The 115343-nt window shown below is 57.4% G+C and carries 104 protein-coding genes (2 of these 104 cut by a window edge); 34 read left to right on the forward strand and 70 right to left on the reverse strand.

What is annotated here, in order from left to right:
- Positions 1-537, reverse strand: the 5' portion of a protein-coding gene (locus QPM17_RS05085) for a histidine phosphatase family protein (protein ID WP_285389321.1). The gene continues 48 nt to the left of window position 1, outside the view; 537 of the gene's 585 nt are visible here — the first part of the coding sequence; the start codon lies at positions 535-537; the stop codon falls past the left edge of the window.
- A 280-nt stretch (positions 538-817) separates the two neighbouring features.
- Here QPM17_RS05085 and QPM17_RS05090 point away from each other — a divergent pair, with 280 nt between their 5' ends.
- From QPM17_RS05090 to QPM17_RS05115, 6 genes are all read left to right on the forward strand, one after another.
- A complete protein-coding gene (locus tag QPM17_RS05090) occupies positions 818-1270 on the forward strand; it encodes a YaiI/YqxD family protein (protein ID WP_285389323.1) in 453 nt (150 codons plus the stop codon).
- A gap of 83 nt (positions 1271-1353) precedes the next feature.
- Positions 1354-3144 (forward strand): ABC transporter ATP-binding protein, encoded by a 1791-nt coding sequence (locus QPM17_RS05095; protein WP_285389326.1) that lies wholly within the window; start codon positions 1354-1356, stop codon positions 3142-3144.
- A 94-nt stretch (positions 3145-3238) separates the two neighbouring features.
- Positions 3239-4012 carry an ABC transporter ATP-binding protein gene (locus QPM17_RS05100; RefSeq protein WP_285389327.1) on the forward strand — a complete coding sequence of 258 codons (774 nt, stop codon included), beginning with the start codon at positions 3239-3241 and terminating at the stop codon, positions 4010-4012.
- Positions 4002-4934, forward strand: coding sequence for an iron-siderophore ABC transporter substrate-binding protein (locus QPM17_RS05105; RefSeq protein WP_285389329.1), 933 nt, complete (start codon positions 4002-4004; stop codon positions 4932-4934). The genes QPM17_RS05100 and QPM17_RS05105 overlap by 11 nt, the downstream gene beginning before the upstream one ends.
- A complete protein-coding gene (gene fhuB, locus QPM17_RS05110; protein WP_285389332.1) occupies positions 4924-6951 on the forward strand; it encodes a Fe(3+)-hydroxamate ABC transporter permease FhuB in 2028 nt (675 codons plus the stop codon). Before QPM17_RS05105 ends, fhuB begins: the two co-directional genes overlap by 11 nt.
- The gene (locus QPM17_RS05115) at positions 6941-7762 is read left to right on the forward strand and encodes a (2Fe-2S)-binding protein (protein ID WP_285389334.1); all 822 of its coding nucleotides are present in this window, start codon (positions 6941-6943) and stop codon (positions 7760-7762) included. The genes fhuB and QPM17_RS05115 overlap by 11 nt, the downstream gene beginning before the upstream one ends.
- A gap of 119 nt (positions 7763-7881) precedes the next feature.
- Here the strand turns inward: QPM17_RS05115 and QPM17_RS05120 are convergent, their stop codons facing one another.
- Positions 7882-10059: a TonB-dependent siderophore receptor gene (locus QPM17_RS05120; protein WP_285389337.1), complete on the reverse strand. Its 2178-nt coding sequence runs from the start codon at positions 10057-10059 to the stop codon at positions 7882-7884.
- Between the two features lie 214 nt (positions 10060-10273).
- Between QPM17_RS05120 and QPM17_RS05125 the strand changes: the two genes are divergently transcribed.
- Entirely contained in the window at positions 10274-11398 is a 1125-nt protein-coding gene (locus QPM17_RS05125) for a PQQ-dependent sugar dehydrogenase (RefSeq protein ID WP_285389338.1), read from the forward strand.
- Between the two features lie 10 nt (positions 11399-11408).
- Here the strand turns inward: QPM17_RS05125 and QPM17_RS05130 are convergent, their stop codons facing one another.
- Positions 11409-11822 (reverse strand): GFA family protein, encoded by a 414-nt coding sequence (locus QPM17_RS05130; RefSeq protein WP_285389340.1) that lies wholly within the window; start codon positions 11820-11822, stop codon positions 11409-11411.
- 122 nt (positions 11823-11944) lie between these two features.
- Between QPM17_RS05130 and dkgB the strand changes: the two genes are divergently transcribed.
- On the forward strand, positions 11945-12754 hold the full coding sequence (gene dkgB, locus QPM17_RS05135; protein ID WP_285389342.1) for a 2,5-didehydrogluconate reductase DkgB: 810 nt from the start codon (positions 11945-11947) through the stop codon (positions 12752-12754).
- On the opposite strand, the gene QPM17_RS05140 is transcribed toward dkgB, so the two are convergent.
- Positions 12723-13409, reverse strand: coding sequence for a DUF6064 family protein (locus tag QPM17_RS05140; RefSeq protein ID WP_285389345.1), 687 nt, complete (start codon positions 13407-13409; stop codon positions 12723-12725). The two genes, dkgB and QPM17_RS05140, sit on opposite strands and share 32 nt — an antisense overlap.
- Entirely contained in the window at positions 13406-14329 is a 924-nt protein-coding gene (locus tag QPM17_RS05145) for an aldo/keto reductase (protein WP_285389347.1), read from the reverse strand. Before QPM17_RS05145 ends, QPM17_RS05140 begins: the two co-directional genes overlap by 4 nt.
- Positions 14330-14528: 199 nt before the next feature.
- On the opposite strand from QPM17_RS05145, the gene dacB reads away from it, so the two are divergent.
- Positions 14529-16106 (forward strand): D-alanyl-D-alanine carboxypeptidase/D-alanyl-D-alanine endopeptidase, encoded by a 1578-nt coding sequence (dacB, locus tag QPM17_RS05150; RefSeq protein WP_422732724.1) that lies wholly within the window; start codon positions 14529-14531, stop codon positions 16104-16106.
- Between the two features lie 39 nt (positions 16107-16145).
- Here the strand turns inward: dacB and QPM17_RS05155 are convergent, their stop codons facing one another.
- From QPM17_RS05155 to napE, 6 genes are read right to left on the reverse strand one after another with little or no spacing between them, the layout of a single operon-like run.
- Complete coding sequence (locus QPM17_RS05155; RefSeq protein WP_285389350.1) at positions 16146-16733, reverse strand: NapC/NirT family cytochrome c; 588 nt, start codon at positions 16731-16733, stop codon at positions 16146-16148.
- On the reverse strand, positions 16730-17206 hold the full coding sequence (locus QPM17_RS05160) for a nitrate reductase cytochrome c-type subunit (protein ID WP_285389353.1): 477 nt from the start codon (positions 17204-17206) through the stop codon (positions 16730-16732). Before QPM17_RS05160 ends, QPM17_RS05155 begins: the two co-directional genes overlap by 4 nt.
- Positions 17207-17217: 11 nt before the next feature.
- Positions 17218-19722 carry a nitrate reductase catalytic subunit NapA gene (gene napA, locus QPM17_RS05165; RefSeq protein ID WP_285389354.1) on the reverse strand — a complete coding sequence of 835 codons (2505 nt, stop codon included), beginning with the start codon at positions 19720-19722 and terminating at the stop codon, positions 17218-17220.
- Positions 19723-19744: 22 nt separating this feature from the next.
- The gene (locus QPM17_RS05170) at positions 19745-20044 is read right to left on the reverse strand and encodes a chaperone NapD (RefSeq protein ID WP_285389356.1); all 300 of its coding nucleotides are present in this window, start codon (positions 20042-20044) and stop codon (positions 19745-19747) included.
- Complete coding sequence (napF, locus tag QPM17_RS05175; protein ID WP_285389359.1) at positions 20037-20534, reverse strand: ferredoxin-type protein NapF; 498 nt, start codon at positions 20532-20534, stop codon at positions 20037-20039. Before napF ends, QPM17_RS05170 begins: the two co-directional genes overlap by 8 nt.
- Positions 20535-20543: 9 nt before the next feature.
- On the reverse strand, positions 20544-20717 hold the full coding sequence (gene napE / locus QPM17_RS05180) for a periplasmic nitrate reductase, NapE protein (RefSeq protein WP_285389361.1): 174 nt from the start codon (positions 20715-20717) through the stop codon (positions 20544-20546).
- 266 nt (positions 20718-20983) lie between these two features.
- Between napE and QPM17_RS05185 the strand changes: the two genes are divergently transcribed.
- Positions 20984-21853, forward strand: coding sequence for a DUF6279 family lipoprotein (locus QPM17_RS05185; RefSeq protein ID WP_285389363.1), 870 nt, complete (start codon positions 20984-20986; stop codon positions 21851-21853).
- A 2-nt stretch (positions 21854-21855) separates the two neighbouring features.
- Here QPM17_RS05185 and QPM17_RS05190 read toward each other — a convergent pair whose 3' ends face one another.
- The 5 genes from QPM17_RS05190 to QPM17_RS05210 form a co-directional block, all read right to left on the reverse strand.
- Positions 21856-22626, reverse strand: a complete 771-nt coding sequence (locus QPM17_RS05190) for an SDR family oxidoreductase (RefSeq protein WP_285389365.1) — start codon at positions 22624-22626, stop codon at positions 21856-21858.
- Between the two features lie 16 nt (positions 22627-22642).
- Complete coding sequence (locus tag QPM17_RS05195; protein ID WP_285389367.1) at positions 22643-23332, reverse strand: histidine phosphatase family protein; 690 nt, start codon at positions 23330-23332, stop codon at positions 22643-22645.
- On the reverse strand, positions 23332-24396 hold the full coding sequence (locus tag QPM17_RS05200) for a phosphotransferase family protein (RefSeq protein ID WP_285389370.1): 1065 nt from the start codon (positions 24394-24396) through the stop codon (positions 23332-23334). Before QPM17_RS05200 ends, QPM17_RS05195 begins: the two co-directional genes overlap by 1 nt.
- 42 nt (positions 24397-24438) lie before the next feature.
- Positions 24439-25254, reverse strand: a complete 816-nt coding sequence (locus QPM17_RS05205; protein WP_285389372.1) for an SDR family oxidoreductase — start codon at positions 25252-25254, stop codon at positions 24439-24441.
- A 390-nt stretch (positions 25255-25644) separates the two neighbouring features.
- Positions 25645-26856, reverse strand: a complete 1212-nt coding sequence (locus QPM17_RS05210) for an acyl-CoA dehydrogenase family protein (RefSeq protein ID WP_285389373.1) — start codon at positions 26854-26856, stop codon at positions 25645-25647.
- 120 nt (positions 26857-26976) lie between these two features.
- On the opposite strand from QPM17_RS05210, the gene QPM17_RS05215 reads away from it, so the two are divergent.
- A complete protein-coding gene (locus QPM17_RS05215) occupies positions 26977-27870 on the forward strand; it encodes a LysR family transcriptional regulator (protein WP_285389374.1) in 894 nt (297 codons plus the stop codon).
- Between the two features lie 9 nt (positions 27871-27879).
- Here the strand turns inward: QPM17_RS05215 and QPM17_RS05220 are convergent, their stop codons facing one another.
- Together QPM17_RS05220 and QPM17_RS05225 are read right to left on the reverse strand one after the other, a co-directional pair.
- On the reverse strand, positions 27880-28236 hold the full coding sequence (locus QPM17_RS05220) for a hypothetical protein (protein ID WP_285389375.1): 357 nt from the start codon (positions 28234-28236) through the stop codon (positions 27880-27882).
- 21 nt (positions 28237-28257) lie between these two features.
- Positions 28258-29022, reverse strand: a complete 765-nt coding sequence (locus tag QPM17_RS05225) for an EAL domain-containing protein (RefSeq protein WP_285389376.1) — start codon at positions 29020-29022, stop codon at positions 28258-28260.
- 183 nt (positions 29023-29205) lie between these two features.
- Between QPM17_RS05225 and QPM17_RS05230 the strand changes: the two genes are divergently transcribed.
- Positions 29206-30357, forward strand: coding sequence for an isocitrate/isopropylmalate dehydrogenase family protein (locus QPM17_RS05230; protein WP_285389377.1), 1152 nt, complete (start codon positions 29206-29208; stop codon positions 30355-30357).
- 1 nt (position 30358) lies between these two features.
- Here the strand turns inward: QPM17_RS05230 and QPM17_RS05235 are convergent, their stop codons facing one another.
- Genes QPM17_RS05235 through QPM17_RS05245 form a run of 3 tightly spaced genes read right to left on the reverse strand, consistent with a single transcriptional unit; the run spans position 30359 to position 32365 of the window.
- Positions 30359-30928: a YceB family lipoprotein gene (locus tag QPM17_RS05235; protein WP_285389378.1), complete on the reverse strand. Its 570-nt coding sequence runs from the start codon at positions 30926-30928 to the stop codon at positions 30359-30361.
- Between the two features lie 13 nt (positions 30929-30941).
- Positions 30942-31133, reverse strand: coding sequence for a CPXCG motif-containing cysteine-rich protein (locus QPM17_RS05240; RefSeq protein ID WP_285389379.1), 192 nt, complete (start codon positions 31131-31133; stop codon positions 30942-30944).
- Between the two features lie 5 nt (positions 31134-31138).
- Positions 31139-32365 (reverse strand): pyridoxal phosphate-dependent aminotransferase, encoded by a 1227-nt coding sequence (locus tag QPM17_RS05245; RefSeq protein ID WP_285389380.1) that lies wholly within the window; start codon positions 32363-32365, stop codon positions 31139-31141.
- A 259-nt stretch (positions 32366-32624) separates the two neighbouring features.
- On the opposite strand from QPM17_RS05245, the gene QPM17_RS05250 reads away from it, so the two are divergent.
- Positions 32625-33605, forward strand: a complete 981-nt coding sequence (locus tag QPM17_RS05250; protein ID WP_285389381.1) for a D-2-hydroxyacid dehydrogenase — start codon at positions 32625-32627, stop codon at positions 33603-33605.
- A gap of 164 nt (positions 33606-33769) precedes the next feature.
- On the opposite strand, the gene QPM17_RS05255 is transcribed toward QPM17_RS05250, so the two are convergent.
- The 4 genes from QPM17_RS05255 to QPM17_RS05270 all read right to left on the reverse strand — a co-directional run bounded on the left by QPM17_RS05255 (position 33770) and on the right by QPM17_RS05270 (position 39803).
- A complete protein-coding gene (locus QPM17_RS05255) occupies positions 33770-34435 on the reverse strand; it encodes a LuxR C-terminal-related transcriptional regulator (RefSeq protein ID WP_285389382.1) in 666 nt (221 codons plus the stop codon).
- A gap of 44 nt (positions 34436-34479) precedes the next feature.
- Positions 34480-36426 (reverse strand): acetate--CoA ligase, encoded by a 1947-nt coding sequence (acs, locus tag QPM17_RS05260; protein ID WP_285389383.1) that lies wholly within the window; start codon positions 36424-36426, stop codon positions 34480-34482.
- A gap of 284 nt (positions 36427-36710) precedes the next feature.
- Complete coding sequence (locus QPM17_RS05265; protein WP_285389384.1) at positions 36711-38249, reverse strand: fatty acyl-CoA reductase; 1539 nt, start codon at positions 38247-38249, stop codon at positions 36711-36713.
- Between the two features lie 240 nt (positions 38250-38489).
- The gene (locus tag QPM17_RS05270; RefSeq protein ID WP_285389385.1) at positions 38490-39803 is read right to left on the reverse strand and encodes a MinD/ParA family ATP-binding protein; all 1314 of its coding nucleotides are present in this window, start codon (positions 39801-39803) and stop codon (positions 38490-38492) included.
- Between the two features lie 313 nt (positions 39804-40116).
- On the opposite strand from QPM17_RS05270, the gene QPM17_RS05275 reads away from it, so the two are divergent.
- The 4 genes from QPM17_RS05275 (at position 40117) to QPM17_RS05290 (ending at position 46244) form a co-directional block, all read left to right on the forward strand.
- Positions 40117-42096: an HDOD domain-containing protein gene (locus QPM17_RS05275; RefSeq protein ID WP_285389387.1), complete on the forward strand. Its 1980-nt coding sequence runs from the start codon at positions 40117-40119 to the stop codon at positions 42094-42096.
- A gap of 22 nt (positions 42097-42118) precedes the next feature.
- The gene (locus QPM17_RS05280) at positions 42119-44293 is read left to right on the forward strand and encodes a GGDEF/EAL domain-containing response regulator (RefSeq protein WP_285389389.1); all 2175 of its coding nucleotides are present in this window, start codon (positions 42119-42121) and stop codon (positions 44291-44293) included.
- Between the two features lie 239 nt (positions 44294-44532).
- The gene (locus QPM17_RS05285) at positions 44533-45186 is read left to right on the forward strand and encodes a class I SAM-dependent methyltransferase (RefSeq protein WP_340366176.1); all 654 of its coding nucleotides are present in this window, start codon (positions 44533-44535) and stop codon (positions 45184-45186) included.
- Between the two features lie 50 nt (positions 45187-45236).
- Positions 45237-46244 (forward strand): DUF2156 domain-containing protein, encoded by a 1008-nt coding sequence (locus QPM17_RS05290; protein WP_285389391.1) that lies wholly within the window; start codon positions 45237-45239, stop codon positions 46242-46244.
- Here the strand turns inward: QPM17_RS05290 and murI are convergent.
- On the reverse strand, positions 46222-47070 hold the full coding sequence (murI, locus tag QPM17_RS05295) for a glutamate racemase (RefSeq protein WP_285389392.1): 849 nt from the start codon (positions 47068-47070) through the stop codon (positions 46222-46224). The two genes, QPM17_RS05290 and murI, sit on opposite strands and share 23 nt — an antisense overlap.
- Positions 47067-47888: an NAD(+) diphosphatase gene (nudC, locus tag QPM17_RS05300; RefSeq protein WP_285389393.1), complete on the reverse strand. Its 822-nt coding sequence runs from the start codon at positions 47886-47888 to the stop codon at positions 47067-47069. Before nudC ends, murI begins: the two co-directional genes overlap by 4 nt.
- A gap of 143 nt (positions 47889-48031) precedes the next feature.
- Here nudC and plsB point away from each other — a divergent pair, with 143 nt between their 5' ends.
- The gene (gene plsB / locus QPM17_RS05305) at positions 48032-50500 is read left to right on the forward strand and encodes a glycerol-3-phosphate 1-O-acyltransferase PlsB (RefSeq protein ID WP_285389394.1); all 2469 of its coding nucleotides are present in this window, start codon (positions 48032-48034) and stop codon (positions 50498-50500) included.
- Between the two features lie 25 nt (positions 50501-50525).
- On the opposite strand, the gene QPM17_RS05310 is transcribed toward plsB, so the two are convergent.
- From QPM17_RS05310 to ppc, 7 genes are all read right to left on the reverse strand, one after another.
- Positions 50526-51347: a class I SAM-dependent methyltransferase gene (locus QPM17_RS05310; RefSeq protein WP_285389396.1), complete on the reverse strand. Its 822-nt coding sequence runs from the start codon at positions 51345-51347 to the stop codon at positions 50526-50528.
- A complete protein-coding gene (locus QPM17_RS05315) occupies positions 51347-51709 on the reverse strand; it encodes a UDP pyrophosphate phosphatase (RefSeq protein ID WP_285389765.1) in 363 nt (120 codons plus the stop codon). The genes QPM17_RS05310 and QPM17_RS05315 overlap by 1 nt, the downstream gene beginning before the upstream one ends.
- A gap of 86 nt (positions 51710-51795) precedes the next feature.
- The gene (locus QPM17_RS05320; RefSeq protein WP_285389397.1) at positions 51796-52593 is read right to left on the reverse strand and encodes an undecaprenyl-diphosphate phosphatase; all 798 of its coding nucleotides are present in this window, start codon (positions 52591-52593) and stop codon (positions 51796-51798) included.
- Between the two features lie 33 nt (positions 52594-52626).
- A complete protein-coding gene (tsaB, locus tag QPM17_RS05325) occupies positions 52627-53322 on the reverse strand; it encodes a tRNA (adenosine(37)-N6)-threonylcarbamoyltransferase complex dimerization subunit type 1 TsaB (protein WP_285389399.1) in 696 nt (231 codons plus the stop codon).
- Between the two features lie 4 nt (positions 53323-53326).
- Positions 53327-53980 carry an adenylate kinase gene (adk, locus tag QPM17_RS05330; RefSeq protein WP_285389401.1) on the reverse strand — a complete coding sequence of 218 codons (654 nt, stop codon included), beginning with the start codon at positions 53978-53980 and terminating at the stop codon, positions 53327-53329.
- Positions 53981-54184: 204 nt separating this feature from the next.
- On the reverse strand, positions 54185-55555 hold the full coding sequence (locus QPM17_RS05335) for an HDOD domain-containing protein (protein ID WP_285389403.1): 1371 nt from the start codon (positions 55553-55555) through the stop codon (positions 54185-54187).
- A 203-nt stretch (positions 55556-55758) separates the two neighbouring features.
- Positions 55759-58404, reverse strand: a complete 2646-nt coding sequence (ppc, locus tag QPM17_RS05340) for a phosphoenolpyruvate carboxylase (RefSeq protein WP_285389404.1) — start codon at positions 58402-58404, stop codon at positions 55759-55761.
- 101 nt (positions 58405-58505) lie between these two features.
- On the opposite strand from ppc, the gene QPM17_RS05345 reads away from it, so the two are divergent.
- Positions 58506-58739, forward strand: a complete 234-nt coding sequence (locus tag QPM17_RS05345) for a hypothetical protein (protein ID WP_285389406.1) — start codon at positions 58506-58508, stop codon at positions 58737-58739.
- A gap of 80 nt (positions 58740-58819) precedes the next feature.
- On the opposite strand, the gene QPM17_RS05350 is transcribed toward QPM17_RS05345, so the two are convergent.
- The 5 genes from QPM17_RS05350 to cysM form a co-directional block, all read right to left on the reverse strand.
- Complete coding sequence (locus tag QPM17_RS05350) at positions 58820-59164, reverse strand: pilin assembly protein (RefSeq protein ID WP_285389408.1); 345 nt, start codon at positions 59162-59164, stop codon at positions 58820-58822.
- 128 nt (positions 59165-59292) lie between these two features.
- A complete protein-coding gene (gene mazG, locus QPM17_RS05355; RefSeq protein WP_285389410.1) occupies positions 59293-60150 on the reverse strand; it encodes a nucleoside triphosphate pyrophosphohydrolase in 858 nt (285 codons plus the stop codon).
- Entirely contained in the window at positions 60147-62384 is a 2238-nt protein-coding gene (gene relA, locus QPM17_RS05360; protein WP_285389412.1) for a GTP diphosphokinase, read from the reverse strand. Before relA ends, mazG begins: the two co-directional genes overlap by 4 nt.
- A gap of 58 nt (positions 62385-62442) precedes the next feature.
- Entirely contained in the window at positions 62443-63780 is a 1338-nt protein-coding gene (rlmD, locus tag QPM17_RS05365; RefSeq protein WP_285389413.1) for a 23S rRNA (uracil(1939)-C(5))-methyltransferase RlmD, read from the reverse strand.
- A 35-nt stretch (positions 63781-63815) separates the two neighbouring features.
- A complete protein-coding gene (cysM, locus tag QPM17_RS05370) occupies positions 63816-64709 on the reverse strand; it encodes a cysteine synthase CysM (RefSeq protein ID WP_285389414.1) in 894 nt (297 codons plus the stop codon).
- Positions 64710-64957: 248 nt separating this feature from the next.
- Between cysM and QPM17_RS05375 the strand changes: the two genes are divergently transcribed.
- On the forward strand, positions 64958-67837 hold the full coding sequence (locus tag QPM17_RS05375; protein WP_285389766.1) for an ATP-binding protein: 2880 nt from the start codon (positions 64958-64960) through the stop codon (positions 67835-67837).
- Between the two features lie 16 nt (positions 67838-67853).
- Here the strand turns inward: QPM17_RS05375 and pdxJ are convergent, their stop codons facing one another.
- The 13 genes from pdxJ to rpoE all read right to left on the reverse strand — a co-directional run bounded on the left by pdxJ (position 67854) and on the right by rpoE (position 81310).
- On the reverse strand, positions 67854-68603 hold the full coding sequence (gene pdxJ / locus QPM17_RS05380; protein ID WP_285389417.1) for a pyridoxine 5'-phosphate synthase: 750 nt from the start codon (positions 68601-68603) through the stop codon (positions 67854-67856).
- Positions 68593-69321, reverse strand: a complete 729-nt coding sequence (recO, locus tag QPM17_RS05385; protein ID WP_285389419.1) for a DNA repair protein RecO — start codon at positions 69319-69321, stop codon at positions 68593-68595. The genes pdxJ and recO overlap by 11 nt, the downstream gene beginning before the upstream one ends.
- A gap of 7 nt (positions 69322-69328) precedes the next feature.
- Positions 69329-70246: a GTPase Era gene (gene era, locus QPM17_RS05390; RefSeq protein ID WP_285389421.1), complete on the reverse strand. Its 918-nt coding sequence runs from the start codon at positions 70244-70246 to the stop codon at positions 69329-69331.
- Positions 70246-70935, reverse strand: coding sequence for a ribonuclease III (gene rnc / locus QPM17_RS05395; RefSeq protein ID WP_285389423.1), 690 nt, complete (start codon positions 70933-70935; stop codon positions 70246-70248). The genes era and rnc overlap by 1 nt, the downstream gene beginning before the upstream one ends.
- Entirely contained in the window at positions 70932-71321 is a 390-nt protein-coding gene (locus tag QPM17_RS05400; protein ID WP_285389425.1) for a DUF4845 domain-containing protein, read from the reverse strand. Before QPM17_RS05400 ends, rnc begins: the two co-directional genes overlap by 4 nt.
- Positions 71322-71350: 29 nt before the next feature.
- Positions 71351-72136, reverse strand: coding sequence for a signal peptidase I (lepB, locus tag QPM17_RS05405; RefSeq protein ID WP_285389426.1), 786 nt, complete (start codon positions 72134-72136; stop codon positions 71351-71353).
- A gap of 11 nt (positions 72137-72147) precedes the next feature.
- The gene (gene lepA / locus QPM17_RS05410; protein WP_285389429.1) at positions 72148-73950 is read right to left on the reverse strand and encodes a translation elongation factor 4; all 1803 of its coding nucleotides are present in this window, start codon (positions 73948-73950) and stop codon (positions 72148-72150) included.
- Positions 73951-74054: 104 nt separating this feature from the next.
- Entirely contained in the window at positions 74055-76781 is a 2727-nt protein-coding gene (locus QPM17_RS05415) for a bifunctional diguanylate cyclase/phosphodiesterase (RefSeq protein ID WP_285389431.1), read from the reverse strand.
- A 134-nt stretch (positions 76782-76915) separates the two neighbouring features.
- Positions 76916-78298: a DegQ family serine endoprotease gene (locus QPM17_RS05420; protein ID WP_285389769.1), complete on the reverse strand. Its 1383-nt coding sequence runs from the start codon at positions 78296-78298 to the stop codon at positions 76916-76918.
- A gap of 175 nt (positions 78299-78473) precedes the next feature.
- A complete protein-coding gene (locus QPM17_RS05425; protein WP_285389432.1) occupies positions 78474-78920 on the reverse strand; it encodes a SoxR reducing system RseC family protein in 447 nt (148 codons plus the stop codon).
- On the reverse strand, positions 78917-79987 hold the full coding sequence (locus QPM17_RS05430; protein WP_285389433.1) for a MucB/RseB C-terminal domain-containing protein: 1071 nt from the start codon (positions 79985-79987) through the stop codon (positions 78917-78919). The genes QPM17_RS05425 and QPM17_RS05430 overlap by 4 nt, the downstream gene beginning before the upstream one ends.
- A 43-nt stretch (positions 79988-80030) precedes the next feature.
- Entirely contained in the window at positions 80031-80609 is a 579-nt protein-coding gene (locus tag QPM17_RS05435) for a sigma-E factor negative regulatory protein (RefSeq protein ID WP_285389435.1), read from the reverse strand.
- A gap of 14 nt (positions 80610-80623) precedes the next feature.
- Positions 80624-81310: an RNA polymerase sigma factor RpoE gene (rpoE, locus tag QPM17_RS05440; RefSeq protein ID WP_285389438.1), complete on the reverse strand. Its 687-nt coding sequence runs from the start codon at positions 81308-81310 to the stop codon at positions 80624-80626.
- A gap of 140 nt (positions 81311-81450) precedes the next feature.
- Here rpoE and nadB point away from each other — a divergent pair, with 140 nt between their 5' ends.
- The 5 genes from nadB to QPM17_RS05465 all read left to right on the forward strand — a co-directional run bounded on the left by nadB (position 81451) and on the right by QPM17_RS05465 (position 85801).
- The gene (nadB, locus tag QPM17_RS05445; protein ID WP_285389439.1) at positions 81451-83055 is read left to right on the forward strand and encodes an L-aspartate oxidase; all 1605 of its coding nucleotides are present in this window, start codon (positions 81451-81453) and stop codon (positions 83053-83055) included.
- Positions 83056-83099: 44 nt separating this feature from the next.
- Positions 83100-83354 (forward strand): FAD assembly factor SdhE, encoded by a 255-nt coding sequence (locus QPM17_RS05450; protein WP_285389441.1) that lies wholly within the window; start codon positions 83100-83102, stop codon positions 83352-83354.
- Positions 83338-83817 carry a hypothetical protein gene (locus tag QPM17_RS05455; protein ID WP_285389443.1) on the forward strand — a complete coding sequence of 160 codons (480 nt, stop codon included), beginning with the start codon at positions 83338-83340 and terminating at the stop codon, positions 83815-83817. Before QPM17_RS05450 ends, QPM17_RS05455 begins: the two co-directional genes overlap by 17 nt.
- 34 nt (positions 83818-83851) lie before the next feature.
- Positions 83852-84850 carry a CAF17-like 4Fe-4S cluster assembly/insertion protein YgfZ gene (ygfZ, locus tag QPM17_RS05460; RefSeq protein ID WP_285389445.1) on the forward strand — a complete coding sequence of 333 codons (999 nt, stop codon included), beginning with the start codon at positions 83852-83854 and terminating at the stop codon, positions 84848-84850.
- A gap of 117 nt (positions 84851-84967) precedes the next feature.
- The gene (locus tag QPM17_RS05465) at positions 84968-85801 is read left to right on the forward strand and encodes an HDOD domain-containing protein (RefSeq protein WP_285389447.1); all 834 of its coding nucleotides are present in this window, start codon (positions 84968-84970) and stop codon (positions 85799-85801) included.
- Positions 85802-85961: 160 nt separating this feature from the next.
- Here QPM17_RS05465 and ung read toward each other — a convergent pair whose 3' ends face one another.
- From ung to ffh, 13 genes are all read right to left on the reverse strand, one after another.
- Positions 85962-86705 carry a uracil-DNA glycosylase gene (gene ung, locus QPM17_RS05470; RefSeq protein WP_285389449.1) on the reverse strand — a complete coding sequence of 248 codons (744 nt, stop codon included), beginning with the start codon at positions 86703-86705 and terminating at the stop codon, positions 85962-85964.
- A 1-nt stretch (position 86706) separates the two neighbouring features.
- Positions 86707-88239 carry a lysine--tRNA ligase gene (gene lysS / locus QPM17_RS05475; protein WP_285389450.1) on the reverse strand — a complete coding sequence of 511 codons (1533 nt, stop codon included), beginning with the start codon at positions 88237-88239 and terminating at the stop codon, positions 86707-86709.
- 51 nt (positions 88240-88290) lie between these two features.
- Positions 88291-89386, reverse strand: a protein-coding gene (prfB, locus tag QPM17_RS05480) for a peptide chain release factor 2 (protein WP_285389452.1) whose coding sequence is annotated in 2 segments (ribosomal slippage) — positions 88291-89313 and positions 89315-89386 — 1095 coding nt in all. Because the reading frame shifts where the segments join, the coding sequence is not laid out codon by codon here.
- A gap of 568 nt (positions 89387-89954) precedes the next feature.
- A complete protein-coding gene (gene recJ, locus QPM17_RS05485) occupies positions 89955-91688 on the reverse strand; it encodes a single-stranded-DNA-specific exonuclease RecJ (protein ID WP_285389455.1) in 1734 nt (577 codons plus the stop codon).
- Between the two features lie 5 nt (positions 91689-91693).
- On the reverse strand, positions 91694-93097 hold the full coding sequence (gene thrC, locus QPM17_RS05490) for a threonine synthase (RefSeq protein WP_285389458.1): 1404 nt from the start codon (positions 93095-93097) through the stop codon (positions 91694-91696).
- A gap of 12 nt (positions 93098-93109) precedes the next feature.
- Positions 93110-94411: a homoserine dehydrogenase gene (locus tag QPM17_RS05495; RefSeq protein ID WP_285389460.1), complete on the reverse strand. Its 1302-nt coding sequence runs from the start codon at positions 94409-94411 to the stop codon at positions 93110-93112.
- A 113-nt stretch (positions 94412-94524) separates the two neighbouring features.
- Entirely contained in the window at positions 94525-95271 is a 747-nt protein-coding gene (locus QPM17_RS05500) for a DsbC family protein (protein ID WP_285389464.1), read from the reverse strand.
- Positions 95272-95408: 137 nt separating this feature from the next.
- Entirely contained in the window at positions 95409-96341 is a 933-nt protein-coding gene (gene xerD, locus QPM17_RS05505; RefSeq protein WP_285389466.1) for a site-specific tyrosine recombinase XerD, read from the reverse strand.
- Between the two features lie 109 nt (positions 96342-96450).
- Positions 96451-96807 (reverse strand): 50S ribosomal protein L19, encoded by a 357-nt coding sequence (gene rplS, locus QPM17_RS05510; protein ID WP_027831200.1) that lies wholly within the window; start codon positions 96805-96807, stop codon positions 96451-96453.
- 39 nt (positions 96808-96846) lie between these two features.
- A complete protein-coding gene (gene trmD / locus QPM17_RS05515; RefSeq protein WP_285389468.1) occupies positions 96847-97593 on the reverse strand; it encodes a tRNA (guanosine(37)-N1)-methyltransferase TrmD in 747 nt (248 codons plus the stop codon).
- Positions 97594-97596: 3 nt separating this feature from the next.
- A complete protein-coding gene (gene rimM / locus QPM17_RS05520) occupies positions 97597-98124 on the reverse strand; it encodes a ribosome maturation factor RimM (protein WP_285389471.1) in 528 nt (175 codons plus the stop codon).
- Between the two features lie 35 nt (positions 98125-98159).
- The gene (gene rpsP, locus QPM17_RS05525) at positions 98160-98405 is read right to left on the reverse strand and encodes a 30S ribosomal protein S16 (RefSeq protein WP_137437526.1); all 246 of its coding nucleotides are present in this window, start codon (positions 98403-98405) and stop codon (positions 98160-98162) included.
- A 143-nt stretch (positions 98406-98548) separates the two neighbouring features.
- A complete protein-coding gene (gene ffh, locus QPM17_RS05530; protein WP_285389473.1) occupies positions 98549-99937 on the reverse strand; it encodes a signal recognition particle protein in 1389 nt (462 codons plus the stop codon).
- 179 nt (positions 99938-100116) lie between these two features.
- Between ffh and QPM17_RS05535 the strand changes: the two genes are divergently transcribed.
- The 5 genes from QPM17_RS05535 to QPM17_RS05555 all read left to right on the forward strand — a co-directional run bounded on the left by QPM17_RS05535 (position 100117) and on the right by QPM17_RS05555 (position 106282).
- Entirely contained in the window at positions 100117-100923 is an 807-nt protein-coding gene (locus QPM17_RS05535; RefSeq protein ID WP_285389474.1) for a cytochrome C assembly family protein, read from the forward strand.
- 97 nt (positions 100924-101020) lie between these two features.
- The gene (locus tag QPM17_RS05540; protein WP_285389475.1) at positions 101021-102298 is read left to right on the forward strand and encodes an HlyC/CorC family transporter; all 1278 of its coding nucleotides are present in this window, start codon (positions 101021-101023) and stop codon (positions 102296-102298) included.
- Positions 102299-102436: 138 nt separating this feature from the next.
- Complete coding sequence (locus QPM17_RS05545) at positions 102437-103039, forward strand: Yip1 family protein (RefSeq protein ID WP_285389477.1); 603 nt, start codon at positions 102437-102439, stop codon at positions 103037-103039.
- A gap of 187 nt (positions 103040-103226) precedes the next feature.
- The gene (locus tag QPM17_RS05550; protein ID WP_285389478.1) at positions 103227-105449 is read left to right on the forward strand and encodes a DUF1631 domain-containing protein; all 2223 of its coding nucleotides are present in this window, start codon (positions 103227-103229) and stop codon (positions 105447-105449) included.
- Between the two features lie 50 nt (positions 105450-105499).
- On the forward strand, positions 105500-106282 hold the full coding sequence (locus tag QPM17_RS05555; RefSeq protein WP_285389479.1) for an energy transducer TonB: 783 nt from the start codon (positions 105500-105502) through the stop codon (positions 106280-106282).
- Between the two features lie 10 nt (positions 106283-106292).
- Here QPM17_RS05555 and grxD read toward each other — a convergent pair whose 3' ends face one another.
- On the reverse strand, positions 106293-106619 hold the full coding sequence (gene grxD, locus QPM17_RS05560) for a Grx4 family monothiol glutaredoxin (protein WP_285389480.1): 327 nt from the start codon (positions 106617-106619) through the stop codon (positions 106293-106295).
- A gap of 328 nt (positions 106620-106947) precedes the next feature.
- Here grxD and argF point away from each other — a divergent pair, with 328 nt between their 5' ends.
- The gene (gene argF, locus QPM17_RS05565; protein ID WP_285389482.1) at positions 106948-107862 is read left to right on the forward strand and encodes an ornithine carbamoyltransferase; all 915 of its coding nucleotides are present in this window, start codon (positions 106948-106950) and stop codon (positions 107860-107862) included.
- A gap of 4 nt (positions 107863-107866) precedes the next feature.
- Positions 107867-108937, forward strand: a complete 1071-nt coding sequence (locus QPM17_RS05570; protein ID WP_285389483.1) for an ABC transporter ATP-binding protein — start codon at positions 107867-107869, stop codon at positions 108935-108937.
- 20 nt (positions 108938-108957) lie between these two features.
- Here QPM17_RS05570 and glpK read toward each other — a convergent pair whose 3' ends face one another.
- The 3 genes from glpK to QPM17_RS05585 all read right to left on the reverse strand — a co-directional run bounded on the left by glpK (position 108958) and on the right by QPM17_RS05585 (position 113088).
- Entirely contained in the window at positions 108958-110439 is a 1482-nt protein-coding gene (gene glpK / locus QPM17_RS05575) for a glycerol kinase GlpK (RefSeq protein WP_285389486.1), read from the reverse strand.
- A gap of 278 nt (positions 110440-110717) precedes the next feature.
- On the reverse strand, positions 110718-112292 hold the full coding sequence (locus QPM17_RS05580; protein WP_285389489.1) for an ATP-binding protein: 1575 nt from the start codon (positions 112290-112292) through the stop codon (positions 110718-110720).
- Between the two features lie 58 nt (positions 112293-112350).
- Positions 112351-113088, reverse strand: a complete 738-nt coding sequence (locus QPM17_RS05585) for a response regulator (RefSeq protein ID WP_285389770.1) — start codon at positions 113086-113088, stop codon at positions 112351-112353.
- Positions 113089-113376: 288 nt separating this feature from the next.
- Here QPM17_RS05585 and QPM17_RS05590 point away from each other — a divergent pair, with 288 nt between their 5' ends.
- Together QPM17_RS05590 and QPM17_RS05595 are read left to right on the forward strand one after the other, a co-directional pair.
- Positions 113377-114141: a GNAT family N-acetyltransferase gene (locus tag QPM17_RS05590; protein ID WP_285389491.1), complete on the forward strand. Its 765-nt coding sequence runs from the start codon at positions 113377-113379 to the stop codon at positions 114139-114141.
- Between the two features lie 36 nt (positions 114142-114177).
- On the forward strand, positions 114178-115011 hold the full coding sequence (locus QPM17_RS05595) for a lysophospholipid acyltransferase family protein (RefSeq protein WP_285389493.1): 834 nt from the start codon (positions 114178-114180) through the stop codon (positions 115009-115011).
- Here QPM17_RS05595 and QPM17_RS05600 read toward each other — a convergent pair.
- Positions 114986-115343 carry the 3' portion of an FKBP-type peptidyl-prolyl cis-trans isomerase gene (locus QPM17_RS05600; RefSeq protein WP_285389496.1) on the reverse strand. The gene runs 101 nt beyond the window's last position, so only the last 358 of its 459 coding nucleotides appear in the window; its start codon lies beyond the right edge, outside the window — the gene reads right to left on this strand; it ends in the stop codon at positions 114986-114988. The genes QPM17_RS05595 and QPM17_RS05600 overlap by 26 nt on opposite strands.

Raw genomic sequence — 115343 nt, forward strand, 5'->3', positions numbered from 1 at the left:
CGGCAGCGCGATCACCACTCCCTCGTTAGACGAAGGGAACACATCCGTCAGCGCCGTCACGTTCACCTGATGCGAAACCAGCACCACCGGCGGCCCGGGTTCCAGCTCATTAACAATCGCAATGGTCTGCCCAGTCTGCATCGACCCATCACCACGATTGCGGAAAAACGAATTCAGCGACGTCATCTCCTCCACCGGCCCAAGGTCCATTTCCCGCGCTGTTTCAAGGCACCGGCACCACTGACTGCTGAACACCCGCGCTTCGGTGATGCCATGCTCCGCCAGATACGGCTTCCAGGCACGAGCCTGTTCCCGGCCCCTGTCGTTCAGATTGCGCTGTGTGGAGCAGTCGTCGATTTTGAAGTTATCCGGGTCCCCGGTACCCGGCGCCAGGGCATGCCGCAACATCAAAACCGCCCGGCCCTCCCGGAGCGCTTCCCAGGCTTCTGACTCACCAGCCTGCGCGATACCCCCTGAAGTGAAACCAAGGCCAAGAACTAAAGCAAAGAATACAGTTGAAACGCTAGATATTTTCATTGATTTTCCTGCCTTTTAGTCTGGATTCCCCCTGCTATCGTGGATATCACTCCGCAGCCTGATCGCGCCCTTGGGAGGGGCTTTCCAAAAATGTTGGAGGCCATGGATGGCCGGAATCAAGCGCACAGGGAAGTGCTTGTAGCGGTTTTTGGAAAGCCCCTCCCAAGGGCGCAAGCCCGCCAAGTACAAGCTAATGGTAGTAATACGCGGGCCAACCCTACCAGGCTCACATCAACAAAAGGTAAACTCCCCCCAGAACCGAACCAAGAAGGAACCAGCCATGCCAATCTGGGTCGACGCCGATGCCTGCCCCGTGCCCATCCGGGAAATCCTCTGCCGCGCCGCCGCCCGCTGGCAGATAGACACCACCTTCATCGCCAACCATGCCATCAACCTGCCACCGAGCCCTTACATCAAACGCCGTCAGGTTCCCCAGGGCTTTGATGTGGCCGACAACGAAATTATGGACCAGATGCACAAGGGCGACCTGGTTATCACCCAGGACATCCCCCTGGCTGCCGAGGCAATCGAAAAAGGCGCGGATGTGTTCAACCCGCGGGGCCAGGCCTTTACCAAAGAGAATATTCGCCAGCGCCTGGCCATGCGCAACTTTATGGAAGAAATGCGAAACGCCGGCCAGGTAACCGGTGGCCCGGCGCCATTTGGCCAGACCGACCGTAAGGAATTTGCCGACAAACTCGACCGCTGGCTGCAACAGAACGCCCGTAAGTGATAATGATTCCATTTTAAAACCGGGACAAATCCGCTACCCTTCCCGCCTTTATGCCTGCAGCTTTCCAGGGAGAAAAGCGGAGTATGTCCTCTAACAGCCACAAAACCACCAGTAGCTTTGCCGCTCTCGGCCGACTCCTGCGCTACGCAAGAGGCTACCGCCGCCAGATCATTGCGGCGACCACCTGCTCCGTTATCAACAAGCTGTTCGACATCGCCCCGGAGATCCTCATCGGCGTCGCTATAGATGTAGTGGTGAACAAGGAAGAGAGCTTTGTGGCAGGCCTGGGCTTCGAGACCGCCCAGGAACAGATCACCATTTTGGCGGTTCTCACCTTCTTCATCTGGGCCGGCGAATCCGTATTCGAGTACCTGTTCCAGATCCTCTGGCGCAATCTCGCCCAACGCCTGCAGTCCGACCTGCGGCAGGATGCCTACGAGCACGCCCAGAAACTGGACATGAGCTTCTTTGAAGCCCGCAGTTCCGGCCAACTGGTCGCCACCATGAATGACGACGTCAACCAGCTTGAACGGTTCCTGGACGGCGGCGCCAACGCCATGATCCAGGTACTGGTGACGGTGGTTGCCGTTGGGGCGGTATTCTTCGTGTTGTCACCACTGATTGCCCTGCTGGCGTTCACGCCCATTCCACTGATCATCTGGGGCGCCTTTTACTTCCAGCGCAAGGCCGGCCCGCTGTATGCCGATGTGCGTGAAAAGGTGGGCGACCTGTCCAGCCGCCTGGCCAACAACCTCGGCGGCATCGCCACCATCAAAAGCTTTACCGCGGAACAGCGTGAAGCCGAGCGCCTGAAAGCGTCCAGCGAAGCCTATGTTGAGGCCAACCGCAAGGCAATCCGCATCAGTTCGGCGTTTATTCCGGTGATCCGCATGGCGATTCTGGCGGGCTTCCTGGCCACCTTTACCGTCGGGGGCATGATGGCACTGGAAGGCACCCTGAACGTTGGCGCCTATGGCGTTCTGGTGTTTCTGACCCAGCGTCTGTTGTGGCCATTGACCGGCCTCGCGGAAGTGATCGACCTGTTTGAACGGGCCATGGCCAGCACCCGTCGCATTCTCGACCTGCTGGCCGAGCCGGTGCATGTCCGTGATGATTCTGACGAAACGCTGGCAAAACCGGTAAAAGGCGAAGTCACCTTCGACAATGTGAGCTTCCACTACCCCTCCAGCGGCGCCGGTGTTGACGGTATATCGGTTCAGGTACCGGCCGGAAACACCCTGGCACTGGTAGGCGCAACCGGTTCCGGAAAGTCGACACTGATCAAGTTGCTGCTGCGGTTTTATGATCCAACAGGCGGCCAGATTCGCATCGACGGGCAGCCCATTCAGTCTGTCAGCCTCAAGTCCCTGCGGGAAGCCATCGGGCTGGTGAGCCAGGATGTGTACCTGTTCGAGGGCAGCATTCGCGACAACCTCGCCTATGGTTACCCCGGCGCCAGCGATGAGCAGATCATCGAGGCAGCAAAAACCGCCGAAGCCTGGTCTTTCATCGAGGCGCTGCCGGAAGGCCTGTCGACGGCGGTGGGTGAACGGGGGGTAAGGCTCTCAGGTGGGCAACGCCAGCGCCTGTCCCTTGCCCGCGCATTGCTGAAAGACCCGCCGATTCTGGTACTGGATGAAGCCACCAGTGCCGTCGACAACGAAACCGAAGCAGCCATACAGCGCTCCCTGAAACGCATCGGCCATAATCGCACCGTGATCATGATCGCCCACCGTCTCTCTACCATTGTGGACGCAGACACCATAGCTGTGGTTGACGGTGGCCGTATTCGGGAATCCGGGCGTCATGAAGACCTGCTGGAGAACGGCGGCGCCTATGCTGCTCAGTGGCGGGTGCAGACCGGCCAGGCATAACGTCTGGCCACGGCCGTCCAAAAACACCAGAGATGTATTGATAGTAATTCGCATTTAGATTATTCTGCAGGCCCTCAGAATTACGGGAGCCTGCATGTCTGCGTTCTTCGAAGTATCCAGCCTGGGTGTGAACATTGGCGACACCTCGATCCTCCGGAACATCAACATTCAATTCCGCGAGGGCGAGGTTACCGCCCTGCTCGGCCACAACGGCTCCGGCAAGTCCACCCTGCTGAAGGTCCTGGCGCGACAACTGGCCCCTACCACAGGCGATGTCAGCCTGCTCGGTATCTCCTTCCGCACCACCGGGGCGCGGGAATTTGCACGCACCGTTGGCTATCTGCCCCAGCATCCGCCGGGCACTGACGGCCTGACCGTAAGGGAGCTGGTCGCTCTTGGCCGTTACCCTTGGCGTGGCCCCCTCGGACGCTACAACGAGGAAGACCACCGGCTGATCGATCAGGCGATCAGGGACACCGAACTTGAGCCGTTCCAGCACCGTTCCGTTGACACACTTTCCGGAGGTGAGCGCCAGCGGGCCTGGGTGGCCATGCTGCTTGCACAGCAGACCCGCTGCCTGCTGCTGGATGAGCCCATCTCTGCTCTGGATGTGAAACACCAGGTGGAAACCCTGCGTCTGGTCCACCGCCTGGCGGAAGAGAGGGAGCTCACGGTGATTGTGGTGCTGCACGATGTGGACCTGGCCGCCCGTTTCTGCGACCGGTTGGTGGCCCTCAAATCCGGACAGCTGATCGCCGACGGCAACTCCCGGGAGATCATGGACTCGGGGATACTGGAATCCATCTATGGTGTGCCCATGGGCGTAATGGAGCGGGCTCCGGGGCAGTGGGTCTCCTATGTCCACTAAGCGTCACCTCCGAAGCGGTGTTGCGCTGCTGCTCACGGGCATTCTCTCACTAACGGCCAGTGCCGAAACCTGGCAACACGAGTACGGCACCCTCACTCTGGACGAACCCCCAAAGCGCATCATCACCCTGAACTGGGCAGCCACCGAAGCCGTCCTGCTGCTGGGCGAAACCCCGGTGGGTGTGGCGGATCGGGCTGGTTACGATGTGTGGGTGAAAGAGCCCGAGCTGCCGGAGGGAGTACACAATATCGGCACCCGCGTTGCCCCCAGCCTGGAGGCAATTGCCGAACTGGAACCGGACCTGATTGTCACCAGCGCTGAAATGGCCCCCGCCGCCGACCTTCTGGAACGGATTGCACCGACTTACGTCATCAGTGTTTACAGGAACGGCAGCCGGCCCTTCGAAAAGGCCGGTGAAATGCTGACCACACTGGGTGAAATGCTGGGCCGGGAAGACCGGGCCAGAGCCATTCTGGCGGATATCGAGCGGACCCTGGACACCCAGCGCCAGCGGCTGGAACAGGCAGGCATGACAGACAGGCCAGTTGCCCTGGTGAACTTCCTGGACGACCGCCATGTGCGCATTTACGCGCCCAACAGCCTGTACCAGTACGCCCTGAATGCCCTTGGGCTTGAAAATGCCTGGCCCCGGGAGGGCAACTTCTGGGGGTTTTCGGTTGTCGGGCTGGAAGCCATTGCGCCCTATCATGACAGCCGCATCGTGGTGATTTCGCCAATTCTGCCCGGCCTTGCCGACACTCTTGCAAATAGCCCGTTCTGGACGTACCTGCCAGCGGTCAGGCGCAACGAGGTCTACCAGATAGACGCTGTCTGGCCCTTTGGCGGTGTCTTTCCCGTGAAACGCCTGGCAACCATGCTGGCAGACACGCTGCTGGAAGGAGGCTCCGACAATGTTCGCTGATACCTCCAGACAGCCGGCCCCGCGCTTTGCCATTCCCGCAAAACTGCCCGTGGCGACGGTCCTTCTCTGGTTCGGGGCCCTGACTGCAAGCTCTGCCCCCTGGTTCGGCCAACTGGATGCCGGCGCGCTGATCTCTGCCTTCTGGACCTTTGACCCGGACAACTATTCGTCGGTACTGGCCCACTACAGCTGGGCGCCCCGTGTCTCCATCGCCATCCTGATCGGGTGCGGTCTGGGACTGGCCGGCGGTGTTACACAACAGGTGCTGGGAAATCCGCTGGCCTCCCCCACTACCCTGGGCGTAGAGGCCGGTGGCCAGTTCGGTGTCACTGTTGCCACGCTATTTGCTCCGGGGCTACTGGCATTCAGCCCGGATCTGGCAGCCATTGCCGGTGGCCTGCTGGCAATCGGAATGGTGATTGCACTGACCTGGAGGTTGGGTTTTTCTCCAGTGACCGTCATTCTGGCGGGGCTGGTCATCACTTTCTTCCTGGGCGCCATGAACATGGCATTCCTGCTACTCAAAGGTGAATGGCTGGGCAATCTCTTTATCTGGGGTGCAGGCTCGCTGGTTCAGAACAACTGGGGCCCGTTTCTGGAGCTGTGGCCCCGGGTGTTGGTACTGGCCGCTCTGATGTTGCTATTGATGCGGCCGCTGCAATTGCTGCAACTGGGGCAGACATCCGCCAGCTCCCTCGGCGCCAGCGTCGGACTTATTCGTGCACTGGCATTGTTTCTGGTGGTTCTGATGACGTCCACAGTAGTCAGCCGGGTTGGCGTGGTAGCCTTTGTGGGCCTGGCAGCGCCAGTACTGGCCCGACTGCTTGGTGCCCGCACCCTGGGTAGCCGTTTATTGTGGAGCACCCTGATGGGCGGCGGGTTACTGCTGCTGGCGGATACCCTGGCACATTGGGCTTCCACCTGGGGCGATGGTTCACTGGTGCCTACCGGAACCACCACCGCGCTGATCGGCGGCCCAGTCATCCTGCTGGCGCTTCAGAGTTTCAGGAACACCCATCATATGCCGGGACAGGAATCCAGCCCGGCAGGTTTTCTGCCCAAACGCCGCTCCCCCCTGGTTGTTTCCTGCATCGTCGTTGCACTGCTTGTGGCCACGGTGGTTGTTTCCATGGGCTGGGCTCCGGGACTGGAAAGCTGGCACTGGACGACGATAACCCAATGGGACGAGGCCTGGGTTTGGCGCGGCCCGCGGTTGCTGGCGTCCATACTCGCCGGCGTCGCGCTGGGGCTGGCCGGTACGCTGATTCAGAGGATGACAGGAAACCCCATGGGCAGCCCGGAAATGCTGGGCATCAGCGGTGGTGCTGCCCTGGTCATGGTATTGATTGTGCTCTCGGGAGCTGAAGTTAGCCGGGTTGGCCAACTGGGCGCCGCCACCCTTGGGGCCGCTGGTGCCCTGGGGTTACTGATTCTGCTCGCCCGCAAACACCGGTTCGCCGGCAACCAGCTTCTGCTTGGGGGCCTGGCCCTGTATGTCTTCATGGACGCCGGACTACGGCTGGTAATGGCCTCTGGCGGTACCGTGGCCTCGCAACTGCTGAACTGGATGTACGGTTCTACCTGGCTGGTCTCAGAGAGTGAGGCCTTCGGCCTGACGGGTTTCATGGTGCTGGTCTGCGGCCTGTTGCTGTTGATTGTGCGGCCGCTGACCATTCTGCCCCTGGGTGACACCGCTGCCTCTTCCCTTGGGCTGCCGGTTGCCAGAGCACGCCTGCTGTTGCTGTTTCTGGCAGCGCTGCTTACCGCCTCTGCCACGGTGGTGATTGGCCCATTGAGCTTTGTAGGATTGATTGCACCACACCTGGCTCGGGTACTGGGGCAGCAGACCGTGGGCCGACAAATGATTGTGGCAGCGCTGGTGGGTGGCCTTCTGCTCGCTGTGGCGGATTTCCTGTCACGGGTTGTGGTGTTTCCCAACCAGTTGCCCGCTGGCCTGCTGGCTGCGCTGGTAGGCGGCATCTATTTCCTGTGGGGATTGAGCCGCCATGGCCGATAGTGAGCACCCCTGCGCCAGGGGCGCCTGGGCCGAACGCTACGCCCGGCTCCTGGAGTCATCCGGGCTGGACCGGGACGCCATTCTTACCCAGGCTCTTCAGCCCTCCTGCCATGACCACCGTGGCCTCTTTTCTCTGGCGCACTGTCTGCAGGAACCGGCGCTACTCATCGAACAGGTGAAGTGCGATTACCCGCACGCCGCAGATTCCCGCGCAATCCGGGCCCAGGTTTCCGTGCTTCAACAGGATCTGGCGCTAAACGTTATTGCCCCACTAACATTGAGGCTGTTCCTGGATGGCCAGGCTCCCCTGCCCGATCCCCGCCATGTCTTTCTTGCCCCTGCGGGGTGTGGAGAGGCAGCCACCTCACGCTGGTTCCGGATGCCAGGAGCGCACGCCGCCAATGAAGACGAGTTTGTACAGTCACTCGGAAAGCAGACGAGTGACTGGTATCCCGTATTCAGGCAAAAACTGGGGGTTAGCCCTGGAGCCTACTGGAGCAGTATCGGGCTTGGGCTGGGTGCGCCATTCTCGGCAGTGTGGAATCTTGCAGAGCCTGCGGCCGTATGTGATCTGGCGCAACGCTGGCTCGGGGAGTTCAGCAACGATGCCAACCAGTTCATCGACTGGATTCCGGCGGTGTTCGGTGGGCAGACCACAGCCATTCCGCAACGGAAGGGATGCTGCCTGAAGTATCTGTTACCCGAGGGTGGTTATTGCGGCACCTGTGGTGTCTATCGCAAGGAGCGACTGGACGCCCTCAGGCACCAACAGCCAGACCCAGGGCCAGGCCAATGGCAACCAGGCCGATGACCGCGCCGGCACCTGCAGCCAGCTTTAGTCCTTCAATCATTTCCTGTTCGGGCGTCATTCCTTTTCCTCCCTTTTACCGTTAATAGGGGCGGGAGTCATTTCCCGCCCCCTGCTCCGGGTCAGTAGACCCAGGATACCGTCAGGCTGGCATTCGCCGGGGCTCCGTAGAAGCCCTGGGCAGAAGCGCCAAACTTCTTGAGACTCTCGATGTATTTTTCATCGGTTACGTTGTTCACGTTGAGGGTGGCGTTCCAGTCACGGGCGAAATCGTAGCTGGCCATCACATCCACCACCGCGTAGCTCTCCTGCTCGGTGACGATGGTGGCTCCGGCATTTGGCCCAGTGGTGGCAACACCCTGCTCCTGGCTGATGGACGACTGCCAGCGTACCTTGCTGCCGACTTCCAGACCTTCAACGCCCGGCACTTTCCAGGTTCCCCTTAGCTGCGCCAGGTGCTCTGGCACAAAGGACTTGGCGGAATTGCCATCGGTGTCTTCGATGTTCACGTAGGTGTAACCAGCGAACAGTTGGATCCGGTCGGTAACGTCACCCACAAATTCAAGCTCAACACCCTCGCTCTGAAGACCGTCGATGCCACGGTAGTACGGATCCGCGGTGCCAGGGAATGTGCCGGCGGCCTCTGCCACGTTCTGCTGCTCAGTCTGGAACAGGGCAATGGTGGTGTTGACACGGTCATCCGCGAACTCGCTCTTGAGGCCCAGCTCGTAGTTAACGCCGTCGATCGGGTCCAGCCGGTCGCGGTTGATGTCCAGTTCGGTTTGCGGGGTAAAGATCTCGGTGTAACTCGCATAAACCGAATGGTCGTCGTTCAGATCGTAGATCAGCCCCGCGTAGGGTGTTTCAACCGCATCGTAGCTGGTTGTTTTCTCTGTGCCGTAGCTGGTGCCCTTGTTATCAAGCCAGGTCAGACGAACACCGGTAATGGCTGTCAGGTCGTCAGTCAATGTCCAGCGTGCAGCGGCGTAGGTTGAAGTCTCACGATCCGTCCAGTCGGATCCGCTAACGCCGTTATCGAAGGTCGGCCGGGGGTAATTGCCATCCCATTCATTCAGCGGCGGAAGAGGGTTACCAATGCCCTGGCCAAAGCGGGACTCATCCACTGTTTCTGAGCGGGACCAGGTTGCACCCAACACCAGTTCGTGGGTGCGGCTGGCCAGGTTGAAGGGGCCGGTTGCGTAGGCGTCCACCACCCACTGCTCAACATTGAGGTCATACTGGCTTGGGTAGGCCATCAAGCCTTCACCGGTCTGGGGGTCCGGGGTACCAAACTGGTAGAACAGCTCCGATTCGCTGTCATTTTCCAGCCGGAATACTGTGCCCTTGGCCTGCCAGCCGCCAGCCAGTTCCTGTTGCAGTTCCACAAAACTGTTGTGCTGGGTGTTATCCCAGTAGGACCAGTCCGAGGCCGTACTGGTGGACCGCGCAAAATCTGTTGCGGTGCCATCGGTAAAGAACAGGGGCAAGGCACCCCAGAGCGGGCTGTCGGTATCCGAGGTCTGGATGGAGTGGCCCAGTGTCAGCAGCGTTGTGTCCGTCAGGTCGGCTTCGAGGACGCCGTAGAACATCTGCTTCTCGTTGCTGTAGCGGTCCAGGTAAGAATCCTTGTCTTCGTAACCGGCAACTACGCGGCCACGCACCGCTCCGGATTCAGACACTGCACCGGACACATCCCCGACGATACGCTTCTTGTCCCATGAGCCACCGGTAACCGCCACTGACGCGTTGGTTTCTGCGGTAGGGCGTTTGCGGATGAAGTTAACGGTTGCCGAGGGGTTACCGGACCCCGTCATCAGGCCATTGGCGCCGCGCACTACCTCAACCCGGTCAAAGAATGCGGTGTCCAACTCGCCCTGTACGTTATCGTACACCGCCGGCAGGCCGACGCCGTCATACTGGAAGTTGTTGATATCAAAACCGCGGGATGTGTAGTAGGTGCGGTCAGTCTCAACCGACTCCACTGTCACCCCGGTGGTTCCCTCCAGAACATCGTTTATATCGTTCTGCGCGAAATCGTCCATCTGCTCGCGCGTGATCACGGTTACTGCCTGCGGCGTTTCCCGATGACCGAGTTCCATCTTCATGGAGGTTGTGGTTGCACCGCTGGTGTAACTGCCAGTGGACTCAGAGGAGACCTGGCTGCGGTCGGCGGATACATCAAGCGCTTCCAGTGTCGTGGGTCCGCTTTCCTGGGCGGCCACGAAGCCAGGCAGGGTGGCACAGACGATGGCAGTGAACAGCGCATTACGGCGGAACGTGGGGACCGAAGTTCGGGACATCTTTCTCTCCGTTTCAGGGTTTATTGAATGCAGTAAATCTGGTTCGCACATCTTAATACGAATCATTATTGTTTGAAACATTAATTAGGTATTGCGAGCGTTTTTTGTTTGATCCACTTTTGTTGTGGAACAGGATTTTTCGTCGGCTCCCACTCCAACTGCTATCCTCATACATCAACAAGGCACTGAACGACGGCGCTACAAGGGGGGCTCCATGCATACCTGCAGACACCTGATCATTGGCATCAGCCTTGTCCTGGTTTCCGCAATGGCCATCGCGGAACAGACCTTTTCCTCGGACAAGGCGGATTTTCGGCTGGACACTGTCGCCCGGAACCTTGAACACCCCTGGAGCCTGGCGTTCCTTCCCGATGGTTCCCAACTGGTAACCGAACGCGAGGGCCGGCTGCGCCGCATTGAGAACGGAGTCCTGCAGGAGAAGCCCATTTCCGGGGTACCCGAGCTGGTGGTTTCAGGCCAGGGTGGCCTGCTGGATGTCATCCTTCACCCGGATTTTGAGTCCAACCACACCCTGTTTCTCAGTTATGCTCACAAGGTAAGCCGCAAAGGCATGACCACACGGGTGGCAAGGGCGAAGCTGGATGGCAACCAGTTATCCGACGTGGAAGTGATCTTCGAAGCCCTACCCCGTGGCGCCACAAGTCGCCACTTCGCAGGCCGTATGGAATTCGACCGCGATGGCAACCTGTACATTGCGGTGGGCGACCGGGGCGAAATGGATCGTGCCCAGGCAACTGATGACGATGCCGGTGGTGTGCATCGCCTGACCACCGACGGAGAGCCGGCTCCCGGTAACCCGTTCATCGATGAACCATCGGTAAATGACACTTTTTTTACCTACGGCAACCGCAACATCCAGGGCATGACCATTCATCCGGAAACCGGAGAGATATGGAGCCACGAGCATGGGCCCAAGGGTGGCGACGAAATCAACATCATCCGTGCGGGTAACAATTACGGCTGGCCGGACGTCACATACGGTATCGACTATTCCGGGGTACCAATTACTGACAAGACCACCATGGAAGGCGTAACCGACCCGCTCCACTACTGGGATCCGTCCATTGCGCCCTCCGGCATGGCATTCTACACCGGCAACAGGTTTCCCCAATGGCAGGGCGACCTGTTTGTGGGGGCACTGAAGATGCGGAAGCTGGTACGCCTGAAAATTGAAAACGGGGAGGTCAGGGAAGAAGAGGATCTTCTGGAAGACCTGGGGGAACGTATCCGCGATGTACGAATGGGGCCTGATGGCGTCCTGTGGTTGCTGACGGATCACTCCAACGGCAAGGTTTACCGAATTCTACCTGCGGAGTGATTACGCGCTGTCAGTTCGGGTCGTTAGTCCTTTCGGTTTTATCAAACTGGGGAATATCGTCGGTGATGGTGAACCAGTCGGACTTGGAACCGACGTAAACATGTGAGGCCGGCCCCTTCCCCAGGGGCTCATTGACCATACCGATCCGCAGGCGCAATATACCTGGAATGGCATCCACCCGGCTGTATAACTGGCTGCCACAACGGGGGCAGAAGCCGCGGAACTTACCGGGCCGGGATTCGTATTCACGGATCAGTTCTTCACCCGCCGTGAAACGGGTACGGATTTTCTGTATTGGCGCGCTGGCGGAAAAGGCACTGCCGTGGGCGCGTCGGCACTGACTGCAATGGCATAGGGCTATGGGCCCCAGCGGGCCGTCGTATTCCAGCTTGATATCGCCGCAAAGGCATTGCCCTGTCAGCATGTTTTGACCTCGATGATTAGTCCGCTTGCCGTATTCTCAGGCGGTATGATAACCACCCGCCACTTGAAGAACCAGCGGGCGAGCACCACGTACAAGTCAGAGCGTTCGCAAAGGAGGACACTATGGCATTGAGCACACTTCCGAAAATTGGTATGGGCACGTTCCGCCTGAAAGGCAATGATGCAAGAGACGCGGTCAAAAGCGCCCTTTCACTCGGTTACCGGCATATCGATACGGCCCAGATGTATGAAAATGAATCCGAAGTGGGCGATGGCATTACCTCCAGCGGCATTCCGCGGCGTGAGATCTTCCTGACCACCAAAATCTGGTATGAGCAGCTTCATCGGAGTGACCTGATCAACAGCTTACACGACAGCCTGGCGCGACTGAAAACCGACCATGTGGATCTCACTCTCATCCACTGGCCCTCGCCAGGCGACGAAGTACCCATGGAGGAATACCTTGGTGCCCTGCGCGACGCACAGCGCGAGGGTCTGACAACACACATCGGCATCTCCAACTTCACCTGCGCCCAGATGGACAGAGCAAAAGAGATACTGGGTGATACGCCCATTCTTACCAACCAGGTGGAGGTTCATCCCTTCCTCGCCAACCGCAAGGTGGTGGACCATGCGCAGAACCTGGGCATTACTGTCACAGGCTACATGCCCCTTGCCGTGGGAAAGGTGATGGAAGATGAAACCCTGATCCGGATCGGCGAAGAGCACAATGCCTCGCCGGCACAGATTGCCCTGGCCTGGGTTGCATCCCGTGGGGTGGTACCCATCCCCTCATCAACACGTCCGCAGCACCAGAAAGCCAACCTGGATGCACTCAACATCACGCTCAGCGCCAGCGAAATCGCAGAAATAGACAGGCTGGACCGCAACGAGCGTATTGCTAACCCCGATTTTGCACCGGCCTGGGACTGAACCAGAACCCGGCAACTGTCAGGACCAATGTGGCAGCCGGGAGCAGAACCATCAGACGTGTACCAAGAGTCCACAGGGTTGCCGCACTGAACAGCGCCCACAGCAGGGGCAACAGCAAAAACAGCCAACGCACCCGCCTGGGTAACAGCAGCATGCAGGGTATGGATGCGGCAACTGTCAGGTCGGGCGTGACTCCAAAAAGCGCCACCGCCTTCCAGTTGCCTGACTGCCCCACCACCAACAGGGGCAGCAGTGCCGTCAGCGCAAACCAGCCAACGCCTGCCTTCCACCGGCTTTCCGGCGCTACGCAGGTTCCGTCCCAGGGCCACACCAGGGCTGCCACCGTCAACAGCGCGGCTTGCAGGATGAAGGCCCAGCCAAACCAGTCAGCCGGGGTATTGATGGGCCCATAATACGCCATCAGGAAACCGGCACCGCTCCACATCCAGGCGAGCGCGAGAAGCAGCAGAACGCCACGCTTGGCCATCGTGTCGCCGCGCACCAGTAACGCGGCGATCAGTACCATCATCACAATCGCCAGGCCTTGCCAGGGCCAGAGATCCTGGTTGATACGCACAAAGAGTCGGAGAAACACCTCCGGCCCGAACATCAGAAAGTCCGACAGTGAATAGCTGGACCAGTCCGTATCAGTCATAACCCCGCCACGTAGTCGGCCATTTGCCGGCGCTGTTGTTCATCCGGCAATGTGCCATACAGAGCCCCCATATTTTCTTTCATGTGTTCCACGCGTGTTGTTGCAGGGATGGCGCAAGTGACCGCCGGGTGGGACACGATGAACTTGAGGAAAAACTCGGCCCAGTTGCTGCAGCCGGCCTCCGGCGCCCAGGCAGGCAATGGTTCAGACTGGTAGCGACGGAAGAGGCGGCCACCCTGGAAGGGACGGTTCACGATGACGGCGATGCCTCGCTCCCTCGCCAGCGGCAACAGGCGCTGCTCGGCTTCGCGGTCCAGTACATTGTAGGTCAGTTGTACAAAGTCCAGGGGCTCCTGCTCCATTATTCGGGCGAACTCTCCATGACGCCGGCCGTGGGAGGTGGTGATACCGAGATAGCGAATGTCCCCGTCCGCCTTCATCCGCTTGAGCGTATCCAGATGGGCTTCCCACGCCAGCAGGTTGTGAACCTGCTGCAGGTCAAAGCGTTCAATGCCCCATTTCCGGCGGGATGCCCTGTCCTGCTCACGGGTGGCATCGCCATCCCGGGTCCAGATCTTGTTGGCGGCAAAGACCCTGTCGTGGGCATCCAGCCTTTCCAGTGCCTCGCCCATTACATCGTCTGCGGAACCGTACATGGGTGACGAGTCCACCAGGCTGCCACCAAGCTCGAAAAAGGTCTTCAATACGTCGGTGCGCTCACCCACAAGGTGACGATCACCACCCACGTTGAAGGTGCGCCAGGTGCCCATGCCAATCACCGGCAATGACTCTCCCGAAGAGGGAATGGCCCGGGTGATGGCTTTTTCACCGGGTGCAGCCACCAGTACCGGCATACGTAGCGAAAGGCCTGTGGCAGCAAGTCCGGCCAGGAACTTTCGTCGGGTAAACCGTGTCGCCATACGTCAACCTCCGAGGTTCTTCGAGCTCATGATTGCGCTAACTTGTTGATTAAATGGAGCACTTACATCTGCTAACAAAAATGCTGTATAAACAACGACCCTACTGGCATTTTTTAACGTCATGTATAGCCTTTCCACATAGTATGAGCACAAGTTTTGGGCTATTGTTAAATGATCTGAAACCAACGAGCATTGTCCCATGTTGCTGACGGCACGAAGCCATTCATACAGTACACACAACGGAACTGACCGACAGCATGGTCGAGTGGTACCACGCCTGCTCGCTTCTGCCATGGCAGCCATTCTGTCACTGGGCATTGCCTCCGCTTCTGAACCGGCCGCCGAGACAACCAGCAACCCCAAGAAGACCTGGAGCAGCCAGGTGCGTGATTACGCGTTCCAGTCCCTGAACGATGACCAGGCCCTGAGCATGGCCGCCATCCCCCTGAATGGCCCCGGCATTGAGCAGTATATCAATGCTGACGCGCTAATGAGTCCCGGCTCCATCATCAAGCTGATTACCACCTATGCAGCGCTGGAAACCCTGGGGCCCACCTATCACTGGGACACCAACTTCTATACCGATGGTGAGCTTGTAGGCGACACCCTCAATGGCAACTTCTATGTCGAACTGGGCGGTGACCCCAAACTGACCATTGAGCGCCTGTGGAGTACCCTGAATGAGCTTCGAGGCATGGGCATCGGCGCCATCAATGGCAATCTGGTACTGGACGGTGACGTATTCAGGCTGGCAGACGGGTTGCCCGGCTTCGATGACAATGGTGACAACCCCAATGCGCCCTTCCTGGTGCAGCCTTCACCCTACCTCACAAATCTGAATCTTGTGCATTTCCAGGTGCGGGCGGATGAGCGTGGAACGCAGGCCTGGAGCGCACCCTCGCTGAACGATGTTGTCATCGACAACCGGGTAACGGCAGTGGCTGAAGGCCCGTGCCCTGCCCGCAGAAGATTTGAATGGGAACCCATCTTCCACGAAGACCACAGGGTAACGGTCAGAGTGACTGGTCAATTGCCCCGGGGCTGTCGGACTACCGCGTACCTCTCTCTGCTGCCCCATGAGCAATACACCGCTTCGCTGATACGCTCACTGCTTACGGATATGGGCATTGAAATCAGCGGCAAAAGTCTGCTCGCCAGCACTCCTGATGACGCCCGATTGCTGCTTAAAACCACCTCACCAGACCTGGTAACCATGGTGCGTGATATCAACAAGTGGAGTAGCAACGTGATGGCGCGCCAACTGTTGCTGTCCATTGGCGCGGAGCACCGGCTCGACGACGATGAAGATGATCGCGTTGCCGGTATCCGTGTGATTTACCAATGGCTTCAGGACAAAGGCATCAATACCGCCGGCATGGTGATTGATAATGGTGCCGGCCTTACCCGTCATGGCCGGATCACTGCACGCCAGGGTGCGCAGATTCTGCAACACGCCTGGAACAGCGACTACTCCGCCGATCTGATGGCCTCCATGCCGCTGATTGCAATGGACGGCACCATGGCACGTCGTTTGCGGAACACCGGTCTGGACGGCAAGGGCCGCATCAAGACCGGTTACCTGGAAAACGTACGCTCTATTGCCGGTTATACCCGTGATGACACCAACACCACCTGGGCTGTCGTGGGCATGGTCAACAATGACCCCGCCTGGAATGGGCAGGCAGTACTGGACCGGATCATCTACTCTCTCCATCACCGCCCGCCTACCGGAACAACCCTTTCCCAGGCGCCGTCCGGTAACACCACGGTTCGCTGAGCTTTCACCGCTGATCCGGGCCGGATCAGCGGCTTCCTCCTAGCGGCTCACACCTGCCATGTCCGGCAACTCATGGGCAATGCCCTTGTGACAGTCGATACAGGTCTGGTCTCCCTCACCGGTCAACGCTGTGGAATGGGCTTCGGCAGCGCGCGGATCCTGTAACGTAAAGTCCATGGACTCAAACTCGTGACAGTTGCGACACTCCAGTGAGTCGTTGGCTTTCAGCCGGTGCCACTCCCGCTGGGCCAGCTCGAGGCGCTTTTCCTCGAACTTTTCCGGCGTATCGATGGTGCCGAACAGCCAGCCCCAGACTTCCTTGGACGCCTCCATTTTGCGGCCTATCTTGTGGGTCCAGTCATGTGGTACATGGCAGTCAGAACATTCAGCCCTGACTCCAGAGCGGTTGGTGTAGTGGATGGTGTCTTTCAGTTCCTGGTAAGGATTACTGTACATCTCGTGGCAGCCAATACAGAACTCCTCGGTGTTGGTGACCTCCAGGGCCGTATTGAAACCGCCCCAGAATATAATCCCGGCCAGAAACCCGCCCAGCGTCAGAAACCCGAGACTGTAGTGAACACTGGGTTTTCTCAACAGGCGCCAGTAGTACTTCAGCCGACCCATCATTGGCTATCCTCCCGGGCGCCCTGACGGATCACCTGATCGATGGGCTTGAAGTCCGACTCCACCAGTGCTTCTGCGTCGGTTTGAGGCACGTGGCACTGGGTACAGAAATACCGCCCCGGTGTTACCTCCGCTCTGACCTGGAAATTGCGATCCATGAAATGGGTCACGCTGACCATCGGGGCGCCTGCCGAGGGCGCAGACTCACGGCTGTGGCACTCAAGGCAGCGATTAAAGCGCTTGTCCACCTGATAACCCCGGATGCTGTGGGGGATGACCGGTGGCTGTTCCGGGTAATTGCGTACTTCCCGCTTGACGTCTCGGGGGTCCCCGGCAATGGGTGGCGCATCGCCCACCTTACCCAGGGTTCCGCCCTCCCGGAGACCATCAGGCGCAGAGGGTGACAGTGAAGGCGACTCAGCCGTTGCAACCATGGCAAAGGAGGCCGTCAGCAGAATAGCGATCAGCTTTTTCATGGTGTGTCTCCTCAAGCCAGGTCTACCAGTTCCAGACGAACCGCACACTTCTTGAAATCCGTCTGTTTGGATATGGGGTCAGTGGCGTCCAGAGTGACTTTGTTGATGATCTTGCCGGCGTCAAAGAAAGGCACATACACCATCCCCCGGGGGACGCTGACACGGCCACGGGTTTCCACCCGCAGCCGCACCTCGCCGCGGCGGCTGGCCACAAGAACCTCACTGCCCCGCCGGAACCCCTGCTCCCTTGCGTCTTCCATATTCATGTAAAGCAGGGCATCAGGTACCGCCTTGTGCAGTTCACCTACCCGCCGGGTCATGGAACCGGTGTGCCAGTGTTCCAGAACACGACCGGTACACAGCCAGAAGGGATACTCGTCGTCCGGGGACTCCGCTGGCGGCTCATGAGGCAGGGCAAATATCCGTGCGCGGTTATCGGCATTGCCATAAAACTGGAACCCGGTGCCTTCTTCCACGTATGGGTCGGAGCCCTCGCGATACCGCCAGAGGGTTTCCTTGCCGTCCACCACAGGCCACCGCAGGCCGCGGGTTTTATGGTAGGTATCGAAATCTGCCAGATCCTTGCCCTTACCCTTACCAAACTTCCGGTATTCCTCGAACAGGCCCTTCTGGATATAGAAGCCGAAGTCTTTGGCTTCGTGATTGCCATAATCCGGATTCAGGTCATCCAGCGGGTAGGCATCCACGTTACCGTTACGGTAGAGCACGTCGAACAGGGTCTTGTCCCGCATTTCGGGCGCCCTGGCCAGCAGGTCCTGAGGCCAGACATCCGCCACCTTTATGCGCCTGGCGAGGGCCAGCGTCTGCCAGAGATCGGATTTGGCTTCGCCCGGAGCCGTCACCAACTCCTGCCAGAACTGGGTTCGGCGCTCGGCGTTGCCGTAGGCGCCTTCCTTCTCAACCCAGCCCGCGGAGGGCAGAATCAGATCAGCCGCCTGGGCAGACACCGTCGGGTAAATGTCGGAGACGATGATGAACGTATCCGGATTCCGCCAGCCCGGCAGGGTTTCCTGCATGGTGTTGGGACCGGCCTGGATGTTGTTGGTAACCTGGGTCCAGTACACCCGCAACTTGCTGTCTTTAAGCATCCGGCTCTGAAGCACTGCGTGATAACCCACTTTCGCGGGAATGGTGCCTTCCGGCAGTTTCCAGATCTTCTCCGCCATGGCCCGGTGCTCCGGGTTGGACACCACCATATCGGCCGGCAGACGGTGGGCGAAGGTCCCCACTTCCCGGGCTGTGCCGCAGGCGGAAGGCTGACCGGTCAGCGAAAAGGGGCTGTTGCCGGGTGTGGCAATCTTGCCGGTCAGCAGGTGTACGTTATAGATCAGGTTATTAACCCAGACACCACGGGTGTGCTGGTTAACACCCATGGTCCAGAAGGTGGTTACGCGTTTGTCCGGGTCGGCATAGAGTTTTGCCAGACGCTCCAGGCGGTCGGCGGGAACGCCGGATACCCTCACGGCTCGCTCGAGATCATACTCTTTCACATACTCGGCAAAAGCCTCGAAGCTCATGTCTTCAAAACTGCCGGCATTATCTGAGTTTTTGGCGTTCTGCTCGCGGGGATCTTCCGGCCGCAGGCCGTAACCAATATCCGCGGCTCCCTTGACGAACTTGGTGTGCTTGTTAACGAAGTCCTCGTTGACCGCATCGTTCTGGATGATGTAGTTGGCAATGTAGTTAAGGATCGCCACATCTGCGTGGGGCGTCATCACCATTGGCAAATCAGCGAGATCAAACGAGCGGTGTTTATAGGTGGAAAGTACCGCCACTTCCGTGGAGGGATGCGACAACCGGCGGTCGGTCACCCGCGTCCACAGGATCGGGTGCATTTCCGCCATGTTCGAACCCCAGAGCACGAAGGCATCAGCGTTCTCTATGTCGTCATAGACCCCCATGGGCTCGTCCGCACCGAACGTGCGCATGAAACCGGCCACGGCTGACGCCATGCAATGCCGGGCATTCGGGTCGATGTTGTTGGTGCGGAAACCGGCCTTGAACAACTTGCTGGACGCGTAGCCTTCCCAGATGGTCCACTGGCCGGACCCGAACATGCCGACACTGTCCGGGCCATGTTCTTTTATGGAAGACGTGAATTTTTCCGCCATCACGTCCAGGGCTTCGTCCCAGCTGACTTCCTGGAACTCCCCTTCCTTGTGGAACTTGCCATCCCGTTTACGCAACAGGGGTTTGGTGAGCCTGTCCCGCCCGTAGAGGATCTTGGACAGGAAGTACCCTTTCACGCAGTTCAGGCCGCGGTTGACCTCAGACTGGGTGTCGCCATGGGTGGCAACGATCTGGTTGTTCTTTGTGGCGACCATTACACTGCAGCCAGTTCCACAGAAGCGACAAGGCGCCTTGCTCCACTTCAGTTCCGTAAGCTCGGCGTTGGTGATCAGGTTAGCCGCCCCTGCGGGAATTGACAGCCCGGCGGCTGAGGCGCCCAGAGCCAGTGCATTGGCCTTGGCGAATTCGCGTCGTGTCAGGTTCATGATTCTGTCTCTGTCATCAGGTTTATTGTGTTGTGTTCAGGTCAATCATTTCGTGGTTGGCTTCAGCGGCCGACATCAGCTCGTGATAGACCAGGATGCACTCCAGGACGCCAGGCTGGCTTTCCAGCAGTTCGACTGTTTCCAGCAGCCGGCTTTGATGCGGGCCTTCCGCAATGACCACCAGCTTGCCCCCCGGGGATTCTGCGCCGGTTTCCAGGCCTTCGGTTTGATTAACCCTGGCCTTGATGGCATCCAGGTATTCGGGCCAGCAGTGAACAATAAAGCTGGCAATGTGCACCTCCTCAGAGGATGACTCAGTCATGGTTGGTCTCCTTTACCTCAGGGGCGGAAAGCTCTATGGCATCCTGGGGACAGACAGCCACGCAGGCACCACAGCCGGTGCAGTCATCCAGAGCGACCGTTGGCATGGGTACATGGCCGAGTGAAGGGGAAAAGCGGATGGCGGATGGCTCGCAGACATCCTGGCAGCTCTGGCAATGGATGTTGGCCAGCGCCAGGCAGTTATCCCGGATGCGGGCGCGCCAGGGGAATGCCTCTCGCGCCAGGTCAAAGACGGGCTCATCACAGACCCGCACGCATTCCTGACAAAAGGTGCAACCCTCATCCTGAAAACGGATTTGCGGAAAACCGCCATCGCCCTTGAACAGAACATTCTCCGGGCAGGCATCAATACAGTCACCGCAGCGAACACAGGCTTCAATGAACGATTCATCTGTCCAGGGAGGCTTGCGCTCGGCAGACAGAGCACGGCCTCCGCGGAGAAAGGATCTGCGGGCCAGGGAGACAGACATGCCTGCTCCCTATCCCGGTGGCCCTGGTGGCCCCATGAGTACCTGGGACATCCAGATTATGAAGCCGTAACCACCCACAACCGCTACCGCCAGAATAGGAAACAGGAAGACAATCAGGAAAATAAACAAACGGAACTCATGCCGCCTGCGGTCATCCGACGACACATTCTGGGGATCATCCATATACCCGCCTTTTTTATGTGTGTATTTTCAAGCTAGTCAAGATCCTGCATTTTTCAATTGATAAAAATCACATTTTTGGATTACCCACAGGCATAAAAAAACCCCGGCTAGACCGGGGCGAAATCATCAACGCTTTAAATGTACCCTACTCTTTACGTGCTCAGGTTCTCGAATGGATCAATCTGGTAGTCTGATTATTAAAAGCAGCCCCATCTGAAAGCCTTGCGACGACGTATGATTCGAAACGCTTCCCGGGATAGAGGTCCATGCTGCGTACCTTGTGTATTGTTCTTACAAGCCTGCTGCTGGTGGCAGGATGCAGCTCAACCAAACTGGCCTACCGCTACGCGGACTGGGGCATTGTCTGGTGGGTGGACGACTATATTCCCATGACTTCGGTGCAGGAATCGCGGCTGGAACAGGACATACGGGACCTTCGGCATTGGCACTGCAGCACCGAGCTGCCGCGATACTCACAATGGCTTACGCAGCTCGAAAGCGACGTTGGTGGCGGAGACCTTGATGAGCCGACGGTGGTCTGGCACCAGGAAAAACTGTTTTCTTTCCTCCCACCCCTGATTGAACGGGCCACACCCGCGGTCGTGCGCCTTCTGGCGAGTCTTGATGATGAACAAGTGCGGCAGCTGGCCGCGAATATGGAAGAAAGTCAGAAAGAAATGGAAGAAGAGTTTCTGGCGGACGATCCAGAGAAAACCGGTGCCGCACGGGCAGAGCGCACCAGTGAACGGGTTGAGCGCTGGCTGGGGCCACTCAATGGCCGCCAGCGGGAAACCGTCAGGATCTGGTCTGAAGCCCGGGGCGAACAGACGCAGATCTGGTTGGAAGGCCGGCGCAACTGGCAGCAGGCATTACTGGGCGCCATCGAGGAAAGAGACAGCGACAGCTTTGCCGATCGCATCAGTTACCTGATCGACAACAACGAAGAAGTACGCGGGGAGAGGTATCAGCAGATGATGTCGGAAAGCCGGCCGGCCATGGCACAGCTGATGACAGAACTCTTACAGCAGGCCGACCAGCGCCACCTTGATCACCTGGTGGCACGGGCGAAAGAACTGGCAGGAGACTTCGACACCCTCGCCTGTGTCGGCGAGGATACCGAAAACCAGAACAGCTGACGTCAAATCGTCAGGTAACCGCCGTCCACGTTGATGCAGGTACCGGTGGTGTAGCTGGAGGCACCGGACGCCAGGTACAGAACCGTGCCGGCCATCTCGTCCGGATCCGCCACCCGCTTCATGGGAATATGAGCCATGGCCTGTTTCTTGATGGCTTCGTTGCTGGTCAGCGCACTGGCGAATTTGGTATCCGTCAGGCCCGGCAACAACGCATTCACCCGCACCTTCTGCTGGCCCAGTTCCATGGCGAAGGATTTGGTCATGGAAATAACCGCCGCCTTGGTCACCGAATAGATGCCCTGGAAATGCCCCGGATTGACGCCGTTCACAGACGCCACGTTGATAATGGAGCCGCCACCGTTTTTCTTCATGATCTGCGCGCCACGGGCACACATGAAGAAGTAACCGCGAATATTCACGTCCACGGTCTTGTGGTAGGCACCCAGATCGGTGTCTTCAATGGGGCCAAAATAGGGGTTGGCCGCCGCGTTGTTCACCAGGATATCCAGCTTGCCATGCTTTGACTCGATGTGCTGCCAGATGTCTTCAATCTGGTCCATTTCACCGATGTGGCAGGCATAGGCCTCGGCACTGCCGCCGTCTTCGCGGATACTGCTGGCCACGGCCTCGCAGCCATCAATCTTGCGGCTGCTGACAATAACGTGGGCACCATAGTTGGCCAGGGTGCGGGCGATGCTCTCGCCGATACCGCGGCTGGCACCGGTGATCAGGGCCACTTTGCCGCTCAGATCAAACAGGTCTTGCTTGCTCATTCTTCACCTCAATTCGTTATCGGAAGGTCACCAGGGAAGCATCTTCCGCCTCCAGGTGACTGTAATTGTTGAACACTGCGAGGCTGCGCCGGGCCCCTGAATGCAGGATGCGGGTGACGCTGGTATTGGCAATCACGGAATTCATGTCCAGTGTCTTGCGATCACTCAGCTGCAACAGGTGTTGTGCCATAACGGCAATGGGGCCGCCGGAGGTGGACACCAGGGTGTCGCCGCCGTCTGTGTAGTCAATCAGCTGCTCCAGGGCAGTGATCACCCGGTTCTGGAATTCACCCCAGCTCTCGGCGTATTCGTCGTCATGTTGCCCGCTGACCCACCGGACCATCGCTTCCTCGAACACCTGCTGGAAAGCTCTTGCGGGTTTTGGAAACGCAGCCAGATCCCGCGCCATACGCTCCCGGTCTTCCCATTCCGGGCGCAGACGTTCAATCAGCTGGGTATGGTCAAATTCGCTGAAACCCTCTACCGCCTGCATATCCGGGAGTGCCTCACCATAACCGCTGGTAATGGCCTCCATGGTTTCCCGGTGGCGCTCCATATTGCCGCCAAAAACGGCACTGGGGGTAACCTTGCCTGCGAGCCAGCGCCCCAGGACACGGCCCTGCTCCCAGCCCCGGGGTGACAGCTGATCGTAGTTTTCCTTGCCGAAACTGGCCTGCCCATGGCGAATCAGATAGATCGTTGCCATTACAGGTCACTCGCCTCGATCAGCCGCTGACACCGCTTCTCCAGATAGTTGGCCGCGTGTCCGAATGCCGCAAAGCGCTTGTCTTTGGTCTGGCCGTGGTAATAGCGGTAATAGATCTGCTGGACGATCACCGCCAGCCGGAACAGTCCGTAGATTTCGTAGAAATCGAAGTTGTCGATTGTCAGGCCGGATTTCTCGGCGTAGTAAGCGACCACTTCCTTGCGAGTCAGCATACCCGGGCGGTGGGTGGGTTGCCGGCGCAGCATCTGGAACGGCCCCTCATCATCTGCCTGGATCCAGTAGGCCAGGCTGTTGCCCAGGTCCATCAACGGGTCGCCAATGGTGGCCATTTCCCAGTCCAGCACGCCGATAACTTCGAACGGGTTATCCGGGTTCAGCACCACATTGTCAAAACGGTAGTCGTTGTGAATGACCACCTGGGCAATATCGTCCGGCATCTTGTCGTTCAGCCAGCCCATCACGGCTTCAAAGTCACCCACGTCATCGGTTTTCGCCTTGCGAAAGCGGTCACTCCACCCGCCGATCTGGCGCTGCACATAACCGGCACCCTTGCCCAGCTTGTCCAGGCCCGTAGCCTTGGCATCGACATTGTGCAGATCCACCAGCTTGTCGATCACATTCAGGCACAGCTTGCGGGTATCCGCCTCACTGAGTTCGAAATCCTTGGGGAAGTCCTGGCGCAGGATGATGCCCTTGAGGCGCTCCATCACGTAGAAATCGCAGCCCAGTACGTCATGGTCGTCGCAGATGGCGACGATATTGGGCACGTAGGGAAACTCGGGCTTGAGGGCCCGCATCACCTTCGCTTCCCGCAGCATGTCGTGGGCGGACTTGGCGATATGGCCGAACGGCGGGCGACGCAATACGTAGGAACGGTCGCCGTAATCCACCTGATAGGTCAGGTTGGAAGCACCACCGGGGTACTGCTTGATCTCCGGCACACCTTCCAGGTCCGGAATGGCCTGCTTCATGAAGCGGTCAACAGCCGCGACATCCAGCTCTTCGCCTTCGCGGATATCAACAGCCTGGTCAATCTGGGTCATTCAGGGCTCTCCTCTGGTTCTCAATATGGCAGCAGGCGGTGTTCAGCCCTTGCCGCCCATTTTCTTCATCCAGCGCTTGCTCTCCTGGTGCATTAGCCAGTCAAACGCCTTGGGTGCGTGGCGCTTGACCATCCACATACGGCGTTCTTTCGCGTGGGGCAGCACCCAGAAATCACCCTTATCCACCGCACGGATGATATCGTCAGCCACATCTTCAGCGGTGATGGTGGAGCGCTTCATCAGTTTGTTTACGTTCTGCTGGATGCCGGGAATATCGGACCGCATGCTGCTGGTCAGATTGGTCTGGAAAAACGCCGGGCACACGCAGCTGACGTGTATACCCGAGTCTCTCAGCTCCTGGCTCAGGGTTTCCGAGAGCGCGATCACACCGGCCTTGGATACATTGTAGCTGTCCATCAACGGCGCAAGCATCAGCCCGGCCATGGAGGCGATATTCACAAACGCACCGGAGCCCTGCTTCTTGAACTGCGGCGTAAAGGCCTTGCAGCCTCGAACCACGCCCAGCACGTTGATGTCCATGATCCATTCCCAGTCGGCCATGGTGGTGTCTTCGATGGAGCCCGCGGAGGCAACACCGGCGTTGTTCACCACAACGTCCACCCCACCCCACTTATCGGTCAGGTCGGCACAGATCTTCTCCAAATCCGTCAGCCGCCGAACATCGCACTCAACAAAGTAGCCTTCGCCCCCGGCGTTGTTGATCTCCTTCTCTACGGCAACCCCCTGCTCCGGGTTAATATCACCAATGCAGACCCTGGCCCCTTTCCTGGCATACTTCAACGCAATCGCCCGGCCGAGGCCGCTGGCCCCGCCGGTTATAAATACTCTTTGTGTCATCGTTATTTTCCGCTGTGTTTTCGTGTTTTTGAATTTGGTGCATGAGCCGTCGACGGGGAGGTCCTTCTGAAACACGCTGTGAATACGTCCCTGTACGCTCCGCTCCGCCATCCATGGCTCCGCAGGGTTTCAGAAGGACCTCCCCGTCGCCGACTCCCGAACAATTCAGTCAGCCCGCCCAATCTTCCAGAAAACTCATTGCATTACTCTGCTCCACCTCGCAGGCCGACTCCTTAGTTAACCGGAGACGGCGGGAGGATGTTTCAGAAACTGTACGGAGCCATGGATGGCGGAGTCCAAGCGTCACATGGATGTGCCGAAGGAGCGTGTTTCTGAAACATCCTCCCGCCGGCTCCGTGCACCCAATCAGAGGACCGGGGTACAGACATCTCACTTTCGGTACTTGGCCAGCTCCAACCGCGTAACCATCGCCCGGTGAACCTCATCCGGACCATCGGCCAGGCGCAGAACCCGAGCATAGGCGAACAGCTGGGTCAGCGGGAAATCATCGTCGCTGACACCGGCGCCACCGTGAATCTGAATGGCATCATCCACAATCTGCTGGAGCATCTTCGGAATCACCGCCTTGATCATCGACACTTCCTGCAATGCCCCGGAAATACCCTTGGTATCCAGCGCCCAGGCGCATTTCAATGTCAGCAACCGAGCCTGCTCAATCGACATCCGCGCATTGGCAATAATGTCCGGGTTCCCGCCCAGTTTGGCAATCGGGCGACCGAAGGCTTCGCGGCTTGTAGCACGCTTGATCAACAGTTCCAGAGTACGTTCTGCCGCACCAATGGCCCGCATGCAATGGTGTACGCGGCCAGGCCCGAGACGGCCCTGTGCAATTTCAAAACCGCGGCCCGGACCGGCGATGAAGGCGCTCTTTGGCAGACGCACGTTCTCGAAAGACACAACACCGTGACCGTAAGGCTCATCGTAGGCACCAAACACCGGCAGCATGCGTTCGATTTTTACGCCCGGCGTGTCCAGCGGCACCAGCACCATGGAATGACGACGGTGTTTGTGGGCGTCCGGATCTGTCAGTCCCATGAAGATGGCAACCTTGCAGTCCGGGTGGCCAACACCGGTGCTCCACCATTTACGACCGTTGAGGACCACCTCGTCACCTTCCACAATGGCTGTTGCTTCCATGTTGGTGGCATCTGAAGAGGCAACGGCCGGCTCTGTCATGCAGAAGGCGGAGCGCACTTCGCCGCTTTGCAGGCGTGGTAGCCATTCGGCTTTCTGTTCCTCGGAACCGTAGTGGATCAGCACTTCCATGTTGCCGGTATCCGGCGCATTGCAGTTGAAGATTTCCGGGGCAATGAAGCTGCGGCCGGTTTCTTCGGCAATCAGGGCGTAATCGGAATTCAGGAGGCCACAGCCATTTTTCTCGTCCGGAAAGAACATGTTCCACAGGCCCTGGACTTTGGCCTTTTCCTTCAGTTCCTTGATGACAGGCAGCACAACCCAGCGGTTTTCCTGCGCCATCAGTTCCTTGTGGTACTGCTCTTCAATGGGAAAAATTTCGTCCTTCATGAAGGTCTTGACGCGCTTGAGATAGTCCTGGCCTTTTTCGGAAATATTAAAATCCATCGCCGTATCCTCGTGGTTTGACCGATATAGCATCAGTCTAGATTTCCCCAAACTATTACGCGACTGAATTATTCTTATCCTTTATCATAAAGCCTGTTTATTCGCGAACAGGAGGCGCCCATGGCACTCAACCGGCTGGATCTGAATCTGCTGCACGTATTTGACACTATCTACCGCGAAGGCAGCCTGACCCGCGCAGCCAAGGCCCTGCACCTTACCCAGCCGGCCGTCAGCCACTCCCTGTCACGGTTGCGGGAACATTTCGATGACCCGCTGTTCAGCCGGCAAGGCAACCAGATGGTACCGACCCCCCTGGCACGCCGCTTTCTCGAATCCATGCGCCCGGGGCTGACGCAGATACAGAGTGCGGTCAACCAGTTCCACGCTTTCGACCCCGCCAACCAGCGCAAAACCTACTCACTGGCACTGCGGGATATCCTTGAGTCCACTTTCTTACCCAAACTGATGGGCCGGCTGGAACATTATCCGGAACTGGAAATTGTCAGCCAGCGGGTGCCCCGGCGGGACATGGAGACCCAACTGGCAGCAGGGAAATTGGATTTTGCGGTGGATGTACTGCTGCCGGTCAGCAATCAGACCTCCCATGAGCTGTTGCGGCGGGACAGGTTGGTGGTTCTTGCGAGAAAGGGGCATCCGCTGGTTAGAGGGGGACTGACCATGGAGAATTACCTGCAAGCCAAGCACGTGCTGGTGTCGTCCCGATCCGAGGGGCCCGGCATCGAGGATTTCGAACTGTCAAGGTTCGGAGTGCAGCGGAGTATTCGACTGCGGTGCCAGCATTATTACGCGGCCTGTCGGGTGGCGGAAGGAACCGACCTGTTACTGACCATGCCGGAGAACTACGCCCGGATCATTGCCGAGCGTGCTGAGATCGATATTCACACTGCGCCGGCGGATTTGCCCCCGATCGATGTGCATCTATACTGGCACAAGGCCTATGAGCGGGAACCGGCGCTTCTCTGGTTCAGGGAGCAACTGAACAGTATTGCCTGAGCTTTGCAGTCAGTAGGCACCCACCAGCCTCAGAAAACCCAGGAACCCGGCGGCGGTAATTGCCAGCGAGGCCACTACTATAGCGAAACCCCACCAGATGGCCGCGCCCTCCGACACGGGCATGTCATGGCCCCGCAGCGTGCGGTAAAAGGCCCAGGGGCCAAGGATGAAGGCCCCGAGCACTGCAAAGACCAGGCCCACACCCACACCGGCAAATGTCCAGGTGGCCAGCACCGTTGCGCGGTCGGACACCTGATCCTTTACCCCGTGGCGAAGCAGAAACTGTTTGCAGAAAAACCAGATCAGGGCGAACAGGACAATGACGAAAATGAGTCCGCCAACAAGGGTTATCAGGCGATAGAACAAAGTTAATCCTCAAAAGCTTGTTTAGCAGGGAAAGTGGGGTTCCGGCAGGCATTCGAAGCCGGGTTTGGCAAAGAGATACCCCTGAAACAGCGTAATACCCTGTGACCGCAACCAGAAGTACTCTTCTTCAGTTTCAACTCCCTCGGCCACAATCTTACCACCAAGCTGCGTCATCATGGCTATGATGCCGGCGACAACGGCCTGTTTGTTGGGCTCTTTATGAATGTCCCGAACCAGCGCCATATCAAGCTTGAGCAGATTTGGCGGGCTGGCAATGAGAATATTGTAACGCGAATAGCCGGCGCCGAAATCATCCAGGGCGGTATGGAAACCCATATTCTGGTAGGAGCTGATAATGTCCACAAGGTGATCCAGCGAAGAAAGATCCTCTGTCTCGATCAGCTCGAAAATAATCTTGCGGGTATCAAACTTGTACGTTTGCGCTGCGGCCAGTGTCGTCCTGATGCAATACTCGGGGTTGTAGACGGCATTGGGCATGAAGTTGATACTCAGCCTCGTTTCCATATTCAAGCGTGCTGCCAGTTTTACAGCTTTTACCCGGCAGATCTGGTCAAAGGAATAACGGTTTTTCTCGTTGACCTTTGACAGCACGCTGTAGGCACCCTCACCTTCCGGCCCACGAACCAGGGCCTCGTAGGCGTAGACAGCTTCATTGCTTACATCGACGATGGGTTGAAAGGCGAAGGTAAAGGAAAAGTCCAGTCCTTCGCCACAGGCGCATTGTTCACAATGGGATTCATCAAACAGTTCGGCAGGCTTATCCACTACGACTCCAAGTTTCGACCGATGGCATGCAACGACATAAATGCCTCATGTTCACTATAGCCACCAGAGCATTACGGTAAAAGAAATACTCCGTTAAATCATGTGGAATCCCTGCACCACATGACTACACTGAAGCACATATTGTCCTGTATACGATCAAAGCGACCCGAAGGAGTATCCGGAATGGCCCAGAAAATCCGTATTGCTGTCACACCGGGTGATGGTATCGGCCCTGAAGTGGTTGCCGAGGCGGTGCACTGCCTGGAAGCACTGAGATCCCGCCACAATCTTCCCATGGAGTGGACCCGCTTCCCCTGGCCATCCCACGCCTGGCATGAGGAAAACGGGGAGTCCATGCCGGCAGACGCCCTTGACCAGCTCAAACAGTACGATGCCATTTTGCTGGGAGCATTGGGGGACCCGGGGCCTGTCGACGATCCTGACCGCTACCTGTTGCCGGACAGTATCTCCCTCGCGCCACTGCTGGATATGCGCAAAGGCTTTGACCAGTGGGTCTGCGAACGACCGGCCCGACTTCTGCCGGGCGCCCGCCAGTACCTTGCTGATGAACGCGCCAAAGACATCGATATGCTGGTAATCCGTGAAAACAGTGAAGGCGAGTACGTGGGCCAGGGTGGCCGACTCCGCAAGGGGTCGCCGGACGAAGTGGCCACCCAGATGGAGGTATTCACCCGTCGGGCTACCGACCGGATTATCCGTTATGGTTTCGAACAGGCCCGTCTGCGGGCGGCAGCCCGTGCCGAAGAAGGTAAAACCCGCCACTTCCACACAAGGGATGGCAAAACCTGCGAGAGCCAGGTGTGTATCGTCACCAAACGCAACGCACTGCGTTACTGGGGGGATATGTACACCGAAGCCTTTGAGGAGTTGGCAAAGCAATACCCGGACGTGGCAACACACCATGAGCTGGTGGACGCAGCCTGCATGAAGTTTGTTCAGGCTCCCTGGGCCTTTGATGTGGTGGTAGCCAGCAACCTGCAGGGGGACATTCTGACCGATCTGGCAGCAGTACTATCCGGCGGCATGGGGGTGGCGCCCTCATGCAACCTGAACCCGGATGATCCCAGCATGCCTTCCATGTTCGAACCGACCCACGGTAGCGCGCCGGACATTGCCGGGCAGGGCCTCGCGGACCCCACCGCCATGCTGTTCACCACGGCGCGAATGCTGGAATGGCTGGGAAGGAAAAACCCGGCGATAGCGGCTGCGGGACGGGAGCTATACGACGCCGTGGCTGCGGACCTGGCGGAGAATGCCGGTACCACGCGAGGTACGCAGGAGATCGGCAAGGCGGTTCGCGACCGGCTGAAATAGACTACTCCTCCATAACAAACTCAAGCCGACCAGGTGCTACCCTTACGCCCACGGGGACCATTCCTAACATCCGCTGGGTGAAGTCAGTTTCATCCAGCCGGTACACCGGCATGGTCTCCAGCATCTGGGCAACAGCCCGCATAACAGTATCTGTTACAGGCTTCAGGTCCCCCTTGAAAAGCGACGAATCAATACTGCTTTCGAGCAGTTGCAGGCGACGGATATAGATCGCCCTTTCCTCGCTGTCATAGACCGGCGCCCCTTCCACTTTCAGGGCAATATCCACGGGCAGTTTCATCATCAGCGCATTAAGGGATACCTGGCCACGCAGGTCAATCACCGCCACATCACGACCGTCCGGCCCGAGTGTGATATCTGCATTGCTCAGACTCATACTCAGTGGTGAACCGCTCTGCAACTGCTTGCGATCAAACTCACTGACGGTGTCCTGAAGGTGTCGCTCCAGTGTTGCTTCGGAAATGGAATATGGAGACAGGCTGGCACAACCGCTCAGCAATACCAGGGCGAACAGAACCGGTGCCGAAAGCAGGCGGAACGGCGTGGTGAACATCAGGGAACTCTCCTTATTCGTTTTCGGCCCGGACATCCACGATTGGCGTCAGGTCTTCGTCCAGGACTACATGAACCACGATGGGCTGGCAGCATACCTGGCAATCTTCTACGTACTCCTGCTCAGCCACGGAAGGGTCGACGCTGATTTCCAGCGTCTCCCAGCAGTAGGGACATTGTACAAGCACAGAGTCCAGGGCCGACATGACGGTCAGAACTGCTGCTTGGCCATCCAGGGGATGATCCTGTCGAACGCTTCGTCCAGTTTCTCGCAGGTGGTGGAGAAACTGATACGGACGGCATTGGTACAGCCTTCACCAAACGCGTCGCCAGGCACCAGACAGACCCCCGTCTCCTTGAGCATTCTCAGGGCCAGATCCGAGCCATCAACGTGGGGCGGCAGGTCCGGGAACGCGAAGAAGGCGCCGCCCGGTTTGTAACCGGTCATGTAAGGGGTCTGATCGATCAGTTCCACTACCTTGTCACGGCGTTCACGGTAGATGTCCACCATGTTCCTGACGCACTGCTGGTCGCCGGTCAGCGCCGCTACCCCGGCAAACTGCGAGGGGGTGTTCGCTACCGAGGTCGTGAACATGTGAAGCCGGCGCAGGGACTTGATGGCGGCCTGGCTTGAAATCACCCAGCCTACCCGGAGGCCCGCCATGCTGTATGTCTTGGAAAAGCTGCTGATGCACATGATGTTGTCCAGGTCCATCGAGCAGTTCAGTACACTGGCGAAGTCGTCATCGTCGAAAATCAGATGGTCATAGACTTCATCCGCATAAACCTGGATACCACGGTAGGCACACTCCTCCAGGATTGTTTCTATGGTACTGCGGGGGTACACGGCGCCGGTGGGGTTATTCGGGTTGTTGAGAATCAGGGCAAACGTACGCGGCCCCATGGCCCGGATGACTTCATCGGGGTCCAGCTGGTGATCGTTTTCCGCACGAGTCGGAACAAACTTCACTTCACCGCCGTTCATGCGGATCAGCGGTGCATACAGCAGGAAGGAAGGATCCGTCACAATGAACTGCCGCCCGGGCGCAGAAGTCGCCGAAATCGCCAGATACATGGCTTCGGTGGCGCCGCTGGTGATCAGGATATTGTCACGGGTGAGTTTGCGATCGTATTTGGCGCCGTAATAATCCCGCAGCGCCACCAGCAGCTCCGGCAGGCCCGCATCCATGGTATACCCGGTCTGCCCCGCATTCAGGGCATCGATATAGGCATCAATGACATGTTTCGGTGTTGGCAGATCCGGCTGACCAATGGAAAGATGAATGACATCCTTCATGGTGGCCGCCATATTCACCATGCGACGAATGCCCGGCACCGGAACTGCCTGCATCGCCGGGTTCCAACTGGCCTTGTTCTTGCGATATTTCACTTTACGCGGTTTGGTCTGGCCGGTTTCTTTATTGGCGGCTTCTGCCATAAACACCTCCTGAAACAGGGCAAAAAGAGTAGCTACCCCTGCAGGTTAGTCAGTAAAGGGGGGGCGTACAAGACATAAAACAGAAAGATTCATATGCTACGGCGAAACCCTTTCATCGCCGTCATATCAGGGCCTACGACCTTTATCCTATAAAGGCTCAGGTTGACCGGCTCAACCTCAGATACCAGACTGTCATACAGACATCCGGACTGTCGATTCCCGCGACCGGACGCGGACAAACAGCTTTGACGGAGGACAGATGACCCAACACAGAAAACCGGTTGTGACCGTTCTGACAGCACCCGGAGAGAAAGAGCCTCCTGGCATGGACGCACTGCGGGCACGGGCTGAAGTCCGCTTTGCCTCGGATGAACCCACTCTGCGGGAAACCCTGCCGGGCACCGATGTGATGATGGTGACGGATTTCCGCACCGAGGCGCTGGCCGCCGCCTGGCCTTCGGCCGATAGGCTGAAATGGATTCACGCAACCAGCGCCGGCGTTGATGCCCTGATGTTCCCAGAGCTGATTGAAGGCGATGTGGTGGTTACCAACGCCCGGGGCATTTTTGACCGCACCATTGCCGAATACGTGTTGTGCACGATCCTGATGTTTGCAAAGGATTTTCCGCGCTCACTGAAACTGCAGGCTGAGCACAAGTGGCAGCATCGGGACACCGAGCGAGCCGAAGGCAAACAGGTTCTGATTGTTGGCGCCGGCTCCATCGGCGGCCAGATCGCCCGGTTGTGTAAGGCGGCCGGACTGAAACCCCACGGTATCGCACGCAAGCCGCGCCACGATGATCCGGACTTTATCGCAGTGCACGGCAACGATGACCTGACAGAACAACTGGGGCTTGCAGATTTCGTGGTCATAGCCGCTCCCCTCACCCCCCAGACCGAAGGCCTGTTCGATGAAAAAGCGTTCAGGGCCATGCGCAAATCCGCCCGCCTGATCAACATTGGCCGCGGCCCGGTGGTTAAAACCGACGATCTGATTACCGCACTGAACAACGGTGACATTGCCGGCGCTGCCCTCGACGTGTTTGAGGAAGAGCCGCTGCCTGCAGATCATCCGCTCTGGGATATGGAGAACGTCATTATGACGGCGCACATGTCCGGTGATTTCATTGGCTGGAAGCGGGCGCTGACTGATCAGTTCCTGGAGAACCTGGACCGGTGGCACAAGGGCCAGGAGTTGTTCAATTTCGTGGACAAGAAGTTGGGGTATGCCAAGAAGTGAGGTGTTTGGGGTATGCCTGTGAGTGAGGTGTTTGGGATATGCCTGTGAGTGAGGTGTCGGATTACGGCTTTGCCTAATCCGACCTACAAAAGAAGCAGGCCCGGAAACGTAGGTCGGATTAGGCGACGCCGTAATCCGACAAACCAGCCAGCCCTTCAGACCGCTCAGCTGCCAGACAACGACGTATCCGAGGGATCAATCTCCATCTGCTGGATCGCAATCACTGCCTGGGTCCGATTACGAACCCCCAGCTTCCGGAACACTGCCGTGATATGTGCCTTGATGGTTGCTTCCGACACATCCAGGTCATAGGCAATCTGCTTGTTCAGGAGACCTTCAGCCAGCATGCCCAGTACACGGAACTGCTGCGGCGTCAGGGACGCCAGCTTCTCGGAAAAGTCCGTCATGTCCGAATGCATCCGCTCGATCTTGTCCGCCACGCCCTCTGGCAACCAGACATCCCCTTCCAGGACTGCCTGAATCGCCTGGGTAATCGTCGGCAAGGGCGCTGACTTCGGAATGAAGCCAGACGCCCCGTAGTCGATCGAACGACGCATTACCTGCATTTCCTCTGACCCTGACACAACCACCACCGGCAAACCCGGGTACTGGCCGCGCATGAACACGAGCCCCGAGAAACCATGGGCGCCCGGCATATTCAGATCCAGCAGAACCAGATCCGCATCCGGATGCGACTCTACCGCCGCCTGCAGCGCCTTGATGCTGTCTACTTCAACTGTTCCGGCATCAGGTACCGCCTGACTGACCGCCTGTTTCAGAGCTGCACGAAACAGCGGGTGATCATCGGCGACGATAATGGTTTGTGTCATTCAACAGATTCCTCACAGGTACACAGCCTGATCACAAGCAGGCCTTACTTGTTACCACGACCGCTGATCAGATCATCCACCACACCCGGGTCCGCCAGTGTGGAGGTGTCGCCCAGCTGATCATGCTCGTTTGACGCAATCTTACGCAAAATTCGACGCATAATCTTGCCAGAACGAGTCTTCGGCAGTCCAGGCGCCCACTGGATGATGTCCGGAGATGCAATCGGGCCAATCTCCTTGCGCACCCACTGTACCAACTCCTTCTTGAGCTCGTCTGAAGGCTCTTCACCGTGAACCAGGGTCACATAGACATAGATGCCCTGCCCCTTGATCTCATGCGGGTAGCCTACTACGGCCGCCTCGGCGACCTTGTCGTGAGCTACCAGGGCACTTTCCACCTCGGCTGTACCCAGGCGGTGGCCGGACACGTTCAGCACGTCGTCTACCCGGCCGGTAATCCAGTAATAACCGTCCTCGTCGCGGCGGGCCCCGTCACCGGTAAAGTACATGCCTTTATAGGTGCTGAAATAGGTCTGCTTGAAGCGCTCATGGTCACCATAGATGGTGCGCATCTGACCTGGCCAGCTGTCCAGGATCACCAGATTACCTTCGGTCTTGCCTTCCAGGATGTTGCCATCGTTATCCACCAGAGCCGGCTTCACTCCGAAGAACGGCACCGTTGCGGAACCTGGCTTCAGATCAATGGCGCCAGGCAGCGGAGAAATCAGGATGCCGCCAGTCTCGGTCTGCCACCAGGTGTCCACGATCGGGCACTTGCTGTTACCGATAACGCGGTGGTACCACTCCCAGGCTTCCGGGTTGATGGGCTCACCCACCGAGCCCAGCAGTCGCAGGCTCTCACGGGTAGTACCGTCCATGCAGGATTCGCCTTCCGCCATAAGGGCGCGGATCGCGGTGGGCGCGGTGTACAGGATGTTGACCTTGTGCTTGTCCACCACCTGCCCCATGCGAGAGGTGTCCGGGTAGTTGGGGACGCCCTCAAACAACACAGTGACTGCACCGTTAGCCAGTGGTCCGTACAGGATGTAACTGTGGCCTGTCACCCAGCCGAAGTCTGCCGTACACCAGTAGACGTCACCATCGTGGTAATCAAACACGTATTCATGGGTCATGGAGGTATAGACCATGTAACCACCGGTGGTATGCAGCACGCCCTTCGGGGCGCCGGTAGAACCGGAGGTGTACAGCATGAACAGTGGATCTTCGGCATTCATGGGTTCCGCGGGGCAGTCCGTCGAGGCACCCTTCATCAGCTCTTCATAGCTCTGGTCGCGGCCGTCGTTCCAGGGCACGTCGCCACCAGTGCGCTTGACCACAATAACCTTATCCACATTGGCGCCGGCTTCATTGTTCAATGCGGCGTCCACATTCTTTTTCAGCGGAATCTTTCGGCCACCGCGAACGCCTTCATCGGCGGTGACGACAAAGCGGGACTTGCCGTTGGCAATACGGGCGCCAAGTGCTTCTGGCGAGAAGCCACCGAAAACAACAGAGTGAATCGCGCCAATTCGGGCGCAGGCCAGCATGGCAACACCGGTTTCAACAATCATAGGCATGTAGATAGTAACCACATCGCCCTTCTTCACGCCCTGATCTTTAAGGACGTTGGCAAACTTACAGGTTTCTTCGTACAGCTCGCGGTAGGTCACATTGCGGGAATCGGCGGGGTCGTCGCCCTCAAAAATAATCGCCGTCTGGTCGCCGCGTTTCTCCAGATGCCGGTCCAGGCAGTTGGCAGCCGCATTGAGCTGGCCATCTTCGAACCACTTGATGGAAAGATTGTCGTAATCGAAGGTTGTATTCTTTACCTTGGTGAACGGCTTGATCCAGTCAAGGCGTTTGCCGTGCTCGGCCCAGAAGGTTTCCGGATCATCAACGGACTGGCGATACATCGTCTCGTATTGATCCCGGTTTAGCAGGGCCCGTTTGGCCACGTCCGGGGTTACCGGATAAACCTGTTTGTGAGTCATTGTGCTCCCCCTTTAGTCAGAGTCTGTTGTCATTATCGGTTTTGTAAGATAGAGCGTGCGGGCAAAAATAAGCCCTGAAGACGGATACCCATAGTTCAACATGCGTGCCAGTGAACAATGAATTAGACTAACGTCCTAATGCGCCAGCACTTTTAGCCAAAATGACCGTTTCACAAGGGGCGACCCTGTTGTTCCGGGGCCTTCCACAAAGCATAGACCCGCTGACAGAAACAACAAGTGAAAAGAGGATCCCCGGGGGGCAGGGATCCCTCGTTCTTCGGATGTCAGGCCGCTTTCTTGCGCGGCTGGGCGGCGCGCAGGCTATAAAGCTTCCGCTCTTTAAGGGCGTACCGGTTGAGACCGCCCAGGTGAATCTTCCGCAGATACAGCTGCCAGTCAATCTGGCGCGCATCCACCGGGAACAGCACCTGGTCCAGCTCGCCCATACGGGAAGCCAGTGCCATCAGTGAGTCATTACGGAAAACATAATCCGGCGCGGTATAAAATCCGAAAATGGTTGCCAGCGACCGGGTGGTGTCCAGGTTTTTCAGAACTTTCAGTTCCCGGTTCTGGCCTGCCAGCCTCAGCGCCTTTCCGGCGATGGATAACGGCAACCGCATGCCACCCACCACAACGTCAAACAGCTTGCGGTTTACGGCAATAAACGGCTTGGTGGGTTGGCGATAGAAGAGCTGGTCATAGTCGGCGTAATTGGTTTTCGCCTCAGCCATCAGATGGTCGATAAACTGGCCCAGTGAAATCGGATTGGAACTGCCACTGCAACACTGGTAGACCCTGCGCTGACCAGGCTCGGTGATCGCCTCGGCGAGAGACAGGATGATACTATTGGCAACCAGATCCACCGGGATTACGTCAATGATGCCGCTGCGCTTGCCGGGGAACAGGGATACCTTGCCACGGGCATAGGCCAGGATAATGGCATCAGCGACCTTCACACCTTCAATCCAGCCAGGAGATGGCTCTTCCAGGGCACTCTCTATGATGGATGGACGCACAATGGTAAGAGACCGACCCGCCAGGGCCTTCATCAACAGCTGCTCGCCAAGCCACTTGGTAAAGGTATAGGTATCACTCCAGCCATAGTAATTGGCTTCGCGAATACCCAGGTCGACCAGTTTCTTTTCAAGCATTTTGCCGGAATAACGGGCACGGACATCGGCAATCTTGTCCTGCAGAAGGTGCACAAGCTCTTCGATTTCAAAGTAACCATCGGTACTGCGTGGTATGGCTTCGCCCGCGGGTTTGATGACAGACTCGGTTACCTGCCCGGAATTCTTGCCATTTACATAACAGGTAGATACCTGTATCACCGCCATTTTACCGTTCTGTCTTGCCAGAGCAGCCACATTTTCAAGGCACAGAGTGTTGATCTTCAGGGCCTTGTCGAGTTCTTCCCGAAAGTTAACGCTGGCGGCGGAGTTGATAACCGCATTCACCTGGCCCGCAAGCGCCCGAAAGCGGTCTGGTGCCAGTCCAAAACGTGACTCGGTCACTTCACCGGTAATGCAGTGAACCCGCTCCTCGAGAAAGTTCTCGAAGGCTTCGTTGTCCTCATGGCGGAGACGATCGAATACCGACGAGCTGGCTATTTCGTGGTTAAAGCGCTCCCGGGCTGCCGGATAACGCTTGTTGCCCCGTATCAGAAGATGAATTCCGCCAATGTCCGGCACGGCACGAATCAGTTTTTCCAGCACCACCTTACCGAGAAAACCGGTAGTGCCGGTAATCAGTACGTGTTTGCCGCGAAGCTGCTCAAGTACACCGGACGCTGAATTTCCGGCTTGTGATTGCTGTTTTACCATGGCGTGAACTCCTTCTCGTAGTCACTGTGCAGCCATAAAAGTGCAGTGGATTTCAGATTAAGAATAAAGGTTCCATTGGCCACTGCATTTTGCGGGCCACGATTCCAGGATATGAGGTTAATATTTGCACAGACGCCATTACAGTGCGGTGACACAGCGCAAAGTTACGCTACAAAAAACATAAATAAAATGACACCAGAATAGGGTGATCCGGGCAAGCAATGTCGCCAGGGAAGGTGGTCAGGATCCATTCCTGTCAGTATCCGCCAGGGACCGCAACAACTGGTCGAGAGATATATTGGAAGGCTGCTCCTTGAGCGCCCTCACAAGCCTGCTTTGCTCGCCAAAGCTGATGCGGTCGTAATAGGGTTCTCTTTCCCTTTTCGGAGTTTCCGGCTGTGGTTCATGCCGGGCTGACCCCGGATCAATCTGGCTGGCGATATGAATGAGATGGGTAGCCAGGTGCCCACGCTGTTCCCTGTCCAGCCGATCCCAGTCAAGAGATGCCAGGCCGGTCTGGATAATCTCAATCGTGTCGGCATCCATTGTGCGCCCCAAAAGTGCAAAGAAACCATTAAACGCTTCATAACGCAGCAGAGACGCGTCCTCATTATTGGCCAGCACTTCGCCAATATCGGCTATCAGCCGCTTGCATTCAGCAACAGGGTCCGGTTTTGGGCCAGGTTTCTGACTCTCCCTGGCTGCAGACGGTTCAGCCGGCATTGCTGAAACCCGATGCCAGTACGCAGCGATACCGGACTTTCTTGGAGGGAGCTGTCCCAGTCGAACATTCAGCATATCGGACAGCGTGCGGAATTGGCGACAGGAAGGATCCGATGCCGGCATCAGCGCTACCGGGTGCTGGTTCAACACGGATTGGCGAAGCGTTTCGTCCCGCCAGATAGCTCCAAGATAATGCAGCTGTGTTCCGAGGTGACGTTGAGCGGCGGCATCAAGGCGCTGAAAGACCGATCTTGCCTGACTGGCCCCCTGGGCCATGTTAACCAGCACACTGGGCGTTCTTCGATATCCACGACGAATCAGCAGCTTGATCAGCGAAAAGGCGTCCGTCAACGATGCCGGGTCAGGCGTGACCACAACACACGCCAGCTCGGCCGCTGCAATCATGTGCATTCCGGTTTTCTGCAACCCGGAGGCGGTATCGGTGATGATGTAGTCGTAGTCCTTCTCGAGCCGGGAGAGCGCCCTGAGTACCCGCAGACTCTCATCCGCCGCCATCTCTACACACTGCTCCACACCAGAGGCACCGGGAATAATGTGCAGTCCCCACTCTGCCTCCATAATGACGTCTCGCAGACCGCACTCCCCCGCCATCACATTCGCCAGCGTCCGGGTCGGATAACGCCCCAGCATGATACTGACGTTTGCAAGGTCGGTGTCACCGTCCAGCAACAGAACTCTGTGACCCTCACGGGCGAGGGTAAGGGACAGATTCAGTGCAACAGAGGTCTTGCCCACACCACCCTTGCCACCGGTAATGGCAAGCGTTCTGGGTTGGTTCTGATTTTGCCTGCTATTGAGCGAGTCCGTCATGAATTCTCATTTCGCGCCGTCTGATCCGTTGACTGACACAAATCCGGGAAGATCTATGCACTGGTCAAAGTGTAACCCGGACTGGGTTCGAACTGTAGCCAAAAAGGTGGTATCCAACCCACCAAAAATGATGAATCGACTACATTTTATCTGTAAAAAGTTTACACACATCACAAGGCGGGTAATACTCTGTCTAAAAAAGGAACTACAAGTGTTTAATAAGTGCAGTTTATTGTCTAAGCTCAGACCGGACGTTTTATGAACAAGCCGTCATAAACTGACGATTAATCAGGTATTGAACGCAGACAGGCTTATGGATTTTGCCCCTGACATACAGTTACCAAGTCTCCCGGAGGTGACCCTCAGGGCGCTGGAAGCTTGTCATCAGGATGAGAGCTACCGCCGGATCAGTGACATTGTCTCTGCCGATACTGCGCTGGTATCCCGCGTTCTGGCCCTGGCCAACTCAGCGCTTTACGGCCCTGTTGCTGAGACCCGTTCAATAGACCAGGCCCTGCTCAGGCTCGGAACACGGCGCTTCCATACCCTTGTGCTCACAGCCGCACTACGCCAGATTCTCTACGAACTGGGTGCAGACCAGTGGCAGCAGCTCAGGGACTTCTGGCGACACTCCCTGACCACAGCCCTGACAGCCCGCGCACTGGCAACCCTGACACGGTACGCTGAGCCGGATCAGGCCTTTATGCTTGGCATGCTGCACAATGTCGGGGAACTGATCGCCCTTAAAACGCCACCGGGCGACACTCAACAGTATTATTTTGACCACCAGGCCGATATCGCTGCCGAACTGGTGAGCTCCTGGGGGCTGGGCCCCATGGCCGCCGACGCGATGCGCTATCAGCAAGCCATACCAACCGAAATCCGCGATGCCGGCCACCTGGTCAAAATCATCAGCCTTGCCACTCGGCTGGCATTGTCCGATGCAGCGGGTATCGCTGCGGCAGGTACCATCTTCGGATTGAACGAGGAACTGACGCGGGAGATCAAACGTCGCATCGATCAGGAAGTAAACGGTGTGGCGGAGTCGCTGGGCATACCGCTATCCGATGAGTACGATGCCAGTGCCTCCAACCGCAGACTCAAGCAGACAGTACTGAAACAGGCCATGGCAAGCCAGGCGCTGGATCTGTCGCCGATTCGCGGCAGCGCCCAGGAATGCCTTGCAGCTACAGTGAACAGTCTCACGCTGATCACCGGCCTTCCCGCTTTATACTTCGGTCAGGCCGGTGATGGCCTGACCCTTCTGTCCGCCAGCAACGGAGATACTCCCGATCTCACCGTTGCCATCGGGCCCGCAGCCAGTGTGCTGACGGAAGCCTTTACCAGTGGTGACGCTCTCTGCCTCGAAGGCCGCTTGCCAACTATTCTGGACCGACAACTGCTGTCCTTGCTGAAAACGCCCTCTCTGGTTGCCATTCCTGTCAAAGGTGATGAGCAGTGCGCCGGGGTATTTGCCGTTGGTACTGACAAAGACAACTCCGCACAGACTGAGGAGCTGGGGCAGCTATTCAGCGATAAGCTGTCCCAGGCTGTCGCCACGATGCTGGCCGGCAGTGGCGATGGCCAGGAGAAGATTAAAGCGGAACTGGCCCGGGATACCATCCGACGACAGGTTCACGAAGTCAGCAATCCGTTGACCATTATCCGGCAGTACATATATCAGTTACGAAACCGCCTTGATGATGGTGAAGTTCAGGAAGAGCTGGATGTCATACGGGACGAACTTGACCGGGCCGGCGATCTCCTGTTGCAGATCAGCCGCGCCCCGGACTATGGCTCGCCGGAGTCTGCAGGGTCCTGCAACCTGAATGACGAATTGCGACAGCTACGGGATCTTCTGGACGACAGTCTGTTCAGCGGCGACGACAAAACGCTGACATTGGATCTTTGTGACGAATCGACGGATGTGGCAGTACCAGGCGCAGTTATCCGGCAGGTGGTTATCAACCTGGTTCGCAATGCAGCTGAGAGCATGCCGGATGGTGGCGATGTGTTTATTCACACACTGGCTCCTGTCTGGCAGAGCGGAAAAACCTGGGTTGAACTGGAGATAGCGGATACCGGCAAAGGAATTCCTGCCGACGTCCGCAAGAGCCTGTTTTCTCCGGTACGGTCCACGAAGGGAAAGGGGCACAGCGGCCTGGGCCTGAGCGTAGTCAAACAACTCATTGATGACATGGAGGGCATCATCAATTGCCGCACAGGGCGTGGAGGGACAGCATTCCGAATTCTGTTCCCCTCGGCGGCAAATAAAAATAACGATGACGAATGACGAAAAGCGACGGGCATAAAAAATGAAACCTTCGAGCACCGAATGGATCTCCGACAACGGCGCAAAGGCACGCATTCTTGTCGTCGATGACGATCAGAGACTGCTGTCCAGTCTGGCATCACTGCTCAACGGCAAAGGATATGAGGTCACTGAGGCGCAGGGGGGCCGTAATGCTTACCGCATGCTCGAATCGGAAGCCTTTGATCTGGCAATGGTGGATCTGAGAATGCCAGATGTGGACGGATTCGATGTCATGGAACGGCTCGCCTCGCAGCAGCCGGACTGCGGCGTTATCGTTGTCAGTGGAGAAAGCTCGTTCAGCTCCGTCAGCAGGGCTCTGCGACGGGGAGCGCTGGATTACATCCGCAAACCCTTCGACCCTGAAGAACTGCTGGCCACCGTCAACGGCGTGCTCGGAAAGCGTTCACTGATCCGCGCCCATGAGCACATACGCATGCGGCTGGAGAAATCGGAAGAGCTCCACCGTTACATCGTAAACAGCTCTCCCGATATTGTTTTCATGCTCGATGGCGACGGTCATTTCTGCTTTGTAAACAGCAAGATTGAAAGCCTGCTGGGCTATCAGCCCGCTGAACTCTTTGGACGACACTTTCGTCATATCCTGGATGATCGGGACATTGCCAGGGGCACCTATGCGCTGAAAGGCCCCAACATTTCCGCGGACAACCCGCGCACTCTGGAAATACGGCTTAAAACCCGGGGAAGCCGCAAGGCCAACCGGCACTTCGAGATCACGGCTTTTCCCATCGACCCTGAAACCTGGCCCCACTCCAACGCAACGAGTGGCAAACACGGAGGCCGGGAAGCCCGATATTACGGTACTGCCCGGGATGTTACCGAGCGCAAGGAAGCAGAAGCCTTCATCAACTTCCAGGCCTATCACGACCTGCTGACCCGACTACCCAATCGCGCCCTGTTCAAGGACCGCCTGGATCTGGCCATCACCCACGCCCGCCGCAGCGAGCAGAAACTGGCGGTTATGTTCCTGGACCTGGACCGTTTCAAGGTCATCAACGACACCTTGGGTCATGCCATGGGCGACCGCTTGCTACAGGCGGTTACCCGGAGGCTCGAACGCTGCCTCCGTAAGGGCGACACATTATCCCGCTTTGGCGGTGATGAGTTTACGCTGCTCCTTCCCTCCATCCACAGTCACGAAGATGCCAGGCAGATTTCCAAGAAACTGATAAAAGCCCTGCGCGCGCCCTTCCAGTTGGGCGACCACGAAGTATTTGTTGGTGTCAGTATCGGCATTGCCATCTACCCGGAAGCAGGTGAGTCGATGGACCACCTGATCCAGAACGCCGACATCGCCATGTACCACGTGAAGGCCCGGGGAAAGGATGGGTACCGCTTCTACTCCGAGAGTATGAGTATCGACACGGCCAACCGCCTGAACCTGGAACGGGACCTGAGGCTGGCGCTGGAAAGAGATGAGCTACGGGTGTTCTACCAGCCCCAGGTTTGCTCGTCCAGCAACCGGATAGTGGGCCTTGAGGCCCTTGTGCGCTGGCAACACCCCGAACGGGGCCTGCTGTATCCTCGCGACTTCCTGCCCCTGGCGGAAGAAACCAAGCTGATTGGCAAACTCAGCGAATGCGTACTGGACCAGGCCTGCCGCGATGTCGGGCAATGGATCCGCGATGGTCACAGTGATCTCCGGCTGGCGGTCAACCTGTCACCGGTACAGGTGGAGCATCCGCGATTCGTAGAAACTCTGATGGACCAGATCCAGGCCCATGGCTTCCCGCCACAAAACCTGGAAATCGAGATTACAGAAAACGTGATCATGAACGATCTTGAGCAGATCAGCCAGAAACTCCGGGAACTGGCCGCTTTAGGCGTCAGGATTGCCATTGATGATTTTGGCACCGGCTACTCCTCCCTGAACTACATCCATCGTCTACCCATCCACACCCTTAAAGTTGACCAGTCGTTCGTCAAGGCCATTCGTAGCGGTGAAGACGGCGCCTGTATCGTCAATGCCATCGTTGCCATGGCCCACGGCCTGAAACTGGAAATTGTGGCTGAGGGCGTAGAGACCGACGAACAGCTTGCCTATCTCAAAAGCCTTGGCTGCCATCAGGTTCAGGGCTTCTTCTATGGCCCGGCACGGCCGGCTGACGTTATCGAGAAAACTCTGGGCCACATACCGGTCCGCGCCGTTGCATTCTGACCCTCCATAAAACCGATACTCCATTGTCGGACAGTCAGATCTAAAATGTTGATCTGGTTTGCAAAGTGTTGCTGTTCGTTACTTTATGTATCCGGAAATGCGCATTACTGCACATAATTCCCCCGATGGCTTCTCTAAGCTCAAATCCATAGGCGCTTCGATTGGATTCACCACTCGGTGAAACAACCATCACAACAACGATGGAAGCATCCACAGGATATGGACAGGCAGAAGTCACCATGCACGATAAATACAAATATATTGGTCCGGTATACGATTTTCTGAGCAACCTTTACAGCGGCAGGAACATCCACCGCTGCAAGACCGCCATGCTCGATGTGGAAACCGTCCAGCCCGGTGACCGCATCCTGTTTGCCGGTGTCGGCCACGGTCGTGATGCCATACGTACAGCTGAACTGGGTGCGGATGTAACCGTCGTTGATCTGTCCGAAACCATGCTGCGAAAGTTCGCAGAGGCCCAGGAAAAAGAAGCCCCACACCTGAGCATCCGCCGTATTCACAGCGACATCATGAAGGTGGATGAGCTCGAACAATACGACATGGTGGTGGCGAACTTCTTCCTCAACGTATTTGACGAAGACATGATGGTGCGGGTTCTGGAGCACCTTATCCGCCTGGGCAAAGCCAATGCGAAAGTTGTGGTGGGCGACTTCTGCTATCCCACCGGCAACATTGTCGCCCGCCTGTTCAAGAAGATGTACTGGTACATGGCTGTCTTCATCTTCTGGCTGTTCGCCAACAACGCCTTCCACAAGATCTACAACTACCCCGAGCACATGCAGCGCCTTGGTCTGCAGGTTACCGAGAAGAAGCACTTCAAACTGCTGAACATGAACTGCTACTGGTCAATTCTGGGACAGAAACAGACGTAGTTAGCGGTCCTCGCGCCGATCTCACAATAACAAAAGGGGGGAACAACACCATGTCAGACCAGATTCTTTCACTCGACGGAATTCAATCACTGGACGAAGGTGTGTTCACCTTCCCGGAACGTGTCGGCTACCTGAAAAAGTACGGTACCCATTCCCAGTCGTTTTCAACGCTACAACCGGGGATGCAGTATTTCGATGTTCCCGGCATCGGTTATCTGGCCTACATGCGCAAGTGGGGCGGCACCTTTGTCCTGTCTGACCCGGTCAGCGCACCGGAGCACTTTGAGGTGATTCTGGAGAAATTCCACCAACGTTTCCCCAACGCCTGTTATATCCAGGTGTCGAAACCTGTGGTGGACTATCTCCATCGTCGGTTCGGTCTGTTTGGCACCCAGTTTGGCAGCGAGTCCCGCATCAATCTGCAAAGCTGGTCGCTGACAGGCAAGAAGAAACAGATTCTGCGCACAGCCCTGAACCAGGCCAGGAAAAACGGCATCACTGTTAAAGAACGCTTCAGCGACGACCATACCAGAGAAATATCCGACGCCTGGATCAGAACCCGCAAGTGCAAGAGCAAGGAAATCCGCTTCCTGATTCGACCGATGGAGATGGACTACCGCGAAAACGAGCGTCACTTTTATGCATACCAGGATGGCAAGGCAGTGGGCTTTATTTACTTTGACCCCATCTACCGCAACAACGAAATCATCAGCTATGTGCCAAATATTTCCAGAGCCAATGCCGATTTCCGCCAGGGTATCTTCTACACTCTGATGGCACACGCCATGGACGTGTTCAAGGACGAAGGCGTGCCCTACCTGGATCTGGGTCTGATTCCACTGTCACTGGACCAGGCCACCGAGCACCAGGAAAGCCGCCTGCTAAAGCGCATCATGCACGGTCTGTATGAAAAGGGAAATTTCCTCTACAACTTCAAGGGGCTGGAGTTTACCAAGTCGCGTTTCCGGGGCGACAACTTCAAGACCTATTGTTGCCACCGCCGTTCACTGCCTGCGCTGGAATTCCTGGCTATGTTCAAACTGACCCGGCTGCTGTAACCCCCTCGACGGCTGCCGGCCAATACCCCCGGATTTCCGCGCTCCCCAGGCCTAACCGGCCCAGGTAGGAGCCAAGCCCACTGGGTGCCTTCCCAGTGAACAGAGTTGTTTCCAGAGGTGCCGCATTGAACGGATGCTTCAGACTATCCACGGAGTAACCTTGCTCTTCGAGAAGCCAGGCCGTGCGACGCGCAATGGCATCACCTGAATCCACCCAGTGTTTTACCCCGGGCAGATGTACCCTTAACAGGTCACTGATCAGTGGGTAATGGGTGCAGCCCAACACAACCGTGTCCACTCCCGCATCACGAAATGGCTGCAATGCCCTGGACAACGACTCTTCAGGGATCGGAACGCCGGTCACAAGGCGCTCAATCCAGTAGACCAGATCCGGATGACCGAGACGTTCAACGGTGCAGCCATCGGCAAATTCTCTGATCAGGTCCATCAGATAGGAGCGCCTCACCGTCGCCGGGGTTGCCAGCACACCGATGCGACGATTGGTCGATATCGCAACAGCGGGCTTGATAGCTGGAACAACCCCGATAACCGGGATGGAGGTCATTGCCCGCAGGTGTGGAAGCACAACCGTGCTTGCGGTATTACAGGCCACCACAATAATGTCACAGGGAAACTCGTCTATCGCGGCTGAGATCAACGACTGGCTGCGCTCAACAACCACCGATTCGGGCTGATTACCATAGGGGAAGCCGGCATTGTCGGCCAGGTAAAGAAGTTTCACTGCCGGCAACTGCTGATGGATACAGGCAGCAATGCTCAAACCGCCGACACCGGAGTCGAATACCAGCACCCTGGGCGTTTTCACGGTTGCGTCCCCTCCCCCCTGATTTCCCGCACCATTGCATCAATCAGACGGCCAGCAATGGTCGTCGAGGGCGGCACGGGGGGAAGCTCGCCGGGCCGGTACCAGTCTGCCTCGGCGATCTCGTCCTCCTGCAACACCAGGTCACCACCGGCATAGTCGGCAAAGAAGCCCAGCATGAGCTGATGAGGGAATGGCCAGGGCTGGGATGCCTGGTAACGGATATTGCTCACATCCAGAGCGGTCTCCTCTTTCACCTCGCGGGCCACGGCCGCTTCAATACTCTCGCCTGGTTCCACAAAGCCCGCAATCAGGCTGAAAAAGTGGCGTTTTACCCGTGAGGAACGGGCCAGCAACATATGATCGTTCCGGCGGATAACCACGATCACACAGGGCGCGACCCTTGGGTACCAGGGGATACTGCAGGCTTCGCACCATTTTGCCCGCTCCAGGCGGTGCAGGCCGGTAACCCCACCACAGCGACCGCAAAAACGGTGGTCCCGCCACCACTGGTAAACCTGGAAAGCAGTCCCCAGCATATCTGCCGGGGCGTCTTCCATCATCAACAGGGCGTCTCTAAGCGGCACCGGCTCCGGCTTGCCGGGAAGAGCCTCCGCATCGGCTTCTGCAACGTAAACGTTCCGGTTATTCCACTGCCCGACGTAAACCGCGTCAGTGCCACTCGCGGCAAATGGTGACACGGGCTTCCATTCATGGAGCCACCCGGTATCCGGTTTCAGAACTGCATCACCGGAGATGGTCAGCACAAGGTCATCTTCGCCGGGTGCTTTTGTCGACCAACCGGGTGTCCATATCGCCATAATCCGGATCCTGCAGCTATCATGAAGTCAGAACTGGAAATGTATCATACCGGCGCAATACAACTGAACGACATCATGTCTTTCGACACCGTGCGCAACCAAGTAAACTTAGCGCCTCTTTCTGTGAACCGGAGCGACCATTTATGCGTTTTTTCCTGGGCCTTCGCAGCCTGATCCTGACCCTTTTTCGAAAAATCCTGTTTTTGTGGGTCCGGACGGATGTAAGCGGTAACAGCTCCGATGCCCTGGGACTGGATCCGGATAAACCGGTTTGTTATGTGCTGCAATACAGCTCGCTCTCCAGCCGTCTGGTGCTGGAACAGGAAGTACTGAGTGCCGGCCTGCCCGGTGCCGAATCTTCACTTCCGGTCAAAAATGGGCCAAACCATTCTTTTTTCTTCCTGTACCGCAGGATCGGCGGCCTGTTCCAGCGTCGCCGGACGCCCGTTCCCACAAGCGAATTCCGTGCGCTGGTTCGTCATGGCCTGGAACATCCGGAACAGGATGTACAGATTGTTCCGGTATCATTGTTCTGGGGGCGCTCCCCAGACAAGGAGAAGTCCCTGGTCAAGCTGGTGCTATCGGACACCTGGTCCGTCGCCGGCCGGTTGCAGAAGTTCCTGATTATCCTGGTTCACGGGCGCAGCACTTATGTGCAGTTTAACCAGCCCCTGTCCCTCAAACAGGTCATTGATGAATATCGTCACAGTGAAGAACGGGCCAACCGCAAGCTGGCCCGCATTCTCCGTACCCACTTCCGCCGTGTACGCCAGGCCGTTCTCGGGCCGGACCTTTCCCACCGTCGTACGCTGGTTGGCGGACTGATTCGTACCCAGGCGGTCAAGGAAGCCATTCGGGAAGCCGCTCGCAAGGACGACATCCCTCCCGAAAAGGTTCGCGCCAAGGCTTACAAGTACGCGGACGAAATCGCCGCAAACATGTCTGTTGTCACCATCCGCGTTCTTGAAGTTGTGCTGTCCCGGCTGTGGAACCGTATCTATAACGGCATTGCCATCAACAACATCGAGGTGGCCAAGGAGGTGGCCCAGGACAATGCCGTGGTCTATGTTCCCTGCCACCGCTCCCATATCGATTACCTGCTGCTTTCCTATGTGCTCTATAAGAATGGCCTTATGCCTCCGCATATTGCTGCGGGGATCAACCTGAACATGCCCATTGTCGGCCCCATCCTGCGCCGCGGCGGTGCTTTTTTCATGCGCCGGAGCTTCCGCGACAATCCGCTTTACGCAACCGTGTTCAACGAGTACATGCACGTCATGTTCTCCAGGGGCTATTCCGTTGAATACTTTGTGGAGGGCGGGCGCAGCCGTACCGGAAGAATGCTGCAACCGCGGCCAGGCATGCTGTCCATGACCGTGCGTAGCTTTCTGCGGGACCACCGCAAGCCTATCGTTTTTGTTCCGGTTTACATTGGTTACGAGAAGGTGATGGAAGGCCGTTCCTACCTCGGTGAGCTGAGGGGTAAGAAAAAACAGAAGGAAAGCGTATTTGCCCTGGCCAAGACCGTGCGCAAGCTGAACAATTCCTTCGGCAAAGTGGCGGTGAACTTTGGTGAAGCCATCCCCCTGGCCGATGTACTGGACGAAGTCGAGCCCAGCTGGCGTGAAGAGGCCTACAACTCCGAATACCGGCCAAAGTGGCTCAATGAGGCGGTCTCGGAGCTGGCAACTCGTGTTGCCTCTCACATCAACGCTTCGGTGGCAGTCAACCCCATCGGCATGACCGCCATGGCGTTGTTGGGCACCGAGCGTCTGGCAATGGATGAAGGTCAGCTGATCCGCCTGATGGACCAGTACGCCGACCTGCTGGCGGCATTCCCTTACGCCGAGACCATCACACTACCGGAAGGCAACGGCCGTGACTGGGTGGCCTACTGTGAAAACATGGGTCTGGTCACGCGCCAGCCCCAGAAGCTCGGCGACATCATTGCCCTGGAAGGCAGCAACGCCATCCTGATGACCTACTACCGCAACAATATTCAACACCTTTTTGCGTTGCCGTCGCTGATTGCCAGTCTGTTCGAAAACAAGCAGTCGCTTGGCAGAGACAAGATCGAGTTCCTCGCCGGGGTGGCTTACCCTTACCTGAAATCCGAACTGTTCCTGAAATATCATCCGGATGAAATTGGTGGCGTCATCAGCCAATGGATTGATGTACTGATATCCAGGGGACTGCTTTTTGAAGAGGAAGACAACAGAATCAGCCGCCCCGAGGAGGGCACCGACGCCATGCTCCGGTTGCGGATACTGTCACGATTCATTATCCAGACCCTGGAGCGTTATCACATTGTCATTGGCATCCTGCGCAAATACGGTTCAGGCAAGATCACTGCCAGCGAGCTGGAGGAACAGAGCACCCTGCTGGCTGAGCGAATGTCCATCCTGTTTGGCCTGAATGCACCGGAGTTCTTTGACAAGACCCTATTCCGTAACTTTATCGCCAATATGCAACACAACGGCGTCATCACCACCGATGAAAATGGGCTGTTGTGCTACAGCGAAGGGCTGGATGAAGTGGCTGAAGATGCACGGTTGGTCCTGAGCGTGGAAAAACGCCAGGCGATCCAACAGGTGACCATGCTCGGAGCCTGAGCGCATGCACGCCAGTCTGCTGCACTTAGCCTGATGGCAGCGCCTTGATCGAATAGACATCGTAGCGGCTGCTTTTACCCTCGACACGTGTGGTGGGCTCCGGCCCACCGACCGGCTCTGCCTTGCGCGGACGCTTGACCACTACTCTATAGGTTGCCACCTGCAAAGCCGCTGCCAGCAGCTCCGCCGAGTCATCGTCATCCCCCACCACTGTGCGGAACACCTGCATTTCTTTTTTTACCAGGGCCGACTTGTCGCGGTGAGGGAACATCGGGTCCAGGTAAATAACGTCCGCGGTGTCTGCTTCAGCAATCTGTGCCGCTTTCTGCAGCCAGTCGATACTGTTGCCCGGCTGCAATGCCATACGGGCGACCAGCGACGCACTCTGCTCATTCAGTGCGGCTCTGGCAAGGCCATCGCTGAGCAGCGCATGTATGATCGGTGAGCGCTCAAAAAGAGTGACCCGGCAACCAAGAGAGGCCAGAACAAACGCATCCTGCCCAAGGCCGGCGGTGGCGTCCAGAACATGTAGCGGTTGCCGGGCCTTTTTAAGACCTACCGCCTTTGCGATCAACTGACCTGTTCCGCCCCCATGGTCCCTGCGATAACCTGCCTTCCCCGTCACGAACTCAGCCCTGACCGGGCCTGGAGCTCCCTTGCCTGTCACCTGCAGGCCAAGTCCGTGCTCATCGGAATACAGAAGCACCGGATAATCCCGGATATCGCGGGGACGGACTGTACCGAGAAAAGGCAGGGCCAGCTCTTCTGCCAGTGATCGAGCGGCAAGACTGTCTCCCAGAGGGCTGCAGGCCACGGCGAGTTCAGTAGAACTATCTGGAGAAGACATCAAACGAGAATATCAATGCCGGCCAGGACATTATCGGAGGCATCGCCCCGTGCAGCCACGTCGGCAAAAGTGGACAAGGCCCGTGACGTGTTCAGAGGAATTTCATCGGCGCGAAAACGTTCCAGCCTGACATCTTCTGCAGCCTGACGCGCCTCAATTCGCCGCTCAAGGGATTCCGCTGAGGGGATGGGGCGCTCTTCGGCATTGCGGGAGCGAGGGTCGGACAGGTCCCGGCGTACCGCATCACTGTTGTTATCCGGTGACGTGGCGGGTGCGCGAGCCACGTCACTGCGCTCCCGCACCGGGCTGTTATTGCCGGACTGGAAGGGAAGACCACTGTTTGGATTAACACCACCAATCATGTCGGGCACACCGGCGTTCGTTACGACTGAATGGGAATTATGGAAGATTTAAAGGCGTTTTAAAAGCTGGCTGTTCACTTTTCACCCTACCAGAGCATCACAATCAGCAGAGCACCAAGTATCATTCGGTAAATAACGAACGGCATCAGACCAAGCCGCTCCAGAAATTTCAGGAACAGGTGGATACAGATCACCGCACTGACAAAAGACAGCGCCGCCCCCAGTGCGATCGCGGCCCAGTCGGTTGCCCCACCCTGCTCCAGCAGTTCCAGTGTTTTGAGCAGGCCGGCAGCCAGAATCAGCGGAATAGAGAGCAGGAATGAGAAACGCGCCGCTGCCTCCCGGCCAAAGCCCAGGAAAAGCGCAGCCGTTATGGTTATACCCGAGCGGGAAGTGCCCGGAATCAGCGCCAGCGCCTGGGCCAGGCCGATAATCACTGCATCTTTCATGGTCAGTGATGGCAACTCGCGGGCTCTGCGTCCTACTGCATCCGACCACCAGAGCACCAGTCCAAAGCCGATGGTTGAGGCGGCAATAACCAGGCCCGAGCGCAGCGACGACTCGATAAAGTCATTGAGCAAAAGACCGGCCAGGCCAGCCGGAATGGTACCTGCGATGACTGCCCAGGCGAGCCCGCTGTCCTGCCCTACCCGGCCACGTGCCGTATCATTCGCCCAGGCAGCAGTGAGCCTGACGACCTCCTTGCGGAAATACCAGACCACAGCAGCGAGAGTGCCCACATGCACGGCTACATCAAACGCCAGGCCCTGGTCTGGCCAGCCAAGTACCTGAGAAGGAAGGATCAGGTGAGCAGAACTGCTGATCGGAAGAAATTCCGTCAACCCCTGTATGACGGCCAATACGATAATGTGCCACAGTTCCATGGGCGGTGTTTCCGGGTGGTAGCAAGGAGGTTATCAGCGGCCGGGAAGCTTCTTCCAGGCAACTTCATCACGAATATAGACTGGCTGCGCCAGTGCGGCGGGCACGCCGGCACCGTCACGAAAGGCAAGGGCGGCAATTTCAGCCACCCAGGAAGCCCTGGGAACCAGGGAGTCATCAATCTCTTGCATGGCGTCCGTGACCATAGCCGGAAAATGCTCTCGCAACCGCCACCCCTGGCCAACGCCAAACCAGCGCGGAATGCCGGAAGCCAGCGCAACTGACTCTGGCGCACACACCTGCTCCTCACCGATCAGCTCCGGCTGGCCAGCCCTGCATGCATAGCAGGCCCAGTAGGTTTCTCCCATGCGGGCATCAAAGGCTACGGCAATGCCATCATTTTCTGACAGAGAAAACCGCTCTATGGCATCGGCTGCAACAGCCGCCAGTGAGGATACCGGCACAACGGGCACTTCAATGCCATAGGCCAGGCCCTGGACTACACCGGTTGCAATACGAAGGCCGGTGAAAGACCCGGGGCCACAGGCAAACGCAAGCGTGTCCAGGTCAGCTGGCACCAGGTTCTGCTCTGCCAGGAGCTCCCGGACCATGGGCATGAGAAGGCGCGTATGCCCCCGTGGTGCAAGCTCAAAGCGCTCCGTCACCCTGCCGTCCACCAGCAGGGCTGCCGAGCAGCCCTCCGATGACGTATCCAGTGCCAGTAGTTTCACGCGGTTATTTCAACTGGGTAAGGATCTGATCGCGGATATCATCCAGGCTGCCCACGCCTTCCACGCGAACGTATTTCGGAGCGGCTTCCGGATCTTTCTTCGCCCAGTCCTGATAGTAGTTAACCAGCGGCGCGGTCTGCTCGTGGTAGATTCTCAGGCGCTTGCGGACGGTTTCTTCCTTGTCATCCTCACGCTGAACAAGGGCCTCACCGGTTTCGTCATCCTTGCCTTCGACTTTGGGGGGATCATATTTCACGTGATAGATGCGACCGCTGCCCTCATGCACGCGACGGCCGGACAACCGGCTCACGATCTCCTCGTCGTCGACGGCAATCTCGACAACATAGTCGATATCGATGCCCTGGTTTTTCAGTGCCTCGGCCTGGGGGATGGTGCGGGGAAAGCCGTCCAGCAGAAAACCATTCTTGCAGTCGGGCTGTTTAACCCGCTCTTCAATCAGCGCAATGATGATGTCATCGGACACCAGGCCACCAGAGGCCATGACTTCCTTGACCTGTTTGCCAAGCTCAGACTCAGCCTTAACGGCGGCCCGCAGCATGTCACCGGTGGAAATCTGGGGAATACCAAACCGCTCGGTTATAAACTGGGCCTGAGTCCCCTTGCCCGCGCCTGGCGCGCCTAACATGATGATTCTCATAACGCTGTGCTCCCGTTGTAGTCATTATCATTTGAAAAGCTGTGGCAAAACCCTGTGGCTTTGCGACAGCCTCTCTGGCAACGGCGCTGGGCGTGCCATGCCGAAGAACGCGCATTATACGAATTCAACCACTTCAGAGAAAGTGGACCTCCGTAGCATGCACCAAAAGGTTACATCAGGTTGTCGTCCGCAAGCGCGCGGGCGTCAGGATGACAGGGAAAGCGCCAATGCGTCCAGATCTCCGGAAACCGTATCAATCTCCTCACTGAGAATCGTGATATCGCCCTCGGTGAGGCCCAGGGGCGCTGCCAGAGCCTCCAGGTCATCCGGGTTGAACTCGTCCCCGATCCCCTTCTCCTTGAGCAGACCGTTGGCCAGCTGAACCATAAGTACGTAGTTTTCATGCTCGCCATGGTAGCCCAGGTGTTGGTGCATACCGGCAGCCTTGACGACCGGATCCGGCAGCTCCCACAACCTGTGCAGGATGCCGCCAATGGCACCATGACCCACCGCCAGCATCTGCTGGTTGTCGTCGGCACCGAACACCTGCTGTTCCAGTGAGTGCAAGCTGGCCTCCGGGTTAGCTTCGCGAAGGGTATTGAGCTCGTCAAACTCCTGTGGGAACAGATGCCCGATCAGCAACAGGCCGAAGTTGTGCAGCAGTCCGCAAAGGTAGGCCAGGCCCTTGTCGGCGTTGCACTTGGGCGCCATGCGCTGACACAGAAACGCGCAATACAGGGAATGCCGCCAGAACTGATCCATACCCAGCATCCCCTGACGGGGCACCTCGAAAGCGCGCACCGAGGCGATGCCCAGGGCAATATGAGCAACGCGATCAAAGCCAAGAACACGGGTAACCGCTTCCTGGACGGAATTGATCTGGCCGGGATAATTGAAAAGAGCGGATCGGGCATAGCGCATGATCTGGGCCGTCAGACTGGGATCAAACTCGATCAGGTCAGCCAGTTCCCGGGCAGTTGCTTCGGTGTTGGCGGTCAGCCTCAGGATGCGCAGGGCCAGTGCAGGCATGGGCGGCAGGCGATAGAGTTTCTGAAGCTTGTCGGCGACTTCTTCCAGCGTCAGCGCATCCCGTTCCCCGTTATTCTGGCCACGGATCACCAGATGCCCCGATGTCGCATCGGCCAATGCCCTGGCCAATGACGTGCGATCGAGTTCCAGCAGAGTGTTGTCGGTACCACAGCACATCAAGGTACGTGAGTATCCCAGAACGTCCTGGTCGACCAATACAGGTATGTCGTAAGCAGCACCCACTGGCGGCTGAAAACCCGGATCACAGTCCGCAAACAGGCGCGCCGACTGGCGTGCGGTCAGCGGCTGCAGCCGCCTTCCTGTCAGCTTGTGAACCAGATCCATGTCCAGACTGGTGTTATAACCGTGTACCGCCATGATAACGCCATTGATATCGATCAACGGTGTAGCGCGGATAAACTCATCCTGAGGTCGCCCGGACGCCATAACGGCGGCATCGAAGTTAAGCACCTGATCAATCGCCAGCTCACGATAGGCGATGCCCTTGCGATTCAGAAAACCTTCCAGTCTTGCCGCTAACGCCACGGCGTTACTCCTGTTTTTTTGTTGCCTGGTGAACTACCCTAGCCCTCGGGCCTCGGGCCTCGGGCCTCGGGGGCAGTCGCATGGGGTGAAGGGGGACAGGACACGCTACAAGCACGTCCCTGTGCGCTTGACTTTGGCCATCCATGGCCAAAGACAGTCCTGTCCCCCTTCACCCCACGCGACGTCAAACTTCGGGGGCCAGATTAGCCAGTATTGCGCATACCCGCCGAGATGCCCGCCATGGTGACCTTCAGGGCGCGTTCTACCATATCCGGCACTTCGCCCTTGCCTTCACCCTCACGGTCGCGCTTCAACAGTTCGGCCTGTAGATAGTGTAGCGGATCAGTATACGGATTACGTACACGCATGGAATGGGCAAAGACAGGTTCCTGTTCCAGGAGTGTGTCCTGCTCTTTCAGTTCCAGCAAGTGTCGTATGCAGCCCTGCAGGCGTTCCCGCAGGTCTTTGCCCAGTGCCAGCAGCTTCGGATCGTCTACCAGTGTCTGCTCGTAGTAGCTGGCAATCCGCAGGTCGGATTTTGCCAGCACCATCTCCAGCATATCCACATAGGTTTTAAAGAACGGCCACTTCTGCATCATTTCCCGCAACACCGGCACACGGTCATTACGGAAGGCTTCCGCCAGGGCCACGTCGCTGCCCAGCCAGCTTGGCAGCATCAGGCGCATCTGGGTCCAGGCGAATATCCAGGGAATGGCCCGCAGGCTTTCCACGCCACCGCCGGGTTTGCGACGTGCGGGGCGGCTGCCCAGGGCAAGTTTGCCGAGGGCCTGCTCGGGAGTGACCTGGCGGAAATAGGGCACGAAATCCGGGTTGTCCCGGACCACGTCGCGGTAGGCTTTCAGGGATCGCTCCGTCAGCCAGTCCATAACCTCACGCCACTCCGGCTCCGGCCCGCGAGGCGGAGCCAGTGTCGCTTCCACCACCGCGGTGGTATAGAGCGTCAGGCTCTGTTCCGCCAGCCGGGGCAAACCGAACTTGAAGCGTATCATCTCGCCTTGCTCGGTAATCCGGAAACTGCCGTTAACCGAGCCCGGAGGCTGGGACAGAATCGCCCGGTTGGCCGGGCCACCGCCACGGCCGACTGTGCCGCCACGGCCATGGAACAGCGTCAGATGAATGCCGTGCTTGCCGGCGACTTCCGTCAACTGTTCCTGGGCCTGGTACTGGGCCCAGGCTGCCATCATCTGGCCGGCATCCTTGGAGGAGTCGGAGTAGCCGATCATCACTTCCTGGCGACCCTCGCAGTAATCCCGATACCAGTCCACATTGTAGAGCGCCGCCATGCTGTCTGGCGCGCCCCGCAGGTCGTCGAGAGTCTCGAACAGCGGCACAACACGCATCGGGTTTTCCATGCCTGCTTCACGCAACAGGAGGATGACGTTGAGTACGTCCGAGGGTTTGCTGGCCATGGAGATCACGTAGGACCCCAACGCCTCCGGTGTCTGTTGCGCCACCACCTCACAGGTGGCCAGCACTTCCCTGACTTCCTCGGATGGCTGCCAGTTTCTGGGCACCAGCGGGCGACGGCCCTTGAGCTCCCGCACCAGGAAATCCTGACGTTCCTGTTCGGACCAGGACAGATAGTCACCCATCCCCAGGTATTCCACCATTTCAGCAACCGCTCCAGCGTGACGGGAGGCTTCCTGGCGGATATCCAGGCGAATCAGTGGCAGGCCAAAGGTGTGAGCCCGGCGAATGGTGTCCAGCAAGGGCCCGTTGGCAATGGTCTCCAGACCACAATCCACAAGAGAGCGGTAACACAGCTCCAATGGACCCGTAAAATCCTCGTTGGCAAACAGAATATCCGTGGTGTCCGCCGGCTCGCCGGCCACGCTGGCTTCTGCCCAGTCCCGGGTCTTGATCAGCCTTTCCCGCAGTCCCGCCAGCACCATACGATAGGGCTCGCGGGACTCCCCGGTGACCGCACGCAGCTCGTCACTGGCCTGCCACATGGATAGCTCGGCTCGCAAGGCCTGGATATCCCGCAGATAAAGATCGGCGGCCATCCAGCGGCCCAGCAGGAATACCTTGCGGGTGACTTCATGGGTGACATTGGGGTTGCCGTCGCGATCGCCACCCATCCAGGACGCAATACGGATTGGCGATGCATCCAGCGGAAGTCCCTTGCCAGTGGCATCGGACAGCGACAGGTCAAGACTCCTCAGGAAACGCGGCAGGGCCTGCCACAGGCTGTTTTCGATAACCGCAAACCCCCACTTTGCTTCGTCTACTGCAGTGGGTCGTTCATGGCGTATTTCATCGGTATGCCAGGCTTCGGTGACCAACTGCCCCAGCCGGTCCACGACTTCATCGCGCTCCGCGGGCAAAAGGTCGTCATGATCCAGACGTGCCAGACAGTCTGACATTTCATCGTATTTCATGATCAGGGTGCGACGCGCCACCTCGGTCGGGTGCGCAGTGAGCACGTATTCGATACGCAGGTCAGCAACCCGCCGGTGTAGTTCTTCCGGGCTGACACCGCCACTCTTGAGGCGACTGAATACCTCGCCGAGGGATTCCACCATCAGGTCCGACTGGTGGCCGCGCTTGCGGCGTATGCCATGGTACTGCTCGGCCAGGTTGGCCAGATTCAGAAACTGGTTGAACGCACGTGTCACTGGTAAAAGCTCATCATCTCTGAGTTTGCCCAGCAGGTTGACCAGGCGCTGCCCGGAACCGCTTTCCTGGCGACGGTCGGCCTTGGCGGCCGCGCGCACCTCTTCAATCAGTTCATAACACTCCTGGCCAGGTTGGCGCTGGATACTCTGTCCCAGCAACTCACCCAGCATGCGAACGTTTTCTCGGAGTTCGGGGTGTAGCTCGGTCACATTGACGTCCTTTTGCATTGACGGCGGCGAAGTAAAGTAACGATACTATTTACAATTAAAGCCTGTCTAACGATTAAAGTCTGTGGTCGCAAGGAGTATTCATGAAAGTAACCGATCTGCCCAAACACTGGGAAAGCGAAAAGGAGCCCGTCGAGCGGAGCCACGATTACAATCTGCGTTTGCCGCTGGAAGATGCTGCCCGCATAGCAGCGCTGGCAGAACTTTACCCTGACCGTTCGGAAAGCGACATTCTGAATGACATGATTGCCGCCGCCCTGGACGATCTGGTCAGGCTGAGCCCGTTGAAGGACAAGCTGGAAGGCAAGGATAAATAACGCGGGAGTGTCGCACTGCGGGGTGGTCGGACCACCCCGTCGTTTTCTACAGGTCTATCGTAATCAGGCAGCTTGCCTGATCAGGCAACCGATTCGAGCTGACGCGCCTTGAGCCGCTGGATATGTTTCTGGCTCAGACTGATGAAACGCGGCGTCATGCCTTTGTCTTCGTAAATCTCAAAGCCGTCCTCGTCGAAGGCGACAACCTTCGAGCCCTGAACATACGGAAAACTGGTTTCCAGTTCGTCAAGCGCCGCTGAGATGAGGTCCCGCATAAGATCCTGGGAGGATTTCATCGGATATAAAGCGGCCAGTTTCTCCAGTCGCTTGTGATGCTGGTCAGAGAGCGCAGCAAAATACGCATCCCGGGTCAGTCGACCACGTGCATGCTTGTCCCAGTAATTGACCAGATCTTTAATTTTCATGGTGCCTTCACTCCTGCATCTTCTTAGTGGCCCACGAGGCGCACGGATGATGTGCTCCCGTAACCGAAAGTGTAGACGAAGCAACCGCACCGGGGGCGGATATATTGGTAACGGATTGTACTTATCCGTTACTTTTTCCGCTGTTTTTCAACTCCTTTGACGGTTTGCCAGATGGCATCCAGGGCCTCCAGCGATTCGCCGTCCAGATCGCGGCCTTCGCGTGCGAGGTATGCCTCAATAGCCCGGAACCGCGACTCAAACTTATGGTTGGTACCATTGAGTGCCTGCTCGGGATTGACCCTCATAAAGCGTGCCAGGTTAACACAGACAAACAGCAGGTCTCCCAGCTCGTCCTCGATGGCTGCTACCGGCCCTGCCCCTGAACACGCGTCATACCAGGCTTCCTTCAGCTCATCGATCTCTTCATGGAGCTTGTCGAATACCGGCTCAATATCCGGCCAGTCAAAGCCATGATTGGCTGCCCTGCGCTGAAGTTTCTCAGCGCGCACCATCGCGGGGAGTGTTCGCGCAATGCCGTCCAGCCTGCTCTCGGAGGCGGCGTCTGACGGTCTTTCCGGCTTCGCCGCGCGTTCTTCCGCCTTGATTCGCCCCCAGTTGGCTTTGATCTCGGCCTCACCGGGGCGGTTGTTCGGGTCGATGCGACTTTCCAGGGTGCCATCCGGGAATACATGGGGATGTCGCCGGACCAGTTTACGCACAAGATTGTCCACCACCGAGTCGAAATCGAAGTGGCTCTGCTCTTCCCCCATCTGACTATAGAAAATCACCTGGAATAACAGATCGCCGAGCTCATCTTCCAGGTGGGGATAGTCTTCCCGGTCTATGGCGTCGGCAACCTCGTAGGCTTCTTCCAGAGTGTAAGGCACGATGGTTCTGAAAGTCTGGCGGGTATCCCACGGACAGCCGGACTCCGGGTCCCTCAGTCGCGCCATCAGGTTCTTCAGGTCATCAATGGTATAGCTCATGAGCGCTTGCGCCTGACGTCTATGATATTGGGCAGGTTACGGATCTGGGCCAGCAACCGGGCCAGCTGATCGAGGCTGGATATCTCCACCGTCACCGTCATGGTGGCAGTGTTCTCGTCCTTGTTGGACATGGTGTTAAGCGAAAGGACGTCGCTTTTCGATGACGAAAGCACCTGGGTGATATCCCGCAACAAGCCGGAACGGTCGTAGGCTTCAATTTCCACATCCACCGGATAAACGGCCACAGGCTGTCCGCCCCAGCTCACCTCGATGATTCGGTTGGGCTCGAATTCCTTGAGGTTCAGAAACGTCAGGCAGTCCTGTCGATGGACGGTGACACCCCGGCCAACGGTGATGTAGCCACCGATCGGATCACCAGGCAGTGGCTTGCAGCACTTTGCCACCTGGGTCTTCAGCTTGCCGACACCGAGGATCTGGATATCCGATTCCGTATCGTAGGGCTTGCGCCGCTGGGTGCTGAGCTTCAGGTCCAGCTGTTCGGATTTCGGCTCCAGCATCTGCTGGGCGACGTTGGCGACGTGTGTCGGACGAAGGTCGCCGGCACCCACGGCGGCAAACATGTCCTCGGAGCCATGGTAATTTACCTTGCGTGCCAGGTCGTTAAGGTCCACGTCGTAAAGTGACAACCGCTTGAATTCGTCCTCCAGGATGGCACGGCCGTCAACGATATTGCGGTCACGATCCTGTTGCTTGAACCAGTGGGTCACCTTGGCCCGAGCCCGCGATGTCTGGATATAGCCCAGGCTGGGGTTCAGCCAGTCCCGACTCGGCGCCTGGTTGTTGGAGGTAAGAATGGAGATCTGGTCACCGGTTTTCAGCGGATAGGTCAGCGGCACGATCCGGCTGTTGACCTTGGCGCCACGGCAGGCATGGCCGATCTCGGTGTGGACCCGATAGGCGAAATCCACAGGTGTTGCGCCCTGCGGCAGGTCGACTACGTGGCCCTCGGGTGTAAACACATAGACACGGTCAGAGGCGACATCAGACTTGAGGTGGTCCGCCAGCCCGGACAGATCGCCCAGTTCTTCCTGCCATTCAAGAACCTGCCGCAGCCAGTTGATCTTGGCATCATACCCCACGGAGCGATTGCCTTTGTCCGTGCCCTTATACAACCAGTGGGCACACACTCCCAGCTCGGCTTCTTCGTGCATGGCATGGGTGCGGATCTGCACCTCCATCACCTTGCCTTCCGGGCCGATCACGGCAGTGTGGAGGGACTGATACCCGTTTTCCTTGGGGTTGGCGATATAGTCGTCGAACTCGTTGGGAATGTGGCGCCAGAGCGTGTGCACAATACCCAGCGCGGCGTAACAGTCGCGCACCTCCGGCACCAGGATACGGACCGCACGAACATCGTAGACCTGGGAAAAATCGATGCCCTTGCGCCGCATTTTTCGCCAGATACTGTAGATGTGCTTGGCTCGCCCCGAGAGTTCGCCTTCTATTCCAGACTCTCGCAGCTCTTCCTTGACCGTTGTAATCACGCGCTTGATGTAGCTTTCACGATCCAGCCTTTTCTCATCAAGCAGCTTGGCTATCTTTTTATAGGCTGACTCATGCAGGTAACGGAAAGAGAGGTCTTCCAGCTCCCACTTGATGTGACCAATTCCCAGGCGATGTGCAAGAGGCGCATAGATATCAAAGACCTCACGGGCCACGCGCATGCGCTTCTCTTCCGATGCATTCTTGACCGCACGGATGGCGCAGGTTCGCTCTGCGAGTTTGATGAGCGCCACCCGAACATCATCGATCATGGTGACCAGCATCTTGCGAACGTTGTCGAGCTGGCCCTCGGTCTGGCCGAGCACATTGCCTTTGAGGGGATGGTGGATGGACGAAATCGCAGCCATCTGCTGCACGCCATCGATCAACCCGGCCACTTCGTCGCCGAACTCCTTGCGGATTTCCTCCAGAGGAATACGCTCTTCACGCACGGCCCGGTAAAGAATCGCCGCAACCAGACTGCTCTGGTCGAGATGCAGCTCCACCAGCACCTGGGCCATTTCTATACCGGTACGGAAACTACTGGCGCCCGGCGCCCAGATCCTGTCTTCACGTACAGCCTGAAAATCAATGGCGGCAGCCTTTTCGCAGGCCCGCCGGAACTGTTCGGGATTCTCAAGATGCGTCTGTGACTCGATCTGACGGACCCAGCGGTCAATATCAACCTGGCCGTCACCCGTCACTGCATAGTCTTCGCGAACTTTTACCATATCGCTCTTGTTCTTCCTGGTCGCTTACCCGGCCGTCCGTGACCGGTACCGAGATTCATCAGTTATCCACGCGTTCGAACATGGCCATGGACTCAACGTGCGTGGTGTGGGGGAACATGTCCATAACGCCGGACCTCACCAAACGGTAACCATTACGCACCATAACCCCGGCGTCCCTGGCCAATGTGGCCGGGTTGCAGGATACGTAAACAATCCGCTTTGCCCCGAAAGCTGTCAGGTACTCACAGACCTCCTGGGCTCCGGAACGCGGGGGATCTATCAGGATCTTGTCGAAACCCTCGGCTGCCCAGGGTTGCGCGGTGAAATCCGCCTGCAGGTCGGCGCCGTGGAATGCGACATTCGATAACCCGTTGAGTTCCGCATTTTCACGACCGCGAACCACCATGGCATCATCTCCCTCAACACCGACAACCTGTGCGGCACGACGCGCCAATGGCAGGGTGAAGTTGCCCAGCCCGCAGAACAGGTCCAACACTCGCTCCTCAGGCCGCACGTCCAGCCACTCCACGGCTCTGTGTACCATGGTGCGATTGATACCTGCATTGACCTGGGTAAAGTCCATGGGATGAAACTTCATGGTCAGGTCAAACTCTTCCATGTGATAGGACAGTCTCTCTTCACCCGACTCGGGCCAGATCCTGTGAACCGTATCCGGCCCTTTTGGCTGCAGGTAGATATGCAAGTCGTGGGCCTGACCAAAGCGGATCAGCGCCGCCGTGTCGGATTCGCTCAGGGGATCCATATTGCGGAACACCATCGCGGCTTCCTGGTCGCCACAGGCCACCTCGACCTGGGGAATGCGCCGATGGGCATCCAGGCCATGGAGCATTTCCCGCAGCGGGGTTATTCGCTCGCCAATGCGCGGATCAAGGACCACGCAGCGATCAATATCGGTCAGGAAGCTGTTGCGTTTTTCACGGAACCCTACCAGCACTGACTCCCGAGCGGGGACATACTTCACCCCCAGTCTGGCCTTGCGGCGATAGCCCAACGCGGGAGAGCGCATGGGAGCGACCCACTCCTCCGGCTCAATGCCCCCGAAATGGGCAAAATGCTCCCGCAGGGTATCTTCCTTGAACCGGATCTGGGCATCGCCAGCCATGTGCTGAAGACTGCACCCGCCGCAGAGATCGGCAAAATCACAGGGCGGCGTGATACGGGCGGCGTCAGCTTCGAGCACTTCCACAGCCCGCAACTCATCAAACTTGCTGCGCGAACTGATGAATCTGGCCATCACGGTTTCGCCGGGCAGAGCGCCATCCACGAACTGGGCCTTGCCATTATCGCGGGCTATCCCCCGGCCGTCGTGACTCAGGTTTTCAATCACACAACGCACCGGTTCGGTTGGCAGGGCTTTCCTGCGTCTTCTGCTCATAGGACATCTCTTGCTGAGGTCTGGTCTTGATAAATTCAGGCGCCGGGGAAAACACCGGTGGACAGGTAGCGGTCACCCCGGTCACAGATAATGGCCACGATCACCGCGTTTTCAACCTGCGCAGACAGTTTCAGTGCTGCAGCAATGGAGCCACCAGAGGAAACACCGCAGAAGATCCCCTCTTCGCTGGCCAGTGCGCGCATGGTGTCCTCGGCTTCCTGTTGACCGATATCCAGTACGGTATCGACGCGGGAGGCATCGTAGATCTTCGGCAGGTAGGGCTCTGGCCAGCGACGAATACCGGGTATGGATGCCCCCTCCTTTGGCTGCAAACCCACGATCTGAACCCGCGGATTGCGTTCCTTCAAGTATCTGGAGACCCCCATAATGGTGCCGGTGGTGCCCATGGAGCTGACAAAGTGCGTAATCCTGCCCCGGGTCTGTTCCCAGATTTCGGGGCCTGTCGTGCGGTAATGCGCCAACGGATTGTCCGGGTTGGCAAACTGGTCCAGCACCTTGCCCCTGCCTTGCGCCTCCATCTGCTGCGCCAGATCACGAGCGGATTCCATCCCACCTTCTTTACTGACACTGAGGATCTCGGCACCGTAGGCCCGCATGGACGCCCGACGCTCTTCGCTCGCATTTTCAGGCATGATCAGAATCATACGATAGCCCTTGATGGCAGCCGCCATGGCCAGGGCTATACCGGTATTGCCACTGGTTGCTTCAATCAGGGTGTCTCCCGGCTTGATCTCGCCCCGGCGCTCCGCTTCCTGGATCATGCTGATAGCCGGACGGTCCTTCACAGAGCCCGCCGGATTGTTGCCTTCCAGCTTGGCCAGGATAACGTTGCTGGTCTCACCCGGAAGCCGCTGCAGACGGACGAGGGGTGTGTGCCCTACATAATCTTCTATGGTCGGGAAATGCATGTATGTAACCTTCTTCAATTCTTCCGGGACCCGTTGCCAGCCATTGGCGCCGACAACACAAGCCTGTGGTACACTCCGGATTCGCATGATACGCGGAATATACGCTGTCTCCCAATACAGCTTCTTGCTATATCCATGACTTGGGGCTATATCCGGGAGTGCCATCACGGCCAGAAGACGTGGAATCATCTATTCTGACAGGGAAGAATGCCGGGAATTCGGTCGGCGAAGTCAATCGGGAACTCACTATGCGGCGCTGGGGCATACGCAAAAAAGTACTTGTGGTGACACTCGTCCCCACCCTTCTGACCACACTGATGCTGGGGCTTTTCTTTACCTACAGCTGGGTCAACAATATTGAGAACCTGCTACAGGACCGAGGGGAGTCCCTCTCCCGCCAGCTTTCCGCCGGGTCGGAATATGGCCTGTTCACTGCCAACCGAAGCCTGCTGAGCAGCCTTTCCAATGCGCTACTGGAAGAGCAGGACGTGCGCTCCATTACCTTCTTTGACAGTGAGCACAATCGGCTTCTCCACACCGGTCCCGGCAGCTCGGATGACGTCGAAACACAAGCCCTGAACGGGGAGGAAGCAAAACGGATCAGTCGGCCGGACAGCACCGTGTTTGTCACTCCGGTTTACCTGCAGGACCTGATGATTGAAAACATGCTGGATCCGGACGCCCGCCAGGGTGTCGCCAACGGCAAGGAGCCAATCGGCTGGGTCACCGTGGAAATGTCCCATGTTCGCACTGAGAAGGAAACCTATAAGGCGCTGTTGATTTCACTGCTGCTGGTGCTGGGCGGGGTTATCCTGAGCCTGGCTATTGCCATGCGCCTGAGCCGTGCCTTTACCGACCCTGTGTTCGAACTCAACGAGGCGGTAGCCAGGCTTAAGGAAGGAAAGCTCGACACCCGAGTCTACACCGGCGCCGGCCCGGAGTTCGAGCAGCTGGAGTCCGGACTCAACGCCATGGCCGGCGAACTGAGCAAGGCCCAGGCCGAGATGCAGCAGAACATTGACCAGGCAACGGAAGACCTGCGGGAAACACTGGAAACCATCGAGATCCAGAATATTGAACTGGATCTCGCCCGCAAGGAAGCACTGGAAGCCAGCCGCATCAAGTCTGAATTCCTGGCCAACATGTCCCATGAAATCCGCACTCCACTGAACGGTATTATCGGGTTTACCGAACTTCTGCTGAAAAGTCCTCTGCCCCGTCAGCAGCGGGACCACCTGAGTACCATCCGCAAGTCATCGGAAATATTGCTGACCATCATCAACGACATTCTTGATTTCTCCAAAATCGAGGCGGGCAAACTGATTCTGGACCGTATCCCGTTCCAGCTCCGGGACATTGTCGAGGAAGTTATGGTTATGCTGGCGCCGGCGGCCCATAGCAAAAACCTCGACCTGGTTCCGCTGGTATACAACGACGTGCCGGACAACATCATGGGGGATCCACTCAGGGTAAAACAGGTAATCACCAACCTGGTGAACAACGCGATAAAGTTCACCCAGACCGGCGAGGTGGTTTTGCGCGCCAGCCTTGAAGAGGAAGACAAGGAGAGCAACCGGATCACGCTCCGGTTGAGCATCACCGACTCCGGCGTCGGGCTTTCCAGGGCGCAGCAACAATCCCTGTTCAATGCCTTCAGCCAGGCCGATGCTTCCACTGCCCGCCAATACGGTGGCACCGGGCTTGGCCTCGCCATTTCCAAACGTCTGGTTGAGGAAATGGGCGGCAAGATCGGCCTGGAAAGCGAGCTGGGAAAGGGTTCCACATTCTGGTTTACCCTCACCTCGGAACTATCCTCGACAGGGGAGGCCAACTCACCGAAGGATGCTCTGCGCGGAGAGCGGGTTATCTACCTGGAGCAACAGAAGACCACCGGTCTTGCGGTAGAGCACATGCTACGGGAGTGGGGCATGACGGTGGACCGGGTTGCGGCGCCGGGCGCCATGCAGGAGCAGGTCGAGGAAGCCCAGAGCCAGCAGTCCGGCTACGCCGTTGCCATTCTAGGGATCAGCCGTCATCTACTGAATTCAAGCCAGTACTGCTCGCTGGTCAGAACACTGGAGCTCGATCGGGATTGCCGTACATTACTGCTGACCCCAACGCTGGAAACACACGACACACCGCTCTCAGGTTTGGCCAGCGGCCACCTCACCAAGCCGGTCTGCCGTGATTCTCTCTATGAAGAACTGCTGTTACTGGTACACGGCATAAGCAGCCAGCAACAACACCTTCCGGAACTGTCGACCGAACAGAGTAAGGCTCAGTACTCTGGCCGGGCGCCCCGGGTGCTGGCTGTAGACGACAATGACGCCAACCTGAAACTGGTCCTGACCTTGTTGAATGATTGCCGCATTGATGCCGAAGGTGCCAGCAGCGGCTTTGAGGCTCTCAGCAAAGCCCGGCAGAAACCTTTTGATCTGGTGTTCATGGACTTACAGATGCCGGGCATGGATGGCGTGGAAACCACTGAACGGCTGAGAGGTCTGGACGGAAACGGCCACCATACACCGGTCATTGCGCTCACCGCCCATGCGCTTTCCGAAGAACAGGACCGGCTGCTGCGCCAGGGCTTCGACGGCTACCTTGCCAAGCCCATCAGCAACAACCAGTTGAGAAGTATCATCTACGACTACACCGGTTTCAACTGTGATGCCGGAGTTGACGGCGGTCGCCTGCCGGTGCCCGAGGTTCGCGATACCCGCCAGGCCCTGCGGCCATCCACCCGTAAGAAACAGCCGGATTGCGTCAGTGTCGCAGAAAGCATCCAGTTAGCGGCCGGCAAGGCGGACCTGGCGGAAGAATTGTTCAGTATGCTGATCGAACAGATCCACACCGACCTGAACCGCGTGCAGAAGCACTGGGAAAGCGGAGACCGGGAGGCATTGCTTGAGTGCGTACACAAACTGCATGGTGCGACCCGATATTGCGGTGTACCGGAATTGAGAAGTGTCGCCAACCAGTTGGAAACGGCGCTGAAATGCGCCGCCCCGGATACCGAATACCAGAAAGACCAGCTGCTCATAGCCATGGAGCGCCTGCAAGCATGGAGCGAACAGACGGATTGGCAACAGCTGTTCAGGCAGCAGAATCAGCAGGCAGCGGTTGATTGAGTTTGGCGGACTCCGATCAGGACCGGGCGTTGGCCAGAATGGCTTTCATGTCCCTGACAGCCTCTTTCAGGCCGGTAAAGACCGCCCGTGCAATAATGGCATGGCCAATGTTGAGCTCGTTGATACCAGCAATCGCCGCTACCCGTTCGGTGTTGTGATAGTGAAGGCCGTGGCCTGCATTCACGATCAGGCCCTTTTTCCGGGCATGCTCGACAGCAGTTAATAGCGTGGCAAACGCGGCGTCTGCTGCCTCTGGCGTATCCGCTTCGGCATATTCGCCTGTGTGGAGCTCTACCACCGGTGCTCCGCACCGGATGGCTGCGTCAATCTGCGCGATATCCGGGTCGATAAACAGGGATACTTCAGTTCCTATCCTTGCCAACCGCTCACACGCCTTGGCAACGCGTGCTTCCTGCCCTTCCACATCAAGCCCGCCTTCGGTGGTCAGCTCCTCGCGTTTTTCAGGCACCAGGCATACGCATTCCGGGCGCACCTGCTCTGCAAATGCCAGCATGGCGTCAGTAACAGCCATTTCCAGGTTCATCTTGGTGGTCAGGATTTCCCTGAGCATAAGCACATCCCGATCCTGGATGTGTCGGCGATCCTCCCTGGGGTGGATGGTAATACCATCGGCACCGGCCTCCTCTGCCAGGATGGCCGCCTGCACCGGATCCGGATAGCGAGTGCCTCTGGCCTGGCGCAGTGTTGCGACATGGTCAATGTTGACACCCAGCAGCACTCTGGGATTCGTTGCGCTAGGGTTCATTACGATCTCCTCGATGATGACTGAACAGGCTTCGGCTATTGAGGGGGCGGCCCTGCAGAAGATAGTCGACCAGTACACGGGTTACCCGCTTGGCGACACGGCGGCATTCTGTTGACTCCAGATCTCCGGACGCAAGAGCCAGTAACGTGGCACCGGAAAGGTTCTGAAGCCTGACACCCGCCGAAGGCATAGCCAGAACCCCCTGTTCCGGATCATAGCAATAATACTCACCGGCCTCGACCGCCAGCCCGGTATCGGTGGCCAGGTCCCATGCGAAGTCATATCCCAGTTCTGCCGCAAGGGATTGCTCGAACCGTCGGAGAACGGGTTCCACGTCACCCGCATCCGACAACTCGGAAATTACGTCGATATAGGAGGCAAACAGGCGGGCATGAGGATCAGCTGGAGGTAACAGTCGCTGCAAAAGTTCGTTTACGTAGAGCCCGCTGTAGAGAGAAAGAGCCGGCTTGAGCACGGGCCCGCCACGGACTTCCACCTGAGTGAGGGTTTTCAGGTCACTACGGCCGGCCCAGTCCACCAGTAACGGCTGGAACGGCTGCAACTGTGCCTTCAGCGGACTTTTTGCGCTATTGCCACCACGGGCAATGGCGGTAATGCGGCCCGCATTCAGGGAGAAGATATCCACCATCAGGCTGGTTTCCCGCCATGCCCGGCGGTGAAGGACGTAAGCGGGCTCCTGCTGCATTGGCCCCGTCATAGACGCCTCAGAAGTCGTTCATTCCAAGACTTTTCAGGGCCCGTTCACTGTCTGCCCAGCCCCGCTTGACCTTGACCCAGAGCCTCAGCATTACCTTGCTGTCAAACAGGCGCTCCATATCTGCCCGGGCTTCCTGGCCGATGCGGCGCAACCGCTCGCCTTTGTCGCCGATCATGATCTTCTTCTGACCTTCACGCTCCACCAGAATCAACGCGGAGATGTGCAGGGTCTTGCCGTCCTTGCGGAACTCCTCGATTTCAACTGCCACTGAGTACGGCAGCTCAGCACCCAACTGACGGGTGATTTTCTCCCGCACCATTTCGGACGCCATAAAGCGCTCACTGCGATCCGTAACCTGGTCGTCCGGATAGAAGTGAACGCTTTGTGGCAGGAAACGCCCTACCGCTTCTTCCAAAGGCGCCAGGTTCATGCCCTTCAGGGCCGATAACGGAATGATTTCAGCAAATTCCCGCTTCCGCGACAGCATGTCCAGGTGTGGCAAAAGGGCCTCGCGGTTCTCTATTCTGTCCACCTTATTCACTGCAAGAATCACCGGGCACTTCAGGCTGCTCAGTTTTTCCAGCACCATTTCGTCTGCGGTGGTCCAGGCCATCTGGTCAACCACGAACACCGCTACATCCACGTCCTTCAACGCCGATGTGGCCGCCTTGTTCATGTAACGGTTGATGGCGCGTGGCTCTTCCTCGTGCATACCCGGGGTGTCCACATAGATGGCCTGCACCGGCCCCTCGGTCTTGATGCCCAGGACCTGGTGGCGCGTGGTCTGTGGCTTTCGGGAGGTAATACTCAGCTTCTGACCAAGGATATGGTTCAGCAGCGTGGACTTGCCCACGTTCGGACGGCCAACAATCGCCACGAATCCACAACGGCTATCCGGGTTTTCCGGACGGGTAACATCATTCATCAATCATTCTCCACGCCCAATTCCTTGAGGGCATTGCGGGCGGCCTGCTGCTCGGCAATCCGTCGGCTGTTACCGGTACCTGTAGTTTTCCGGTCCAGTGACGGCAGAGCGCAGGAAACATGGAACGTCTGGGCGTGAGCTTCACCGTCCACCGAAATCACGTCGTAAAGCGGCAAAGGAAACTGCCGCGACTGTAAATATTCCTGCAGTCGGGTTTTCGGATCCTTCTGGGTATCCTGAAGATCCAACTGCTTCAGGCGCACCTCGAACCAGCGCAAAACCTGCTCCCGGCAGGTATGAAAATCACTGTCCAGGTAAATCGCACCGATAATGGATTCAACGGCGTCCGCGAGAATCGATTCACGACGGAATCCACCGCTTTTTAACTCGCCGGAGCCCAGACGAAGGTATTTACCCAGTTCGAATTCTCGACCAATTTCCGCCAGCGTGACTCCCTTTACCATGCGGGCACGCAGACGACTCAGTTGTCCTTCCCTGGCTTTTTCAAAGTGCTGGTACAGATATTCGGCAATAACCATATTGACAATGGAGTCACCCAGAAATTCCAGGCGCTCATTGTTCTGGTTGCCAAAACTGCGATGGGTAAGCGCCAGCAGCAGACGCTCCGGGGTTTTGAACTGATACCCGATACGCCGCTGCAGCTGTTCCAGATCCGGTTGCGAACTCACTTGCCCTTCATCTCGTACTCGTGTTGGAAGTGGATAACCGTATCCACGTTACGGAAGAGGTTATTGCGGACTTCATAATCCACATTGATCACCACAAACTCGCCGTTCTTCTCAACGGTGATGTTCTTGGCGTCAAACCCTCTCACATTGTTGACGCTCAGTCGCTTGTTGATAAGGCTTCTTACCTGTGCAGGTCCCATGCTGGAAAGATCTTCGGTTCCCTCAAGGCTTTCCAGTGCTTCCTGAATAGTGATGTCGTCCAGATAAGCCGGCCCCAACTTGATCACAAGCGTCAGCAGACCACCGAAGAAGAGCACCATGATCATGATCACCAGTGCCGATGCGCCCGCCTGCCTGCGCATGGATGAAAGACTGTTTTTCTTCATTATAAAGATACCCCTGAATTACAACGCACTTATTCTATACCGCCAACACGATCAAAGGATGGCAGGCTGGTCAGTGATTCCCAGTGCATCCAGATTGCAAACGCCTTACCCACCACCATCTCATCCGGAACAGTGCCCCAGTAGCGACTGTCGTTGCTGTTATCGCGGTTGTCACCCATCACGAAGTACTCACCCTCGGGAACCAGCCATTGCCCGTCACCGGAGTGGCCCGTGCGGCCAAGGGTCAGAAAGACATTGTATTGGTGATCACCAAGTGTTTCACGCCGCAGCTCTACCGGCGGCAGCCTTGCGACAAAACGAGACTCAACCTTCTCACCATTGATGAACAGCTCACGGTCCTGATAACGGATATGATCCCCGGGCAGACCCACAACCCGCTTGATGTAATTGGTGCTGCCATCTTCCGGATAACGGAATACGATAACATCGCCACGCTCCGGGTCATCCACTTCCAAAATTTTTGTGCCCGCAACGGGCAGCCTCAGGCCATAGGCATACTTGTTGACGAGGATAAAGTCCCCTACTTCCAGGGTTGGCAACATGGATCCAGAAGGAATCTGAAAAGGCTCCACCAGAAATGAGCGCAACACCAGCACCACTGCCAGGACCGGGAAGAAAGAACGGCTCAGATCGACAAGGTAGGGCTCCTTGGGTTCTTTATCCGCCTCATACTCCCCTGGCTTCAACCCTGCCGCGGTAAGCCTGCGCTTGCGCAGAACGAGCCGGTCCAACAGCCAGATCAGCCCTGTTACAAATGTCAGAACTACGAGAACCAGGGGAAAATCAATATCCATTCAGGTGCCTTTTAGTTATCCACTTTCAATACGGCAAGGAATGCTTCCTGAGGCACCTCGACATTGCCCAGTTGTTTCATGCGCTTCTTGCCTTCTTTCTGCTTCTGCAGCAGTTTCTTCTTCCGGCTGACGTCGCCACCGTAACACTTGGCGGTGACGTTCTTGCGAAGCGCCTTGACGGTCACCCGCGATACAACCTGATTTCCGATCGCCGCCTGAATGGCGATATCGAACATCTGGCGCGGAATCAGTTCTTTCATTTTCTCAACCAGCGCACGGCCCTTATAGTGTGCCTGGTCCTTGTGCACAATCAGTGCCAGAGCATCCACTCGCTCTGCGTTGATCAGCACGTCCAGCCTTACCAGGTTCGCGGTCTGGAAACGCACGAAATGGTAATCGAGTGAGGCAAAGCCGCGGCTGGCAGATTTGATGCGGTCAAAAAAGTCCAGTACCACTTCTGCCATCGGCAACTCGTAGGTCACCTGAACCTGGGTTGACATGAAGTGCATGTTTTTCTGGATGCCGCGCCTTTCCTCGCACAGTTTGATGACGTTACCCAGGTGTTCCTGAGGCACCAGAATGTTGGCTTCAACGATTGGCTCGCGCATTTCCTCAATGGAACCAATATCCGGCAGGCTGGAGGGGTTGTCTACCGACAGGGTCTCACCCTGTTTGGTAACGACTTCATAGATTACCGTAGGCGCTGTGGTGATCAGGTCAATATCGTATTCACGTTCCAGACGTTCCTGGACAATCTCCATGTGGAGCATGCCCAGAAAGCCACAACGGAAGCCAAAACCAAGCGCATCGGAGCTTTCCGGCTCGAAAAACAGTGAAGCGTCGTTCAGCGTGAGTTTTTCCAGCGCGTCGCGAAAATCGTTGTAGTCGTCCGCGCTGACCGGGAACAACCCGGCATAAACTTGTGGTTTTACTTTCTTGAAGCCCGGCAGCATGGGGATATCGTCGGATCCTTTTTGCTGCACGATGGTATCGCCCACTGGCGCACCATGGATGTCTTTGATACCGGCCACGACGAAACCAACATCACCGGCTTCCAGAATATCCGTATCCTTCGGCTTGGGGTTAAAAATACCGACTTTATCGGCGTTCCAGGCCTTGCCAGTGGACTTGATGACAATCCGGTCGCCCTTTTTCAGCGTGCCCTCGGTCACCCGCACCAGGGACACGACGCCCAGATAGTTATCGAACCAGGAGTCAATGATCAGCGCCTGCAGGGGTGCACTGCGGTCACCCTTGGGTGGTGGAATCTTGGCAATCAGGTCTTCCAGAACATCTTCCACACCAATGCCGCTCTTGGCACTGCAGCGGACCGCCTCGGTGGCGGCAATGCCAATAATATCCTCGATTTCCTGGGCGACACGCTCGGGCTCAGCCTGCGGCAGGTCCATCTTGTTCAACACCGGCACCACTTCCAGACCCTGCTCAATGGCGGTATAACAATTCGCCACCGACTGGGCCTCAACACCCTGGCCTGCGTCCACTACCAGGAGAGCACCTTCGCAGGCGTAGAGAGAGCGCGAGACTTCGTAGGAAAAGTCCACATGGCCTGGTGTGTCGATAAAGTTCAGTTTGTATTCTTTACCGTCCCGGGCCTTGTAGTTCAGTGTCACGCTCTGGGCCTTGATGGTGATACCGCGTTCGCGCTCAAGATCCATGGAATCAAGCACCTGCTCGGCCATTTCACGTTCAGTGAGGCCGCCGCAGATCTGGATAAAGCGGTCCGCCAGAGTGGATTTACCGTGGTCGATGTGGGCGATGATCGAAAAGTTTCGGATTCGGCTCAGTTCAGTCACAGACAATGAATACTCATAAAAATACGAAGGATTGAGCCCGGAAGGGCCGTGCCGGAGTCCGGCGACGGCGTGATTTTACCGGTTACCGGCTGTCATTGCCATGATCAGGAAGTTAGTGGCCTCTCATATTGACGAATCAGGAAGCCGATGAGGGCATCCTCATCCAGCGGATAGCTGAACAGATTGCCCTGACACTGGGCACAGCCGGCACTTTTGAGGAAATTCAGCTGCTGGGGAGTTTCCACCCCTTCGGCGACAACTGTGAGATGTAATTTCCTGGCCAGCGCAATGACAGCTGAAGCCACATCCGTTGCACTGACGTTGTATGGGATGTCGCGAATGAAACGGTGATCAATCTTGATCACATCCAGTGGTAACTGCTGCAGGGCAACGAGCGAGCAGGAACCGGTTCCAAAATCGTCCAGGATCAGACAAACGCCCATGTCATGGAGCGATACCAGAAGCTCCCTCAGCATTCGCGGATCTTCGTTCAGCAGCTCCGCCGGCATTTCCAGCTCCAGACGCTCCGGCGACACCCCGGTTTCGGTAATTACCTGACGCATCATGTCCAGGAAGCCGGAGTCCGTCAGCTGGCGTACCGACAGGTTAACCGCCATTTTCAGCGACTCGAATCCCGCACGCTCAAGGGCCTGAACCTGAATGCAGGCCTGGCGCAGCGCCATCTCACCCAACCTGACTATCAGGCCGGTTTCCTCCGCCAGGGATATGAACTGCTGGGCGCTGACAAGACCTTTTTCCGGATGGTGCCAACGCAGGAAGGCCTCCACACCAATCACCCGCTCGCTTTCAAGATCGATCTTGGGCTGGTAGTGCAGGACAAAGCGGTCGCCATCCAGTGCAGTGGCCAGCTCTTCCTGCTGCAACAGGCGCCGGGCTGCCTTGATGTTCATGGCCGGCGTAAAGAACTGATACATGTTCCGGCCCAGTTCTTTGGCCCGATACATTGCCAGGTCCGCATATTTCATCAGGGTGCCGGGGTCCTCACTGTCGTGGGGAATCATGGTGATACCGATACTGACAGTGATACCAACCTCATGATCGTTCAGACGAACGCGCTGGCAGAGTCGTCTGAGTATGGTTTCAGCAACCTTGCCAGCGGCGTCAGGGCCACTGATACGCGACAACAATACAACAAACTCGTCACCACCCAGCCTGGCAACCGAATCATCCTCCCTGACGCAACCAGTAAGCCACTGGGATACCTGCTTGAGCAACTCATCACCACAGTCGTGGCCAAGGGTATCATTGATTCGCTTGAAGCCATCAAGGTCCAGGAACATCAGTGCCGCTGGCTCCTGACTGCGACGGCTTCTGCGTACCACGTGGCTCAGGCGGTCCTTGAATAACTGGCGGTTGGCCAGCCCGGTCAGCGGATCGTAGAACGCCAGTCGGTGCAGCTCTGACTGGGCCGCCTTGAGCTGAGTCAGGTCTCGCAGGGAGAGCACAACGCCATCAACTCCGGGCACGTTGAGCATGGCGGTAAAGGTGCCTTCCATGTCGCGCCATTGTCCTTCCGAATCCCGTATACGTGCACGGATCACCGGCATCTGCTGCCCGGGTGATTTGACCGCCTCGTCAAACCCGGCCTTCAGTTGTGGCCAGTCTTCCGTGTGAACCAGGGATTCAAGTTCCAGGCTGGAGGCCCGGTCGGGATCAAAACCAAGAATATCGCGACTCGATGGGCTTGCGTATCGGGTTTTTCTGTTGCGCTCCAACACCAGCGTCACATTGGCAGCCCCTTCAGTAATGGCACGGTAACGGCCAGCGCTGATCTGCGCCATGATGCGGGAACGAATCATGGTAAGGACGAACAGGAACATCAGCAGGCTGATGAGGATTCCGGAACTCAGGACAATAGAGGGACGCGGATCAGATGCGAGATAATCAAAGGCCGGTGTAGACCGGGTCTGCAGCAGCCAATCCCGGCCACCATGGGTGATCGTCTGACTCTTTTCAAAACTGAACTCGTCATCCAGAGAGCCAAGATTGGAGCCATACATCAGTGCATCCCGGGAAATCTCACCGCTATCGTAGATCCTCACGTCGAGAAAAGGCGCAATGAGACCGACAATACCGTCCAGCAGATGGTTCATCCTGAATGCACTGAAAACGTAACCCGCCAGCATCATCTGACGCTCTACACGACTTTCGGGCACCTCACCACCCTGATAGACCGGGTAGTACATCAGGAATCCCGCCTGATCTTCAGCCACCTCCTCCTGCACCAGCACTACCTTTCCGGTCACCTTGGGCTCGGCATGATCCCTGGCACGTACCATGGCGCGACGATGCACCGGGTCGCTGAAGGCGTCGTACCCCAGCGCCTTGCGGTTGCGTTCGGTGCCCGGTTCCAGATACACCATCGGGTAGTAATCCGGGCCAGCGCCCAGGGGTGTAACCAGATAGTTGAGAACGCCATCACGCCGAACAGAGGCGATATGATCCGCCATCTGGCGAACACCAATCTTCTGGACGTAACCGATTCCCTGGATACCCGGGTAATAACGGTTGATATCGACCTTATCCACGTATTCACGCCAGTCTTCCCTGCTGACGTCACCAGCAACAGCAAACAGACCAGCACTGCCGGCCAACACCTGCTCGTAGTTCAGCAAACGCTCTTCAATGGCGGTTTTAAGCTGGAGGGACTGGGTCTTGAAACGGGCTTCGGTACGGTCTTCGACCAGCCGGATGGAAACTTGCCAAAGCAGGACCATGACAGCAAGTGATGCAGCCAACAGCAACCATGCCATCCAAGAATAGCGCGGCTGGAGCAGTTTCCGGAGGGGAAGTTCCTTTCTGTTCATCATGTTATGGCAGGTCCGATCCGTGGCCAGGTATCTTTTATTGTCGGCAGTATAACAAAAGCCCCGCTGGCTGTCGTTTAACCAACAGCCAGCAGGGCTTTATTCAGTGAACACCAGCATAGTTCGCCGCGAACCCGTTAGGGCTTCATGACCAGATAGATGGCCCGTCCCTGGCGCACAACGCGCACTGATACTGCACTGTCCTCCGGTAACGATGCCACTGCCTCGCGGAAGTCCTTGACGGAGCCAATGGGGCGACGGTTGAGCTCGGTAATCACATCCCCGGGGCGAATGCCAGCCGTCAGCGCAGGCCCCTGAGCGATATCGGATACCACCACACCATCGGAGACCCCCAGAGAGTCCCTGATCTCGTCGGACAGGGGTTCAACGCTCATGCCCAATGGTGCGGAGGAGAGACCAGGACTACTGGAAGCCGGCGCGGATGCACGCGCTTCACCTTCCTCAGGGAGCTTACCGATTTCGACATCCAGAGTTATCTGCCGGCCTTCACGCATCACCTCCATGGACGCCGTTTCACCCACGGGTGTGCGACCCACCATGGGAGGCAGGTCAGAAGACAGGACCACTTCTTCGCCTTCGTATTCGAGTACAATATCACCGGCTTTCAAACCCGCCTTCTCGGCTGGCGAACCGGCCATAACCTCCGCGACGAGAGCACCACGTGGGCGCTTCAGGCCGAAAGACTGCGCCAGGTCCCGGTTCACCTCCTGGATAAGAACGCCAAGCCATCCTCTGGAAACCGAGCCCTTGTCCCGGATCTGCCGGAATACATTCATGGCATCATCAATGGGAATGGCAAATGACACCCCCATAAAACCACCGGAGCGGGTGTAAATCTGTGAATTGATACCGATGACGTTTCCATCCAGATTGAACAGAGGCCCTCCCGAGTTGCCCGGGTTAATAGCCACATCAGTCTGAATGAACGGTACGTAGTTCTCTGACGGTAACGAACGGCCAAGGGCGCTGACAATTCCAGCTGTTACCGTGTAGTCAAAACCAAATGGCGATCCGATGGCCAGAACCCATTCGCCCACTTTCAGATCACTGGAGCGGCCGATACTGACCACCGGCAGGTCATTACCATCCTCAATTTTAAGAACCGCCATATCCGAACGCGGATCTGTGCCCACCAGTCTGGCAGGCAACTCGCGACGATCATTCAGGCGAACAATAATCTCGTCGGCGCCCTCCACCACATGATTATTGGTCAGAACGTAGCCGTCGCTGGAGACAATAAACCCTGACCCCATGGACTGCCTTGGGACAGAGCCTCCCGGACCTCCGCCATGGGGAGATTGTGGGCCACGGAAGAAGTCCTGAAAGAATTCCGGCAACTGCTCGAACTGGCGATCATTGAAAGGAAGACCATGGGAGCGGCTACGCCCGGCCTTTGGTTCCGTCGTGGTGCTGATATTCACCACGGCGCTCGAGTTCTCCTCAACCAGTTCCGTAAAATCGGGCAGACTGCGCGCAGTTGCTGACTGCGCCAGGGCCATCGGAACCAGCAGGCACAGCAGATACAAGGTAAACGCTACAAAACCACGGCTCCCGGGCCGGGACTGGATATCATGGTTGTCTGTCACTTCGAGCATCAAGAACCCCCTGATTAGCGGATATTTCTAATTATGATGCGGCCAAAGCCGGGAATTTCAACAGAACAGGCATTGACCATTACACTAGCTCAACTGGCAGTTGTCTGACGTTAACCAGCCGCGGCTCCCAGGTTCCGGCAGAGCGCGACTGCCCTCTGCGGGCGGCAAGGAACCCGACCGCCAGTCCCGCTGCTGCCCCCAACATGGCCGCACCCTCGTGACCCGCCGATAGATGATGTCCCAATACAGCCCCGGCAACCATCAATAAAAGCGGCAAGGCGTAAACGAGCAGGGATGCCCCGAGCAAGGCGGATTCGTCAATGGCAACGGTCACCTCATCACCAACCCGGGCGCCAAGCGTGTTGGCGACAAGCACCTGATTGGCGCGACCCGCTGACACACTGGCCAGCGCCCGCTGACCACAGCCATGCCGGGCCGAACAGCTGCTGCAGGCACTGGCGCGAATCGTCTGGACCCATACCTTGTCGCCACTGACCGCAACCACCTTGCCGGTTTCAGTAATCATTGCCGGATTACTCCGAACGCCAGGGTATCATCCACTTTCACGGAGTCTGCCACCTTGCGTGCGGTACGGGGAGGGATCTCGCCAACGACTGTTACGAAAAAGTCCACGTCATCAACCTCAAGCTGTTTCATATACACCGTTGTAGCACCGATACGTGACGCCCCTGTGGGCATTACGATCTCGCGGGCCGGCTCGACAAACACCGAAAATGCCGCCAGCCCATCCGAGAAAGCTACAGCCTGCCCCTTGCCTGAGCGTGGCGCTGCCGCGGGAATGAAGCCATCGGGTCGCCATTCCAGCGTCCAACCGTCCATTCGTGGCATCGGGGAAGACGACTCTTTGGCCTCCAGCTCCCTCGCAATCTCCTCTCCTTCAGTGCGGATAACAAATTCGCTGTCAGCGAGGCTGTCGGTAATTTCGAGACTGGTGAACTGAAAGTGCTCAAGGACGCTGCCCTCAGCGGAACGCACATGACTCTTCACCAGCAGACCGGTGGACTTTTCCAGCCACAACTGATGACTGTAACGCAGGTCATCCTTGGCCTTCAGGGCAAGCCTCACCACGTCGTAACCGGCAATTCTGTCATCACCAGCCAGCTCCGGCTGATACCAGCGACTGACTGGCATCAACTGGCTGGAAAATGCTTCCGCAAAAGGACCAGAGGGGATCACCTGGTCCAGCTGGATACGCCCATGGTCCGGTAACACACAGACCACACGCATCCCCTTGCGGACAATCTCCCCGCTGGCACCATCCTGGGGGACCAGACGCTCTTCAACGATGCCATCCTGGTAACGGTGTGCAATCTGCATGGAACTGACCTGGTCCCCCCTTGCGTAGACAAAGACGCCACGGTAGGAAGTCATGTTCAGAGCCGGGCCGAGCCGGCTCAGCCAATACTCGGCGTCCTTGCTGCCGGCATCGTCCACCGATGCTGTGGAACCACTCCCCCCGGATTCAGCAACGGCCTGCCCGGTCAGCAAAACAGCCAGAACCATGAACAGGGTAAGCAAACACCTGCCAGGTTTCAGACGCCGGGTCCGGACTGCGGTTACCGATTTACGCATCGAGCATTCAACTCCGACCAGTATTGAGGGTGAAATCGTTGACCTAGTAGCCAGGCCCGGAGGCACTCACCAGCCGGGCGTAACCAACGGAGCCGCGGCCCGCACCGACGCTATTGTGTTGGGCGTGCTCAAGAAGGTAGCGACTGAGATGCTCCCATTGCTCGTCATCAAGCCCCTGTAGGGCAACTTCCTGCACCGGCTCACCCCCAGTGTCGGATTCGCGGCCGTCCGACTGCTCGGCGGGAATACCGGCAGTCACAATATCGACCGAACTGTCCACTGATTCCCAGCCTGCGCCAGCACCAAACCCCACCACCAATGCCAGGGTTACCATGGCGACCGCTGGCCAGTGCCAGTTCCTCTCTCTGCCAGCCTGTTGCAGCATCGCCGTACCGGATGGCCTCTGCGTCGACCCATCCAGTGCCGCCCTGACACTGGCACTGACGTCGATTCGATCCTCGGCCAGGTTGCCCTGATGCATCAGATCACGCACCTGCTGCCAACGCTGCCACTGGGAACGAATGTCATCCTGACGGGCATGCGACAATAAACGACGGACAGACAGTTCGTCCGCTTCGTCATCCATCATTGCTGACAGGGTTTCTTTGAGACGATCATCCATAGGATGCAACCTCATCATGTCCGGGAATCGTTTAACAAGGGGCCAAGGTGGCGATCAACTGCATCCCTTGCCCTGAAAATCCGCGACCTTACAGTACCAATCGGGCACTCCAGGATACCGGCAATGTCTTCATAGCTCAGCCCATCATATTCTCTGAGCAGGAACGCTGACCTCAGTTCTTCCGGCAGGTTGGCTATGGCCACCCTGAGCGCATCCTGAAGCTGATCCCGTTGCAGCAGCTTCTCCGGTGACGCGTTATCTCTCAGCCTTGAGCCATCTTCAAAGTTTTCGGCTTCACCGGAGTCGGCACTCCCCTGCGGACGACGGCCGCGGGACTCAAGGAAATTCTTGGCGGTATTAACCGCAATGCGGTACAGCCACGTATAAAAGGCACTGTCACCACGGAAACGCTCTATGGCCCGGTAGGCCTTGACGAAGGTTTCCTGGGTCAGGTCCATCACTTCCTGGCTGTCGTAAACATAACGACTGATAATCGACGCTACCCGTGACTGGTACTTGACCACCAGGAGGTCAAAGGCTGACCGGTCGCCATGACGGACCTTCCTTACCAACTGAAGGTCTGTCTGGCTTTCGCTATGTTCTTCCTTGTGTCGTTCTGTATCCGCAGTCATGGACGGGGCGTCGGCGTTTCCATAGTGAGCAACCGCTTGGTCAGCTTGGCTGTAATTGGGTTTAGTCATTCTGCTGCCTGGCGTCCGATTAAGCTATGGCGCCCCCGACTCACTGGGAGACTGGGAGCACCCCGTCTCAGGCCAAATAGACAGCAGGCACAAAGTTTAGTTCAATACACCTCCACATTATGGCCTGTGATAACGATCCGATGCCACAATCCCACGAATTCGATGTACTGATAATCGGCAGCGGCGCTGCCGGGTTAACCGTTGCCCTCAATCTCCCTGAACATCTGCGGGTTGCCGTCGTCAGCAAGGCCGACATCGGTAGCGGCGCGACACTCTGGGCTCAGGGTGGTATCGCAGCGGTTCTGGACGACAACGACTCTGTCGAAAACCATATCAGTGACACCCTCAGCGCCGGAGGCGGTCTCTGCCACGAAGATGCCGTCAGATTCACCGTTGAACATGGCCGCGAAAGCATTGACTGGCTGATTGACAGCGGCGTCACTTTCACCCGGGAAGATGACACACACTACCACCTGACACGGGAGGGCGGACACAGCCACCGGCGCATAATCCACGCTGCCGATGCCACCGGTCATGCGGTTTCCACAACCTTGTCGTCGCAGGCCCAGTCACGCTCCAACATCACACTCATGTCAGGCAGGGTGGCAGTGGACCTGATCACCAACCGTAAGCTGTCACTACCGGGCAATGCCTGTGTAGGCGCTTACATACTGAACCTGGAAGACAACCACGTAGAATTGTTCCGGGCCCGCTTCACCGTCATTGCCACTGGTGGCGCCAGCAAGGCCTATCGCTACACAACCAATCCCGATGGTGCATCAGGCGACGGCATCGCCATGGCGTGGCGGGCAGGTTGCAGGGTGGGCAACATGGAATTTAACCAGTTCCATCCAACCTGCCTGTACCACCCCCACGCAAAATCCTTTCTGATCACCGAGGCGGTGCGGGGCGAAGGCGGCACGCTGTTGCTCCCCGATGGAACCCGTTTCATGGATCGGTTCGACAAACGCGGTGAGCTGGCGCCCAGGGATATTGTTGCCCGTGCCATTGACCATGAGATGAAACGCCTTGGCGCCGACCACCTGTACCTAGATATCAGCCACAAGCCCGCCGACTTCGTGAGACAACATTTTCCGACCATTTACGAAAAGTGCCTGACCTTTGGCATTGATATCACCAGGGAACCCATTCCGGTGGTGCCGGCCGCCCACTATACCTGTGGCGGGGTGCTCAGCGATGAGCGGGCCCGCACGGATATCAATCAGCTCTATGTGGTTGGTGAGGCAGCATTTACCGGACTGCACGGGGCCAACCGCATGGCCAGCAACTCCCTTCTGGAATGCCTGGTCTATGGCCGCGCCGCCGCTGCGGATATCGCAAGACGGGAATCCGATCTCCCGCCACCGCCGGAGGCTCCGGACTGGGATGAAAGCCAGGTGCGGGATTCCGATGAGGACGTGGTAATCTCCCACAACTGGGACGAGCTCCGGCATTTCATGTGGGACTATGTAGGCATTGTCCGGACCACCAAGCGCCTGCAAAGGGCCAAGCACCGTATAGACTTGCTGGAGCGTGAAATCGGCGAGTTCTACAGTAACTACAGGGTGTCCAATGACCTTCTGGAACTGCGAAACCTGGTTACCGTTTCCGACCTGATCATCTGTTCCGCCCTGCAGCGCAGGGAGAGCCGCGGCCTGCATTACACGCTGGATTTTCCGGGACTGCTCCAGGAAGCAAAAGATACCGTACTGGTCCCTACAACCTATAGACGACCCGCCCCGTGACCGGGGCAGGTCGAACCGATCCCACTGGGCAACTGAGAGTATTCATGTCTGATAACACCGAGTTTAACCGCCTTTGGTGGCACAGCCGTCGCGGCATGCTTGAGCTGGATGTACTACTGATCCCGTTCCTGGAAGAAGCCTACCGCGACCTCCCCGCGGAAGACCAGGCGTGCTATCACAAACTGATCACCTGCGAAGACACCGACATGTTCGAGTGGTTCATGCAGCGTAGCCGCCCGGAGGACCCCGATCTGCAACGCATCGTCGACATTATTCTGAAACGTGTCCAACCGGATTGACCTGCAACTGCTGCCATCTCACCCGGTCGCAGGTCTGTGTGCCCTGCCCTGGCTGGCGCTGACAGCTCTGGTGGTGCTTCTGGCCAATAACCAGGGCCTGGCCATGCTGGCGCTGGCTGCTCCAACACTTGCCGGCGGCGTTTTTCAGTATTGCCGCAACGGTTTATTGTCCGGAGCAAACGCAGTGGTCGGTCTGCGGGTTGAGGGCCAGCAACTCTATGCTTGCCTTGCCTCCGGTTCGGAATATGCAGTGCTGCCCGGTGACGAAAGCCGGCTGGGCGCACGGTTCGCCATCTTGAAACTGCAGTGCATCGACTCCATATCAGGGACACATCCTGTTGTTCTGGTTGCATTCACGCCCTGGCTCTGCAACACCTCACCAGAAGCATTCCGTCAATTACGGGTATGGCTTCGCCTGGGGAGTCCTGCCGGGGCACGCAGAATGCTGGTCAACAACCAGTGAATGTCCAGGAAACCCACTGATTCCGGAGCGCTCCATGTCAGACACCGAAAATCCGGTTGCCAGCCATCCGCTACCCTCTCCCGCCCGCGTTGATGTTACTGACCGCGTCGTAGTACGAATTGCCGGTCCGGGAACCGACAAGTTCCTGCAGGGCCAGTTCAGCCAGCAGATTGACGATGTCACCTCTGACCACTCTCCTAGAGCAGCAGCCTGCACCCCGAAAGGTCGGGCCTACTGCCTGACCAGACTGGTGAGGGATGGCGACGACGTACTGATGGAGCTGCCCGCTGAGCTGGCAGACGATACTGTCCGGCATTTGCGCAAGTATCTGATGCTTTTCCGTGGCACCTCCATGGAAGTGGAAACAGCAGCCCGGATCATCGGCCTGATGGGTGAGACCACAGCCGGACAGCTGTTACCGGCGGAAAGCGACAGACTGGCAGTGGCAGGCGATTCGATAATAATCGGGGGCGGGCACCTGGTGCGCACAATGAATACCGCCGAAGGCATGGCCCGTTACGAGCTGTGGCAGACCGGAGATCTGGCCAGCCCGCTGCAACAGGCACTGGACAGCATCCCCAGGGCCAGTCTGGCCGACTGGCATGCTTCCGAAATCGCCGCCGGCGTGGCCGCGCTAGCTTCCGCCACCACTGAGGGATTCGTTCCGCAAATGTTGAACTGGCAGCACGTGGGCGGCATTCACTTCAAAAAGGGATGCTATACCGGACAGGAAGTGATTGCCCGCATGCACTTCCTGGGACAACTCAAGAAAAGCCTGTTCCGGTTCGCAACCAGCCAGGCGGAGAGTCCGCCCGTTCCTGGAGAGGCTGTTCTCAATGGCGATCGCCCGGTAGGTACTGTGATCAGCTCCGTTGGTTTTTCCGATGGCACAGCAGAATGTCTTGCCGTGGTGCGACACGATGCAGCAGAGAAAGAGCTGGCTCCTGAGAGCGCCCCGAATACCGTCCTATCTCCGCGCCCTCTGCCCTATTCCGTTTCCGAACGTGAACAAATGGGTACGCCTGATACATAAGTTGACAGGAAGAATCCCGAGAATTTGCTATAAAGTACTTCATAAATCTGAATATTTTGGCCTTTCCGGACTCTTCTGCCGGCCAGGTAACATTCAACAGGCGGACCACAACTGACCATGTCGAACATTGTCGAAACCATTAAAACCGATCTGACCGATGCCATTGAAAACGACAAACTAGTACTTCCAACGCTGCCGGAGGTTGCGCTGCAGGTACGTGAAATCGCTGAAGATGAAGACTCCGCGATTATGGATCTGGTCAAGGTCATCAGTAATGACACCGCGCTTTCTGCCCGAATCATCCGTGTCTGCAACAGCCCACTGTTCCGTGGCAGCCGTGCCATTGAAAACCTGAACATGGCGGTCAGCCGACTTGGAATGGCCTACACCAGTAATCTCGCCATGGGTCTGGCTATGGAGCAGATGTTCCAGGCCACCTCTGACATGATCGACAAGCGCCTGCGAGCGACCTGGCAGAAGAGTACCGAGGTGGCAGGTGTGTGCCATGTGCTGGCGCAGCATTACACAAAGCTGAAACCGGATCAGGCTACGCTTGCGGGGCTGATCCACCTGATCGGGGTGTTGCCGATTCTGCGGTATGTGGAGGATCGTGATATCCAGATCAGCAGTATCATGCTGGATAATGTGATTGATGAGATTCATCCCCGTATCGGAGCGACGATTCTGCAGAAGTGGGATTTTCCGAAGGAACTTCAGAATGTACCTCTGGAATACGCCAATCTGCATCGGGAAGTGCCAGCAGTGGATTATGCGGATCTGGTGCTGGTGGCGAACCTGCAGTTGATTGCGGGTACGGATCACCCCTGGACGGAGGTGGACTGGAAAACGATTTCGGCGTTTGATCGGCTCGGCTTGGATCCGGAGGTGGATATGAGCGAGGAAGAGGACCTGAATGCGCAGATGGAAGCGGCTATGGCGCTGCTTAAATAGTTCCTTCCGGGCCTGGTAATTCGGGGGGCTGGCCGGAGGCGGGGGTATTTTTCTTCGGGAAAAGAACTCGCTGCGCTCAGACACCTTTTCCTGTCAGAGAAAATACCCCCGCCTCCGGCCGATCAGACTTTGTTGCGGGCCTGCCTTTTTGCCCGCGGTGTTAGTTAGACTGATTTTTGCCGTATTTTTCCAGTAGCTCGGATTTGTTTGGCAAAGACCAATCGACTGTTGGCAGACCATTTTGTTGTAGCCACTCGTTTGCCTTGGAAAAGTGCTTGCAGCCGAAAAAGCCGCGGTAGGCGCTTAACGGGGACGGGTGTGGGCCGTCCAGTACCAGGTGTTTGCTGCGGTCGATGTGTTGACCTTTCTTTTTTGCGTAGCTTCCCCAGAGTAAAAACACCACGCCTTCCCGTTCCCGGTTGATGGTTTCTATAACCTTGTCAGTGAAGGTTTCCCAGCCTTTGCCCTGGTGGGCACCTGCCTGACCCTGGACGACGGTAAGGACGCTGTTCAGGAGCAATACGCCTTCGTCAGCCCAGGGTTGGAGGCAGCCGTGGTCGGGGGGCTGGATGCCGAGGTCGTCGCGGATTTCCTTGAAGATGTTGACCAGGGAGGGCGGTATGGCGACATGGGGGCGCACGGAGAAACACAGGCCATGGGCCTGGTCAGGGCCGTGGTAGGGATCCTGGCCGAGGATGACAACGCGGACCTGGTTCAGCGGGGTGCTGTTCAGAGCGTTGAAGCAGAGGTGGCTGGCGGGGAACAGGGTTTTTCCGACCTGTTCTTCCGCTGCCAGGAAGTCAGCCAGCTGCTGCATGTACGGCTGGCTGAACTCATTGCCAAGGTGCTCTGACCAGCCGCGATTGGGCTTGAGCTGGTTTGCCAGCACTTCCACAGGCTGCATGTCAGCCCTCGTCTTTCTTTGTTTCCGCCTTGTGTTCCGGGCGCATGGCAGGGAACAGGATGACGTCGCGAATGGAAGCGGAATTGGTCAGCAGCATGGCCAGGCGGTCGATACCAATGCCTTCCCCAGCAGTGGGGGGCAGGCCGTATTCCAGTGCCATGATGTAGTCTTCGTCGTAGAACATCGCTTCGTCGTCGCCAGCATCCTTTTCTGCCACCTGCTCCTGGAAGCGTTCGGCCTGGTCTTCGGCGTCGTTAAGCTCGGAGAAGCCGTTGGCAATCTCGCGGCCGCCCACGAAGAATTCGAAACGCTCGGTCACGAACGGGTCGTTGTCCTTGCAGCGTGCCAGCGGAGACACTTCTTTCGGGTAGTCGGTAATAAAAGTCGGCTGCATCAGGCGATGCTCGGCGGTTGCCTCGAAGATCTCTATCTGGACCTTGCCCAGGCCCCAGCCATTCTTGATATGGATACCCAGATCCTTGGCGATCTTGCGAGCACCGGCTTCGTCAGCCAGTTCCTCGGCCTTGATGTCGGGATTATGGCGCAGGATGGCATCCACCACGGTCAGGCGCTCGAACGGCTTGCCGAAATCATACTCGATGGTTTCTTCCTCGCCATCGGCCAGGATGCGGGTGTTCACAACGGTGGTGGTTCCCAGCACCTTCTGGGTGATGGTGCGCAGCATGTCTTCGGTCAGGTCCATCAGGTCGTTATGGTCTGCATAGGCCTGATAGAACTCCACCATGGTGAATTCCGGGTTGTGGCGGGTTGAAAGCCCTTCATTGCGGAAGTTGCGGTTGATCTCGAACACCCGCTCGAATCCACCCACCACCAGTCGCTTCAGGAACAGTTCCGGCGCGATCCGCAGATACATGTCGATGCCCAGCGCATTATGGTGGGTCACGAATGGACGCGCAGTGGCGCCACCGGGGATTACCTGCAGCATCGGGGTCTCCACTTCCATGAAGTCCCGGTCGGTAAAGTACTGACGCATGACGCTGATGATTTTCGAGCGGGCGTAGAACACCCGACGGCTATCTTCATTCATCATCAGATCGACGTAGCGGTGGCGGTAACGAGCCTCCGTGTCGGTCAGCCCCTTGTGCTTCTCCGGCAGCGGCCGTAGGGACTTGGTGAGCAGCGTGTACTCATCCATGCTCACATACAGGTCCCCCTTGCCAGACTTGCACAGGACGCCACGCACGCCCACGATATCCCCCAGATCCCAGTGTTTGGTGTCTTTCTGGACATCCTTGGAGGCGTAGATCTGGATACGGCCAGTCATGTCCTGAACTACCTTGAACGCCTTGCGATCCAGCATCATGCGGCCGGCAATGGCCACCACGATACCCATTTCCGCCAGCTCTTCCTTGCTCTTGTCGCCGTATTTGGCCTGAAGCTCTGCGGCGGTAGCGTCGCGGCGGAAGTTATTGGGAAAGGCGTTGCCCTGCTCGCGCATCTCGGCCAGCTTGGCGCGGCGCTCGGCAATCAGCTTGTTGTCCTCTGGCTGTGCATTCTGGGTGTGGTCAGTCATGTTGGCTCACAAAATCGGGAATTGTCCGGGTTAGCATGGTGATAGCGCTGATTACAGCGCCATCTTCAGGCTGGCTTCGATGAACTTGTCGATGTCACCATCCAGTACCGACTGGGTATTGCTGGTTTCCACTTTGGTGCGCAAGTCCTTGATACGGCTATCGTCCAGCACGTAGGAGCGAATCTGACTGCCCCAGCCAATGTCGGCCTTGGCGTCCTCGGCTTTCTGCTTTTCAGCATTACGCTCCTGCATCTCGCGCTCAAACAGCTTCGCCTTCAGCTGTTTCATGGCCTGATCCTTGTTCTGGTGCTGGCTTCGGCCAGCCTGACAGGCCACGACAATACCGGTCGGGTTGTGGGTCAGACGCACCGCGGACTCTGTCCGGTTGACGTGCTGGCCACCAGCACCGGACGCGCGGTAGACATCCACCCGCAGGTCCGCAGGGTTGATCTCGATTTCGAAACTATCGTCCACTTCCGGAGATACAAACACCGAAGAGAACGAGGTGTGGCGACGGTTGCCGGAATCAAACGGCGATTTGCGCACCAGCCGATGCACGCCGGTCTCGGTGCGCAGCCAGCCGAACGCATAGTCACCCTGGACGTGGATAGTGGCACTCTTGATGCCCGCCACATCACCTTCCTGCAACTCGACAATTTCAGCCTTGAAACCGCGGCGCTCTGCCCAGCGCAGGTACATACGCAGCAGCATGTTTGCCCAATCCTGGGCCTCGGTGCCACCGGAGCCGGCCTGTATGTCCAGGTAGGCGTTGTTGGCGTCCATTTCGCCAGAGAACATACGGCGAAACTCGAGCTTCTCAAGCTCCTTGTCGAGGCTTTCCAGGTCAGCTTCTATCTCGGCAGCCGTTCCTTCGTCCTCTTCCTCGTCTGCAATCTCCAGCAGACCTTCGGCATCTTCCAGGCCAGAGGTAAGGTTATCGATGGTACGTACGATCAACTCAAGATCGGACCTTTCTTTGCCCAGCGCCTGCGCCCGGTCGGGGTCTTCCCACACCGAGGGTACCTCCAGCTCGCGCTCTACTTCGGTCAGTCTCTCACTACGCTGATCGTAGTCAAAGATACCCCCTGAGCGCTTCAGTGCGCTCACGAAGGTCTTTTATCTTCGTAACAATGGGATTGATTTCCATGAAATCCTTACTCACTTTCGGAAAATGGATGCGATCAAAATCAGACGCGAGATTCTACCGGAATTCTGTTTTTAAATCAGCCGGTGCAAAATGCGACTTCCGGAAAGCACCAGGCAGGGACGTTGTTCCGGGAGACGCTGTGAATACGTCCATGTAAGCTTGACGAAAACATCCATGTTTTCGACACTCCCGGAACAACGTCCCTGCCTGGCGCCCAAATTTGGGAGTTGCTGTCGACATGAAACGTAGGTTGGATTAGAGGCAACGCCTCGTAATCCAACAATGCCCGGTCTACCACCACAACCCAACCCTGGAATCCGCCATAACGTGGCTTCGGTTTGTTTCGTTGGTTATGGGTTTGGTGGGGGTTTGGGCTTTTTGTCGGATTACGGCCTTTCAGGCCTAATCCGACCTACGGTTCTACCGCGTTAACTCTCGGGTTTAATCGGGCCTGGGGTGGGGGACTATTTTCTGCCAGAAAAAGGTGTCTGAGCGAAGCGAGTTCTTTTTCCAAAGAAAATAGTCCCCCACCCCAGGCCCAGCCGCCAAAAGTCAAAGCCCCGAAGGCTCAAACAAGAGGCTCCAGATAATCCACCAAAAGCTGCAGATTCGTACGCCCGCGAAAAGTATTGGCGTCGGGCTTGTACACCACCCGGGCCCCGGTACGGGTGTAGTCGGGCACTTCCGGCCCGGTGTTGAAGGCGATGCCGTCGATGATGGCTCCACCCTCTTCCGGCTGGAGCACCAGCTTCAGGTGGTTCTCGCCGACAATGCGCTGGCTGACCACGCGGAAGTTGCCGTCGAACAGGGGCTCCGGGAAATGCTGTCCCCAGGGGCCGGCCCGTTTCAGCAGAGTGGCGGTTTCCAGCTGAAGTTCGTCCGGGCTCAGGGGGCCATCGGTGGTGATGGCAGCTTCCAGGTCTTCTGCCCGCAGAGTATCGCGCACGGCTCTGTCAAAGGCCTCGCTGAAAGCATCCAGATCCTCACGGGACAGTGTCATGCCGGCCGCCATGGCGTGGCCGCCGTATTTTTTCATCATGCCCGGATGGCGGGCGTCGACCACTGCGAGCACATCGCGGATATGCAGGCCGGGGATGGAGCGGGCAGAGCCCTTGATATCCTCGCCGTTGTCATCCGGAGCGAACGCAATGGTCGGGCGGTGGGTCTGCTCGCGAATACGGGCGGCCAATATGCCGATAACACCCTGGTGCCACTCAGTGTCGAACAGGGCCAGCCCCCAGGGTAAGCCCTCGATATCCAGCGACATGGATGCCAGCAGATCCTGAGCCTGGGTTTTCATGTCTTTTTCGATGGTGCGCCGTTCACGGTTGAAGGTGTCCAGTTCACGGGCCAGGCGTTGGGCCTCATCGTGACAGTCAGCCAGCAGACAGGCGATGCCGACGCTCATATCGTCGAGGCGGCCGGCCGCATTAAGCCTGGGCCCGACGACAAATCCAAGATCCGTGGAACTGATGTCGGTATGGTCGCGCCCGGCCACTTCCAGCAACGCGAGAATACCGGGGCGAGCTTCACCCTGGCGGATGCGGCGCAGGCCCTGCTCGACAAAGATGCGGTTGTTGTGATCCAGCGGCACTACATCCGCTACCGTGCCAAGGGCAACCAGGTCCAGCAGGCTGCCCAGATTGGGCTGGGGTTCCGGCAGCAGGCCCTGCTCCCGCAAATGTTTACGCAGGGCAGTCAGCACATAAAACATCACACCTACGCCTGCCGCATTCTTGCTCAGGAACGGGCAGCCAGGCTGGTTCGGGTTCACAATGGCGTCAGCTTCAGGCAGGGTTTCCCCGGCCAGGTGGTGGTCGGTCACCACCACCTTTATGCCCAGATCCCGCGCAGCGCGCACGCCCTCCACGGCAGAAATACCATTGTCCACGGTAACCAGCAGATCCGGCAGCGAGCCTTCCTCCTGGAGCCGGTGAATAATCCCGGGAGTCAGGCCATAGCCATCGGAAAAACGACTGGGCACCCGAAAGTCGACGTCGTTCAATCCCAGCATGCCCAGGCCCAGCATGGCCACGGCCGTACTGGTGGCACCGTCTGCATCGAAATCGCCCAGAACCAGCACTCGCTGTTGACGGGTAATCGCCTCAGTCAGCAGGACCACAGCACGGTCGATGCCCTGAAGATTCATGGGAGAAGCCAGATGCTTCAGGGTATAGCCGAGCTGTTCATCGGAGGTCACTCCACGGGCGGCGTAGAGACGGCGGAGCAGTGGGGGCAGGTTCTGGCCCCAGTCCGGGGTGGTTTCCGGACCGGGGCGACGCAGGATTTTTTTTGGTGTCATACCGGTCAGGTATTCTTCCAGTGTCTGGCAATAAAATCCTGCACGGCTGGCAGGTCGTTATCCAGAACGGTGTATTGCTCTTCTCGTTCAAACAGGTCCGCCATATGCAACGGCAGCGCGGGCTCCGCCTTGACGCCGGAGCGCAACACGGCGTCCGGGAACTTGGCCGGATGAGCGGTACCCAGGGTAATCATGGGAATGGCCGGATCACGGCGGCAGTTGCGTGCTGCACGTACGCCGATAGCAGTATGCGGGTCCAGCAGGTATTCATTCTGCTCGAAAATTTCACGGATGGTGTCTGTTGTACCCTCATCCCCCACTGCGTCACTGTCGAACAGTTTGCGGGCGTGCTTCCAGCGGTAGTCCTCGATGCTGACCGGCCCTTTGGAGGCATTCTCCAGCAGCTCTTTCACTGCGGCGCCATCGCGCCCGTGCAGATCGAACAACAGGCGCTCGAAGTTGCTGGACACCATGATGTCCATGCTTGGCGACAGGGTATGCTCCAGCTGAAGCTGCTCGTACCGGTTGCCGCTCATGAAGCGGTGCAGGATATCGTTGCGATTGGTGGCAATCACCAGCTGGGAGATGGGCAGACCCATCTTTTTCGCCAGGTAGCCGGCGAAAATATCACCAAAGTTCCCCGTTGGTACGGAAAACGCCATGCTGCGATCCGGGCCACCCAAGGCCAGGGATGCATGAAAGTAGTAGACAATCTGGGCCATGATCCGGGCCCAGTTAATGGAGTTCACTGCTGCAAGCTGGGTTTTCCCACCCAGGAAGGACTGGTCACTGAAGCTTGCCTTCACCATGCGCTGACAATCGTCAAAGTTGCCACGCACCGCAATGTTGTGGATGTTGTCACCCTTGACGGTGGTCATCTGGCGCCGCTGCACCTCGGACACACGCTCGTGGGGATGCAGGATAAAGATGTCGACATGCTTGCAGCGACGGCATCCTTCGATGGCAGCGGAGCCAGTATCACCGGAGGTTGCCCCCATGATCACCACGTGCTGCTGGCGCTTCTCAAGAACGTAGTCGAGCAGGCGACCCAGTAGCTGCAGGGCAAAATCCTTGAACGCCAGGGTGGGGCCGCGGAACAGCTCCATGACCCATTCATTGGTGTCCAGTTGAACCAGTGGTGCCACTGCCTTGTGAGCAAATACGTTACCGTAGGTTTCGTCCAGCATCCTGCGGAAATCCTCCGCCGGAATGGCATCGTCCACGAACGGATGCATTACCCGGAAGGCCAGCTCACTGTAGGAGAGCCCGCGCCAGCTGCGGATTTCCTCCAGACTGAAATGGGGCAGGGATTCCGGGACATAGAGGCCACCATCGGTGGCCAGGCCTGTCAGCAGGACATCTTCAAAGCCCAGGGCGGGAGCTTCGCCCCGTGTACTGATGTATCTCACCTTGCGTTCCTGTCAGTTAAAGTTTTCGGCACGAATGCGAACGACTTTTCCGTCAACATCGCTGAGGGCTTCCAGTTCTTCAATGGCGCGGTTGATCTGGCGCTCCTGAACGGTATGGGTGAGGATAATCACCGGAATACGGCCATCCTTCAGCTCCGACTCCTTCTGCATGATCGACTCGATGTTGATGCCGTGCTCACTGAGGATAGAGGCCACTTTTGCCAACACACCAGGGCGATCCAGCGCCTGGATACGCAGATAATAGGCGGACTGGACATCCTCCATGGGTAACACGGGAAGGTCTTCCATGGCTGATGGCTCGAAACCGAGATAAGGCACGCGCTGGTTACTGTCAGCGGCAACCGAACGGGCAGCATCAATGATGTCAGCAATGACTGCGGAAGCGGTCGCTTCGTCGCCTGCTCCCGGGCCGTAATACATGGTCTGGCCTACAGCATCGCCATCCACCAGGACGGCGTTCAGAACACCATCAACCTGCGCAATGAGATGGCTGCGCGGAACCAGCGTGGGATGAACACGCAGCTCGATACCCTCGTCGCGACGACGGGCAATGCCAAGGTGTTTGATGCGATACCCCAGAATCTCGGCATGGGCGATATCGTAAGGGGTAACCTCGGAAATCCCTTCGGTATAGGCTTTCTCAAACTGAAGCGGCACACCGAAACCAGCAGAAGCCAGGATTGTGAGCTTGTGGGCTGCATCAATACCTTCCACATCAAAAGTTGGATCAGCCTCGGCGTAACCCAGATCCTGCGCCTCTTTGAGCACCTCGGCGAACTCCCGGCCGGCCCGCATTTCAGTAAGGATGTAGTTACCGGTACCGTTGATAATGCCGGCAATCCAGTCAACACGGTTGGCCGCCATGCCCTCACGGACCGCCTTGATAACGGGAATCCCGCCTGCAACGCCCGCTTCGTAGGAGACAATCACGTTTTTCTTTGCCGCAGCCTCAAAAATTTCGTTGCCATGAACGGCAATCAGGGCCTTGTTGGCGGTCACCACATGCTTGCCATTCTTGATGGCCGCAAGCACCAGCTCCCGGGCAGTTTCGTAGCCGCCAATCAGCTCGACCACAATATCAACAGACGGATCATTCACCACGTCAAACACGTCGGTGCTGAACGGGATATCACCCAGATCAATATCATTGCGGGGTGTACGTGTTGCCACCCTGGCAATTCGGATATTGAAACCTGTCCGGCCTTTTATCAGGCTGGCGTTCCGGGTCAGTACGTTGAACGTACCACCACCGACTGTTCCCAGTCCGCAGATTCCGACATTGACGTCTTTCAAGCTTTCACCTCTGTTCCCGATGGGTTGCTGTGGGGAGCGACAGTATAACGGTTAACGTGCGCCCGAATAAGCCCTTGCTGATACAACAGGCAGAGCCTCAGTCCGGTAGACTATCAGAGCAGACCGAGGCCTTCAGCCAGTTTTTCAGCAGGTACGTAACCACGCACCATATTACCGTCTCCCAGCACAATCGCCGGGGTGCCTGTCACACCAACACGGCCGCCCAGTTGAAACTGTTCCCTCACCGGGTTCTCACAGCTTTTGTCCTGAACACTTCGCCCCTGCTTGGCAGCATCCATGGCAGCCTGCTGGTCATCCGCACACCAGACGGAAATGTACTTGCGGAATGACGGCGTGTTCGGCCCGGAACGGGGAAAGCCATAATAGTGAACCGTGATACCCATCTCATTAAGCTGGGGCACTTCATCGTGCAGCTTGCGGCAGTAGGGACAGTCGATGTCTGTAAACACCGCGATGGCCGCTTTTTCTGCACCCTTGGCGGTATAACTGATCACTCCCTGGTCACCGAATTCTGCCATCGTACGGGCTCTCTGTGACGCCCTTCCCTGTTCCGAGACATTCGCAATGCCGCTACTGGTGACCTTAAGCAGATCGCCGGTCAGGATGTACTGGCCATCAGCAGTGGTGAAGATGGTATCGCCGTTATTACTGTAAACTTCATACAGCCCCTCAGCTTCAGACTTGCGAACCTCCGAAATATTCAGACCGGGAACCGCAGCGGTCAGTTTTTCGGCAATCACATCTTCGACTTCGCCCGCCTGGAGCGTTGCGGTTCCGGACAATGCCAGAACAGCGGCGACAGACAGCAGACAGGACTTGAATAGATTCTTGATCAACATATTGGTTTCCAGTTTAAGGGACTCACAGACTACTCAGTCATCACTGCGGGGAGTTCCCGCCGATCTGTTGCGACATTAGCCGCCACAAAAAGTTCAGTGTATCAAGGTGCGTCGGTGCCGTATAACCCGACGCAAGACTATCCCCGGGGGTGATGGGACTGGTGCAGAGACTGCAACCGCTGACGCGCCACGTGGGTGTATATCTGTGTGGTGGACAGATCTGAATGCCCCAGGAGCATCTGTACCACGCGCAGGTCCGCCCCGTTATTCAGCAAATGGGTGGCAAACGCATGTCGTAGGGTATGGGGCGACAAATGCTTGTGGATTCCGGCGCGCGCGGCGTAGTGTTTTATTCGGTGCCAGAAGGTCTGCCGCGTCATCGCAGCCGGGCGGCTGCCGGGAAACAGGGCATCACAGGGCCGCCCTTTGAGAAGCTCACCCCGACCTTCCCTCATATAACGTAACAGCCAGTCAATGGCCTCTTCTCCCAGAGGAACCAGACGCTCCTTGTTTCCTTTGCCGATAATCCTGACCACACCCTGGCGCAGATTGACCTCGTCAACGGTCAGCTCAACCAACTCCGAAACCCGCAAGCCACAACCGTACAGGATTTCCATCATCGCCTTGTCGCGGAGTTCGATGGGTACGCCGGGGTCGGGCTCGGACAGCAGGCTTTCCACGTCCTGCTCCGACAGCGAGTCAGGCAGCCGGCGTGGTAGCCGGGGGCTGTCGATGCGCAGAGTCGGATCCTCGGAAATTACCCCCTCACGCAGAAGATAGCGATAGAACCGACGCAGACCGGACAGGCGTCGAGCGGCCGTAGAGGTTTTGAAGCCATCGGCCAACCCCCGGGAAATCCAGGCCAACAGGTCAGTGCGTCGTACCTCCGTCAGCAACGGCTTCCCCGGCTGCTCTTGCAGCCATGCCGCCAGCCGTTCAAGGTCGCTGCGGTAGGCCTGACGGGTTTTCTCCCCAAGCCCATCTTCAAGCCAGACGGAATCGGTAAAGCGGACAATAACCGCTTCATCGTGAGGCCGAAGTTCCGCTCTGGATGTGGTTTTGCGGCTCATGGCAGTTTACTCGAAACGAACCGCGCCGAAGCAGTCCCGGGAATCGGACACGAAAAAGGCAGCCATTGGCTGCCTTTTCGACGAACTGTATTCAACAGAACCCTGCTTATCAGCCCAGCTTTTCCTTGATACGAGCTGCCTTGCCGGACAGGTCGCGCAGGTAGTAAAGCTTGGCCTGACGGACGTCACCGCGACGCTTCACACTGATGCTATCGATCAGCTTGGAGAAGGTCTGGAAGGTACGCTCAACACCAACGCCGTAGGAAATTTTCCTAACGGTGAAGGAAGAGTTCATGCCACGGTTGCGCTTACCGATAACAACACCTTCGAACGCCTGCAGACGCTCACGGTTGCCCTCAGTTACGCGAACCTGAATAACCACGGTATCACCCGGCGCAAAGGCAGGGATTTCCTTGGTCATCTGCTCTGATTCAATCTGACTGATGATGTTGTTCTTGCCGCTCATCGTATGTGCTCCTGATACCCAATCTTTATAATGCCCTGATTATTCAGAGGCACCCGGTTCGTTCAAAATCTCTTCCAGCAGCTCACGCTCTTCGTCCGTAAACACCCGCTTTTCCAACAGGTCGGGGCGCCGCTCCCGGGTTCGCCTCAACGACTGCTTCAGTCGCCAACGCCGGATCTGATCATGGTGACCGCCTAACAAAACATCCGGCACCGCCTGACCTTCGTAAACCTCGGGCCGGGTGTAGTGCGGACAATCCAGCAAACCGTCAGCAAAGGAGTCCTGCTCTGCCGACTGCGCATGACCCAGCGCTCCGGGGATGAGGCGTGTAACCGCATCAATGACAGCCATGGCTGCCAGCTCGCCACCAGACAGCACAAAGTCTCCCAGTGACACTTCCCGATCGACTTCCGTCGATATCAGGCGCTCATCAACACCCTCATACCGCCCGGCTACGAGAACGAGATTCTCCTCTGCCGCCAGCGACTCAACCACGCGCTGATCCATCGGCTCCCCCTGGGGGGACAGATAAACCACACAGGCTTTTCCGGGTGCTGCTTCCCTCGCCGCATGAATAGCCTCCCTCAGCGGCTGAATTTTCATCAGCATGCCGGGGCCGCCACCATAGGGCCGGTCGTCAACCGTACGATGACGATCATGGGTAAATTCCCGAGGATTCCAGGCCCTGAAGGTCAGCAGACCTTCACGAACCGCCCTGCCGGTAATCCCGTAATCTGTCACCGCCGAAAACATTTCCGGGAACAGACTGACTGCGCCAATCCACACCCGTCAGAACTCCGGATCCCAGTCGGCCACCAAACACGAACCGGCCAGATCCACACTCCGGATCACTTGATCCGGCAGATAGGGAATGAGCCGCTCGCGCTGGTCAATAGAGGCATCGGTAGCCCTCACTACCAGGACATCGTTGGAGCCTGTCTCTATCAGATGATGCACCTTGCCCAGGCACTCACCCTCAGTCGTGAAAACGTCCAGCCCTTCCAGTTGATGCCAGTAGTACTCCCCCTCGGGAAGTTCCGGCAACTCTTCGGTAGACACCACAACGTCGGCTCCGCAGTAACTGCGCGCCACCTCACGATCATCAATACCTTTCAGCCTGACGACGATCCCCTGGCCCTGCCGGCGACCTTCCTCAAGCCTTGCCGGGATACGCTTGCCATCGTGGACCAGAGTCCAGTCGCGGTAATTCAGTATCCCTTCTTTGGGGTCCGTGTAAGAGTAAACCTTCAGCCACCCTTTAACCCCAAACACCGAGGTAATCTGACCAATCACAGTTTCCTGCGAATGCTGAGCCATATTCAAACCCCGGCGATAAACGTTATTGCTCTGTATTACTCTGCCGCAGCGCCTTTCAGCAGCTGTGCAACGCGCTCGCTGGTCTGAGCACCCTGGCCCAGCCAATGCTCAATGCGATCGCGATCAATACGCAGACGCTCTTCCTGGCCACGGGCGACCGGATTGAAGAAACCAACGCGCTCGATAAAACGACCGTCGCGGGATTTGCGGCTGTCTGTCACTGTCAGATGGTAGAACGGGCGCTTCTTGGAGCCACCACGAGCCAAACGGATTATTACCATTTCGACCAATATCCTGTTCTGTTGTACGAACTTTGTACGATTCACACCCGCCAAACCAAGGCTGGCGCGAAGACCCATACTCGAAAGGGGCGCTATTCTATGCTAAATGAACGCCAAAGAAAACAGGGAAAACATCCCGGTTTCTACATACGACCACGCGGGGGCATACCACCGCCTGCGCCGCCCGGCGGCATCATACCGCCAAGACCCCGCATCATGTTAGCCATTCCGCCCTTCTTGCCAAATTTCTTCATCATTTTCTGCATCTGCTTGTGCTGCTTGAGCAGGCGGTTTACATCCTGGATCTGAGTACCAGACCCTGTGGCAATGCGGCGCTTGCGGGAATTATTGATAACATCAGGATAACGGCGCTCCTTGGGGGTCATTGAACAAATGATGGCTTCCATCTGCCCCATGGACTTATCGTTCACCTGCTGCTGAGCCATCTGCGCCATCTGCCCCATACCAGGCAACTTGTCCATCAGGCCACCGATACCGCCCATACTTTTCATCTGCTGCAACTGATCACGAAAGTCTTCCAGGTCAAAACTCTTGCCTTTCTTGATCTTCTTCGTCAGCTTCTGGGCTTTCTTCTGATCGATCTTGCGCTCGGCCTCCTCTATCAGGGAGAGCACGTCCCCCATGCCGAGAATCCGGGACGCCACCCTGTCCGGATGGAACGGCTCCAGGGCGTCGGACTTTTCGCCCACACCCAGGAACTTGATGGGCTTACCGGTGATGTGGCGGACAGAAAGCGCAGCACCGCCTCGGGCATCACCATCGGTCTTGGTGAGCACAACACCCGTCAGCGGCAAAGCATCATTGAAGGCCTTGGCAGTATTGGCGGCGTCCTGACCTGTCATGGCATCCACCACAAACAGGGTCTCGACAGGGTTGACCGCCTTATGCAGGCGCCCTATCTCCCCCATCATCTGCTCATCAACGTGCAGTCGACCGGCGGTATCCAGGATCACCACATCTATGTGTTTCTTACGGGCCGCATCCATCGCACCATTGGCTATATCGACCGGATCCTGATCCGCAGAGCTGGGAAAAAACTCGACACCGACCTCGCCCGCCAGTGTTTCGAGCTGCCGGATCGCGGCCGGGCGGTATACATCCGCGCTTACGACCAGGACGGATTTTTTCTGCCGCTCTTTCAGGAAACGTGCGAGCTTGGCAACCGTAGTCGTCTTACCAGCACCCTGCAGGCCGGCCATCATGATGACCGCGGGCGGCTGCACAGCCAGATTGAGGGATTCGTTGCCATCCCCCATCACCCGCTCCAGCTCCTGCTGGACTACCTTGACGAACACCTGCCCCGGACTCAGACTGCGCTGGACCTCCTGACCAACGGCCCTCTGGCGCACACCCTCTATAAACGCTTTGACCACTGGCAGGGCAACGTCCGCCTCCAAAAGCGCCATGCGAACTTCGCGCAACGTGTCCTTTATATTATCGTCAGTCAGCCGCGCCTGACCTGATATCTTGCGCAGGCTGCCGGAAAGTCGGTCCTGGAGGTTTTCAAACATGTTGCTCTTCCATACCCGGATTAATTGAGTGCATGAAACACGGGAACCCGATCAGGTTCCTTGATTCCTGTTGCATAATCGCGACATTATAACCAGACTATCGCCCTGAAACGACCAGCCCGGTCAAATCGGCGCAAAACCCCGCCGATCCCCAGTCAGAGAGTGGTTAAAAGGAAGTCATGGGAACGCTGATTCTCGCGGTCACCTCGCTATTACTTTACAGCATCGGAACTGCCCTGCAGGCACTCAGCTTCAGGGGCCGGGTGCACACCAACATCGCCATAACCACCCTGATTGGCATGCTGGCCCTGACCGCCCACGGCCTTCTGATTGCCGAAACGGTTCACCGCGAAGGCGGATTCGATTTCGGATTCTTCCAGAGTTCGGTTCTGATTTCCTGGCTCATTGTTTTCCTGCTGCTGGGCCTGAACCTTCGCAAGCCCGTTCAGAGTCTCTTTCTCGGCGTTTATCCCATCGCGGCGCTGACCATCATTATGGGATTGATAACCCACTCCTCTTCCCGGCTCGTCCCGCAAGACAGTTACGGTATGCTCTCTCACATCGCCCTGTCGGTTACAGCGTACAGCCTGTTTACGCTCGCGGCCATACAGGCAGCGTTGCTGTATCTCCAGAATCGCCAGCTCAAGCACAATTACAACAGCATAATGATCAGGAACCTGCCACCTCTTCAGACCATGGAATCCCTGCTGTTTGAAATGGTCTGGGCCGGCGTGGTGATGCTGGTGCTGGCCATTGCCACCGGGGCCCTTTTTATAGACGACATTTTCGCCCAGGATCTGGCCCACAAAACCGTATTCTCGCTGCTTGCCCTGATCGTATTCATCGCCCTGCTCATAGGGCGCTACGTGAAAGGATGGCGAGGCATTACCGCCAGCCGCTGGACATTGGCGGGATGCGCACTACTGATGCTTGCCTTCTACGGCAGCAAGTTTGTCCTTGAACTGGTCTTCCACCAGGGCGGCTGAGGCCGCCGGGGCCATGTCCCGAACGATCACACACTTGACACTGTGCTAACCGGCCGCCTATTTTCCCAACTTGTCAGCAATATAAGGGCATTCAGTCTTGAACGAAACATCGCTTACCGCGCTGTTCATCATCCTGGCAGGACTTATTCTGTTGTCCGCCTTCTTCTCCAGCTCCGAGACCGGCATGATGTCCCTCAACCGCTACCGGTTGAAGCACATGGCCAAGACCGGTCACAAGGGCGCCAAGCGGGCGCAGGCATTGCTGAATCGCACAGACCAGCTGATTGGCGTCATCCTGATTGGCAACAACTTCGTCAATATTTTTGCCTCCGCCATTGCCACGGTCATCGCCATACGCATCTGGGGCGACGCCGGTATCGCCATCGCTACCGTGCTCCTGACGATTGTCATTCTGATATTCGCGGAAGTGACACCAAAGACCCTTGCGGCGCTGTTCCCGGAAAAAATCGCCTTTCCTGCCAGCCATGTACTTGGCCCACTACTCAAGATTCTGTATCCCGTTGTATGGGCCGTTAACCTGTTCACGGGCGCCATCCTGAAAATCATCGGCGTATCCGCCAAAGATGCCGCCAACGAGCACCTCAGCCGCGAGGAACTCAGGACTCTGGTCAATGAAGCGGGAGCGCTGATCCCGGCAAAGCACAAGGACATGCTGGTCAGCATTCTTGATCTTGAAAAGGTAACGGTGAACGACATCATGGTTCCCCGGAACGAAGTGGCCGGCATTGACCTGGATGATGACCTCGACACCATCCTGCGCCAGCTCAGAAGTAGCCAGCATACCCGGCTTCCGGTTTTCAAGGGCGACATCAACAACATACAAGGCGTACTTCACCTGCGTAACGTCTCCAGGCTGCTTCTACAGGATGACATCAACAAGGCCATGCTGATGCAGCTTTGCCGGGAACCCTACTTCATTCCGGAAAGCACGCCATTGAACACCCAACTGATCAACTTCCAGAAGCAAAAGCGGCGCTTCGGCATCGTGGTTGACGAATACGGAGAGGTTCTTGGCCTTGCCACGCTGGAAGACATACTTGAAGAAATCGTTGGCGAGTTCACTACCGATTACGCCGCCACCAGCCCCGATATTATCCCCCAGGATGATGGCACCTTTATCATTGATGGCACTTCCGCTGTCAGAACCATCAACAAAACCCTGGGCTGGAAGCTTCCCATTGACGGCCCCAAAACGCTCAATGGACTTATTACGGAAACCCTGGAAAACATACCCGAAACCAACGTTTGCCTGAAGGTGGGAGGACACCGCGTTGAAGTTCTTCAGATCAAGGACAACGTGGTCAAGGCGGCCATCGTTCACCCCAGAAAACGGAAAAAACGCTCCGCCAGCTAGCCGGACACCCCCTAGACGATCCGGTTATAACAGACCGCCCTTTAGAAAGATCAAAATTTAATCTTTCCCTTGACCGAACCGTCGATCCCGCCAAGACTGAAGACGTGCGAAATAACAATAACGAGCAGGAGTACGTCCATGAGTCTAACCCACACCCTGGGTCTTCTTACCCATCCGGATCGCGAATGGGAAGCCATTCGTAACGAGCGGGAATCCGTTGGCAAGCTTTACGCCGGTCACGTTCTGTTACTGGCCCTGATCCCGGCCCTTGCGGCCTTCTATGGCAGCACCCAGGTTGGCTGGCAAATCGGCGACGGACAGATTATCCGGCTGACTGCGACCAGCGCCATGCAACTTTCAGTACTCTTTTACGGCGCCATGCTGGCAGGCATCTACATCATTGGGCGCTTCATCGACTTTTTTGCAGCAACCTATGAGGCGAAGGACAGCACCCCGAGAGGCATTACTCTGGCGGCATACACAGCAACACCGGTGTTCCTGCTGGGCATCATTGCCGTGTACCCCAACATATGGGTAAACATGATCGTGGGGCTGGTAGCCGTGGCCTACGCGGTCTATCTGCTTTACGAGGGGCTGCCGATACTGATGAAAATTCCGGAAGATCGCGGCTTCATGTTTGCCTCTGCGGTGTTGACCGTTGGACTGGTCATGTTTGTGGGCCTTCTTGCCATCACAGTGGTTATCTGGAGTGTGGGCATTGGCCCGGTTTATGTAAGCTGACGCGGAGGCAACAGGTCCGTCGAAAAACCGGGGCACCCTTGGGAGTCCCGGGATTTTTTATTTCTGAGCTTTGTTAGCATTTGGTCATGTTACCGTGTGTTAAAATAAGGTAGATTTAACGTATAAATAAAAAACGAATTTGTAAGCTCGGTCATGTATCCGGTTGAGGCGTACACAGGAGTCGGCCATGAATAAGCAGTCCGGCATACATTATCTCCGCGAGCACCGGGAGGCTGGGAGTTCAAACCCCGTACCTGCACAGGTGGTCCGTATCCGTGACACTGTTGTTGCCGGACTGGGAGATTTGTTGCAGGGTGCCTTTGACGCTGTAGATGACTCGCTGTTCGAACTGGCTAACAACGCCAGGAGCAACAACGAGCAGAACCGCTATTTTGAAGCAATGCGCGAAATCCGTATCAAGCGGAAAGGCGTTGAGCGTCATTTCCAGAATGCGGTTGCACAGCTGTTTGCGAATCCGCCCCAAAGTGGCAGTGTGGCGGCAGAGGAAAGCCTGTCCGGCCAAACCAGTTCCGACAGCCTTTCGCTGGTAGGTGATGACGACCTGGAAGAGCAGGTTGCCCTCAATGCCATGATCACCAAGTCCAAGGTTCACTTTCAGGGTCCGCTGCTGCAGCTGCAAGCCCGGTTCAGTGCTGTTTATCCGGGCGCCAGTGAAGAAACACCGGTGAACCCCATGGCTCCCGAGCACCTGTGCAGCGCCTTTGTAGAGGCCATCCAGGCCCTCGAAATCCAGATTCGCGAACGCCTGATATTGCTAAAGCAGTTTGACCGCTACGTTGTCTCCAACCTGGGCATGTTACTGGATGAAGCTAACCGGATACTGATCCAGGCTGGCGTGATTCCCAACTTCCGCTACCAGGGCAAGGCCGGCAAACAGCGTGACAGTTCTGCTACAGGCGCCACCAGTGAGTCAGCCAGCGAAACGGCCGCGGCTGCCGGCAGCCAGCAAGGGCACCACGAAGGGGCAATGTTTGAGCAGATCAGGCAGATGCTTGCCCATCAGCGTGCTAATGCCGGCATTCCACCAAGAACGTCCGACCCCAACGTCCACCTTGTCGGCGGCGCAGAACTCGCCAACCTGCTTGGATCACTCCCCCAGCAACCTCCCGGAGAAAAGTTCAGTGGTAACCTGAGTGCTGGCGAGCCGGTAATGGTCGACCTGCATCAGATTGTCCAGCAACTACTGGCCCAGTCCGGCAGCACCGCTGATGGCAAGAAGCCAGCACTGAATGAAATGGACGAGGACCTGATCAACCTGGTGTCCATGCTCTTCGAGTTTATTCTCGATGATTACAATCTGTCGGCACCGGTACAGGTGCTGATAAGCCGGCTGCAAATCCCCATTCTCAAGGTGGTGATCAAGGACAAGACATTCTTCAGCAAGGCCACACACCCAGCCCGACGTCTTCTTAACTCACTGGCCAGGGCCGGAATCGGCTGGAGCGAAAGCGACGAGAAAACACGGGATAAGCTCTACGAACAGATTCATGCGATTGTTGCCCGTATCCTGAACGAGTTTGACGGTGACGTGACCCTGTTCGAAACCCTGGGTGAGGAATTTGAACAGTTCCTGGCCCGCGAAAACCGTAAGTCTTCCCTGGTGGAACAGCGTACCCGGGAGTCTGAACGTGGTCGCATCAAATCACAGAAAGCCCAGGAAACCGTTGACCAGCTCTTACAGAAGAAGCTGGCACGCTACAAGCTTCAGGAGCCGGTCAAGAACATCCTGCTGAATGGCTGGAGCCGGGTCATGTTTCTGGCCTATCTCAGGGACGATGTAGAGCACCGCTGGCTTCAAACCGTTCGGGTTGTGGACGACCTGATATGGTGCCTGCATCCCCATCAGGACGACGAAGAACGCGACCAGTGGGTCCGCGTGGTTCCTGGCCTGTTGAAATCCCTCAGGGCCGGCCTTGAGGAGGTTTCCTACAATTCGTCCAGGCTGGACGAAATGATGTCGGATCTCAAGCATGAGCTAACCGAAGCATTCCGTGCCAACGCACTCGCGGAAGCCATGGAAGATACTCCCGAGCCGGAACCCGAGGAAGAGGAACTGACGGGTCATCAGACCGCCATACAGCGGCAACAGGAGCTGGAAGACGCAGCGATTGCCGAGCATGTGGCTCAGATTGACGCCATTGAAATCGGCAACTGGGTGGAATTCAACCTGGTAAACGGTGCCAGCTTCCGCTGCAAACTGTCTGCGATTATTGAGGAAGCCGACTGTTTCGTCTTCGTTAACCGCATGGGCCTCAAGGTTATAGAGAAGTCCCGTACCGATCTTGCCCATGAGATGCGACGCGGTCGCCTGACGGTTCTTGAACAGGGTGCGCTGATTGACCGGGCGCTGGACGCTGTTGTGGGCAGCTTGCGGAGCAAGGCGGGATAAGCTAGCCTGCCGCCTGCCCTCAATCCGTCATCTGGAGCACCTGAGCATCAATGCTGGAGTATGGCAGTGTAACCAGCCTTCCGGGGAAATACCGGATAACCCTGGCAATATCGATTGCCTTGCTGCTCCATACTCTGGTGATGTCAGTACTGCCCTTCACTTTCCCCGAGAAGGAAACCCGCCACCGAACGGTGCAGGTGGAGCTTCTCAGCCCTGGCAGCCAGCCCTCGTCAGAAGTCACAACCAGTACCCGACGGCAAACTCCGGAAAGCGACCGCTCGCAGATCGCCGAGGAGTCTTCCGACCCCGACTTGCAGCCAGCCCTCCGATCGGAGACCCAATCTCAGAACTCTTCACGTGATGGGCGCACAGAACCCCGGGATCCGTCACAGCCTGCCTCCCTGGAGCGGAGCTCCGAGCAGTCATCTGCGCAACCCACACAGACTCAGACCGCCACTTCAGCGGCCTCTGGCAATCCGGATGCGACCACAGAGGATCAACCGGAGCCCATAACACAGATCAGTCGCCAGCCACAGCAAACCAACCCCTACCTGACAAGCCTGGCGGCCCGGGTTGCCAGGGAACTGGACAAGCGTCCGGTTCCATCCAGTCGACGTGTCAGGAAGCCGGTGACCATGGAGCTGGAATTACGGATCATGGATAGCGGTGCACTGACGAGCGCGAGGGTAACCCGGTCGACAGGGTTCAGGGAGATAGACCAGGCTGTCTATCAGGCGGCGCTTCTTGCCAGCCCCTACCCGGAACCACCGGAAGAAAATTCAGAAAAGGGGCGTTTCCGGGTCGAACTGATCTTCACCCCGGAACGCCTGTAGAAGCCAGGCTTCAGGCCTCGGCTTGCTTTGCAGCTGCCTTGATCTGTTCGGCCAGCTCACCACTCTCGGACATTTCCAGAATAATGTCACAGCCACCAACGAGCTCACCGTTGATATAAAGCTGGGGATAGGTAGGCCAGCTTGAATAGACTTTCAGGCCTTCACGCAACTCCTGATTGTCGAGAATATTAACAAAGGCAAACCGCTCGCCACAGGCCATCAGGGCCTGAACGGTCTTGGCCGAGAAGCCACACTGAGGGGCCTGGGGAGTTCCTTTCATGTAAAGGATGACGGGATTTTCTTCGAGCTGGCTCTTGATGGTTTCGTTGATGTCCATGGATACTTACCTCTCATTGGAAACGGGATCGCCCGGGGCGACCTGACTGGTTATATTGTACACGTCCCTGCATTGGCACCAAACACCGACATTGATCCAGCGCAACCACTCAGCCTGGTGGCGTTGTCTTCGGAACCCTGACGGGCTAGACTTGGGCTCCTGTCTTTCAGGCAGCCAGGCAACCCCCGTTTTCGTATCCCGCCAGTGCGGCATCCGCCGCAGACTGGCGTATTGCCGTTTCAGGATAATGACTACAGCGGGCCGGTTGCAACCATGAACATGCCCGGGAATTCAGAGACAGGATGACCGATTAACTAAGGGCCATAGCATGGCAACAAGACATTTTCTCACACTCAATGACCTGAGCTCTGACGAGCTGGAGCATCTGCTGGATCACGGCACCCGACTCCGCAAGGAGTGGCGCCAGGGAACCGTACGTGAAACTCTGAAAAATCGTGTTCTGGCCATGATTTTCGAAAAGTCCTCGACTCGCACCCGGGTATCCTTCGAGGCGGGCATGACCCAACTGGGTGGCGCCGCCCTGTTTCTGTCACCCCGCGATACCCAGCTTGGACGCGGGGAGCCCATCGAAGATTCCGCCATCGTGATTTCCAGCATGGTGGACGCAGTCATGATCCGCACCTTCGCACACGCCACGGTTGAGAGATTTGCAGCGGCATCGAGAGCCCCGGTCATAAACGCGCTTACAGACGATTTCCACCCCTGCCAGCTGCTGGCCGACATGCAGACCTATCGCGAACACCGCGGCAGCATCCGCGGTGGTACAGTGGCGTGGATCGGTGATGGCAACAACATGTGTCAGTCCTATATCAATGCGGCCGCGCAGTTCGGATTCAACCTTCGCGTGGCCTGCCCGGAAGGTTATGAGCCCGACAACAGTCTGACAGCAAACCCGGGACAAAATGTCACTATTGTCCGTGACCCGGCTGAAGCCGCCAGGGGAGCGGATCTTCTGGTTACCGACGTCTGGGCCTCCATGGGCCAGGAAGATGAACAGAAGGCCCGGGAGCTGGCCTTCCGGGATTATCAGATCAATCCCTCACTGATGAATCTGGCGAACAAGGATGCTTTGTTCATGCACTGCCTTCCAGCCCATCGCGGCGAGGAAATTTCCGCAGACATGATGGAACACCCCCGCTCTGTGGTCTGGGACGAAGCTGAGAACCGCCTCCACGCGCAGAAGGCATTGCTTGAATTCCTGATACTCAACCGACTGGATTGACTGGATGACTGAAAGCCTCGTTCAACCCACCGGCTGGCTGCTGGAAGTAAACAACCTGTCCTGCGGCTATGGCGATGGCTCTGTGGTGAAGGACGTCAGTTTTGCGCTCAGCCATGGCGATATCGGCTGCCTGCTGGGGCCCAGCGGCTGCGGAAAAAGCACCATCCTGCGGGCGCTGGCGGGATTTCTGCCTATCAACACCGGTGAAATCCGCCTGCAGTCCAACTCCATCAGTCTTCCCGCCCGAACACTGGCACCGGAAAAGCGCCGTATTGGAATGGTTTTCCAGGACTACGCACTGTTTCCACACCTGACGATTGCCGAAAATGTAGGGTTTGGTCTGCGCCATGAAGACCGGAGCGAGAAACGCCAGAAGGTCAGGGAACTGCTGCAGCTTGTCCACCTTCAGGACCTTGCCCAAAGTTACCCCCATGAACTTTCCGGTGGCCAGCAGCAACGGGTGGCACTTGCCCGAGCGCTGGCTCCGGAGCCGACACTGATCCTCCTGGACGAGCCTTTCTCGAACCTGGACGCAGACCTTCGTCGCCGGCTCAGCCTGGACGTGAGAGAAATCCTCAAGACCCTCGGCATCAGCGCCATTCTGGTAACCCATGACCAGCAGGAAGCCTTTGCGATGTGTGACCAGGTGGCGGTTCTCAAGGATGGCGGCATCCAGCAGTGGGATGTCCCGTATAACCTCTACCATGAACCTGCCAATCGCTTCGTGGCTAGCTTTGTTGGCCAGGGCGGGTTCATACCGGGAAAAACACTGGGGCCCGACACCATTGATTCAGAGCTGGGGGTTATCCGCGGCAACCGTGCCTATAAGTGGAAAGCCGGCACACTGGTGGATGTGCTGATTCGACCGGATGACATTGTTTACGACGCGGAGTCGGAGCTCAAACCCCGCGTTGTGGAAAAAACCTTCGCCGGAACTTCAACCCTGTACCGTTTCCGCTGCTCGGAAGACACCGAGTTTGAGGCACTGTTTCGCAGTCACCTGGACTTCTACCTTGGTGAACATGTTCCGGTTCGGGTGGAAGCGGACCACCTCATCGCGTTCGAAAGAGTCTGAACCGGCCACCCTGCACCAGTTCAGTTATTGCAGACCCGTTCAACAGAATCCAGCCACCCGGCATAGAGTTTTTCTCTCAGGGCCGGCTCCATTGCGGGCTCAAACCGGTGCTCGCGCTCCCACAGCTGTGATATCTCCTCCAGACTCTGGTAGACCCCTACCTGCAGGCCGGCGAGGTACGCGGCCCCCAGTGCCGTGGTCTCGGTGACTCGGGGACGGTCCACCGGCACATTGAGGATGTCCGCCAGAAACTGCATCACCCAGTCGTTTACCACCATGCCGCCATCCACACGTAACGCCTGAAGGGAAGCGCCATCGTTCTGGATTGCCCGGATCAGATCCTTGGTCTGATAGCACACCGACTGCAAGCCGGCAGTGACAATTTCCGCGATTCCGGTATCCCGGGTCAATCCCATAATCGCACCCCGGGCGTGGGGGTCCCAGTGAGGAGCGCCCAGGCCGGTAAACGCCGGCACAAGGTACACCGGATTGTCCACGCCAACCTCTGCAGCATAGCCAGACGACTCACTGGCGTGACTGATCAGACGCAGGCCGTCCCGCAACCATTGCATCGCGGCCCCGGCCACAAAGATACTCCCCTCCATCGCATAGCAGGGCTTGCCATTCAGGCGATAGGCCATGGTCGTTAGCAGTCGGTTCTCCGAACGCAGCGCTTTCTCGCCCGTGTTCAGCACCAGAAAGCAGCCGGTTCCATAGGTACTCTTCGCCATGCCAGGCTCAAAGCAGGCCTGGCCAACCAGGGCCGCATGCTGATCCCCGGCGATACCGGCCACCTGCACCGGAGCACCCAGCCAGTGCTCGTCCGTGATGCCAAAGTCTGCCGCCGAGTCCAGCACCTCGGGCAGCAACGCCATGGGAACCCGAAACAGCTTCAGCAATTCATCGTCCCACTGCTGCTCATGGATGTTGAACAGGGCCGTGCGGGAGGCATTGGTCGCATCGGTGCGGTGTGACCGCCCGCCGGTAAGGTTCCACAGCAGCCAGCTGTCAACGGTACCGAAAGCAAGCTCCCCGGCTTCGGCTCTCGCCCTGGCACCTTCAACATGATCCAGAATCCACGCAATTTTGGTGGCGGAAAAATAGGGGTCGATAAGCAGACCGGTGCGCTCGACAACCATGCTTTCGTGACCATCGGATTTGAGTTTTGCGCAAATGGCTACGGTCCGTCGATCCTGCCAGACAATGGCATGATGAATGGGCTCGCCGGTTTTTCGATCCCAGATGACCGTGGTTTCGCGCTGATTGGTGATCCCGATACCCGCCAGCCCGGAGGCATCGACGCCCGACTGCTTCAGCGCGTCCCTGCATACTGTCAGGGTGCTGTCCCAGATTTCACGTGCGTCGTGTTCAACGTGACCGTCGCTGGGAAAATACTGGTGAAATTCCTGTTGCGCGCTAGCGACAGAGGTTCCGGAAGCATTGAATACAATTGCGCGGGAGCTGGTGGTTCCCTGGTCGATGGCAAGCAGGTACTGGGTCATTACAGGCGTCCTTTCAGATTTTTCAGCATCTTTCTTGTTGATGCGGCAATCTTCTCAAAGGAGCAGGGAGAACGCCATGGCAGAATTGGCGATAAAAAAAGGGCCGGAAAACCGGCCCTCAAATGACGAATGAAACAAGGAAAGTTCGTAAGAACTACAACCTCAAAAGTCATCCCTTACACATCCAGTATCCCGGTGTCGGTTAAGGGTGTCAGTTGCGGTTGTGTAGCTGGATTGTTACATCCGGTGAGAGAGCGAGAAACCCGTCACAAAACTGCTCACAGGCTGTGTTCCGTTGGCTTTTTCCGGGGCCATACCAGACTGAACCGGGCGCCACCGAGCTCATCGCTGCGGCTGACAAAAGCCTGACCACCGTGCCAATAAAGTATTCTCCGGACAATAGACAGGCCAAGACCGTAGCCACCGGAGGTCCGGGTGCGGCTGTCATCAAGCCGGGCAAAGGCGGTAAATACCTTTTCCCAATCCTCCTCCGGAATGCCAGGACCATCATCCTCAACATCAATACGGCAGTTGTCTTCATCGAACTGGCAGTGAACCCTGACCTTCTTCTCGGCGTAACGAGCGGCGTTTCCTACGAGATTCTGGACTGCCCGATGCAGGTAGCGGGGCTCTACATCCGACAACGACCAACGCTCCGACTCTTCGTCGATATCCGCCTCAATGCTGTGGTCGGGGTGGGTCATCTGCTGTTCGTCGACGACCTGTCGGACTATATCCGACACCGATATCTCCTGCAGTGCGAAGACCGGACCGCCCTGTTCAAGGCGGGCATAAGTCAGTATTTCATCAATCAGCTCGTCAAGCTCCTGGATATCGCCATCAATGCCATCCAGCTGTTTCTGAAGCGCTTCCGGGCTACTGGCGCTTTCAATCATCTGGACGCCAAAGCGAATGCGGGCAACCGGTGTCCTCAGTTCGTGGGAGACCGCGTGGATCATTTCCCGTTGCACGCCCACAAGCCGCTGGATATGCTCCGCCATGCTGTTAAAGGCTGCCGCCAGCCGTGATACCAGCCGGCTGTCACCAGCGTCGACCCTTGCCCCCATTTCCCCGCGGGCAATGCGGATGGCAACCGACTCCACGGCACGCAGGTTGCTGTCTACATCCCGCAAGGCCAGGTAGAGCGCCAGTGCCAGTACACTGCCGGCCACAGCCATCAGCAAAAGGATCACTGGCCAGGCCCAGGGGTTGAAGGGCGGCGACAACGTCAAATCCACCAGTGACCCGTCACCCAGACGAATCAGCACATGAGCCCGATCCTGTGCCGGGGGATGGTAGAACGAAATACCCCGCTCGGAAACACGCTCCAGAACCTCCGAATCGGGAAGTTCTGATTGATCCCGGATGGGCGCCAATTCCACTGCAAGAGCATCCGACAACTGCATCATCACCTCTTCACGGCCTTCCGCCGGCATGTCGTCAAGGTGAAGGCGGGCAATCAGAGCGGTTGTCTCGGCCACGTCGCTATAGATATCCCGGAATCTCAGGGCGAGGATACGACCCTGGTCGTCCTGGACCATCAGCTGCTGGCCAATGCTGCTGTCGAGCGCCACCACCTGGCCATAGGACAGACGCTCGATGATGACGTCGGAGTATGGCAAATCACCGGGACGGGTTATCCGGAAATCATAGAATGGCGCAAGCCAGTGATATTGCTGTCCCGGATGGGGGCTTGCCGCAATCCAGCGCAGAAGTGGCTCGGAAAAACGTTCCTGCCAGAACTGCTCCCGTACAGAATTGACACCCAAAAAAAGTGCGGCACAAAGCAGTAGAATCAGAAAGGTCAGACCAATCAGCCGGGCGTAAAGCTTTAGAAAAAACTTGAGGGGCATTGGGATAACCCTGGCAATGAACGCCAGCCCTGGCAGGCCAGCGCCAGAGACTGAACAGTCACGCTTCCTTTACGAAAAGGTAGCCTTTGCTGCGTACGGTTTTTATGCGCCTCGGATGAATGGGATCATCACCGATTTTGGGTCGTATCCGCGAGACCCGGACATCAATAGAGCGGTCCTGGCCATCGTATTCGATTCCCCTCAGCGCGGTGAAAATCTCTTCACGGCTGAGAACGCGGCCCGCGTTGCTGGCCAGCAACCACAGCAAGTCGAATTCTGCACTGGTCAGATCAATGCTGTCATCGTTCAGCCATGCCTCTCGCATGGAACGGTCCACCACCAGATCATTGAACTGCAGCCTGACCGGCTCCTCGCCGCTGCTCTCTTCCGCAGCCGCCGAACTGTTCTCGCTGACCCGCCGCAGCAGCGCCCGAATTCTCGCCAGCAAGACCCTTGGCTGGACCGGCTTGCCAATGTAGTCGTCCGCACCCATCTCCAGGCCGAGCACCTGGTCCAGGTCATCAGTACGGGCGGTCAACATGATGATGGGGCCGGGATAGAAAGGCCGTGCACGCCTGCAGATGGACAGCCCGTCTTCTCCAGGCAACATCAGGTCAAGCACGACCAGATCGGGCTGCTCCTTGCGGATACGCTCTACCGCATTGCCACCGTGGGTTTCAAGAGCGACCGTCAGCCCATTGCTTTCCAGATATTCCCTGGTCAGCTCCGCCAGCCTCTCGTCATCTTCGACTATAAGAATCCGCCAACTTTCGTTCGTCTGTTCCACGCCGTCCATCTCTGATTTTGTTTTTCCGGTTTCTGAAGCTTCCGGCCACATTTGCCCCACCTGGCCGGAGAAGAATTGTCAGTAGGAAGCTCTGCTTTGTAACTGACAATACAGACTACCTCCTGTAACAGCAATTATACATGCTATTCAGAAATATACATGGAACTGCCGGTCCGTTACAGCCCGTGACAAACCACACAGCATCAGGATCTGTCACAAAGTCGTCACCCCCCGTTCATTCCGATGTCATACCGGGTTCATAACCTTGTCGAAAAGTGGAAACAAAGAGGCATTGCCATGAACGCCCAGACCGCCCGCCTGTCACGCCCGACCCGCCGGCTTAAAACCGTCATTACACAGCGACCCGACCTGGTCGAATCCGCGCAGAAACTGCGCTACCAGGTATTCTCTGAAGAGTATGGTTCAGATCTGGGCGCCTCCATCCCCGGAATTGATGCGGACGATTTTGACCCTTTCTGCGACCACCTGATAGTCACCGACGAGAACACTGGCGACCTGGTAGCAACCACCCGGGTCCTGCATCACAGCGAAGCACAGAAAGCCGGAGGGTTCTACTCCGAGGGCGAGTTCGAGCTGTCTTCTCTGTACAGGCTTCCCGGCACGGTTGCCGAGCTCGGGCGGACCTGCGTGCACCCGGACTACCGTAATGGTGGCACCATCAGCCTGTTATGGGCGTCTGTGGCAGAATATCTGGTGTCCCGTAACGTGGATTACCTGATTGGCTGCGCCAGTATCGGTATGTCGGACGGCGGCCACAAAGCCTGGCGCATAGCCCGCTACCTGCAACGGGAATTTCTCGCCGGCGAGGAATACCGGGTAACCCCATTGCGGGCATTGCCCCACCTGACCCACACACTCAGCGAAGAACGGCCGGTAGATGTTCCGGCACTGATCAAGGCCTACATGCGCCTTGGCGCCCGTGTTTGCGGCGAGCCGTGTTGGGACCCGGATTTCCGTTGCGCCGATCTGCTGGTGTTACTGGACGTCAACAACCTGTCCAGCCGCTATAGCCGACATTTCATGCGCAAGCAGTCCCAGTGAGCCACCAATAGCAATGCTACAACCCGAGGGCCAGCCATGGAACTGATACGACTGACTACCAGATTCACACTGTTTACCGGACTACTGGCCCTGGCCGCCTCACTCGCGGGCACCCTGCTGCTGGTTGATGCCCTGTTTCGAAGCAGAATCGACCGTGCCCCCTTTGCCCGCTTCTGCTTCAGCGGCGCCTGTCGCTGCCTGGGATTCCGGGTATCCACAAGGGGGCATTTCAGCGAGAGACCGGTGCTCTATGTCAGCAATCATATTTCCTGGTCGGATATCCCCGTGCTGGGCGGCATGGTGCCTCTACGCTTCCTCTCCAAGGCAGAAGTGGGGCGCTGGCCGGTGATTGGCTGGCTGGCCCTGCAGGCAGGTACGCTGTTTATTCAGCGCGGCAGTGGCAAGGCAGGGCAGGCCCGCGATGAAATTGCCAACACGTTACTTCGCGGCCAGTCGGTGCTGGTGTTTCCTGAAGGCACCACTACTGCAGGCGTTACAGTACTGCCGTTCCACAGTCGTCTACTTCATGCGGCGCTGGATGCCGGCGTGGATATCCAGCCGATCAGCATCGGATATCTCCGAAACGGCCGCCCGGACCACCTGGCCCCCTTCATCGGTGATGATGAATTCCACCACCACCTCATTCGCATGCTCCGCCAGCCGGCAGCAGAGGTAGGCGTTATCGCGCATCCCACGGTAAGTCTAAGGGAGGGCTGCAATATGTCTGAGATCTGCGGGGAGTTACAGCAGAGGGTTCAGGAAGGGCTGGGGCAAATCCAGACAGGACGACTGTCAGACCAGGAAACCACCGGGCCAGCATCCATTGCCTGCCCGGAGATCCAGGTCAGCTCAGTGGATGCCCGGCGTTGATCTCCTCTTCCGTGGCCTCACGTTTGCCCACAATCTCCAGATCGAAGTAAAGGGTAAAACCTGCCAGAGGGTGATTGGCGTCCACACGCACCAGGTTGCCATCAATACCCACAACCTGCACCACCTGGGCTGTGTCGCCGGTATTGGTCTGGAACTTCATCCCTACCTGCAGGTTCTCCACGCCCTCAAACATGGAGCGGGGCACCGTGCGTATAAGCTCCGGGTTATGTTCTCCATAGGCCAGGGTGGGCGGCACGGTCACTTCGAGGCAATCCCCCACATTGCGGTCTTTCACCGCTTTCTGGATGCCCTCAATGATCTCGGGACTGCCC

Source organism: Marinobacter azerbaijanicus (assembly GCF_030250645.1).
In the GTDB taxonomy this organism is placed as follows: Bacteria; Pseudomonadota; Gammaproteobacteria; order Pseudomonadales; family Oleiphilaceae; genus Marinobacter; species Marinobacter azerbaijanicus.

Excerpts from the sequence above, each read along its gene's own strand:
- lysS (WP_285389450.1), bottom strand. The coding sequence starts at position 88,239 with ATGACTGACCACACCCAGAATGCACAGCCAGAGGACAACAAGCTGATT.
- QPM17_RS05450 (WP_285389441.1), top strand. The coding sequence starts at position 83,100 with ATGTCTGATAACACCGAGTTTAACCGCCTTTGGTGGCACAGCCGTCGC.
- rpoE (WP_285389438.1), bottom strand. The coding sequence starts at position 81,310 with ATGACTAAACCCAATTACAGCCAAGCTGACCAAGCGGTTGCTCACTAT.
- era (WP_285389421.1), bottom strand. The coding sequence starts at position 70,246 with ATGAATGATGTTACCCGTCCGGAAAACCCGGATAGCCGTTGTGGATTC.
- QPM17_RS05570 (WP_285389483.1), top strand. The coding sequence starts at position 107,867 with ATGACTGAAAGCCTCGTTCAACCCACCGGCTGGCTGCTGGAAGTAAAC.
- QPM17_RS05235 (WP_285389378.1), bottom strand. The coding sequence starts at position 30,928 with ATGTTCACCACGCCGTTCCGCCTGCTTTCGGCACCGGTTCTGTTCGCC.
- QPM17_RS05425 (WP_285389432.1), bottom strand. The coding sequence starts at position 78,920 with ATGATTACTGAAACCGGCAAGGTGGTTGCGGTCAGTGGCGACAAGGTA.
- adk (WP_285389401.1), bottom strand. The coding sequence starts at position 53,980 with ATGAGAATCATCATGTTAGGCGCGCCAGGCGCGGGCAAGGGGACTCAG.
- lepB (WP_285389426.1), bottom strand. The coding sequence starts at position 72,136 with ATGGATATTGATTTTCCCCTGGTTCTCGTAGTTCTGACATTTGTAACA.
- cysM (WP_285389414.1), bottom strand. The coding sequence starts at position 64,709 with ATGCATTTCCCGACCATAGAAGATTATGTAGGGCACACACCCCTCGTC.
- QPM17_RS05215 (WP_285389374.1), top strand. The coding sequence starts at position 26,977 with ATGGCACTCAACCGGCTGGATCTGAATCTGCTGCACGTATTTGACACT.
- relA (WP_285389412.1), bottom strand. The coding sequence starts at position 62,384 with ATGGTAAAAGTTCGCGAAGACTATGCAGTGACGGGTGACGGCCAGGTT.
- QPM17_RS05190 (WP_285389365.1), bottom strand. The coding sequence starts at position 22,626 with ATGAGCAAGCAAGACCTGTTTGATCTGAGCGGCAAAGTGGCCCTGATC.
- QPM17_RS05205 (WP_285389372.1), bottom strand. The coding sequence starts at position 25,254 with ATGACACAAAGAGTATTTATAACCGGCGGGGCCAGCGGCCTCGGCCGG.
- QPM17_RS05585 (WP_285389770.1), bottom strand. The coding sequence starts at position 113,088 with ATGGACGGCGTGGAACAGACGAACGAAAGTTGGCGGATTCTTATAGTC.
- argF (WP_285389482.1), top strand. The coding sequence starts at position 106,948 with ATGGCAACAAGACATTTTCTCACACTCAATGACCTGAGCTCTGACGAG.
- QPM17_RS05590 (WP_285389491.1), top strand. The coding sequence starts at position 113,377 with ATGAACGCCCAGACCGCCCGCCTGTCACGCCCGACCCGCCGGCTTAAA.
- QPM17_RS05240 (WP_285389379.1), bottom strand. The coding sequence starts at position 31,133 with ATGTCGGCCCTGGACTCTGTGCTTGTACAATGTCCCTACTGCTGGGAG.
- QPM17_RS05580 (WP_285389489.1), bottom strand. The coding sequence starts at position 112,292 with ATGCCCCTCAAGTTTTTTCTAAAGCTTTACGCCCGGCTGATTGGTCTG.
- QPM17_RS05130 (WP_285389340.1), bottom strand. The coding sequence starts at position 11,822 with ATGCTGACAGGGCAATGCCTTTGCGGCGATATCAAGCTGGAATACGAC.
- QPM17_RS05545 (WP_285389477.1), top strand. The coding sequence starts at position 102,437 with ATGAGTCTAACCCACACCCTGGGTCTTCTTACCCATCCGGATCGCGAA.
- dkgB (WP_285389342.1), top strand. The coding sequence starts at position 11,945 with ATGGCATTGAGCACACTTCCGAAAATTGGTATGGGCACGTTCCGCCTG.
- rplS (WP_027831200.1), bottom strand. The coding sequence starts at position 96,807 with ATGAGCGGCAAGAACAACATCATCAGTCAGATTGAATCAGAGCAGATG.
- QPM17_RS05185 (WP_285389363.1), top strand. The coding sequence starts at position 20,984 with ATGCTGCGTACCTTGTGTATTGTTCTTACAAGCCTGCTGCTGGTGGCA.
- nudC (WP_285389393.1), bottom strand. The coding sequence starts at position 47,888 with ATGGCGATATGGACACCCGGTTGGTCGACAAAAGCACCCGGCGAAGAT.
- QPM17_RS05230 (WP_285389377.1), top strand. The coding sequence starts at position 29,206 with ATGGCCCAGAAAATCCGTATTGCTGTCACACCGGGTGATGGTATCGGC.
- QPM17_RS05595 (WP_285389493.1), top strand. The coding sequence starts at position 114,178 with ATGGAACTGATACGACTGACTACCAGATTCACACTGTTTACCGGACTA.
- QPM17_RS05140 (WP_285389345.1), bottom strand. The coding sequence starts at position 13,409 with ATGACTGATACGGACTGGTCCAGCTATTCACTGTCGGACTTTCTGATG.
- grxD (WP_285389480.1), bottom strand. The coding sequence starts at position 106,619 with ATGGACATCAACGAAACCATCAAGAGCCAGCTCGAAGAAAATCCCGTC.
- QPM17_RS05400 (WP_285389425.1), bottom strand. The coding sequence starts at position 71,321 with ATGAAGAAAAACAGTCTTTCATCCATGCGCAGGCAGGCGGGCGCATCG.
- dacB (WP_422732724.1), top strand. The coding sequence starts at position 14,529 with ATGTTGCTGACGGCACGAAGCCATTCATACAGTACACACAACGGAACT.
- QPM17_RS05345 (WP_285389406.1), top strand. The coding sequence starts at position 58,506 with ATGAAAGTAACCGATCTGCCCAAACACTGGGAAAGCGAAAAGGAGCCC.
- napA (WP_285389354.1), bottom strand. The coding sequence starts at position 19,722 with ATGAACCTGACACGACGCGAATTCGCCAAGGCCAATGCACTGGCTCTG.
- QPM17_RS05250 (WP_285389381.1), top strand. The coding sequence starts at position 32,625 with ATGACCCAACACAGAAAACCGGTTGTGACCGTTCTGACAGCACCCGGA.
- QPM17_RS05280 (WP_285389389.1), top strand. The coding sequence starts at position 42,119 with ATGAAACCTTCGAGCACCGAATGGATCTCCGACAACGGCGCAAAGGCA.
- pdxJ (WP_285389417.1), bottom strand. The coding sequence starts at position 68,603 with ATGAACCCTAGCGCAACGAATCCCAGAGTGCTGCTGGGTGTCAACATT.
- napE (WP_285389361.1), bottom strand. The coding sequence starts at position 20,717 with ATGGATGATCCCCAGAATGTGTCGTCGGATGACCGCAGGCGGCATGAG.
- QPM17_RS05210 (WP_285389373.1), bottom strand. The coding sequence starts at position 26,856 with ATGGATTTTAATATTTCCGAAAAAGGCCAGGACTATCTCAAGCGCGTC.
- QPM17_RS05430 (WP_285389433.1), bottom strand. The coding sequence starts at position 79,987 with ATGCGTAAATCGGTAACCGCAGTCCGGACCCGGCGTCTGAAACCTGGC.
- QPM17_RS05315 (WP_285389765.1), bottom strand. The coding sequence starts at position 51,709 with ATGATTGGTGGTGTTAATCCAAACAGTGGTCTTCCCTTCCAGTCCGGC.
- ygfZ (WP_285389445.1), top strand. The coding sequence starts at position 83,852 with ATGTCAGACACCGAAAATCCGGTTGCCAGCCATCCGCTACCCTCTCCC.
- QPM17_RS05435 (WP_285389435.1), bottom strand. The coding sequence starts at position 80,609 with ATGGATGATCGTCTCAAAGAAACCCTGTCAGCAATGATGGATGACGAA.
- QPM17_RS05270 (WP_285389385.1), bottom strand. The coding sequence starts at position 39,803 with ATGACGGACTCGCTCAATAGCAGGCAAAATCAGAACCAACCCAGAACG.
- QPM17_RS05245 (WP_285389380.1), bottom strand. The coding sequence starts at position 32,365 with ATGGCAGAAGCCGCCAATAAAGAAACCGGCCAGACCAAACCGCGTAAA.
- QPM17_RS05420 (WP_285389769.1), bottom strand. The coding sequence starts at position 78,298 with ATGGCCCTGGCGCAGTCAGCAACTGCGCGCAGTCTGCCCGATTTTACG.
- QPM17_RS05290 (WP_285389391.1), top strand. The coding sequence starts at position 45,237 with ATGTCAGACCAGATTCTTTCACTCGACGGAATTCAATCACTGGACGAA.
- rimM (WP_285389471.1), bottom strand. The coding sequence starts at position 98,124 with ATGGCTCAGCATTCGCAGGAAACTGTGATTGGTCAGATTACCTCGGTG.
- acs (WP_285389383.1), bottom strand. The coding sequence starts at position 36,426 with ATGACTCACAAACAGGTTTATCCGGTAACCCCGGACGTGGCCAAACGG.
- QPM17_RS05350 (WP_285389408.1), bottom strand. The coding sequence starts at position 59,164 with ATGAAAATTAAAGATCTGGTCAATTACTGGGACAAGCATGCACGTGGT.
- QPM17_RS05200 (WP_285389370.1), bottom strand. The coding sequence starts at position 24,396 with ATGACCCAGATTGACCAGGCTGTTGATATCCGCGAAGGCGAAGAGCTG.
- QPM17_RS05465 (WP_285389447.1), top strand. The coding sequence starts at position 84,968 with ATGTCGAACATTGTCGAAACCATTAAAACCGATCTGACCGATGCCATT.
- QPM17_RS05275 (WP_285389387.1), top strand. The coding sequence starts at position 40,117 with ATGGATTTTGCCCCTGACATACAGTTACCAAGTCTCCCGGAGGTGACC.
- QPM17_RS05105 (WP_285389329.1), top strand. The coding sequence starts at position 4,002 with ATGTCCACTAAGCGTCACCTCCGAAGCGGTGTTGCGCTGCTGCTCACG.
- fhuB (WP_285389332.1), top strand. The coding sequence starts at position 4,924 with ATGTTCGCTGATACCTCCAGACAGCCGGCCCCGCGCTTTGCCATTCCC.
- glpK (WP_285389486.1), bottom strand. The coding sequence starts at position 110,439 with ATGACCCAGTACCTGCTTGCCATCGACCAGGGAACCACCAGCTCCCGC.
- rpsP (WP_137437526.1), bottom strand. The coding sequence starts at position 98,405 with ATGGTAATAATCCGTTTGGCTCGTGGTGGCTCCAAGAAGCGCCCGTTC.
- QPM17_RS05320 (WP_285389397.1), bottom strand. The coding sequence starts at position 52,593 with ATGGAACTGTGGCACATTATCGTATTGGCCGTCATACAGGGGTTGACG.
- QPM17_RS05285 (WP_340366176.1), top strand. The coding sequence starts at position 44,533 with ATGCACGATAAATACAAATATATTGGTCCGGTATACGATTTTCTGAGC.
- QPM17_RS05100 (WP_285389327.1), top strand. The coding sequence starts at position 3,239 with ATGTCTGCGTTCTTCGAAGTATCCAGCCTGGGTGTGAACATTGGCGAC.
- QPM17_RS05535 (WP_285389474.1), top strand. The coding sequence starts at position 100,117 with ATGGGAACGCTGATTCTCGCGGTCACCTCGCTATTACTTTACAGCATC.
- QPM17_RS05160 (WP_285389353.1), bottom strand. The coding sequence starts at position 17,206 with ATGAAAAAGCTGATCGCTATTCTGCTGACGGCCTCCTTTGCCATGGTT.
- QPM17_RS05095 (WP_285389326.1), top strand. The coding sequence starts at position 1,354 with ATGTCCTCTAACAGCCACAAAACCACCAGTAGCTTTGCCGCTCTCGGC.
- QPM17_RS05265 (WP_285389384.1), bottom strand. The coding sequence starts at position 38,249 with ATGGTAAAACAGCAATCACAAGCCGGAAATTCAGCGTCCGGTGTACTT.
- QPM17_RS05090 (WP_285389323.1), top strand. The coding sequence starts at position 818 with ATGCCAATCTGGGTCGACGCCGATGCCTGCCCCGTGCCCATCCGGGAA.
- QPM17_RS05155 (WP_285389350.1), bottom strand. The coding sequence starts at position 16,733 with ATGATGGGTCGGCTGAAGTACTACTGGCGCCTGTTGAGAAAACCCAGT.
- QPM17_RS05255 (WP_285389382.1), bottom strand. The coding sequence starts at position 34,435 with ATGACACAAACCATTATCGTCGCCGATGATCACCCGCTGTTTCGTGCA.
- mazG (WP_285389410.1), bottom strand. The coding sequence starts at position 60,150 with ATGAGCTATACCATTGATGACCTGAAGAACCTGATGGCGCGACTGAGG.
- xerD (WP_285389466.1), bottom strand. The coding sequence starts at position 96,341 with ATGAGCCGCAAAACCACATCCAGAGCGGAACTTCGGCCTCACGATGAA.
- QPM17_RS05120 (WP_285389337.1), bottom strand. The coding sequence starts at position 10,059 with ATGTCCCGAACTTCGGTCCCCACGTTCCGCCGTAATGCGCTGTTCACT.
- QPM17_RS05125 (WP_285389338.1), top strand. The coding sequence starts at position 10,274 with ATGCATACCTGCAGACACCTGATCATTGGCATCAGCCTTGTCCTGGTT.
- plsB (WP_285389394.1), top strand. The coding sequence starts at position 48,032 with ATGCGTTTTTTCCTGGGCCTTCGCAGCCTGATCCTGACCCTTTTTCGA.
- QPM17_RS05115 (WP_285389334.1), top strand. The coding sequence starts at position 6,941 with ATGGCCGATAGTGAGCACCCCTGCGCCAGGGGCGCCTGGGCCGAACGC.
- QPM17_RS05310 (WP_285389396.1), bottom strand. The coding sequence starts at position 51,347 with ATGTCTTCTCCAGATAGTTCTACTGAACTCGCCGTGGCCTGCAGCCCT.
- rlmD (WP_285389413.1), bottom strand. The coding sequence starts at position 63,780 with ATGAGCAGAAGACGCAGGAAAGCCCTGCCAACCGAACCGGTGCGTTGT.
- QPM17_RS05375 (WP_285389766.1), top strand. The coding sequence starts at position 64,958 with ATGCGGCGCTGGGGCATACGCAAAAAAGTACTTGTGGTGACACTCGTC.
- ung (WP_285389449.1), bottom strand. The coding sequence starts at position 86,705 with ATGCAGCCTGTGGAAGTGCTGGCAAACCAGCTCAAGCCCAATCGCGGC.
- QPM17_RS05500 (WP_285389464.1), bottom strand. The coding sequence starts at position 95,271 with ATGTTGATCAAGAATCTATTCAAGTCCTGTCTGCTGTCTGTCGCCGCT.
- QPM17_RS05170 (WP_285389356.1), bottom strand. The coding sequence starts at position 20,044 with ATGACTGAGTCATCCTCTGAGGAGGTGCACATTGCCAGCTTTATTGTT.
- QPM17_RS05415 (WP_285389431.1), bottom strand. The coding sequence starts at position 76,781 with ATGATGAACAGAAAGGAACTTCCCCTCCGGAAACTGCTCCAGCCGCGC.
- ffh (WP_285389473.1), bottom strand. The coding sequence starts at position 99,937 with ATGTTTGAAAACCTCCAGGACCGACTTTCCGGCAGCCTGCGCAAGATA.
- napF (WP_285389359.1), bottom strand. The coding sequence starts at position 20,534 with ATGTCTGTCTCCCTGGCCCGCAGATCCTTTCTCCGCGGAGGCCGTGCT.
- recJ (WP_285389455.1), bottom strand. The coding sequence starts at position 91,688 with ATGACACCAAAAAAAATCCTGCGTCGCCCCGGTCCGGAAACCACCCCG.
- QPM17_RS05555 (WP_285389479.1), top strand. The coding sequence starts at position 105,500 with ATGCTGGAGTATGGCAGTGTAACCAGCCTTCCGGGGAAATACCGGATA.
- QPM17_RS05550 (WP_285389478.1), top strand. The coding sequence starts at position 103,227 with ATGAATAAGCAGTCCGGCATACATTATCTCCGCGAGCACCGGGAGGCT.
- QPM17_RS05145 (WP_285389347.1), bottom strand. The coding sequence starts at position 14,329 with ATGGCGACACGGTTTACCCGACGAAAGTTCCTGGCCGGACTTGCTGCC.
- recO (WP_285389419.1), bottom strand. The coding sequence starts at position 69,321 with ATGACGGGGCCAATGCAGCAGGAGCCCGCTTACGTCCTTCACCGCCGG.
- nadB (WP_285389439.1), top strand. The coding sequence starts at position 81,451 with ATGCCACAATCCCACGAATTCGATGTACTGATAATCGGCAGCGGCGCT.
- QPM17_RS05195 (WP_285389367.1), bottom strand. The coding sequence starts at position 23,332 with ATGGCAACGATCTATCTGATTCGCCATGGGCAGGCCAGTTTCGGCAAG.